This is a genomic window from Variovorax sp. GW822-FHT04A09 (assembly GCF_058801005.1).
Genome location: NZ_JBXAMV010000005.1, coordinates 283902 through 394586, shown reverse-complemented (window position 1 = coordinate 394586; position 110685 = coordinate 283902). Strand labels below are relative to the sequence as shown.

108 protein-coding genes (3 of these 108 only partly in view) are annotated in these 110685 nt (G+C 68.8%); 36 read left to right on the top strand and 72 right to left on the bottom strand.

What is annotated here, in order from left to right:
- A protein-coding gene (locus tag AC1RLW_RS25205; protein ID WP_493195542.1) for a hypothetical protein crosses the window boundary here: on the top strand, positions 1–9 show its end. The gene continues 729 nt to the left of window position 1, outside the view; only the last 9 of its 738 coding nucleotides appear in the window; the start codon falls outside the window, past its left edge; the stop codon is at positions 7–9.
- On the opposite strand, the gene AC1RLW_RS25200 is transcribed toward AC1RLW_RS25205, so the two are convergent.
- A protein-coding gene (locus AC1RLW_RS25200; RefSeq protein WP_493195592.1) for a LysR family transcriptional regulator crosses the window boundary here: on the bottom strand, positions 1–868 show its 5' portion. Its footprint begins 14 nt before the window's first position; 868 of the gene's 882 nt are visible here — the first part of the coding sequence; it begins with the start codon at positions 866–868; the stop codon falls past the left edge of the window. The two genes, AC1RLW_RS25205 and AC1RLW_RS25200, sit on opposite strands and share 23 nt — an antisense overlap.
- A 141-nt stretch (positions 869–1009) precedes the next feature.
- Between AC1RLW_RS25200 and AC1RLW_RS25195 the strand changes: the two genes are divergently transcribed.
- From AC1RLW_RS25195 to AC1RLW_RS25185, 3 genes are all read left to right on the top strand, one after another.
- Positions 1010–1966, top strand: a complete 957-nt coding sequence (locus tag AC1RLW_RS25195; protein ID WP_493195541.1) for a DMT family transporter — start codon at positions 1010–1012, stop codon at positions 1964–1966.
- Between the two features lie 96 nt (positions 1967–2062).
- Complete coding sequence (locus tag AC1RLW_RS25190) at positions 2063–2776, top strand: YebC/PmpR family DNA-binding transcriptional regulator (RefSeq protein WP_095949820.1); 714 nt, start codon at positions 2063–2065, stop codon at positions 2774–2776.
- A gap of 328 nt (positions 2777–3104) precedes the next feature.
- Positions 3105–3899: a hypothetical protein gene (locus tag AC1RLW_RS25185; protein WP_493195540.1), complete on the top strand. Its 795-nt coding sequence runs from the start codon at positions 3105–3107 to the stop codon at positions 3897–3899.
- Positions 3900–3914: 15 nt separating this feature from the next.
- Here the strand turns inward: AC1RLW_RS25185 and AC1RLW_RS25180 are convergent, their stop codons facing one another.
- Genes AC1RLW_RS25180 through hpaR form a run of 16 tightly spaced genes read right to left on the bottom strand, consistent with a single transcriptional unit; the run spans position 3915 to position 17593 of the window.
- A complete protein-coding gene (locus AC1RLW_RS25180) occupies positions 3915–4892 on the bottom strand; it encodes a 2-dehydropantoate 2-reductase (RefSeq protein ID WP_493195539.1) in 978 nt (325 codons plus the stop codon).
- Positions 4893–4905: 13 nt separating this feature from the next.
- The gene (locus AC1RLW_RS25175; RefSeq protein WP_070063516.1) at positions 4906–5694 is read right to left on the bottom strand and encodes a class II aldolase/adducin family protein; all 789 of its coding nucleotides are present in this window, start codon (positions 5692–5694) and stop codon (positions 4906–4908) included.
- A gap of 18 nt (positions 5695–5712) precedes the next feature.
- Positions 5713–6705, bottom strand: coding sequence for a Bug family tripartite tricarboxylate transporter substrate binding protein (locus tag AC1RLW_RS25170; protein ID WP_493195538.1), 993 nt, complete (start codon positions 6703–6705; stop codon positions 5713–5715).
- A gap of 37 nt (positions 6706–6742) precedes the next feature.
- Positions 6743–8476 carry a dihydroxy-acid dehydratase gene (ilvD, locus tag AC1RLW_RS25165; protein WP_493195537.1) on the bottom strand — a complete coding sequence of 578 codons (1734 nt, stop codon included), beginning with the start codon at positions 8474–8476 and terminating at the stop codon, positions 6743–6745.
- Positions 8477–8513: 37 nt separating this feature from the next.
- Entirely contained in the window at positions 8514–8981 is a 468-nt protein-coding gene (locus AC1RLW_RS25160) for a nuclear transport factor 2 family protein (RefSeq protein WP_493195536.1), read from the bottom strand.
- Positions 8982–9002: 21 nt separating this feature from the next.
- Complete coding sequence (gene hpaI / locus AC1RLW_RS25155; protein ID WP_062476863.1) at positions 9003–9824, bottom strand: 4-hydroxy-2-oxoheptanedioate aldolase; 822 nt, start codon at positions 9822–9824, stop codon at positions 9003–9005.
- Positions 9825–9835: 11 nt separating this feature from the next.
- Positions 9836–10639: a 2-oxo-hept-4-ene-1,7-dioate hydratase gene (gene hpaH / locus AC1RLW_RS25150; RefSeq protein ID WP_062476860.1), complete on the bottom strand. Its 804-nt coding sequence runs from the start codon at positions 10637–10639 to the stop codon at positions 9836–9838.
- A 17-nt stretch (positions 10640–10656) separates the two neighbouring features.
- Positions 10657–11064 carry a 5-carboxymethyl-2-hydroxymuconate Delta-isomerase gene (locus AC1RLW_RS25145; RefSeq protein ID WP_493195535.1) on the bottom strand — a complete coding sequence of 136 codons (408 nt, stop codon included), beginning with the start codon at positions 11062–11064 and terminating at the stop codon, positions 10657–10659.
- 13 nt (positions 11065–11077) lie between these two features.
- The gene (locus tag AC1RLW_RS25140) at positions 11078–11905 is read right to left on the bottom strand and encodes a DODA-type extradiol aromatic ring-opening family dioxygenase (protein ID WP_062476853.1); all 828 of its coding nucleotides are present in this window, start codon (positions 11903–11905) and stop codon (positions 11078–11080) included.
- Positions 11902–12237 carry an aromatic ring-opening dioxygenase subunit LigA gene (locus AC1RLW_RS25135; protein WP_354345262.1) on the bottom strand — a complete coding sequence of 112 codons (336 nt, stop codon included), beginning with the start codon at positions 12235–12237 and terminating at the stop codon, positions 11902–11904. The genes AC1RLW_RS25140 and AC1RLW_RS25135 overlap by 4 nt, the downstream gene beginning before the upstream one ends.
- A gap of 3 nt (positions 12238–12240) precedes the next feature.
- Positions 12241–13215, bottom strand: coding sequence for a tripartite tricarboxylate transporter substrate binding protein (locus tag AC1RLW_RS25130; protein ID WP_493195534.1), 975 nt, complete (start codon positions 13213–13215; stop codon positions 12241–12243).
- A complete protein-coding gene (gene hpaE, locus AC1RLW_RS25125) occupies positions 13212–14678 on the bottom strand; it encodes a 5-carboxymethyl-2-hydroxymuconate semialdehyde dehydrogenase (RefSeq protein ID WP_307696506.1) in 1467 nt (488 codons plus the stop codon). The genes AC1RLW_RS25130 and hpaE overlap by 4 nt, the downstream gene beginning before the upstream one ends.
- Before the next feature lie 37 nt (positions 14679–14715).
- Entirely contained in the window at positions 14716–15717 is a 1002-nt protein-coding gene (locus AC1RLW_RS25120) for a Bug family tripartite tricarboxylate transporter substrate binding protein (protein ID WP_493195533.1), read from the bottom strand.
- Between the two features lie 42 nt (positions 15718–15759).
- The gene (locus tag AC1RLW_RS25115; RefSeq protein WP_095743204.1) at positions 15760–16530 is read right to left on the bottom strand and encodes a fumarylacetoacetate hydrolase family protein; all 771 of its coding nucleotides are present in this window, start codon (positions 16528–16530) and stop codon (positions 15760–15762) included.
- The gene (locus AC1RLW_RS25110; protein ID WP_493195532.1) at positions 16527–17159 is read right to left on the bottom strand and encodes a fumarylacetoacetate hydrolase family protein; all 633 of its coding nucleotides are present in this window, start codon (positions 17157–17159) and stop codon (positions 16527–16529) included. The genes AC1RLW_RS25115 and AC1RLW_RS25110 overlap by 4 nt, the downstream gene beginning before the upstream one ends.
- Complete coding sequence (gene hpaR, locus AC1RLW_RS25105; RefSeq protein WP_056583837.1) at positions 17156–17593, bottom strand: homoprotocatechuate degradation operon regulator HpaR; 438 nt, start codon at positions 17591–17593, stop codon at positions 17156–17158. The genes AC1RLW_RS25110 and hpaR overlap by 4 nt, the downstream gene beginning before the upstream one ends.
- A gap of 270 nt (positions 17594–17863) precedes the next feature.
- On the opposite strand from hpaR, the gene AC1RLW_RS25100 reads away from it, so the two are divergent.
- From AC1RLW_RS25100 to AC1RLW_RS25085, 4 genes are read left to right on the top strand one after another with little or no spacing between them, the layout of a single operon-like run.
- Positions 17864–19213 (top strand): AAA family ATPase, encoded by a 1350-nt coding sequence (locus tag AC1RLW_RS25100; RefSeq protein WP_493195531.1) that lies wholly within the window; start codon positions 17864–17866, stop codon positions 19211–19213.
- A gap of 8 nt (positions 19214–19221) precedes the next feature.
- The gene (locus tag AC1RLW_RS25095) at positions 19222–19944 is read left to right on the top strand and encodes an HNH endonuclease family protein (protein ID WP_493195530.1); all 723 of its coding nucleotides are present in this window, start codon (positions 19222–19224) and stop codon (positions 19942–19944) included.
- Between the two features lie 5 nt (positions 19945–19949).
- A complete protein-coding gene (gene radA, locus AC1RLW_RS25090) occupies positions 19950–21341 on the top strand; it encodes a DNA repair protein RadA (RefSeq protein ID WP_070063503.1) in 1392 nt (463 codons plus the stop codon).
- Between the two features lie 40 nt (positions 21342–21381).
- Complete coding sequence (locus AC1RLW_RS25085) at positions 21382–22899, top strand: BCCT family transporter (RefSeq protein ID WP_354345277.1); 1518 nt, start codon at positions 21382–21384, stop codon at positions 22897–22899.
- A 92-nt stretch (positions 22900–22991) separates the two neighbouring features.
- Here the strand turns inward: AC1RLW_RS25085 and AC1RLW_RS25080 are convergent, their stop codons facing one another.
- The gene (locus AC1RLW_RS25080; protein ID WP_307589502.1) at positions 22992–23447 is read right to left on the bottom strand and encodes a hypothetical protein; all 456 of its coding nucleotides are present in this window, start codon (positions 23445–23447) and stop codon (positions 22992–22994) included.
- 172 nt (positions 23448–23619) lie between these two features.
- Here AC1RLW_RS25080 and AC1RLW_RS25075 point away from each other — a divergent pair, with 172 nt between their 5' ends.
- Positions 23620–24009: a VOC family protein gene (locus tag AC1RLW_RS25075; RefSeq protein WP_493195529.1), complete on the top strand. Its 390-nt coding sequence runs from the start codon at positions 23620–23622 to the stop codon at positions 24007–24009.
- On the top strand, positions 23997–24425 hold the full coding sequence (locus AC1RLW_RS25070; RefSeq protein ID WP_159278873.1) for a glycerate kinase: 429 nt from the start codon (positions 23997–23999) through the stop codon (positions 24423–24425). The genes AC1RLW_RS25075 and AC1RLW_RS25070 overlap by 13 nt, the downstream gene beginning before the upstream one ends.
- A gap of 33 nt (positions 24426–24458) precedes the next feature.
- Here AC1RLW_RS25070 and AC1RLW_RS25065 read toward each other — a convergent pair whose 3' ends face one another.
- The gene (locus tag AC1RLW_RS25065) at positions 24459–25451 is read right to left on the bottom strand and encodes a recombination-associated protein RdgC (protein WP_492686601.1); all 993 of its coding nucleotides are present in this window, start codon (positions 25449–25451) and stop codon (positions 24459–24461) included.
- A gap of 134 nt (positions 25452–25585) precedes the next feature.
- On the opposite strand from AC1RLW_RS25065, the gene AC1RLW_RS25060 reads away from it, so the two are divergent.
- Both AC1RLW_RS25060 and AC1RLW_RS25055 read left to right on the top strand, forming a co-directional pair.
- On the top strand, positions 25586–26539 hold the full coding sequence (locus AC1RLW_RS25060; RefSeq protein WP_493195528.1) for a branched-chain amino acid transaminase: 954 nt from the start codon (positions 25586–25588) through the stop codon (positions 26537–26539).
- Between the two features lie 8 nt (positions 26540–26547).
- Positions 26548–26757 carry a zinc-finger domain-containing protein gene (locus tag AC1RLW_RS25055; protein WP_007836801.1) on the top strand — a complete coding sequence of 70 codons (210 nt, stop codon included), beginning with the start codon at positions 26548–26550 and terminating at the stop codon, positions 26755–26757.
- Between the two features lie 50 nt (positions 26758–26807).
- Here the strand turns inward: AC1RLW_RS25055 and AC1RLW_RS25050 are convergent, their stop codons facing one another.
- The 6 genes from AC1RLW_RS25050 to AC1RLW_RS25025 form a co-directional block, all read right to left on the bottom strand.
- Positions 26808–28037 (bottom strand): O-antigen ligase family protein, encoded by a 1230-nt coding sequence (locus AC1RLW_RS25050; RefSeq protein ID WP_493195527.1) that lies wholly within the window; start codon positions 28035–28037, stop codon positions 26808–26810.
- A gap of 65 nt (positions 28038–28102) precedes the next feature.
- Complete coding sequence (locus tag AC1RLW_RS25045) at positions 28103–29311, bottom strand: ATP-binding protein (RefSeq protein WP_493195526.1); 1209 nt, start codon at positions 29309–29311, stop codon at positions 28103–28105.
- A 12-nt stretch (positions 29312–29323) separates the two neighbouring features.
- Positions 29324–30046: a response regulator gene (locus AC1RLW_RS25040; RefSeq protein ID WP_062476797.1), complete on the bottom strand. Its 723-nt coding sequence runs from the start codon at positions 30044–30046 to the stop codon at positions 29324–29326.
- A gap of 193 nt (positions 30047–30239) precedes the next feature.
- The gene (locus AC1RLW_RS25035) at positions 30240–31055 is read right to left on the bottom strand and encodes a beta-ketoacyl synthase chain length factor (RefSeq protein ID WP_369645055.1); all 816 of its coding nucleotides are present in this window, start codon (positions 31053–31055) and stop codon (positions 30240–30242) included.
- Positions 31052–32254 carry a beta-ketoacyl-[acyl-carrier-protein] synthase family protein gene (locus tag AC1RLW_RS25030; RefSeq protein ID WP_493195525.1) on the bottom strand — a complete coding sequence of 401 codons (1203 nt, stop codon included), beginning with the start codon at positions 32252–32254 and terminating at the stop codon, positions 31052–31054. The genes AC1RLW_RS25035 and AC1RLW_RS25030 overlap by 4 nt, the downstream gene beginning before the upstream one ends.
- Positions 32255–32409: 155 nt before the next feature.
- The gene (locus tag AC1RLW_RS25025; RefSeq protein WP_493195524.1) at positions 32410–33804 is read right to left on the bottom strand and encodes an AmpG family muropeptide MFS transporter; all 1395 of its coding nucleotides are present in this window, start codon (positions 33802–33804) and stop codon (positions 32410–32412) included.
- A 61-nt stretch (positions 33805–33865) separates the two neighbouring features.
- On the opposite strand from AC1RLW_RS25025, the gene AC1RLW_RS25020 reads away from it, so the two are divergent.
- Complete coding sequence (locus AC1RLW_RS25020; RefSeq protein WP_493195523.1) at positions 33866–34720, top strand: M48 family metallopeptidase; 855 nt, start codon at positions 33866–33868, stop codon at positions 34718–34720.
- 18 nt (positions 34721–34738) lie between these two features.
- Here the strand turns inward: AC1RLW_RS25020 and AC1RLW_RS25015 are convergent, their stop codons facing one another.
- Together AC1RLW_RS25015 and AC1RLW_RS25010 are read right to left on the bottom strand one after the other, a co-directional pair.
- Positions 34739–35701 (bottom strand): tripartite tricarboxylate transporter substrate binding protein, encoded by a 963-nt coding sequence (locus AC1RLW_RS25015; RefSeq protein ID WP_493195522.1) that lies wholly within the window; start codon positions 35699–35701, stop codon positions 34739–34741.
- 40 nt (positions 35702–35741) lie between these two features.
- Positions 35742–36992 (bottom strand): flavin-dependent oxidoreductase, encoded by a 1251-nt coding sequence (locus AC1RLW_RS25010; RefSeq protein WP_493195521.1) that lies wholly within the window; start codon positions 36990–36992, stop codon positions 35742–35744.
- A 72-nt stretch (positions 36993–37064) separates the two neighbouring features.
- On the opposite strand from AC1RLW_RS25010, the gene AC1RLW_RS25005 reads away from it, so the two are divergent.
- Positions 37065–37964, top strand: a complete 900-nt coding sequence (locus AC1RLW_RS25005) for a LysR family transcriptional regulator (protein WP_487848844.1) — start codon at positions 37065–37067, stop codon at positions 37962–37964.
- Between the two features lie 3 nt (positions 37965–37967).
- Here the strand turns inward: AC1RLW_RS25005 and AC1RLW_RS25000 are convergent, their stop codons facing one another.
- Genes AC1RLW_RS25000 through AC1RLW_RS24985 form a run of 4 tightly spaced genes read right to left on the bottom strand, consistent with a single transcriptional unit; the run spans position 37968 to position 42977 of the window.
- Positions 37968–39971, bottom strand: coding sequence for a DUF4034 domain-containing protein (locus AC1RLW_RS25000; RefSeq protein ID WP_493195520.1), 2004 nt, complete (start codon positions 39969–39971; stop codon positions 37968–37970).
- A gap of 16 nt (positions 39972–39987) precedes the next feature.
- Positions 39988–40797: a DUF1266 domain-containing protein gene (locus AC1RLW_RS24995; protein ID WP_493195519.1), complete on the bottom strand. Its 810-nt coding sequence runs from the start codon at positions 40795–40797 to the stop codon at positions 39988–39990.
- Positions 40794–42158, bottom strand: coding sequence for a hypothetical protein (locus tag AC1RLW_RS24990; RefSeq protein ID WP_493195518.1), 1365 nt, complete (start codon positions 42156–42158; stop codon positions 40794–40796). Before AC1RLW_RS24990 ends, AC1RLW_RS24995 begins: the two co-directional genes overlap by 4 nt.
- A 15-nt stretch (positions 42159–42173) precedes the next feature.
- On the bottom strand, positions 42174–42977 hold the full coding sequence (locus AC1RLW_RS24985) for an exodeoxyribonuclease III (RefSeq protein ID WP_062472711.1): 804 nt from the start codon (positions 42975–42977) through the stop codon (positions 42174–42176).
- A gap of 12 nt (positions 42978–42989) precedes the next feature.
- On the opposite strand from AC1RLW_RS24985, the gene pyrE reads away from it, so the two are divergent.
- Together pyrE and AC1RLW_RS24975 are read left to right on the top strand one after the other, a co-directional pair.
- Positions 42990–43670 (top strand): orotate phosphoribosyltransferase, encoded by a 681-nt coding sequence (gene pyrE, locus AC1RLW_RS24980; protein WP_056583914.1) that lies wholly within the window; start codon positions 42990–42992, stop codon positions 43668–43670.
- Between the two features lie 12 nt (positions 43671–43682).
- Positions 43683–44375 carry a DUF4124 domain-containing protein gene (locus AC1RLW_RS24975; protein ID WP_493195517.1) on the top strand — a complete coding sequence of 231 codons (693 nt, stop codon included), beginning with the start codon at positions 43683–43685 and terminating at the stop codon, positions 44373–44375.
- Between the two features lie 46 nt (positions 44376–44421).
- Here the strand turns inward: AC1RLW_RS24975 and gatB are convergent, their stop codons facing one another.
- Genes gatB through gatC form a run of 3 tightly spaced genes read right to left on the bottom strand, consistent with a single transcriptional unit; the run spans position 44422 to position 47703 of the window.
- Positions 44422–45912: an Asp-tRNA(Asn)/Glu-tRNA(Gln) amidotransferase subunit GatB gene (gene gatB, locus AC1RLW_RS24970; protein ID WP_493195516.1), complete on the bottom strand. Its 1491-nt coding sequence runs from the start codon at positions 45910–45912 to the stop codon at positions 44422–44424.
- Position 45913: 1 nt separating this feature from the next.
- A complete protein-coding gene (gene gatA / locus AC1RLW_RS24965) occupies positions 45914–47404 on the bottom strand; it encodes an Asp-tRNA(Asn)/Glu-tRNA(Gln) amidotransferase subunit GatA (RefSeq protein WP_493195515.1) in 1491 nt (496 codons plus the stop codon).
- Positions 47404–47703, bottom strand: a complete 300-nt coding sequence (gene gatC, locus AC1RLW_RS24960; protein WP_056583926.1) for an Asp-tRNA(Asn)/Glu-tRNA(Gln) amidotransferase subunit GatC — start codon at positions 47701–47703, stop codon at positions 47404–47406. The genes gatA and gatC overlap by 1 nt, the downstream gene beginning before the upstream one ends.
- Positions 47704–47919: 216 nt before the next feature.
- Here gatC and AC1RLW_RS24955 point away from each other — a divergent pair, with 216 nt between their 5' ends.
- From AC1RLW_RS24955 to mrdA, 4 genes are all read left to right on the top strand, one after another.
- On the top strand, positions 47920–48963 hold the full coding sequence (locus AC1RLW_RS24955) for a rod shape-determining protein (RefSeq protein ID WP_056583929.1): 1044 nt from the start codon (positions 47920–47922) through the stop codon (positions 48961–48963).
- An 86-nt stretch (positions 48964–49049) separates the two neighbouring features.
- On the top strand, positions 49050–50012 hold the full coding sequence (gene mreC / locus AC1RLW_RS24950) for a rod shape-determining protein MreC (RefSeq protein WP_095743224.1): 963 nt from the start codon (positions 49050–49052) through the stop codon (positions 50010–50012).
- A complete protein-coding gene (mreD, locus tag AC1RLW_RS24945; protein WP_062472721.1) occupies positions 50009–50530 on the top strand; it encodes a rod shape-determining protein MreD in 522 nt (173 codons plus the stop codon). Before mreC ends, mreD begins: the two co-directional genes overlap by 4 nt.
- A gap of 147 nt (positions 50531–50677) precedes the next feature.
- On the top strand, positions 50678–52675 hold the full coding sequence (gene mrdA / locus AC1RLW_RS24940) for a penicillin-binding protein 2 (RefSeq protein WP_062472723.1): 1998 nt from the start codon (positions 50678–50680) through the stop codon (positions 52673–52675).
- Positions 52676–52715: 40 nt separating this feature from the next.
- On the opposite strand, the gene fahA is transcribed toward mrdA, so the two are convergent.
- From fahA to AC1RLW_RS24910, 6 genes are all read right to left on the bottom strand, one after another.
- Complete coding sequence (gene fahA, locus AC1RLW_RS24935; protein ID WP_493195514.1) at positions 52716–53981, bottom strand: fumarylacetoacetase; 1266 nt, start codon at positions 53979–53981, stop codon at positions 52716–52718.
- 26 nt (positions 53982–54007) lie between these two features.
- Complete coding sequence (locus AC1RLW_RS24930; protein WP_493195591.1) at positions 54008–54988, bottom strand: Bug family tripartite tricarboxylate transporter substrate binding protein; 981 nt, start codon at positions 54986–54988, stop codon at positions 54008–54010.
- Positions 54989–54990: 2 nt separating this feature from the next.
- Entirely contained in the window at positions 54991–56301 is a 1311-nt protein-coding gene (gene hmgA, locus AC1RLW_RS24925) for a homogentisate 1,2-dioxygenase (protein ID WP_493195513.1), read from the bottom strand.
- A gap of 46 nt (positions 56302–56347) precedes the next feature.
- Positions 56348–56542: a DUF2783 domain-containing protein gene (locus AC1RLW_RS24920; protein WP_062472729.1), complete on the bottom strand. Its 195-nt coding sequence runs from the start codon at positions 56540–56542 to the stop codon at positions 56348–56350.
- A 5-nt stretch (positions 56543–56547) separates the two neighbouring features.
- A complete protein-coding gene (locus tag AC1RLW_RS24915) occupies positions 56548–58185 on the bottom strand; it encodes an FAD-dependent oxidoreductase (RefSeq protein WP_493195512.1) in 1638 nt (545 codons plus the stop codon).
- Positions 58186–58249: 64 nt separating this feature from the next.
- A complete protein-coding gene (locus AC1RLW_RS24910) occupies positions 58250–59209 on the bottom strand; it encodes an MBL fold metallo-hydrolase (protein ID WP_319358743.1) in 960 nt (319 codons plus the stop codon).
- 149 nt (positions 59210–59358) lie between these two features.
- Here AC1RLW_RS24910 and AC1RLW_RS24905 point away from each other — a divergent pair, with 149 nt between their 5' ends.
- The gene (locus AC1RLW_RS24905) at positions 59359–60222 is read left to right on the top strand and encodes an IclR family transcriptional regulator (RefSeq protein ID WP_062472735.1); all 864 of its coding nucleotides are present in this window, start codon (positions 59359–59361) and stop codon (positions 60220–60222) included.
- The gene (locus tag AC1RLW_RS24900) at positions 60219–60992 is read left to right on the top strand and encodes an SIR2 family NAD-dependent protein deacylase (protein WP_487848834.1); all 774 of its coding nucleotides are present in this window, start codon (positions 60219–60221) and stop codon (positions 60990–60992) included. Before AC1RLW_RS24905 ends, AC1RLW_RS24900 begins: the two co-directional genes overlap by 4 nt.
- Before the next feature lie 4 nt (positions 60993–60996).
- Here the strand turns inward: AC1RLW_RS24900 and AC1RLW_RS24895 are convergent, their stop codons facing one another.
- The 7 genes from AC1RLW_RS24895 to AC1RLW_RS24865 all read right to left on the bottom strand — a co-directional run bounded on the left by AC1RLW_RS24895 (position 60997) and on the right by AC1RLW_RS24865 (position 66516).
- A complete protein-coding gene (locus AC1RLW_RS24895) occupies positions 60997–61491 on the bottom strand; it encodes a GFA family protein (RefSeq protein WP_447740273.1) in 495 nt (164 codons plus the stop codon).
- Between the two features lie 19 nt (positions 61492–61510).
- Positions 61511–61732: a hypothetical protein gene (locus AC1RLW_RS24890; protein ID WP_070063477.1), complete on the bottom strand. Its 222-nt coding sequence runs from the start codon at positions 61730–61732 to the stop codon at positions 61511–61513.
- Positions 61733–61772: 40 nt separating this feature from the next.
- Positions 61773–62462, bottom strand: a complete 690-nt coding sequence (locus AC1RLW_RS24885; RefSeq protein WP_493195511.1) for an ABC-type transport auxiliary lipoprotein family protein — start codon at positions 62460–62462, stop codon at positions 61773–61775.
- Between the two features lie 23 nt (positions 62463–62485).
- Positions 62486–63442 (bottom strand): MlaD family protein, encoded by a 957-nt coding sequence (locus AC1RLW_RS24880; protein ID WP_139703980.1) that lies wholly within the window; start codon positions 63440–63442, stop codon positions 62486–62488.
- Positions 63443–63450: 8 nt separating this feature from the next.
- Positions 63451–64305: an ABC transporter ATP-binding protein gene (locus AC1RLW_RS24875; protein WP_492733393.1), complete on the bottom strand. Its 855-nt coding sequence runs from the start codon at positions 64303–64305 to the stop codon at positions 63451–63453.
- Entirely contained in the window at positions 64302–65474 is a 1173-nt protein-coding gene (locus AC1RLW_RS24870; protein ID WP_070063474.1) for an MlaE family ABC transporter permease, read from the bottom strand. Before AC1RLW_RS24870 ends, AC1RLW_RS24875 begins: the two co-directional genes overlap by 4 nt.
- Positions 65475–65607: 133 nt before the next feature.
- A complete protein-coding gene (locus AC1RLW_RS24865; protein ID WP_062472753.1) occupies positions 65608–66516 on the bottom strand; it encodes a LysR family transcriptional regulator in 909 nt (302 codons plus the stop codon).
- A gap of 86 nt (positions 66517–66602) precedes the next feature.
- Here AC1RLW_RS24865 and AC1RLW_RS24860 point away from each other — a divergent pair, with 86 nt between their 5' ends.
- Together AC1RLW_RS24860 and AC1RLW_RS24855 are read left to right on the top strand one after the other, a co-directional pair.
- Positions 66603–68120, top strand: coding sequence for a CoA-acylating methylmalonate-semialdehyde dehydrogenase (locus tag AC1RLW_RS24860; protein WP_493195510.1), 1518 nt, complete (start codon positions 66603–66605; stop codon positions 68118–68120).
- Between the two features lie 68 nt (positions 68121–68188).
- Complete coding sequence (locus AC1RLW_RS24855) at positions 68189–69823, top strand: GMC family oxidoreductase (RefSeq protein ID WP_493195509.1); 1635 nt, start codon at positions 68189–68191, stop codon at positions 69821–69823.
- Positions 69824–69830: 7 nt separating this feature from the next.
- Here the strand turns inward: AC1RLW_RS24855 and AC1RLW_RS24850 are convergent, their stop codons facing one another.
- Together AC1RLW_RS24850 and AC1RLW_RS24845 are read right to left on the bottom strand one after the other, a co-directional pair.
- A complete protein-coding gene (locus tag AC1RLW_RS24850; protein ID WP_493195508.1) occupies positions 69831–69965 on the bottom strand; it encodes a hypothetical protein in 135 nt (44 codons plus the stop codon).
- Between the two features lie 160 nt (positions 69966–70125).
- The gene (locus tag AC1RLW_RS24845) at positions 70126–70401 is read right to left on the bottom strand and encodes a GIY-YIG nuclease family protein (protein WP_493195507.1); all 276 of its coding nucleotides are present in this window, start codon (positions 70399–70401) and stop codon (positions 70126–70128) included.
- A 181-nt stretch (positions 70402–70582) separates the two neighbouring features.
- Between AC1RLW_RS24845 and amaB the strand changes: the two genes are divergently transcribed.
- The 4 genes from amaB (at position 70583) to AC1RLW_RS24825 (ending at position 76047) form a co-directional block, all read left to right on the top strand.
- Complete coding sequence (amaB, locus tag AC1RLW_RS24840) at positions 70583–72121, top strand: L-piperidine-6-carboxylate dehydrogenase (protein WP_492731507.1); 1539 nt, start codon at positions 70583–70585, stop codon at positions 72119–72121.
- A 100-nt stretch (positions 72122–72221) separates the two neighbouring features.
- Positions 72222–73130: an amino acid ABC transporter substrate-binding protein gene (locus AC1RLW_RS24835; RefSeq protein WP_487848828.1), complete on the top strand. Its 909-nt coding sequence runs from the start codon at positions 72222–72224 to the stop codon at positions 73128–73130.
- Positions 73127–74344: a pyridoxal phosphate-dependent aminotransferase gene (locus AC1RLW_RS24830; RefSeq protein ID WP_493195506.1), complete on the top strand. Its 1218-nt coding sequence runs from the start codon at positions 73127–73129 to the stop codon at positions 74342–74344. Before AC1RLW_RS24835 ends, AC1RLW_RS24830 begins: the two co-directional genes overlap by 4 nt.
- A 29-nt stretch (positions 74345–74373) precedes the next feature.
- A complete protein-coding gene (locus AC1RLW_RS24825) occupies positions 74374–76047 on the top strand; it encodes a thiamine pyrophosphate-binding protein (protein WP_493195505.1) in 1674 nt (557 codons plus the stop codon).
- A gap of 7 nt (positions 76048–76054) precedes the next feature.
- Here the strand turns inward: AC1RLW_RS24825 and AC1RLW_RS24820 are convergent, their stop codons facing one another.
- Positions 76055–76357, bottom strand: coding sequence for a hypothetical protein (locus AC1RLW_RS24820; RefSeq protein WP_493195504.1), 303 nt, complete (start codon positions 76355–76357; stop codon positions 76055–76057).
- A 20-nt stretch (positions 76358–76377) separates the two neighbouring features.
- Entirely contained in the window at positions 76378–77616 is a 1239-nt protein-coding gene (locus AC1RLW_RS24815) for an ammonium transporter (protein WP_493195503.1), read from the bottom strand.
- A 419-nt stretch (positions 77617–78035) separates the two neighbouring features.
- On the opposite strand from AC1RLW_RS24815, the gene AC1RLW_RS24810 reads away from it, so the two are divergent.
- Entirely contained in the window at positions 78036–78794 is a 759-nt protein-coding gene (locus AC1RLW_RS24810; RefSeq protein WP_139703963.1) for a sulfite exporter TauE/SafE family protein, read from the top strand.
- A gap of 48 nt (positions 78795–78842) precedes the next feature.
- Here AC1RLW_RS24810 and AC1RLW_RS24805 read toward each other — a convergent pair whose 3' ends face one another.
- From AC1RLW_RS24805 to AC1RLW_RS24785, 5 genes are all read right to left on the bottom strand, one after another.
- Positions 78843–80354 (bottom strand): tripartite tricarboxylate transporter permease, encoded by a 1512-nt coding sequence (locus AC1RLW_RS24805; protein WP_493195502.1) that lies wholly within the window; start codon positions 80352–80354, stop codon positions 78843–78845.
- A 13-nt stretch (positions 80355–80367) separates the two neighbouring features.
- Positions 80368–80856, bottom strand: a complete 489-nt coding sequence (locus tag AC1RLW_RS24800; RefSeq protein ID WP_095949764.1) for a tripartite tricarboxylate transporter TctB family protein — start codon at positions 80854–80856, stop codon at positions 80368–80370.
- Between the two features lie 318 nt (positions 80857–81174).
- The gene (gene rbp, locus AC1RLW_RS24795) at positions 81175–81582 is read right to left on the bottom strand and encodes an RNA-binding regulator (RefSeq protein WP_095950733.1); all 408 of its coding nucleotides are present in this window, start codon (positions 81580–81582) and stop codon (positions 81175–81177) included.
- 182 nt (positions 81583–81764) lie between these two features.
- A complete protein-coding gene (locus AC1RLW_RS24790) occupies positions 81765–82001 on the bottom strand; it encodes a DUF3820 family protein (RefSeq protein ID WP_056584018.1) in 237 nt (78 codons plus the stop codon).
- A gap of 7 nt (positions 82002–82008) precedes the next feature.
- On the bottom strand, positions 82009–82389 hold the full coding sequence (locus AC1RLW_RS24785; protein WP_062472780.1) for a translation initiation factor Sui1: 381 nt from the start codon (positions 82387–82389) through the stop codon (positions 82009–82011).
- A gap of 48 nt (positions 82390–82437) precedes the next feature.
- On the opposite strand from AC1RLW_RS24785, the gene AC1RLW_RS24780 reads away from it, so the two are divergent.
- On the top strand, positions 82438–83715 hold the full coding sequence (locus tag AC1RLW_RS24780) for a DEAD/DEAH box helicase (protein ID WP_492686627.1): 1278 nt from the start codon (positions 82438–82440) through the stop codon (positions 83713–83715).
- Positions 83716–83792: 77 nt separating this feature from the next.
- Here the strand turns inward: AC1RLW_RS24780 and AC1RLW_RS24775 are convergent, their stop codons facing one another.
- The 10 genes from AC1RLW_RS24775 to argE all read right to left on the bottom strand — a co-directional run bounded on the left by AC1RLW_RS24775 (position 83793) and on the right by argE (position 96692).
- Complete coding sequence (locus AC1RLW_RS24775) at positions 83793–84554, bottom strand: slipin family protein (RefSeq protein ID WP_493195501.1); 762 nt, start codon at positions 84552–84554, stop codon at positions 83793–83795.
- 95 nt (positions 84555–84649) lie between these two features.
- Positions 84650–85816: an acyl-CoA dehydrogenase family protein gene (locus AC1RLW_RS24770; RefSeq protein WP_493195500.1), complete on the bottom strand. Its 1167-nt coding sequence runs from the start codon at positions 85814–85816 to the stop codon at positions 84650–84652.
- 11 nt (positions 85817–85827) lie between these two features.
- Positions 85828–86988: an acyl-CoA dehydrogenase family protein gene (locus tag AC1RLW_RS24765; RefSeq protein ID WP_095747399.1), complete on the bottom strand. Its 1161-nt coding sequence runs from the start codon at positions 86986–86988 to the stop codon at positions 85828–85830.
- A 32-nt stretch (positions 86989–87020) separates the two neighbouring features.
- Positions 87021–87917: an SDR family NAD(P)-dependent oxidoreductase gene (locus AC1RLW_RS24760; protein WP_493195499.1), complete on the bottom strand. Its 897-nt coding sequence runs from the start codon at positions 87915–87917 to the stop codon at positions 87021–87023.
- Positions 87918–87948: 31 nt separating this feature from the next.
- Positions 87949–89898, bottom strand: a complete 1950-nt coding sequence (locus tag AC1RLW_RS24755; protein ID WP_493195498.1) for an acetyl/propionyl/methylcrotonyl-CoA carboxylase subunit alpha — start codon at positions 89896–89898, stop codon at positions 87949–87951.
- Positions 89895–91505, bottom strand: coding sequence for an acyl-CoA carboxylase subunit beta (locus tag AC1RLW_RS24750; protein ID WP_095743246.1), 1611 nt, complete (start codon positions 91503–91505; stop codon positions 89895–89897). The genes AC1RLW_RS24755 and AC1RLW_RS24750 overlap by 4 nt, the downstream gene beginning before the upstream one ends.
- A 73-nt stretch (positions 91506–91578) precedes the next feature.
- Positions 91579–92355, bottom strand: coding sequence for an MHYT domain-containing protein (locus AC1RLW_RS24745; protein WP_062472795.1), 777 nt, complete (start codon positions 92353–92355; stop codon positions 91579–91581).
- 118 nt (positions 92356–92473) lie between these two features.
- Positions 92474–94132 (bottom strand): Vgb family protein, encoded by a 1659-nt coding sequence (locus tag AC1RLW_RS24740; RefSeq protein ID WP_493195497.1) that lies wholly within the window; start codon positions 94130–94132, stop codon positions 92474–92476.
- A gap of 141 nt (positions 94133–94273) precedes the next feature.
- The gene (locus AC1RLW_RS24735; RefSeq protein WP_493195496.1) at positions 94274–95497 is read right to left on the bottom strand and encodes a DUF445 domain-containing protein; all 1224 of its coding nucleotides are present in this window, start codon (positions 95495–95497) and stop codon (positions 94274–94276) included.
- Positions 95498–95525: 28 nt separating this feature from the next.
- A complete protein-coding gene (gene argE / locus AC1RLW_RS24730) occupies positions 95526–96692 on the bottom strand; it encodes an acetylornithine deacetylase (protein ID WP_095950723.1) in 1167 nt (388 codons plus the stop codon).
- 110 nt (positions 96693–96802) lie between these two features.
- On the opposite strand from argE, the gene AC1RLW_RS24725 reads away from it, so the two are divergent.
- From AC1RLW_RS24725 to AC1RLW_RS24715, 3 genes are read left to right on the top strand one after another with little or no spacing between them, the layout of a single operon-like run.
- A complete protein-coding gene (locus AC1RLW_RS24725) occupies positions 96803–97996 on the top strand; it encodes a glycerophosphodiester phosphodiesterase (RefSeq protein ID WP_493195495.1) in 1194 nt (397 codons plus the stop codon).
- A 55-nt stretch (positions 97997–98051) separates the two neighbouring features.
- Complete coding sequence (locus tag AC1RLW_RS24720; protein ID WP_493195494.1) at positions 98052–99254, top strand: M20 aminoacylase family protein; 1203 nt, start codon at positions 98052–98054, stop codon at positions 99252–99254.
- Complete coding sequence (locus AC1RLW_RS24715) at positions 99251–100345, top strand: M14 family metallopeptidase (protein WP_493195493.1); 1095 nt, start codon at positions 99251–99253, stop codon at positions 100343–100345. Before AC1RLW_RS24720 ends, AC1RLW_RS24715 begins: the two co-directional genes overlap by 4 nt.
- Positions 100346–100628: 283 nt before the next feature.
- Here the strand turns inward: AC1RLW_RS24715 and AC1RLW_RS24710 are convergent, their stop codons facing one another.
- Positions 100629–101762: an ABC transporter substrate-binding protein gene (locus AC1RLW_RS24710; protein ID WP_082818036.1), complete on the bottom strand. Its 1134-nt coding sequence runs from the start codon at positions 101760–101762 to the stop codon at positions 100629–100631.
- 58 nt (positions 101763–101820) lie between these two features.
- On the opposite strand from AC1RLW_RS24710, the gene AC1RLW_RS24705 reads away from it, so the two are divergent.
- The 3 genes from AC1RLW_RS24705 to AC1RLW_RS24695 are packed head-to-tail and all read left to right on the top strand — an operon-like array spanning position 101821 to position 105327.
- Positions 101821–103881 (top strand): molybdopterin-containing oxidoreductase family protein, encoded by a 2061-nt coding sequence (locus tag AC1RLW_RS24705; RefSeq protein ID WP_493195492.1) that lies wholly within the window; start codon positions 101821–101823, stop codon positions 103879–103881.
- Entirely contained in the window at positions 103881–105020 is a 1140-nt protein-coding gene (locus AC1RLW_RS24700; protein ID WP_493195491.1) for an aminopeptidase, read from the top strand. Before AC1RLW_RS24705 ends, AC1RLW_RS24700 begins: the two co-directional genes overlap by 1 nt.
- Positions 105013–105327, top strand: coding sequence for a polyhydroxyalkanoic acid system family protein (locus AC1RLW_RS24695; RefSeq protein ID WP_095743253.1), 315 nt, complete (start codon positions 105013–105015; stop codon positions 105325–105327). Before AC1RLW_RS24700 ends, AC1RLW_RS24695 begins: the two co-directional genes overlap by 8 nt.
- 15 nt (positions 105328–105342) lie before the next feature.
- On the opposite strand, the gene AC1RLW_RS24690 is transcribed toward AC1RLW_RS24695, so the two are convergent.
- The 5 genes from AC1RLW_RS24690 to AC1RLW_RS24670 form a co-directional block, all read right to left on the bottom strand.
- Positions 105343–106080 carry an SDR family oxidoreductase gene (locus tag AC1RLW_RS24690; RefSeq protein WP_493195490.1) on the bottom strand — a complete coding sequence of 246 codons (738 nt, stop codon included), beginning with the start codon at positions 106078–106080 and terminating at the stop codon, positions 105343–105345.
- Between the two features lie 293 nt (positions 106081–106373).
- The gene (locus AC1RLW_RS24685) at positions 106374–107900 is read right to left on the bottom strand and encodes an FGGY-family carbohydrate kinase (RefSeq protein ID WP_493195489.1); all 1527 of its coding nucleotides are present in this window, start codon (positions 107898–107900) and stop codon (positions 106374–106376) included.
- The gene (locus tag AC1RLW_RS24680; RefSeq protein ID WP_493195488.1) at positions 107897–109033 is read right to left on the bottom strand and encodes an alcohol dehydrogenase catalytic domain-containing protein; all 1137 of its coding nucleotides are present in this window, start codon (positions 109031–109033) and stop codon (positions 107897–107899) included. Before AC1RLW_RS24680 ends, AC1RLW_RS24685 begins: the two co-directional genes overlap by 4 nt.
- 43 nt (positions 109034–109076) lie before the next feature.
- Positions 109077–110057 (bottom strand): ABC transporter permease, encoded by a 981-nt coding sequence (locus AC1RLW_RS24675; RefSeq protein WP_492686647.1) that lies wholly within the window; start codon positions 110055–110057, stop codon positions 109077–109079.
- Positions 110054–110685: the end of a sugar ABC transporter ATP-binding protein gene (locus AC1RLW_RS24670; protein ID WP_493195590.1), read on the bottom strand. The gene runs 886 nt beyond the window's last position; the window shows 632 of its 1518 coding nt (coding positions 887–1518); its start codon lies beyond the right edge, outside the window — the gene reads right to left on this strand; it ends in the stop codon at positions 110054–110056. Before AC1RLW_RS24670 ends, AC1RLW_RS24675 begins: the two co-directional genes overlap by 4 nt.

The window sequence follows — 110685 nt, the reverse complement described above, 5'->3', positions numbered from 1 at the left end:
CCGCGCTGAGCAGGTGCTCGACCAGCACCCGGCACTTGGGCGGCAGGTAGCGGCTGGGCGGGTACGTCAGCCACGCGTGCCCCTGGTAGGCGCCCTGCAGCGCCCAGTCGGGCAGCACGCGCACCACGCGGCCGTCGTCCAGCGCCTCGCGCGCCGTGAAGGCCGGCACGCAGGCCACGCCCAGGTCCGCGAGCGCGCCGTCGAGCCGCATCTCGCTGTGGTTGCAGACGTAGCGGCCGTCCACCACCACCTCGACCTCGTCCTCGCCGTCTTTTCGAAAGCGCCAGTGGTTGTCGCGCTCGTGCTCGCCCAGCGACAGGCAGCTGTGCGCGCGCAGGTCGTGCGGGTGCGCGATGGCGCCGTGGCGCGCCAGGTAGGTCGGTGTGGCGCACAGGATGTGCTCGACCGCCATCAGCCGCCGCGCCACCAGCCCCTCGGGCGGCGCCGTGGTCAGCCGCACCACGAGGTCGACGCCTTCGCGGATCGGGTCGATGTCGCGGTCGGCCACGATCAGCTGCACGTCCACCGCCGGATACTGGCGCAGGAAGTCGAGCAGGTGCGGGTGCAGCACGCGCCGCGCAAAGGCCTTCGGCGCGCTCAGGCGCACCCGGCCGGCCGGCGTGCGCGCGAACTGCGCGCCGATGTCCATTGCGCCCTGCGCCGCCGCCACCAGCTCGCGACAGCGCGCAAAAGCCTCGGCGCCGGGCTCCGTGAGCCGCAGCTGGCGCGTGGTGCGCTGCAGCAGCTGCACGCCGATCTCCTGTTCGAGCCGCTTCACCTGCCGGCTCGCGGCCGAGGGTGTGATGCCCAGCAGGTCGGCCGCGGCCGAGAAGCTGCCCAGTTCGGCGACCCGCACGAAGGTCACCATCTCGGGCAGCACCTTGAGAAATGAATTCGTTCCGACCACGCAAGAGTCCTGTTCCGGCCGACGGCTGTGCGGCCCTGGTGCCGCCCGGAACAATGCGCCTTCTCTTCTTCTTTCAGGCGCCCCGGGCCGCGGGCAGACAGTATGGATTCAAAGGCGTTGCAAGGTGCGGTCCCGGCGGGGCGCGGGTCGTGGACAGCCGGCTTCGGCCCGGCCGAGCTCATGCTGCTGCTCGTGGCGGCGGTCTGGGGCGGCAGCTACGCGGTGGCCAAGCAGGCGACGCAGCAGCTGCCCGTGCTCGAGTTCGTCGCGCTGCGCTTCGGCCTCACCTTTCTCGTGCTGCTGCCCGCGCTGCGGCCGCTGTGGCGTGACCCGCAGTGGCGCCAGGGGCTCGCGGTGGGCGGCCTGCTGGGCGCCAACCTGCTCGCCATCTTCCTGTGCGAGACCTTCGGTGTCTCGCTGACCCTGGCGAGCAACGCCGCTTTCCTCATCAGCCTGTGCGTGGCGATCACGCCGTTCGTCGAATGGTGGCTGCTGGGCCGGCGGCCCGCGCGGCGCGTGTTCTGGGCGGCCGGGCTCTCGGCCGTGGGCGCGGCCCTGCTGTCGGCGCCCTCGCTCGCCGACCTGTCGATGGGGTGGGGCGATGCGCTCATGTTGGTTGCCGCCTTCCTGCGCGCCGTCATGGTGTGCCTGACGCGCCGCCTGGCGGGCCGCCACACCCTGCCGGCGCTCACGCTGACGGCCGTGCAGTCCGGCGTGATGGCGCTGGGCGCGGCGGCGCTGTCGCTGCTGGCTGCGTCGGGCGGGCGCGCCTGGCACCTGCCGCCCGCCACGGCCGGCTTCTGGTGGGGCATGGCGTATCTCGTGCTGCTGTGCACCGTGTTCGCCTTTTTCGCGCAGAACCACGCGGCCTCGCGCAGCAGCCCGAGCCGGGTGTCGCTGCTCATGGGCAGCGAGCCGGTGTTCGGCGCGGCCATCGCGGCGCTCGGGCTGGGCGAGCGCATCGGCGCCTGGGGCTGGGCCGGCGGCCTGCTGATCGTGGGCGCCGCCCTGTGGGTGAGCCTGGCGCCGGAGGAGGGCGGGCAGACGAGGCGCCCCTGACGGCGGAAGGGGGCCGGCTGGGCGCGGCCCCCGGCTCGTGGCATCCTCGGGGGCTGCGGCGTTTCGCCGCCCCCCACAACACCAAGGAATGCAGACATGGGCGCGCAATGGAAAGCCAAGCACAAGGACGTGGCCGCGAATGCCAAGGGCCGGCTGTTCGGCAAGCTGGCCAAGGAAATCATGATCGCCGCGCGCAACGGCGCCGACCCGGCCTCGAACGCGCGGCTGCGGCTGGTCGTCGAGCAGGCCCGCAAGGTCTCGATGCCGAAGGACACGCTCGACCGCGCCATCAAGAAGGGCGCCGGCCTCACGGGCGAGGCGGTGCACTTCGACCACGTGATGTACGAGGGCTTCGCCCCGCACCGCGTGGCCGTGATGGTCGAGTGCCTGACCGACAACGTGAACCGCACCGCGCCTGAAATGCGCGTGCTGTTCCGCAAGGGCCAGCTCGGCACCTCCGGCTCGGTCTCGTGGGACTTCGACCACCTCGGCATGATCGAAGCCGAGCCCGCCAGCAAGGACGCCGACGCCGAAGTGGCCGCCATCGAAGCCGGTGCGCAGGACTTCGAGCCCGGCGCCGAAGACGGCACCACCCTGTTCCTGACCGAGCCCGCCGACCTCGACCTCGTGAGCCGCGCGCTGCCGGCCCAGGGCTTCACCGTGCTGTCGGCCAAGCTGGGCTACCGGCCCAAGAACCCGGTCGATCCGGCGAGCCTGAGCGCGGCGGACCTGGAAGAGGTCGAGGCGTTTCTGGCGGCCATCGATGCGAACGACGACGTGCAGAACGTGTACGTCGGGTTGGCGGGTTGAGCGCCTGATACTCAGGGCGACGCTCCCGCCGACGGGGCACCTTGCTCCGCGAATGTCCTCCGCCCTTCGGGCTCCCCCTTAATTTCGCTGCGCAAGGCACCCCATCGACGTGAGCGTTGGGCAGTGCGGCTGTTGATCGGCCGCACACCACCGCCGCGTCCCGTGCGCAGGACACTGGGTGCTTCCCGCAGCGAAATCAAGGAGGAGGCCGGAGGGCGGAGGACATTCGCGGAGGGAAGTACCCGGTGGCCTGTGCACACGCCCTGAACCTCCCCGCATGAACTGAGCACGCCGCCGGAGACAATCCGCGCCGGAGGAAAACAGTTCAATGACCCATTCGACGAAGAAACGAGCGCCGTCGCGTGCCACACGGCAGGCCCTCGGCCTGGCACTGGCCATCGCCGGCTTCTCGGCGCAGGCCCAGACCGAAGCGGCCGCACCGCCCATGGCCGCAGCCTCGGCACCCGCCGAAGCCACCCCAGCCGCAACCCCATCCCAAACCCGCGTGCGCTACCTGCGCATGCCCCAGCAGAGCGGTGCCGACCACCTGCGCGTGGTGCGCCGCGAAGACACGGTGGGCCGCGTGGCCGGCCAGGTCGCGTTGAACGTCGCGTTCGCCGTGCTCGGCACCGGCGCGGCCGTGCAGGGCTTCTCGAAGGACGGCCTCGGCGGCACCACGCTCGAAGCGTTGCGCGACGACCCGGTGAGCGTCAACCCGGCGATGAGCGACCTGCAGGAGGCCCTGAGCAAGATCGCCACCGACATCTACCGCCGCCGCACCGAGACGGCGCTCGCCACCGCGCTGACCGACGGTTCGACGCCTGAAGAGATCGAGGCCGCGCGCCAGACGCAGAAGGAGGCCGACTCGCCGCTGGTCCCGGGGTCGTGGCACCTCGTCTACGAAAACCTGATGGGCTCGGACGAACTGTTCCGGCTCAAGTACGGCGCCTCGCTGGGGCGCGCCGGTTTCATGCGCCCGCCGATCGGCTGCAGCTACGAATCGGAGCCGCTGGCCTGGACCCAGTGGCAGGCCGACGGCTGGCAGCGGCTGCGCGAGGAACGCGCGAAGATCGTGGCCCGTTGCATCGAGGCCATCGGCGCCGCGCCGGAAAACCGCTGGTAGCCAGCGGCAGGCCGCTCAGTACAACCCGAGCTGCCGCGTGCGCAGCCGCGCCAGCCCCAGCAGCGCATCGGTGAACGGCGTGGCCACGCCTGTCAGCTCGCCCAGCTCGCGCACCACGGTGACGAGCGCGTCGAGCTCGACCGAACGGCCCGCCTCCACGTCCTGCAGCATCGAGGTCTTGAACGCGCCGAGCTTCATCGTCACCGCATGCCGGTCCTCGGGGCTCTGCGTGATCTCGATGCCGATGCGCCGGCCGATCTCCTTGGCCTCGAGCATCACCGCGGAGATGAAGCCGCGCACATAGTCGTCGCCCATGATCAGGTCGGTGGTGGCACCGGTGAGCGCGCTGATCGGGTTCACCGTCATGTTGCCCCACAGCTTGAACCACACGTCCTTCTGGATCTGCGGCGACAGCGTGGTGTCGATGCCCGTGCTTTTCAGAAGCTCGACCAGCTTCTGCACGCGCGGCGTGGCCTGGCCCGAAGGCTCGCCCACGATCAGGCCGTTGCCGAAGTGGTGCCGCACCACGCCGGGCCCGTCGAGCGAGCAGCTCGCGTGCACCACGCAGCCGATCACGTTGCGCGACGGAATGGCCTTCGCAATGGCGCCGTCGGGGTCGACGGCCGCGAGGCGGTGCCCCGTGATCTCGCCGCCGAAGCCGCCTTCGAGGAACCACCACGGCACGCCGTTCATGGCCACCAGCACGATCGTGTCGGGCCCGATCAGCGGCCCGATGCGCTCGGCCACGCCGGCCAGCGCGGGCGCCTTTACGGCGATCACCACCAGGTCTTGAACACCCAGTGCCTCGGGGTCGGCCACCGCGTTCACCGGCACGCGCGTGCGCACGTCGCCGCGCATCAGCGAGAGGCCGTCTTTGTGGAGCGCGTCGAGCGTGGCGCCGCGCGCCACCACGTTCAGGCGCTGGCCTGCCTGTGCGAGGCCGACGCCGATCCATCCGCCGATCGCGCCGGCGCCGTAGATGCAAATCTTCATGGGAACAGGCGCCTCAGTTGCGGTAGCTCGGGTCGATGCGGTCCACCTGCCGCACCAATGCATTGAACACGTCCTGCCCGGCGCCGTGCGCGGGGCTGAACTGCAGCGCGTCGCGCGTGCAGCGCTGCGCGATCTCTTCGCTCACCGGAATCGCGGCACCCATCGAGAAGGTCGCCATCTGGATCTCGCAGGCGCGTTGCAGCGTCCACAGGATCGCGAAGGTCTGCGGCAGCGTCTGGCCCCAGGCCAGCAGGCCGTGGTTGCGCAGGATCACCGCGTTGCGATCGCCGATGCTCTTCAAGAGGCGCGGGCCTTCGTCGGCATGGATCGTGATGCCCTCGAAGTCGTGGTACGCCACCATGCCGTGCAGCTGGGCGGTATAGAAATTGGTCTGCTGCAGGCCGCCCTGCAGGCAGGCCACGGCCACGCCGGCCGTGGTGTGCGTGTGCATCACGCAGTGCGCGCCGGGCAGGCCGTCGTGGATGGCCGCGTGCACCACGAAGCCGGCCGGGTTCACCGGGTAGGTCGAGCCGTCGAGCACCTTGCCCTGCAGGTCGATCTTCACCAGGTTGCTGGCCGTCACCTCGCTGTAGTGCAGGCCGAAGGGGTTGATGAGGAACTGCTTCTCGCCACCCGTCACGCTGTCGGGCAGCCGCACCGTGATGTGGTTGTAGATCATCTCGGTCCAGCCCAGCATCGCGAACACGCGGTAGCAGGCCGCGAGCTCCTCGCGCGCGGCGCGCTCGTCGGGATGGATCGAGGGATGGACCAGCGCCGACGGCGCGGTGGCGAGTGTGTTCATGGCAGTTCCTTCATGTGATCAACCTTCAGCCGTGAAGCCGACCTCTTTCACGATCGGCGCCCACTTGGCGGTGTCCTTCTTCAGCAGATCGGCCAGCTCGGCCGGCGTGGAAGACATGGCTTCCAGGCCGAAGGTGCCGAGGCCGTCGATCACGTCCTTTTGCGCGAGCGCGTTCTTCATCGCCGTGTTGAGCTTCGTCACCAGATCGGGCGAGGCCTTGGCCGGCAGGAAGAAGGCGAACCATTCGCTGTGCGCCATGTTCTTGATGCCCTGCTCGCCGAAGGTCGGCACATCGGGCGCGAAGCGGCTGCGCTTGGCACCCGACACGCCCAGGATGCGCACCTTGCCCGACTGCAGGTGCTGCGTGATGTCGCCGATGGGGCCCGACACCGCCGAGATGTTGCCGCCCAAGAGGTCGAGCATGGCCGGCTGCGTGCCGCGGTAGGCCGCGTGCTTGAGCTCGACGCCGGCCTGCTTGCCCAGCAGCGCGCCGATGAAGTGCGGCGTGGAGCCCGCGGCCGGCGAGCCGTAGTTGGCGCCGGCCGGGTTGGCCTTGGCCCAGGTGAGGAACTCGGGCACCGTCTTGATGGTGGCCGGCACGGCCGGGCCGACCGCGAAGCCGAAGTCGAAGATGCAGGCCAGGCTCACGGGCGTGAGGTCGACCATCGGGTCGTAGGGCAGCTTCTTGTAGATGTGCGGGTAGATCGTGAGGATCGACGTGGGCGTCTGCAGGATGGTGGTGCCGTCGGCCGGACGGCCCTTCACGTAGCTCACGGCAATCTGGCCGCCCGCGCCGGTGCGGTTCTCGACCACGGCGGTCTTGGCGTAGTCGGGGCTCAGCTTCAGCGCCAGGCGCCGGCAGGTGGTGTCCGAGGTGCCGCCGGCCGCGAAGCCGGTGACGATGGTGGCGTTCTCGAGCGCGGCAGCCTGCGCAAAGGCCTGCTGGCCGAGGCTGGCGAGCAGCGCCGAGGCGCCGGTGGACTGCAGCATGTGGCGGCGGGTGAAGGTCATGTCTGTCTCTTTTCGGGTGGGTGAGGAGGGAACAGGATCACGACTCGTCGCGCAGCCAGGTGACCGCGCCCGAGTGGGTCACGGCGCCCTGGTGGGCAGGGCGCACGGTGAGCGCGTATTTTTCCAACAAACCACCGTGCGCCGCCCCCGCGTTTACCTCACGTCCGGCCAGCCGCGACGCGATTTCTTCGGCGCTCAGTTCCACCGAAATGCTGCGCGCCGCGGCGCGTGCATCGATGGCCACCATGTCGCCGTCGCGCAGCACCGCGATCGGCCCGCCGTCGGCCGCCTCGGGCCCCGCGTAGCCGATGCACAGGCCGCGCGTGGCGCCCGAGAAACGCCCGTCGGTGAGCAGCGCCACCTTGTCGCCCATGCCCTGGCCGTACAGCAGCGCGGTGATGCCCAGCATCTCGCGCATGCCGGGGCTGCCCTTGGGGCCTTCGTTGCGGATGACGATCACGTCGCCCGCTTCGTAGCGGCGGTTCTGCACGGCGGCCTGGGCTTCTTCTTCCGAATTGAAGACGCGCGCCGGACCGCGGTGCACCAGTGTCTTCAGGCCCGCCGTCTTGAGCAGCGCGCCGTCGGGGCAGAGGTTGCCCTTGAGCACCGCCAGCCCGCCGTCGCGCGTGATCGGGTTGCCGGCTTCGCGCACCACGCGGCCGTCGGGCGCGGCGGCGTCGGCCACTTCCTCGGCCAGCGTGCGGCCGGTGAAGGTGAGGGCGTCGCCGTGCATGAAGCCCTGCTCCAGCAGCGTGCGCAGGATCACGCCCGCGCCGCCGATGTAGTACACGTCGCGCGCCAGGTACTGGCCGCCGGGGCGCAGGTCGGCAATGAGCGGCGTGCGCGCGAAGATCTCGGCCACGTCGTCCAGGTGGAACTTGATGCCCGCCTCGTGCGCGATCGCCGGCAGGTGCAGCGCGGCGTTGGTCGAACCGCCCGTGGCCGAGACCACGGCGCAGGCGTTTTCGAGTGCCTTGCGCGTCACGATGTCGCGCGGCAGCGGGCCGTCGCCCATCACCGCCTTCATGAGCTGTTTCGCGGCGCGGCGCATCAGCGGCGCGCGTTCGCTGAACACCGCGGGCACCATGCTCGAGCCGATGGGCGCCAGGCCCAGCGCCTCCGACACCATGCCCATGGTGTTGGCCGTGAACTGCCCCGCGCAGGCGCCGGCCGTGGGCAGGCAGGCGCGGCTCATGGCGTCGAGCTCGCCGTGCGTGGCGGTGCCGGCCAGCACCTTGCCGATGGTCTCGTAGGTGTCGACCACGTTCAGGTCGCGCCCGTCGGGCCCGGGCATCTGCCCCGGCAGGGCAGAGCCGCCATGCACGAACACGCTGGGCACGTTGCAGCGGACCATGCCCATCATCAGCCCCGGCAGGTTCTTGTCGCAGGCACCGATGGCGAAGATGCCGTCCCACTGGTGGCCGCGCGTGGACGCTTCCACGCTGTCGGCAATGAGCTCGCGCGAGATCAGCGAGAAGCGCATGCCCGAATGCGCCATCGTCAGGCCGTCGCTCACCGACACCACCGGGCATTCGTGCGGCGTGCCGCCGCCCGCGTAGATGCCGGTCTTGGCGTGCTGTGCCTGCTCGCGCAGGTTGAGGTTGCACGGGCTCATCTCGCCGCCCGTGTGAAACACGCCGACGTGCGGGCGCGCGATGTCCTCGTCGTCCTGGCCCAGCGCGTGCAGGAAGCTGCGCGTGGTCGCGCGGATCGTGCCCTCGCGGATGGTCGCGGAGCGGAAGCGTTTCGTGGGGTCGGTGGGCGTGGTCATGCGGCTGGCGAAGGCTGGCTCGTGGAAGGGCGGGGCGTCAGAACATGCCGTTCGTGTTCGCGGCGGTTTCGGGCACGGGTTGCACCACGTCCCAGTGCTCGACGATCTTGCCGTTCTCGAGCTTGAAGATGTCGACGATGGCGCTGCCGCGCGTGCCGGGTTCGCGCACCGCGTTCACATGCAGGATCACGTAGTCGCCGTCGACGAAGCTGCGCTTGATCTCGCTCTTCGAGTTCGGAAACTTCTCGCGCAGGAAGGCGATGAACTTGCGAAAGCCCTCGGGCCCGTCGGCCGCCGTCGGGTTGTGCTGCACGTAGCGGTTGCCCACGTACTGCAGCGCCGCGTCGGCGTCCTTCTGGTTCAGGCCTTTCTCGTAGAAGGCGAGCACGGTCTGGCGGTTGGCTTCCTGCCGCGCCTGCGCGGTCGAGGCCGGGCCCGTCTGGGCGCAGGCGCCGAGGAACAGGGCGGCGGCAGCGGCGAAAGCCGCGAGGGTGGTGCGTTGCATCGAAATTTCCTTGACGGTGGATCAGTAGCCGTTGGGCGCGGTGGCGCCCGGCGCGGCCTTGTACTTCGCGAGCAGCTGCTTGGCGGCGGCCGCGAGCAGGATCGTGTCGACACCCACGGCCACGAACAGCGCGCCGGCAGCGAGCCACTTGCGCGCCTGCTCCTCGGTGGTCGACAGGATGCCGGCCGCCTTGCCGGCCTTGCGGATGCGCGCGATGGCGTCGGCGATCGCGGCCTGCACCTCGGGGTGGTTGGGCTGGCCCACGAAGCCCATCGAGGCCGACAGGTCGGCCGGGCCGATGAACACGCCGTCCACGCCCGGCGTGGCCGCGATGGCGTCGATGTTCTTCATCGCCTCGACCGTCTCGGCCTGCACCAGCAGGCAGGTCTGCGCGTTGGCTTCGTGCAGGTAGTTGGGGTACGCCTGCCAGCGCGAGGCGCGCGCCAGCGCACTGCCCATGCCGCGGATGCCTTCGGGCGGGTAGCGCATGCCCTGCACGAGCTGGGCGGCCTGCTCGGCGGTATCGACCATCGGCACCAGCAGCGTCTGCGCGCCGATGTCCAGGTACTGCTTGATCAGCGTGGTGTCGCCGACCGGAATGCGCACGACGGGATGCGAGCGCTGCGCGTCGGGCTGCGCCGACCATGCACTGGAGATGCCCTGCAGCTGCGCGAGCACCGAGCGCACGTCGTTGGGCGCGTGCTCGCCGTCGACCAGCAGCCAGTCGTAGCCGGTGCCGGCCAGCAGCTCGGCCACGTAGCCGTCGCCCAGGCCGACCCACAGGCCGATCTGGGGTTGGCCGGCTTGCAGGGCCTGCTTGAAGGTGTTGAGTGGGGTGTGCATGAAAAAACTCGTCAGACGAAACGGAAGGCGATGGAGCCGAGCGGCCCGTAGTCCGCGTGGAAGGTGTCGCCCGGCACGGCGTTGGTCGGGCGCGTGAACGAGCCGCCCAGCACGATCTCGCCGGCTTCGAGGCATTCGTCCCACGGCGCGAGCTTGTTCGCGAGCCAGGCCACGCCGGTGGCCGGGTGGTTGAGCACGGCCGCGGCCACGCCCGACTCCTCGATCACGCCGTTCTTGTAGAGCAGCGCGCTCACCCAGCGCAGGTCGACCGCGTCGGGCTTCACCGGCCGGCCGCCGAGCACGATGCCCGCATTGGCCGCGTTGTCGGCGATGGTGTCGAACACCTTGCGCATGGCCTTGGTGTGGCGGTCGAACTGCTCGATGCGCGCGTCGATGATCTCGATGGCGGGCACCACGTAGTCGGTGGCGGCCAGCACGTCGAAGATGGTCACGTTCGGGCCCTGCAGCTTCTTGCCGAGTACGAAGGCCAGCTCGACCTCGATGCGCGGTGCGATGAAGCGCGTGAACGGGATGTCGCCGCCCTGCTCGAAGAACATGTCGTCCAGCAGCGTGCCGTAGTCGGGCTCGGTGATCTGGCTGGCCTGCTGCATGGCGCGCGAGGTGAGGCCGATCTTGTGGCCCTTCACGATGCGGCCTTCGGCGATCTTGTGCTTCACCCATTCGCGCGAGATGGCGTAGCCGTCCTCGATGGTCATCTCGGGAAAGCGCTTGGAGAAATGCTCGACCTGCACGCGCGACTTCTCGCTCTCGTGCAGTTCGGCGGCCAGTTGGGCGATGGTGGCGGTGGAGAGCATGGGGGCTCGCTTCTTTTTTATGATTTGTTGAACAGGGGATGCAGGTTGCTGTGCTTGCCGTCGTACACCTGCCCCGGCGCTTCGTCGATCTGCAGCGTGATGCCGATGTGGCGCTGCGTGAAGACGGGTTCGAAATGCGCGCGCACGGCGGCCAGCAGGGCGTCGCCGGCTTTCTTCTTCACCGCTTCGGAGCGGCCCGAGGCCATGCGCAGGTTCAGGTACACGAAGGCGTAGTCGGCCTGGCCGTCGGCCACCGCGTAGTGCGCGGCGGGGTAGGCCAGCACGCGCGTGCCGCCGGTGGGGAACACCGGCTTGCCGGCCTCGTCGCGCTGTTCGAGCATGGTGTCGGCCAGCGTGCGGCACAGCGCCGACACGTCGGTCTCGGCCTCGATGTTGGGCGTGTACAGGATCACCAAGTGCGGCATGGTCGTGCTCCGTTCAAACCACCGACATCGTCGCGGCCGTGCAGGTCACCGCGAAGATCGGGATGGCTTTCATGTGGAAGATCTCGCCCTTGCCGCGTGCGGCCGCGGCCACGCTCAGGAAGGTGCGGATCTCGAAGCCGCCCTGGCCCGCTTCGCGGTAGGTGGCCTCGTCGCCGTAGTCGGCCTGCGACAGCAGCGCCTCGCGGTCGTTGGCGCACCAGCGGCGCATGAACTCGGCGTCCCACTCGGCATTCACCTTACCCGAGTCGGGCGTGGCGGGCCAGTGCGAGATGCCGCCCGTGCCCACCAGCGCGATGCGCTCGGGCACCTTGTCGCAGGCGCGGCGCAAGGCTTCGCCGAAGGCCCACGCGCGGTGCAGCGGCGTGAGCGGCGGGCCCTGGCAGTTGATGTTCACGGGAATGACCTTGGTGTCGAAGTTCGGCGTGAGGAAGTTCAGCGGCACCATGATGCCGTGGTCGAACTTCCATTCTTCCGCGTAGGCCACGTCCACCGTCTGCATCACCTCGCGGATCAGGCGCTGCGACAGCGCGGCGTCGCCGGGGATGGTGTGCTTCTCGATGCCCAGCCACTTCGGGTCTTCGATCGGGCCCTCGTAGCTGTCGGCCATGCCGATCGCATAGGCCGGCATGTTGTTCATGAAGAAGTTCGCGAAGTGCTCGGCCGCGATGACGATCACCGCGTCGGGCTTCGTGGCGCGCATCGCCTCGCCGAAGCGATGGAACTGCGCGTGGAACTCGTCCTTCACCGCCGGGTCGGCGAGATGCGCGCGGCCGGTGATGCCGGGGGCGTGGCTGCACACGCCTGCGAATACGAGACTCATACGCCTGCCACTTTCTCGTCGGTGCCTGTTGTCATTGCGTAGATGCCGGCGCGCACGGGCCCGTACTTGCGCACGCCCTCGCGCATGGCTTCGAGGTAGTCGGCCCATGCCACGCCGAGCAGCGGCGCGAAGTGCATCAGCAGCTGGCCGTTGCACCCGAGCACGTAGAGCTTGCCGATGTCGCCGGTGCCGATCGCTTCGCGCTCTTCGTCGTTCAGGTCGTAGCCGGCCAGCAGCGTGGCGCGCGTGTCGCCGCCTTCGCCGAAGCGGCGCTGCACCTCGGCGTCGCGGTTCAGCGCGAACAAGAATTTCTGCATCGCATAGAGGCTCATGGGTCAGCCCTCGATCTGGATGTTGGCCTTGCGGATCACGTCGCCGTACTTCGCGATCTCGCTGCGGATGAACTCGGCAAAGCGCTCGGGCGTGCCCGACAGCGATGCGATGCCGCCCTTGTGGAAGGCCTCGGTCACCGCCGGAGAGGCGAGCGCGCGGTTCACTTCGGCGTTCACGCGTTGCACGATGGCGTCGGGCGTGCCGGCCGGGGCCAGCAGGCCGTTCCACGAATTGGACTCGATGGCCACGCCCTGTTCGGCCAGTGTGGGTATCGCGGGCGCGTACTGCGAGCGCTGCGCGGTCGCCATGCCCAGCGCCACCAGCTTGCCGGCCTGCACATGGCCGCGGAACTCGGGCCAGTTGCCGAACATGACGGTCACCTGGCCGCCGAGCAGGTCGGCCAGCGCCGGGCCCTGGCCCTTGTAGGGCACGTGCACGATGTCCAGGCCCATCTGCAGCTTGAGCATCTCGCCCGACAGATGCGCCGAGGTGCCGTTGCCGAAGGAGGCGAAGCTCAGTGTGCCGGGCTTCGCCTTGGCCTGGTTGCGCAGGTCGGCCAGCGTCTTCAGGCCGCTGCCCGGGTGCGTGGCGAGTACGTGCTCCGACATGCCCATGAGCGCCACGGGGCGCAGGTCTTTGAGCGTGTCGTAGGGCAGCTTGCGCACGAGCGTCTGGTTGGCCGTGAAGCTGTTGGCCACGCACACGAAGCTGTAGCCGTCGGGCGCCGACTTGGCGACCGCGTCGACGCCGATCACCGTGCCGGCGCCGGGCTTGTTCTCGACGATCACCGGCTGGCCCAGCGCCTTGCCGAGTTCGAGGCCGACGAGGCGCGCGACGAAGTCGGTGGTGCCGCCGGGCGTGAAGGGCACGACGATGCGCACCGGCTTGGCGGGCCATGCCGTCTGCGCGCGTGCCAGTGCCGGCAGGGCCGCGAGTGCGGCCGCGCCCTGCAGCAGCAGGCGGCGTTGAACGCTCACGCCACGCCCCAGTGCGGAATGTGGTGCGAGCCCATCGACACCGCGATGTTCTTCGGCTCGCAGAACACTTCGTAGCTCCAGGTGCCGCCTTCGCGGCCCGTGCCCGAGGCCTTGGTGCCGCCGAAGGGCTGGCGCAGGTCACGCACGTTCTGGCTGTTGACGAAGCACATGCCGGCCTCGACTGCGGCGGCCACGCGGTGCGCCTTGCCGATGTTCTCGGTCCACACGTAGCTGCTCAGGCCGTAGGCGATGTCGTTGGCCAGCTCGATGGCGTGCGCCTCGTCCTTGAACGGGATCAGGCAGGCGACCGGGCCGAAGATCTCGTCCTGCGCGATCTTCATGCGGTTGTCGACGTCGGCGAACACGGTGGGCATCACGTAGTTGCCCTTCTTCACGCGGTCGGGCAGGTTGCTTGGCGCCTCGAGGCCGCCGCACAGCAGCGTCGCGCCTTCCTTCGGGCCCAGTTCGATGTAGCTGCGCACCTTGGCCAGGTGGGCCTGCGAAATCATCGGGCCGACGATGGTCTTCTCGTCGAGCGGGTCGCCCACGGTGATGCGCTTGGCGCGCTCGGCGAACTTGGCGGCGAAGTCGGCGTAGATCGACTGCTGCACCAGGATGCGCGAGCCGGCCGTGCAGCGCTCGCCGTTGTTGCTGAAGATCATGAACACGGCCGCGTCGAGCGCGCGGTCGAGGTCGGCATCTTCGAAGATCACGAAGGGGCTCTTGCCGCCCAGCTCCATGCTGAACTTCTTCAGGCCCGCGCTCTTCACGATGCGGTTGCCGGTGGCAGTGGAGCCGGTGAACGAAATCGCGCGCACGTCGGGGTGCGCCACCAGCGGCTCGCCGGCTTCCTTGCCGTAGCCGTGCACCAGGTTCAGCACGCCGGCGGGAATGCCCGCTTCGAGCGCCAGCTCGCCCAGGCGCGCGGCCGTGAGCGGCGACAGCTCGCTCATCTTCAGCACGGCCGTGTTGCCGAAGGCCAGGCAGGGCGCGACCTTCCAGGTGGCCGTCATGAAGGGCACGTTCCAAGGGCTGATGAGCGCGCACACGCCCACCGGGTGGAACAGCGTGTAGTTCAGGTGCGTGGGCGTGGGGTAGGTGTGGCCGTCGACGCGCGTGCACATCTCGGCGAAGTAGTAGAAGTTGTCGGCCGCGCGCGGAATGAGCTGCTTGCCGGTCTGCGCGATCACCTGGCCGCAGTCGTTGGTTTCGGTCTGCGCGATCTCGGGCACGTGCTTGGCGATCAGGTCGCCGAGCTTGCGGATGAGCTTGGCGCGCTCGGGCGCGGGCAGGCCGGCCCACTTGGGGAAGGCGGCCTTGGCGGCGGCCACGGCGGCGTTCACTTCGGCCTCGCCGCCCGAGGCGACTTCGGCCAGCACTTCCTGTGTGGCGGGGTTGACGGTTTCGAAGTAGTCGGCGCCTTGGACTGGCTTGCCGTCGATGAGGTGATGGATCTGTTGCATGGGCGTGAAGGTGTTGCGGCCTTGCGGCGGTGTGTCGTCAGTCGAGCTTGATGTCGCGCGCCTTGATCAGCGCGTGCCACTTCTTGCGTTCGGTGTCCACGAAGCGGGCCATCTCGGCGGCGTCCGTGGGGCGGGCTTCCCAGCCGGCGTCGTAGAGCTTCTGCTTCACGCCGGTGTCGTTCATGCTTTTCAGCAGGTCGGCGCCCAGGCGCGCCTGGATGTCCTTGGGCGTGGCGGCCGGTGCCACCAGCCCTTGCCAGGTGTAGGCCTCGACGGCGTAACCGAGCTCCTTGGCCGTCGGCAGCTGGGGCAGCTGCGGCACGCGCTCGGTCGACATGGCCAGCAGCGGGATCACCTTGCCGGCCTTCACGGCGCTGATGCCGCTGGGCAGGTCGAGCATCATCAGCGGCACCTGGTTGCCCATGAGGTCCTGCAGCGCGGGCGCGCCGCCCTTGTAGGGAATGTGCAGCAGCGACACGCCGGCCTCGCGCTGGAACAGCTCGTAGGCCAGGTGGTGCGGGCTGCCGGTGCCCGGCGTGGCGATGCTGTACTTGCCCGGCGAGGCCTTGAGCGCCGCGATGAGCGCCTTGGCGTCGCTGAAGCCCGCGCCCGGCGCGGCCGTGATGATGAGCGGCGAGCGGCCCATCATGCCGAGCAGCGCGAAGTCTTTCTCGGCGTCGTAGGGCAGCTTCTTGTAGAGCGCGGGGTTGTAGACCAGCACGCCGTTGTCGGCCGAGAACACGGTGTAGCCGTCGCCCGGCGAACGCGCCACGTTTTCCGACGCGATGATCGCGCCCGCGCCGGGACGGTTGTCCACCGTGACGGGCTGCGCGAGCTGCTGAGAGAGCTGCGCGCCGGCCGTGCGCGCGAGGTAGTCGGTGCCGCCGCCGGCCGGGTAGCCCACGACCCAGCGCACGGGCTTGGTCGGGTAGGCCGAGGCGGTCTGTGCGGTCGCGGCGGGTGCGAGCAGCAGCGTGGCGGCGCTGGCCGCCACGAAGGCGGCAGCAAGGCGGAAGGTCCGGGTTCTGGCGGTCGTCATGGCGGTGTGTCTCCGTTTTTTTGAAAGGGGGGGCGCAGTCGATCAGCGCGCGGCGATGGTGTTGACCAGCGCGCCGATGCCGTCGATCTCGGTCACGACCACGTCGCCCGGCTGGCAATCGACCACGCCGTCGGGCGTGCCGGTGAGGATCAGGTCGCCCGGCGACAGCGTCATGAAGCGGCTGAAGTACTCGATGAGGAAGGGCGCGTCGAAGATCATGTCGCGCGTGTTGCCCTGCTGCGTGACGGTGCCGTTCACCGTGGTGCGCAGCGCGAGCGCCATCGGGTCGGCCACGTCGGCCGCATCGACGAACCACGGCCCCAGCGGCGTGCAGGTGTCGCGGTTCTTCACGCGCAGGTTGGGGCGGTACCAGTTCTCGAGGTAGTCGCGGATCGCGTAGTCGTTGGCCACCGTGTAGCCGCCGATGAAGTCGTACGCGTCGTCGCGCTTCACGTGCTTCGCGGTCTTGCCGACCACGATGGCGAGCTCGCACTCGTAGTGCATGAACTTCACGTCGGCCGGGCGGTGCGTGAGCTGGCGGTGGCCGATGAGCGTGCTCTGGCCCTTGACGAACACCAGCGGTTCCTCGGGCGCCTTGAACTCCAGCTCTTTCGCGTGGTCGGCGTAGTTCAGGCCCAGCGCGAGGATGGTGCGCGGGCGCGCCGTGGGCGCGAGCGGCGGCAGCCACACGAGCTGCTCCTGCGGCACGACGCGGCCATCTTGGAGCCGCACGGCGGCGTCGGCCTGGCCGTTGAATTCGTGCGCGGTGCCGGTGTGCTCGCGGCCTTCGAAGATGACGCGTGCGTGCTTCATGCCGTTGCTTCCTTCACCAGCGTGTTGCTCAGGGTCTCGAACCCCGGCGCGGAAATATCGATGCGGTCGCCCGCGCAGGCCAGCGGACGGCCCAGGTCGCAGCCGAGCATCAGCACGTCGCCGTGCGCCAGCGTCATGAACTCGCCCACGTCGGCCAGCAGCTGCGGTGCGGGGCGCACGAGCTGCGAGAAGTCGATCGACTGCTTCAGTTCGCCGTTGATGCGCACCTCGACGCGGAACTGCGCCGGGTCGGCCACCTCCTGCGCGTCGCGCAGCGCCGGGCCGATGCCCAGGAAGCCGTCGACGCACTTGAACTTCACCGGCGGGCGGAAGAAGCTCGCATGCGGGATCGACAGGTCGTTCAGCAGCACGAAGCCTTCGACGTCGCCCTCGGCGCCGATCACCATGCCGATGCTGGCGCCGACTTCCACGTCGGACACCGCGGCGGGCACGGTGACGGTGCTGCCGTGCGGGCTCCAGGTGTTGGCCGTCTTCACGTAGAGCACGGGCGCCTTCGGCGGTGCCTTGTAGGGCGCCTCGGTCATCTGCGGCGCGAGCGCTGCGGCCTCGGCGCGGAAGTTCAGCAGCGTGCCGTACACGGTGCCGGTGGGGAGAAAGGAGGTGGTCATGGTTCGGGTTGCTCCAGCGCGATCAGTTCGTCCAGCAGGCCGTAGAGCTGCGTCAGCTTGGCCTTGCCCAGCGACTGCTCCATCCAGTCGTAGTGCGCCTCGATGCTGGTGCCCAGGCGCTTCACGAGCTTCATGCCGTGCGGCGTGGCCTCGACCACGGTGCGGCGCTGGTCGGCCGGGTCGCGGGCGCGGGTGATGAGGTTGTCGCGCTCCATGCGCGCCAGCACGCCCGTGAGGCTGGGGCCGAGGATGAAAGCCTCGCGCGCGACGCGGCCGGTGTCGACCGCGCCGTGCTCGCCCAGCACGCGCAGCACGCGCCATTGCTGGTCGGACAGCGCGTGCTCGCGCAGGCTGGGCCGCGTGTGGGCCATCACGGCTTCGCGGGCCTGCAGCAGCAGGCGCGGCAAATTGCGGTGCGTGAAGGTGGTGCTCAAAAGCTGTGCCTCTCAGAATTATTTAACATGTTAAATGAATTCGGGGAGAAATCCTAGCTCGTGCTTATGAGTGTTTGTGCTGATGCTGCCTACACTCGATACGGGTCCGTTTCAAGCGGACTTGGCGAGGAGCCTCCGGGCTCTTGTGGGACGTCAAGCATCGGATGCCCGAAGGGCGAGTCACGTTGGATATGGACGAAGGGGCTTCAGCACCAGTTGCTGAAGTCCTTATAGGTCAAAAAATCAAAGCGCTATTTAGCTAGGAGTGCCATGTACGTAAAGTCAATTCGTCTTGAAAACCTTAAAGGCTTCGAGGAGTTGGAGTTTGATTTCGAGCGCCCTGATCACACCTATGCAGGATGGACCGTATTAGTGGGTGGAAATGCCTCTGGGAAATCCACGCTCCTTAAAGCAATTGCTCTTTCATTAATTGGCCCAGAGGTGGGGCGTCAGCTGATGGGGAGCACCGCGGGCTGGGTAAGCCCAGCCAAACCCAAGGCAGAAGCAGCATTGAAGTTAAGTTGGGATAAATCGCACGATGCGTTTAAAACGGGAGGCCAGTCGCCAGGTCCTCTTTTTGATGCAGGGGTCAGATGGACCGTGACTACTGGCGATGTAAAGAAAGAAGGCTGGGAAACTTTGGTTCCAGAGTTCAGAGCAATCGACCAACGCAATGCAAAACAAACACGAATTAGAACTTCAGAGCGCGGGCCTTGGAATCCAAATGCAAGGGGGTGGTTTAGCGCCGGCTATGGCCCTATGCGCCGCTTGTCCGGGAGTTCTTCTGAATCAATTCGGTTAAGTGTTGGTAGTGGCGCCATGAGTCGTTTCGTGACTCTTTTTCGCGAAGATGCTGCATTGAGCGAAAGTGAGACATGGCTTCGACTAAATCACTCGCGACAGATTGAGTCGCGCGATCCAGACTTGATTGTGCTTTTGGATTCTGTGAAAGCCCTTCTGGGTGACGGCTTGCTTCCTCATGGAATGAAGATTTCTCGAATCACGGTTGACTATGTATATGTTACGGACGGCCGTGGAATTGAATTGCCAATGAGAGACGTTAGTGATGGATGTCGGAGCATATATGCAACTGTCTTGGATTTAATTCACGGCATGGCTGACGTCTACGGAGTTTCTGGGCTTTTTACGCAAACTCCCGACGGGCGTACCATCGTTTCAAAACCTGGCGTTGTTCTTATCGATGAAATCGATGCGCACTTGCATCCGAAATGGCAGCATGAAATTCCCGAGTGGCTAAAAACCCACTTTCCACTCGTGCAGTTCATCGTTTCGACCCATAGTGCTCTTGTTGCGCAAGCTGCAGATCCGAATGGGATATTTGTTCTTCCATCACAAGATGATGTCGGAAGGCAGCCTCGGCAATTGGATGCTCACGAATATGAAAAAATAAAACTAAGAAAGGCGGAAAAAACCCTTCTCGGTTCGGCTTTTGGATTGAAGACGACGCGATCTAAGTGGGCGAATGATCGAATTGCCGAGTGGAAAGTATTGCAGGCCAAAAGTGTAGCTGGAGTTCCTCTTTCTGGCTCTGAAGCTAGGGCCTATGAAGAGCTTAGAGGTCAAATGGAAATTGCATACGACACAGAAGACAGAAGTTGAATTGCAAAATGAGAACTTTCCCGTCGCGATCTGAAATTTCAAAAGCAATCAAAAGAAAGTTGGAGGAATTGACTGCAGGAATTGTCGCCATTCCGAACTTGGATGATAGAAAGCTGGCAGCTGCAAGAGTCTATGAAAACTCTAGGAAAGCGGTTTGGTTTCGTCCATTGTTGAATTCTCTTGCTTTGATGGCTGGCGATGGCCAGCGTTGTATGTGCTGTAGCGGAAGTGAGTCATCTCAAGTTGAGCACTACAAGGACAAGGCGAGTCACCCTGAGTTGGCGATGGTCTGGGAGAATTATCTTTGGATTTGCGGAATTTGTAATCTGGCCAAGGGGAAGAGATTCAATCCGTTGCTGCCTCCAATTAATCCTTTGGTTGATAGAGTTTGGGATTACTTTTTTTTGGATGATTACGGGAATCTTTGTTCTCGATGGGATGTGAACTCTAACTCCTTGAATGCTCGCGCGGAAGAGACAATTGCCTGTTATGACTTGGATCGGCAAGCTTTGCAGGAGACGAGACTCGCAAGACTTCAAGAGTTACGGCGCTCCATAAAAGATTCATTGCAGTTAATGGATGACGATCGATTGCAATTGGAGGACCTCGAGTTGAGGATTTTGGAGTGGCATTCAAGTCCACTGCAGCCCGATGTAGCTGACTTCTTTTTCAATGGCCCGGGTGCGGAAAAAGAGCCGTTCAAGCAGGCGCTGGAGAGGGCGGAGCTTTAATCTCAATGGCCAAGGACAAAACAACTTTCGTCTGCAGCGAATGCGGCGGCACCAGCCCCAAGTGGCTCGGCAAATGCCCGAGCTGCGGTGCATGGAACACACTCATCGAACAGGTCGCCGGCGCGGCCAACGGACCGGCCAACAACCGCTTCGGCACGCAGTTCGCGTCGCTCGCGGGCGCCTCCGAACTCGCCACGCTCTCGGAAATCGAAGCCACCGATGTCGCACGCACGCCCACTGGGCTCGACGAGCTCGACCGCGTGCTCGGCGGCGGCATCGTGTCGGGTGGCGTCACGCTGATCGGCGGCGACCCGGGCATCGGCAAGTCGACGCTGCTGCTGCAGGCGGTCGACGCACTGCAGCGCGCGGGGCAGAACGCGCTGTACGTCACCGGCGAGGAAAGCGGCTCGCAGGTGGCGCTGCGCTCTAAGCGGCTCGGGCTCGATCACTCGCAGGTGCAGGTGCTGGCCGAGATCCAGCTCGAAAAGATCATCGCCACGCTCGACGCCACGCGCCCGGCCATCGCGGTGATCGACTCCATCCAGACCGTGTACTCCGACCAGCTCACCTCCGCCCCCGGCTCGGTGGCGCAGGTGCGCGAATGCGCGGCGCACCTCACGCGCTTTGCCAAGACCAGCGGCACGGCCGTGGTGCTGGTGGGCCACGTCACGAAAGAAGGTGCGCTGGCCGGCCCGCGCGTGCTCGAGCACATGGTCGACACGGTGCTGTACTTCGAAGGCGACACGCACTCGAGCTTTCGCCTCGTGCGCGCCATCAAGAACCGCTTCGGCGCGGTGAACGAGATTGGCGTGTTCGCCATGACCGAGCGCGGCCTGAAGGGCGTGACCAACCCGAGCGCGATCTTCCTGAGCCAGCACGCCGAGCCGGTGCCCGGCAGCGTGGTGCTGGTCACGCTCGAAGGCACGCGGCCGATGCTGGTGGAAATCCAGGCGCTGGTCGACAACGGCGGGCCGAGCCCGCGCCGGCTGTCGGTGGGCCTGGACCGCGACCGCCTCGCGATGCTGCTGGCCGTGCTGCACCGCCACGCGGGCGTGGCCTGCATGGACCAGGACGTGTTCGTCAATGCGGTGGGCGGCGTGCGCATCAGCGAGCCCGCGGCCGACCTGGCCGTGATGCTGGCCATCACCTCCAGCCTGCGCGGCAAGCCGCTGCCCAAGGGCTTCATCGCCTTTGGCGAAGTGGGCCTGGCCGGCGAGGTGCGGCCCGCGCCGCGCGGCCAGGAGCGCCTGCGCGAAGCGGCCAAGCTGGGCTTCAGCGTGGCCGTGGTGCCGAAAGCCAACGCGCCGCGCAAGGGCACGAAGGAGATCGAGGGCCTGACCATCCACCCGGTCGACCGCATCGAGGAAGCGATGGACGTGGTGCGACGGCTCGACTGACGCGCACCCGCACGACAACACCCCCACCAGGAGACCCCCCATGCAACTCATCGTCTCCGCCGGGCTGATCGCCGTGGTCGTGCTGTGGGGGCTGGTGTCTCCCGCGTCGCTCGACCGCGTGTTCAGCACCGCGCTCGCCGACATCACGCGCAACTTCGGCTGGTTCTACCTGTGGGTGGTGCTCGGGCTGGTGGTGCTGGCCTTCTTCCTGGCCTTCAGCCGCTTCGGCGACCTGAAGCTGGGCGACGAGGACGACGAGCCCGAGTTCTCCATCGGCGCCTGGTTCGCGATGCTGTTCGCGGCCGGCATGGGCATCGGCCTGGTGTTCTGGGGCGTGGCCGAGCCGATCTCGCACTACGCGAACCCGCCGCCGGGCGTGATCCCCGGCACGCCCGATGCGGCCGGCGTGGCCATGCGCTACGCCTTCTTCCACTGGGGGCTGCACCCCTGGGCGATCTACGGCATCGTCGGCCTGTCGATCGCCTTCTTCAGCTTCCGCCGCAAGGCGCTGCCGCTGGTCAGCTCGGCCACCGAGGCGCTGCCGTGGCGCTTCGTGCAGCGGCTGTCGCCGGCCTTCAACGTGCTGGCCGTGGTGGCCACGGCCTTCGGCGTCGCGGCCTCGCTGGGCATGGGCGCCACGCAGATCAACAGCGGGCTGCACGCGGCCTTCGGCACGGACATCGGCCGCTGGACTCAGGCGGTGATCATCGTGGTGACGACGGTGCTGTTCATCACCTCGGCGGTCACGGGCGTCGAGCGCGGCGTGAAGTGGCTGTCGATGGGCAACCTGGTGCTGGCGGCGCTGCTGGCGCTCACGGTGCTGGTCGTGGGGCCGACCATTGCCATCGTCGAGACCTTCACCAACACGCTGGGTTCGTACCTCGCCGAGTTCGTGCGCATGAGCCTGCGCATGAACCCGTTCCGCAACAGCTCGTGGGTGGCCGACTGGACGCTCTTCTACTGGGCCTGGTGGCTGGCGTGGTCGCCGTTCGTGGGCCTGTTCATTGCGCGCGTGTCGCGCGGGCGCACGATCCGCCAGTTCATCCTGGGCACGGTGATCGCGCCCACGCTGGTGGGCTTCGCGTGGTTCTCGGTGTTCGGCGGCGCCGCGCTCAACTTCGAGATCTTCCAGGGCGTGCCGCTGGTCGAGTCGGTGAAGGCCGACGTGTCGACCACCATGTTCGTGATGTTCAAGGCGATGCCCATGGGCGGGCTGCTGTCGATCGTGGCCACGCTGCTGGTGTTCGTGTTCTTCGTGACCTCGGGCGATTCCGCGACGTTGGTGCTTGGCATCATGAGCACGAAGGGCAATCCGAACCCGCCTGCCCGCGTCAAGATCACCTGGGGCGTGCTGGTGGCGGCCATTGCGCTGAGCCTGCTGTTCGCGGGCGGCATCAAGGCGATCCAGACGGCGACCATCGTGTTCGCGCTGCCCTTTGCGTTCGTGATCCTGCTGATGGCGCTGTCGGTCACGCTGGCCATCCGCGACGACTGGAACGCCGAGCAGAAACGCGAACGCGAGCTGCGACGCAAGATGCGGCAGCTCGTGAACTGGTAGGACGGACAAAAAAACGCCCGGCGCGCGGTGGACACGCGCCGGGCCTACCCTCCCTACCTTCCCTGGCCTCCCTGGCCTTCTGTGTTCTTTGCTTAGCTTCCGATGTGCATCGTGAACGCCGGCCCGTTGTTGAGCACGCACTGGCCGCTGCCCAAGGTGGCGGAGTTCATCGTGTACTGGCAACTCAGGTTGCCGCCGCGACTGCCGGTGGCGTTTGCCACCCCGGCGGTGCGCGAGCCGGCCACACGGGTCGCCTCTCCCTGAAACTGTTCGGCGCCGATCTGTGCATTGAAGTGGCCGCGGCCGTTCATGTCGTTGGTCACCGTGCCCCCGACGGCGCCGTAGCGCGCGGCTTCGGCGTTCGACGGATACAGCCGCGCGCTGAAGGTCTGCGACACCGGCCCCGGTGCCACGGCGTAGCTTTGCTGCGACGGCGCGACGGGAGCGGGTTGACCGAGCGGCACCACGTAGCAACCGCTGAGGACGGTGCCCGCGAGTGCGGCGGCAAGGGTGAGTCGAACGAAGGTGACGGAACGCGGGATGTTCATGCGTTTCTCGGTGGCCCGGGCAGATGCCCGTGCGGCGAAATGTGCCCGCACCCGCCTCGGTACCCTGCGCATTTCGCCGCGAGTACCGCTTTCTGCGCCCGGCGGTAGCCACGGCGGCTACTGCGACGGGGTCGCGGCCGCACAATCGCGGGCCGTTTCTCGCAGGCACCGAATGAAATCCACCGCACCGCCCATTGCCGCCGTCATGGTCCACGTCACCGATGTGAACGCCGCACTGCGCTGGTACGCCGACGCCTTCCCCGATGCGGTGCCGATGTCGATCGGCTCGCCGGCCTTCGAGTGCCTGTCGGTCCACGGCGTGCTGCTGGAGCTCGTGCCGGCCGATGCGAAGGTCGGCGCCGGTGCCTGCGGCTCGGTCGTGTACTGGAACGTTGCCGACTTCGATGCGGCGCTGGCTCACCTTCAATCGTGCGGCGCGCCGCTGTACCGCGGCCCCTTGCGGCTGGAGGGCGACGAACACATGGCGCAGGTGCGCGACCCCTGGGGCAACTGCATCGGCCTGCGGGGGCCTTCCAGCGGGCGGCGACAATGCGCCCCATGAATTTCCAGAAATTGCTGGTGCCCGTGGGGGCCGTCGTTCTCCTCGGCCTGTCCTGGCACCAATACGGCTGGGCCGGCGTGGCGTTCGCCGGCGGTGCGATCGTGATGTTCCTGCTGATGCACTTCAACCGCACGATGCAGGTGCTCAAGCGGGCCGCCGACCGGCCCATCGGCACGGTGGCGAGTTCGGTGATGCTGAATGCCAAGCTCAAGCCCGGCGTGACGCTGATGCACGTCATCGCGATGACGCGCGCGCTCGGCGAGCAGCGCTCGCCCGAGAACGAGCAGCCCGAGCTGTACCGCTGGACCGATGCCGGCGGTTCCTACGTCGATGCCGTGTTCAACGGCGGCAAGCTGCAGAGCTGGACGCTCACGCGGCCCGAGACGCCGGCCGACGAAGAAACGCCCGCGGCCTGAAGGCGGCGCGGGCGCTTCGCCTGACTCAGAACGTCAGAACGGCGCGTCTTCTTCTTCGGGCGTGTCGGCCTGCGCTGCGGGTGCCGTAGCCGCAGCCTTCGGTGCCTCGTCCGGCGGTGCCGCCGAGAACGCCGCCTCGCCGCCCAGCGCGTCGAGCAGCGCCGGCACCAGCTGGCCGAGTTCGCCGGTGGCAATGGCCACGTCGGCGTCGAAGTTGTCTTCCTTCTTGCCACCCGCCGCACCGTCGCCCGTGCCTTCGAGGAAGGTGATCTTGCGGATCAGCAGGCCGTGCGTCAGCTCGAAGGACACGCGGTCGTCCCAGGTGAGCGCCAGGCGCGTCGGGCGCTTGCCGTCGGTGATGTGCTGCTTGACCTCGTCGATGTCCAGCGCGTGCTTGGCGTAGCGCACCACGGCCTTGGAGTCGTCCGAGGCCTTGAGCTCGCACTCGCGGTCGATGCTGAAGCCGGCCGGCGGCTCCTGCGTCAGCAGCCAGTTGGCCATGGCGGCGGCCGGCTCGATCTGCGTGTTGATCAGCGCCACGGCAAAACCGTCGAGCGACTTCACGAGGCTGGTGACCACTTCGTCGGCGCGCGCCGCGTTGCCGCAGTTGATCACGAGGCGGTTCTCGGCCTTGTCGATCCACACCGTCACGCGCGCGCTGCGCGTGAAGGCCATGGGCAGCAGCTCGAGGGTGATGTCTTCCTTGAGCTCCTTCTTTTCCTTCTTGCCGGGCTTGCGGCCGGTGGTGGTCTCGATCTGGGCGCAGCGCTCGTCGAGCTTGCGGCGCACCACGGAGCCGGGGACCTGCTTGCTTTCGATCATGTACTCGACCAGCCACTGGCCGTCGATGGACTCCACCAGCGGGCCGTTGGCCTCGCCGCGCGGCTCGACCCAGCCGGCGGACTTTTCCTGCGAGGGGCCGCAAGGCACGAAGCGTTGCTTGCCGAGCCCTTCTTCTGCCTCGGTCAGTGATTGGGACCAGGCAGGTTCGATGCGATAGACGATGACGTTCTTGAATACGGACACGGGAACCCTTTTTCCACTGGTTGGCACAACCGGCCATTGTCGGGCACCCGGTTCCGGGCTCGGCCGTAAAATCGAAAGCTTTTGCGACTTCCCAGTGGGTCGCACCCCCACACCGCTCCCAAAGGAATCAGGAAATGAGCTCGATCCCCCCCTCGCTGGACGACCGTGACGGCAAGATCTGGATGGACGGCGAACTCGTGGACTGGCGCGACGCCAAGATCCACGTGCTGAGCCACACGCTGCACTACGGCTGCGGCGCCTTCGAGGGCGTGCGCGCCTACAAGACGGCCGACGGCGCCACCGCCATCTTCCGCCTGGCCGAGCACACCGAGCGCCTGTTCAACAGCGCCAAGATCCTGCGCATGAAGATTCCCTTCACGCAGGAGCAGCTGAACGAAGCCCAGAAACAGGTCGTGCGCGAGAACAAGCTCGAAAGCTGCTACCTGCGCCCCCTCATCTGGATCGGCTCCGAAAAGCTGGGCGTGAGCCCCAAGGGCAACAAGATCCACGCCATGGTCGCGGCCTGGTCGTGGGGCGCCTACCTCGGCGAAGAAGGCATGCGCCGCGGCATCCGCGTGAAGACCTCCAGCTACACCCGCCACCACGTCAACATCACGATGACGCAGGCCAAGACGGTGAGCAACTACACCAACTCGATCCTCGCCAACATGGAAGCGCTGGACGACGGCTACGACGAAGCGCTGCTGCTCGACGCGAGCGGCTTCGTGTCCGAAGGCGCGGGCGAGAACGTGTTCGTGGTCAAGGGCGGCGTGGTCTACACGCCCGACCTGTCGGCCGGCGCCCTGAACGGCATCACGCGCAACACCATCCTGCACATCTGCAAGGACCTGGGGATCGAGCTCGTGCAAAAGCGCATCACGCGCGACGAGGTGTACGTGGCCGACGAAGCCTTCTTCACCGGCACCGCTGCTGAAGTGACGCCCATCCGCGAACTCGACCGCATCGAGATCGGCAACCGTGGCGACGGCGGCGCGCGCGGCCCGGTCACCGAGAAGATCCAGTCGGCCTTCTTCGACATCGTGAACGGCAAGAACCCCAAGTACGCCCACTGGCTCACGAAGGTCTGAGGAACAACATGTCCACCAATGCAGTCGTCGAACTCCTCGCGAAGGAGCTCAACCACCAGGGCGGCGTGTTCTGCCCCAGCCCCAAGGCCGACATGAAGCTCTGGAACAGCCACCCGAAGGTCTACCTCGACGTGGCGCGCACCGGCGAAGCCAAGTGCCCGTACTGCGGCACGGTGTACCGCCTGAAGGCGGGCGAGACCGTGTCCAGCCGCCACTGAGCGGCCAGGCGGAAAAAAAGAAACCGGCCCTCGCGGCCGGTTTTTTCGTTTCAGCTTGGCCGGGCCCGGGGCCACAGGCCGCGCCACGGATCGGGGTCCTGCGATTCCTGCGCCAGCCGCAGGTAGACCATCGCGATCCACAGCACGGCCAGCCCGATCTGCGCGTCGCGCATCGCCGAATTCACGCTCGACGCGATGAGCGCGATGAGCGTGGCGGCCAGCGCGTAGCGGCCGGCGATGTCGGGCCGGCGCCAGGCCTGCCAGACGGCGACGAGCATGATCGCCAGCAGGCTCAGGATGCCGGGGATGCCGCTTTGCGCGCCCACCCAGAGGAAGTCGTTGTGCGGCATGTTGGAGTCGGCGAACAGCGCCGGGCCGCGCTTGTGCCACTGGTCGGTCCAGCCGCCGATGCCCCAGCCCGCGACGGGCTGGTCGGCGATCATGGCGCCGGTGTCGCGGTACATGTAGTAGCGGATGATCCAGCTGCCGTGGAACACGGCGCCGGTCTGCGCCTTCTCGAGTTCCTCGATGCCGGTCTCGACCTTCTGCTGCAGCTGCGGCAGCTGGTACAGGCCCGCGCCGATCACCACCGCGCCCAGGATCAGCGCCGCCGACAGCGCCTTCAGGTGGTTCTTCCACTGGTGCAGGCAGACCACCGGAATCACCAGCAGCAGCGCGAGCACCGAGGTGCGCGACGTGAGCGGCAGCGCGACGACGGCGCCCAGCCCGAGCACGAGCGCGAAGGCTGCCAGTGCGCGCAGGGGCCGGTGCCCCGTGATCTGCGACAGCCCGTAGACCGCGGCGCTGGCCGCGACGATGCTGAACAGCAGCGCGTTGCTGATCGACTTGTTGCCCACTTCCATCACCACGCCGCGCAGCGCGCCCGGCACCGGAAAGCCCAGCGTGTAGTGCAGCACGATGAGCGCGATGTTGAGCGCCGCGATCAGGAGGAAGCCGCGCAGCGCCCACAGCGCCTCTTCGCGCGTGAGCGCCATCGCCATCAGGAAGGTGAAGGCGATGCGCAGCCCGTGGAACAGGTTGGAGGGGGTCTCGGGGTAGTGCGGCCGCACGGCCAGCACGATGAAGGTCCACGCCACGTAGGCGACCACCGGCCACCACAGCGGGTTGGCGCGCAGCCGCGCATAGCGTTCGCGCAAGCCGCCGCCCACCAGCAGGGCAAGCAGCAGCACGATGGCCGACAGGTAGGTGACGCCGACCGGCATGAACACCACCAGCCCCCAGAACATGGCCGCGGGCCGAACGATGTGCGATCTCTGCATAGGGCCGGGATTTTAGGTGCGGCCCCTCGGCCGAACCTGACTTGCCCCTGCGCACCCGAAGGCGCTCAGTGCGCTGCGGCGGCAGGGCCCTTGGCCGGCAGGCGGATCACGAAGCTGGCGCCCCCGCCCGGCCGGTCTTCGCACTGCACCGAGCCGCCGTGGCGCTCGGCGATCGACTTCACCAGCGCCAGCCCCAGGCCGACGCCGCCGTTGCGCTCGCTGGCGCCCGGCAGGCGGTAGAAGGGTTCGAAGATGCGTTCGCGCAAGGCCGCCGGCACGCCCGGCCCGCGGTCGTTGACGCGCACCGTGGCGTAGCCGCCGGCGCTGCCGAGTTCGACGCTGATCTCGCCCGCGCCGTAGCGGCGGGCGTTCTCGAGCAGGTTGCGGATCGCGCGGCGCAGCAGGCGCGACACGCCCGGCACGGTGAGCGTGGCGTTGTCGGTGCCTTCGGCCAGGTCGAGCTCGGCGTTGACCTGCGCGCACTCTTCGGCGGCCAGGCCCGTCAGGTCGACGGCTTCGATGGTGCCCATGTCGGCCTCGCTGGCGTCGAGCCGGCTGGCCAGCAGGATCTCGTCGATGAGCTGGTCGAGCTCACCGATGTTGCGCGAAATCTCTTCACGCGCCGTCGGGCTCGGCCGGTCGCCCATGAGCTCCAGGCCCATGCGGATGCGGGTGAGCGGCGAGCGCAGTTCGTGCGAGGCGTTCGCCAGCAGCGACTTGTGCGAACGCACCAGCTGTTCGATGCGTTCGGCGGAGGCGTTGAAAAGTTTGGAGAGATCGGCCACTTCGTCTTGTCCTTCCTCGGGCACACGCGCCGACAGGTCGCCCTCGCCCCAGCGCTGCACGCCGCGCTGCAGGGTCTCGAGCCGCTGGGTGATGCGCCGCACGATCGGGTAGACGCCCAGCGCCACCGCCACGCCCACCAGCGCGATCATCCAGCCCAGCCCGAACGGGGTGCGCCAGGGCGCGAAGCCGCCGGTGCCGGTGGGGCGCTCGCGCGGCGCCACGCGCAGCGTCATGTCGCGGCCGTCGCTCAGCTGCACATCGAACTCCAGGCCCTGGCCGGGCACGCGCATGGCCTTGCCGGTGCCGATGGTGCGGTCCTGGCTGTCGAGCACGACCACCTCGCGCGGCACCGGCGCCAGGCGTTCGCGCTCGGCTTCGGCGGCCACGCGCACGATCCAGTTGGCCATCAGCGTGAGGATGACCACGCCGCCGACCACCGCGAGCCAGATGCGGACGTAGAGGTGGCGGCGGTAGAGGCTGCGCAGCATCGCGGGGCGGTCCTAATCCTGTTGCTTGGCGAAGACGTAGCCCACGCCGCGCACGGTGAGGATGCGCTTCGGGTTCTTCGCGTCGACCTCGATGGCCGCGCGGATGCGGCCCATGTGCACGTCGATCGAGCGGTCGAAGGCTTCGAGCTCGCGGCCGCGCACGGCTTCCATGATCTGGTCGCGCGTGAGCACGCGGCCCGCGCGCTCGGCCATCGCCACCAGCAGGTCGAACTGGTAGGAGGTGAGGTCGGCCAGCGCGCCGGCCACCGACACGGTGCGCGCGTTGCGGTCGATCTCCAGCGTGCCGAAGCGCATCACCGTGGAGGCTTCGGCCTCGGTGGCGTTCTCGCTGCGCCGGCGCAGCACGGCGCGGATGCGCGCCAGCAGCTCGCGCGGCTCGAAGGGCTTGGGCAGGTAGTCGTCGGCGCCGATCTCCAGGCCGATGATGCGGTCCATCGGGTCGCCCTTGGCCGTGAGCATCAGCACCGACACCTTGGCCAGCGGGCCGGGCAGGGCGCGGATGCGGCGGCAGACCTCGAGCCCGTCGGTGTCGGGCAGCATCAGGTCGAGGATCACCAGGTCGGGCGCGTGCTGCTGCAGCTGCTCCAGGCCGGTGGCGCCGTCGCCGGCGTGGTTGAAGGCGAAACCCGACTGCGTCAGGTACTCGCCCACCATCTGCGCCAGGCGGGCGTCGTCTTCGATCATCAGGAGTTGGGGGGTGCTCATGCGCTTCATGGTCGTTCACCGGGAGCAAGCGGGCTTGAACGCTCCGTAAAGTTGGGTAAACGCAGCATCGCCCTGTCAACCTGGATCGCTGCGAAAAACATAGCGCCTCGCCCAGGTTGCGTGGGCGCCATGCGGCAATGATGACGTACCGGGGCGCGGTTGCGTGTGTCAACACGCACCGCCGCCCCCCGGCGCAGGCCGGTCAGCCCGCGGCCTGCAGGCGCAGCCGCAGGGCCAGCGCGGCCGACAGCGGCAGGTCGATGGGCGCGTCGGCGCTGCCCGGGGCCTGGGCCAGCGCCTCGAACAGGGGCAGGGCGTCGGCCATCGGGTTGATGTCCTTCAGCGTGGCGGCGGCGGCCGAGCGCGGCGCGGTCGCCGCACCGTCGCCGACCAGCGACCAGTCGAGGCTGGCCACCGTGCGGGCCGTGCGTTCGGGCGCGATCACCAGCGCCACGGCCAGCAGGCCGCGGCTGTCGGTCACCGAGGCCAGCGCGCCGACCGTGGGGGCGTCGTAGCCCACCAGCAGCACCGGCGTCTGGTCGGCCGCGCACTGCACGGCTGCTTCGAGCAGGCCGGCGGCAAAGCTGTGGCCGTAGGCCGAGACGGCGTTGCTGGCCGCCATGCAGCCGGTGCCGATGGTCCAGTAGCCCACGGCCGCGTTGTGCACCGAGTTGTGGAACTTGGTGGGCGACAGCATCTTCGGGTCGCCCGCGAGCGTGCTGCACATGTAGTCGTTGATCGACAGGTCGCCGTGCGCCGACGTGAACACGCAGGGCACGTCGGCCGCGGGCCGGTCGGCGCCCGCGATGGCTGCGGCGGCCACTTCGAGCGCCAGCGCCACGGTGTCGGGCGCGCGGCGGCGCTCGGCCGGGGCCAGCACCTGCGGCGAGGGCCGCTTGGCGGGCGGATCGGCCAGCGCGCCTTCGCCGCGGAAGGCCGCGCGCGCGGCCTCCCAGCCGGGCAGCGTGGGGGTCCAGAAGGCGGGGCCTTCGATGTAGAGCGTCGGAGGCGTGTTCATGCGTTCACCGCCTTGCCGAAGACCAGCGCGCAATTGTTGCCGCCGAAACCGAAGGAATTGGACAGCGCGTAGCGCACCTCGCCCTTTGCGGGTTCGAGCTTGATCTGCGGGCCGAAGCCCTCGTCCAGCGTGCGCGTGTTGACCGTGCCCGGCATCAGGCCGCGCTCGATCGCCAGCAGGCAGACGACGGCCTCGACGATGCCCGCGGCGCCCAGCGTGTGGCCCATGAAGCCCTTGGTCGAGCTGGCGTGCGTGCGCGCCGGGAAGCGGCGCGCCACCAGCGCGCCCTCGACCTCGTCGTTCTTCTGGCTCGCCGTGCCGTGCATGTTGATGTAGTCGATGGCGTCGGCGGCCAGGCCGGCGCGCGCCAGCGCGTCGTCGAGCGCGCGCTCGGCGCCCAGGCCCTCGGGGTGCGGCGTCGACATGTGGTGTGCGTCGCTGGCTTCGCCGTAGCCCAGCAGCTGCGTGGCGCTCTCGCCCGCCTGCACGCGCTCGACCAGCGCGAAGCCGGCTGCCTCACCGAGGCTGATGCCCTTGCGGTCGGCGTCGAAGGGGCGGCAGGGCTCGGTGGAGACCAGCTCCAGCGAGTTGAAACCGAACAGCACGCTGCCGCACAGCGTGTCGGCGCCGCCGACCACGGCCGCGTCGGCCAGGCCCAGGCGGATCAGGCGCTCGGCCGAGGCGAACACCTTGGCGCTGGACGAGCAGGCGGTCGAAATCGTCTCGCTCGGGCCGTCGATGCCCAGCACCTGCTGCACGAACATGGCCAGCGAATGCGGCGTGTGGACGGCCGCGCGGCGCTGGTCCGGCGGAAAGTTGCCGTCGGCGTCGAGCTGCGTGTAGGCCAGCTCGGTCTCGCCGATGCTGGCCGTGGAGGTGCCGAGCACCAGCGCGATGCGCGTGGCACCGTACTTCTGGCGCGCGGCGGCTACGGCCTCAAGGAAGCCGTCGGCCTGCAGGCCCAGCCAGGCCAGCCGGTTGTTGCGGCAGTCCCAGAACGCGGCCGATTCGGGCAGGCGCACGTCTTCCAGGCCGTCGACGCGGCCGATCCAGGTCGGCAGCGGCGCCTCGCCGAAGTCGTTGGCGCGCAGGCCGCTGCGGGAGTGCGCGAGTGCGTCGGCGTGCGCTTCCTTGCCGACGCCGACGGCCGAGGTGGCCGTGTAGGCACTGATTTGAAGGGGAGAAATTCGGGACGGCACGATGGATGTGGGGGCAGGCGACAGGCGAAAGGGCGTCGGCGACAGAAGAAAAAGCGGGAAAGCGCAATTTTCACGCAATGAATGTCGCAGCCTACCAGCGTTGCGTATCAGGTTGCGTCGGCTGTTTCCTATAGATGACAGCTCCGGCGCAGGCCCTATTGACGCTCGCCGTCGCCTGTGCGGGCCGCCATGCGCGAGGCCAGCGCCACCAGCAGCAGCACCGGCACGCCCAGCAGCGCGGTGGCGGTGAAGAAGGTGCTGTAGCCGTAGGCGTCGACAAACGCGCCCGAATAGCCGGCGATGAACTTCGGCAGCAGCAGCATCAGCGAGCTGAACAGCGCGTACTGCGTGGCCGAGTAGCTGATGTTGGTCAGGCTCGACAGGTAGGCGATGAAGGCCGCCGAGGCGATGCCGCCGGCCAGGTTGTCGGCCGAGACCACCGCGATCAGCGCCGTCAGGTCGTGCCCGCGCGTGGCCAGCCAGGCGAACAGCAGGTTGCTCGCGGCGCTCAGCACGGCGCCCAGCATCAGCACCCGCATCACGCCCAGGCGCATCGACAGCACGCCGCCCACGAAGGCGCCCACCAGCGTCATGATCACGCCGTAGATCTTGCTGACCGTGGCCACCTGGTCCTTGGTGAAGCCCATGTCCACGTAGAAGGGGTTGGCCATGATGCCCATCACCACGTCGCTGATGCGGTAGATGGCGATCAGCGCCAGGATCAGCGCCGCCTGCCACTTGTAGCGGCGGATGAAGTCGGCAAAAGGCTCGATCAGCACGCTTCGCAGCCATTCGCCCGCGTTCTTCGCCTTCGGCAGCACGCGCCGCACCGGTTCGGGCGACAGCAGCACCGTGAGCACGCCCACCGCCATCGAGGCCGCCATGACGAGGTAGGCCGTCTTCCAGGCGCCGTTCTGGTAGGCCGCCGCGCCGGTGACCGCCACGGCGGGCGCCACCTCGGCCCAGGCCGCGACCCACAGCACGCCGGCGCCGGCCCAGATCATCGCGAGCCGGTAGCCCGTCTGGTAGGCGGCGGCCAGCGCGGCCTGCTTGCGCGTCTCGGCCGATTCGATGCGGAAGGCGTCCAGCGCGATGTCCTGCGTGGCCGAACCGAAAGCCACCAGCAGCGCGCACCAGATCAGCGGCTGCAGCCCCAGGCGCGGGTCGTTCATCGCCATGCCGACCAGCCCGACGATCACCATGCCCTGCGCCAGCAGCAGCCAGCCGCGCCGGCGCCCGAGCAGCGTGGTCAGCGGCGGCAGCGGCAGCCGGTCGACCAGCGGCGCCCAGACCCACTTGAAGCCATAGGCCAGCCCGACCCAGCTCAAGTAGCCGATGGTGGTGCGGTCGATGCCCGCCTCGCGCAGCCGGAAACTCAGCGTGCCCAGCACCAGCAGCAGCGGCAGGCCGGCCGAGAAGCCCAGCGCGAGCATGCGCAGGGTGGCGGGTTCGAGGTAGACCTTGAGCGCGTCGCGCCAGGGCAGCGCGGTGCTCGCGGGGGCTTGGGTGGTTTCGGCGGGCGGTGCGGACATGAGTGGGGGATTGTCCATGAGCTATGGAGGACATCGGTGCGCCCGCTCGTCTCCATTTGTTCCTATCATCCGGGCACCTATGTGCACACGATGCGAACGCCCCCTTTCCGCCCTCTCCGAAGCCTCGGCCTGGAACCCGCGCCGGGCCTTCCTGCTGGCCGCCGCCGGTGCGGCGCTGAGCGCACCGGCGCTGGCGCAGGTCAATGTCGGCAACGCCTCGGTGGCGCGCAACCTCGTGCCCGCCGACCAGATCGAAGCGGCTGGCGTGCAGCAGTACGGCCAACTGCTCGAACAGGCGCGCGCCAAGGGCGCGCTGGCCGGCGATGGCAACGCGCAACTGCAACGCCTGCGCACCATCGCGCAGCGGCTCATTCCCTTCGCCCTGCCGTGGAACACCCGCGCCCGCGAATGGAGGTGGGAGGTGAACCTGATCGGCAGCAAGCAGATCAACGCCTTCTGCATGCCCGGCGGCAAGATCGCCTTCTTCACCGGCATCCTCGAGCAGCTCAAGCTGAGCGACGACGAGGTCGCGATGGTCATGGGCCATGAAATGGCGCACGCGCTGCGCGAACACGCCCGCGCCCGCATGGCCAAGAGCGTCGGCACCGGCGCGGCGCTGTCCATCGGCGCGCAGCTGCTGGGGCTCGGCCAGGTCGGCGACCTCGCGGCGCGCGCCGGCACGCAGCTCATCACCTTGAAGTTCAGCCGCAGCGACGAGACCGACGCCGACCTCGTGGGCCTGGAGCTCGCCGCGCGCGCGGGCTACGACCCGCAGGCCTCGGTGTCGTTGTGGAAGAAGATGGCCGCGGCCTCCAAGAACCAGGGCGGCCTGAGCTTCCTGTCGACCCACCCGAGCGGGCCGGACCGCATCGCCAAGCTCGAGGCGAACGTGCCGAAGGTCGAGAACCTGTACCGGGCGGCTGCGCGCAAGTAGCTGCGCTTCCCGCCGCGTTCAGTCGGCGGTGATGTTCCCCTTCTTCACCACCGTCGCCCAGCGCTGCGCATCCTTCTGGATCAGCGCGCCGAACGCCGCCGGCGTCGAGCTGGCGGGCACCATGCCCTGCGACTCGAAGGACTTCGCCACCTCGGGCGACTTCAGCACCGCGGCGATCTCCGTGTTCAGCCGCGTCACCACGTGGGCCGGCGTGCCCCTGGGTGCGAGCACGCCGTACCACATGTCGACGTTGTCGGCGGTCACGCCGGCCTCGGCCAGGGTGGGCACGTCGGGCAACTGCGGCAGGCGATGGCTGCTGCCGGTGGCGAGCGCCTTGAGCTTGCCGGCCTGGATGTGCTGCAGCGCCACGTGCACCGGCAGGAACATCGCGTCGATGCGCCCGCCGAGCAGGTCGGTGACGGCGCCGGCCGTGCCCTTGTAGGGCACGTGCAGCAGGTCGGTGCCGGTGCCCTGCATCAGGAGCGCCATCGACAGGTGGTGCGGCGTGCCGACGCCGGGCGTGGCGTAGGTCAGCTTGCCGGGGTTGGCCTTGGCGGTGGCCACCAGCTGCGCGAGCGAGCCGGCCTTCTGGGTGGACGGGTTGGTCACCAGCAGCAGCGTGCCCCACGAGGTCTGCGACACCGGCGTGAAGTCGGCCACCGGGTCGTAGGCGAGCGACTTGTACAGGCCCTTGTTCATCACCAGCGTGTTGACCTGCACCAGCAGCGTGTAGCCGTCGGGCTTGGCGCGCGCCACCTTCTCGCTGCCGATGTTGCCGCTGGCGCCGGCCAGGTTCTCCACGATCACCGGCTGGCCGAGCACGGCAGGCAGGCGGGCCGAGAGCTGGCGCGCGATCAGGTCGATGCCCGTGCCGGGCGTGTAGGGCACCACCAGCGTCACCGGCTGGTCGGGCCAGGCATGGGCCGCGGCGGCGCTGGCCGCAACCAGCAGGGTGGCGAAGGTCCGGGTCAGAAATCTCATGGGGTCTTGTCTCCGTCTTGTTCGGTGAATGTGCCGGCGCTCAGAGGTACGACGCGCGCGCCTTCAGCGCCGCCGGGTCGTAGCCGGCCACGCGCTTGTAGTGGTCGGAGATCGCCTGCAGTTCCTGCTGCGTGACGATCGCGTCGAGGTTCTCGACGCGCTGGCCGCCCGAGCGCTCGAACACCTCGCGCAGGATGGTGTCGGGCGGGTTGCTGCGGTTGGTCAGCACCACGTCGGTGGTGGCCTTCACGCGCACGCGGTCGTAGGTCTCGAGCGCCGCGATGCCCACGCCTTCGCGCTTCATCGCGCCGGCGAGAAAGCGCGCATCGATGATCGCCTGGCCCGCGCCGTTGGAGCCGCGCGGCACCATCGGGTGCGCGGCGTCGCCCAGCAGCGTGAGGCGGCCATGGCTCCAGCGCGGCAGCGGGTCCTGGTCGACCATCGGGTACTCCAGGATGGTGTCCGAGGCCAGGATCAGCGCGGGCACGTCGAGCCAGTCGAAGTGCCAGTCGGCGAAGGCGGGCAGGAAGTCCTCGAGGCGGCCGGCGCGGCTCCAGTCGCGCATCGCGGGCTGGGGCGCGTGGATCTCGGCCACCCAGTTCACGAGCTGGCGGCCCTGGTCGTCGATGTCGTTGCGGATCGGGTAGATCACCATCTTGCCGACGGTGAGCCAGCCCGCGCGCACCATGCTGCCGCCCGAGAGAAAGGGCTTCCACGCCGCAGTGCCTCGCCACATGTTGATGCCCGAATAGCGCGGCGCACCTTCGTTCGGATACAGCTGCTTGCGCAGCGCCGAGTGGATGCCGTCGCAGCCCACCGCGACCGCGCCGCGCACCGGCGCGCGGCCGTCGGCAAAGTGCACCGTCACGCCGTCGGCGTCCTGTTCGACGCCGGTGCAGCGGTGGCCGCACTGCACGCTGTCGGGGCCCAGGCGCTTCAAGGTTTCGTTCAGCAGCACGGTCTGCAGGTCGCCGCGATGGATCGAGTACTGCGGCCAGTCGTAGCCCGCGTGCTGCCCGGCGGGCTCGCGGAACACCAGCTGGCCGTGCTCGGTGAAGAAGACCGCCTCCTGCGTGCGCACGCCCACGGCGTCGAGCGCGTCGAGCAGGCCCAGCTCGGACAGCTCGCGCACCGCATGCGGCAGCAGGTTGATGCCCACGCCGAGCGGGCGCAGCTCGGGCACGGCCTCGTACACGCGGCAGGCGATGCCGGCCTGGTGCAGGCTCAGGGCGAGGGTCAGGCCGCCGATGCCGGCGCCGAGGATGATGACTTCGTTAGGTGCGGTGCTCATGGGGTCCGTATTGGGACCGCAAACGAGACATATGGGAAATTTAGATGTGATATGGATTTATCATGGATCCTTATGAACCTGACCACGCGCCAGATGCGCGCCTTCCTGCAGGTGGCGCGCATCGGCAATTTCACCCGCGCGGCGGAGCAGGCGCACATCACCCAGGCCGGCCTGAGCATCCTGATCCGCGAGATGGAGAAGCAGCTCGGTTGCCGCCTGTTCGACCGCACCACGCGCATGGTGAGCCTCACGCCGGCCGGCCGGCGCCTGTTGCCGGTGGTGGAACGGCTCGTCACCGACCTCGATGACGTGGCCGCCGAACTCGGCGCCGAGGGCGATGCGGCGCGCCAGACGCTGCGCATCGCGGCCACGCCGCTGGTGTCCTCGCACCTGCTGCCCTGGGTGTTCGCGAGTTTTCGCCAGGCGCATCCGCAGGTCGTGCTGCGCCTTTTCGACGCCGACCTGCGCGACGTGGAAGCGATGGTGGCCGCGGGCGAGGCCGACCTCGGCCTGGGCTTTTTCTTCAAGGCCGCGGCGGGGCTCGACCGCACGCCCGTGGGGCGCTTCGAGCTGATGCGCGTCACGCAGGCCGTGGCCGACGGCGAACCGGTGGGCACCGCGCCCTGGTCCGCGCTGCGCGGCGCCACGCTGATCGGCCTGCCGCCCGGCAACCCGATCCAGAAGGTGATCGAACGCCAGCTCGGCGAGATCGGGCTGGCCGACGCGCAGCGGCCCGCCTTCAACTTCTTCGGCACGCTGATCTCGATGGTCGAGGCCGGCTTCGGCACCGCCGTGATGCCCACCTTCGCGCTGGCGGCCTGCCGCCGTCACCGCGTGAAGACCGACGTGCTGCTGAAGCCGCGCGTGGGCATGGACTTCTTTCGCCTGACCAAGCGCGGCACGCACGAGACCGAGGCGATGCGCGCCTTCAGCGAGACGCTGGCGAAGGCGCTGCCTGCGCTGTCCCGCTAGCGGTCACACCATCGCGTTGTCGCCGCCGGGGATCTCGTGCGCCTTGATCTGCCGGCGCGTGAGCTTGTAGAGCGTGGACGACAGGAAGCCGTCCTGGTGGGTGTTCTTGGTCACGTTCACCACGAACTCGTCCTCGGGCGCCACGGCCTGCGCGCCCATGATCCAGCGCACGCTCTCGCGGTAGTTGTAGAGCACCTTGTCGTTGGCGTCGGCCAGCAGCGTCGACAGCGTGGCCATGGCGATGGCGTCGCCGTTGGTGGCGTGCTCGCGCACGAAGTCCAGGTGGCGGTGGCGCACGGGGATCTCGGACAGGTCGCTGATGAACATCAACGCGCCCTCGGTAGCGTCGTCGTGGCCCAGCTCGCGGGCCTTCAGCATGGCCTCGACCGCCTGCGCCTGCAGCGCGGGGCGTTGCGCCGCGGGCGTGGCGTCTTCCCAGGCCATGTCGTGGCACAGGTAGCCCAGCTTGTAGGCCGCGACGCTGTTGCCGGCTTGTGCCGCCTGGCCGTAGCAGTGCATCGCCTGTTGCCGGTCCTTGGTGCCGTGCTCGCCGCCCGCATGGAAGATGCCGAGCGTGAGCAGGCATGAGGTGTCGCCGGCGGCCAGCCCCATCTCCAGGATCTCGAAGGCTTCCTGGTTGCGCGGCACGCGCCACAGTGCGCGCGCCAGGTCGTCCCAGTTCTCGGTGCCGGCGTTGCGTTCGCGCGCGGCCGCCAGCCAGGCGTTGCCGGTCGCTGCGTTGGGCACGAAGCCGAAGGCGCCCTTCAGGCTGCAGTAGCCGTGCAGGATCAGCGCGGTGTTGCATTCGTAGGCGTTGGCGCTGTTGCAGATGGCCTGGCCCAGCCACTGGCCGTCGGGGTCCTGCTCCAGGGCGACGTGCACCGCCATGTTCATCGCGTAGTCGTCGTCGATGGGATGGTGGCTCTCGGCCTCGCGCAGACAGGCCAGCGCTTCGGCGTGCTCGTCGAGCATGTAGTGGCTCACGGCCAGCCAGCGCAGGGTTTCCCAGCGGTGGTAGGGGTAGAGCGCCTCCTGGGCACGCTGGCGCGTGGCAGCCATGCGCTGCTGGGCTTCGGCCGGGTCTTCGTCCTTGTCGACGCTGTTGCCCTGGTAGTCGTCGCGCCAGATCTCGTGGCGCAGCCGGTCTTTCTCGACCTCGTTCAGGTGGGCGCAGGCGGGCGAGGCGATGAAGGCGCGCACGCGCTCGTGGCTGCCGCCCCAGCGCGGCTGCTGGAACCAGACGCACTGGCGCATGAAGAAGAACAGCCGCGGGTGCACGTGCAGCGTGGCGTGGATCCAGTAGGACGTGCCGCTGATCACCTTGCGGCCCTGCACGGGCGAGGGCAGGGCGGTGGGCGCGGCCTCGGGGCAGGCGACGCGCTCGTCGTGCGCCAGGCCGGAGCGCGCGAGCTGCGCCAGCAGCTCTTCGCGGGTGGCCTCGTCGTCGTCCAGGGAGAAGTCGTGCTGCAGCGGCTTGTCGGGCCAGCGGCCGCTGCGCACCAGCTCGGTCAGCCAGTCGGGCTCGTTGAAGGCCGAGGTGCTCTGCAGCAGCAGGGCGCAGGCGGTCCACATCGTGGGCGCGAGCGTGAGGGCGCGCAGCGCGGCCACGGCGCAGCGCGTGGCGCAGGCATGGGCGCATTCCCAGCCCAGCGCGGTGACCGTGCTGGCCCAGCCCGAACCGCGGTACTCGTAGGCCCAGTGGTACCAGTAGTGCGCTTCGCACAGCCAGGCGTGGGCCGATTGAGGGCGGGCGGCCTGCCACGCGGCCAGGCGGGCCAGGCCTTCGGCGCCGGCGGCGGTGCAGCCGGCCAGGTCGTCGGGCAAGGCGCCGTAGTAGCGCTCTTCCTCGTCGCGGTCTTGAAAGCTGGCGGCCAGCGCGTCGTCGAGCCGCTGGTCGAGTGCGGCGTAGTCGCCGGCGCGCAGCAGGGCGTCGATGTCGCAGAGCTTCCAGCGCGCGGGCGCGGGGGGAATCACGGTCGCTGCGGCGGGGGGCGTGTGGGTGGTCATGGGCGGGGCTCGCGCGTCAGGCCGACGCGGCGGGGGCGAGAGTGACGGGTTGGGGATCGAAGATGCGGTAGCGCTTCCAGGGCAGCGTGAGCCAGTTGCCCTGGGTGTTCTGCAGGTGCTCCTGCACCTCCAGCGTGGCGCGCGACGAGGCGGGGCCGTCCTGGCTGCTGATGCGCAGCCAGTGCAGCCGCGCCCGCGCATAGGCGTGGCCGAAGTCTTCCCAGCTCTCGAAGCTGTCCTGCGCGCGCTGTGCGTTGAGGAACAGCACCAGCCAGGCCTGCGACTCGGGCACCCAGCCCAGCAGCGCGATGCAGCGCACCAGGAAGGCGGTGCGCGCGCAGTCGAAGGCCAGCGCGTCGCGCACCTGGCCTTCGGCCGCGAGCTGTTCGTAGAAGTTGGCGTGGGTGCGGCCGAGCCCGCCGACCCAGCCGACCAGCGCGGCCTGCATCTGCGTGGCGATGTCGCGTTCGGGCAGGTCGGCGGCCATGTTCATTTCGCGCAGCACCTGCTTGGCCAGCCGCTGGCGCAGCTCGGCGGGCACGTCGAGCGCCAGCGTGTCGCTGTCGCAGCGCAGGCCGTTGCGCAGCAGCAGGATGTCGCCGAGCGCCAGCGCCCAGCGGCGGCGGTTGGGCACCACCTTGCCGGCGTCGGCCCGGGCCTGCGCGGCGCGCACCGCGAGGTCGGCGTTGGCCTTTTCCATGTGGCCGATCGCCGTGCCCGAGCCGCGCACGACGATACGGAACGCGGTGCGCACGACGAACCACGCGATGCGCACCCCGAGGTACAGCAGGCCCAGGAACACAACGATGACGATGGCCTGCGTCATGGCAATGCCGCTCCCAGCGGCGGCGCGCACACGGCGGCGCTCAGCGAGATGCCTTCGATCTCCAGCATCGTGGCGGGCGCCGGCGTGGGGGCCGCTTGCAGCGACGGCGGCAACCGGTTCGGGGGCAGCGTCAGCCGGGCGGCGGCGGCCACTGCCACGTCCATCTGCCGCAGCCGCGCCAGCTCGTGCGGCGCGATGCGCAGCAGCAGCCATTGCAGCGCCGGCGGCGGCTGCTCGAAGTGCTCGATCAGGTGGAAGTTGCCGCTCATCACGCTGAGCAGGAAATCGGGGCTCTGTACGTCGGTGACGAACTTCCATTCGCCCCGGGCGGCATCCGAAGCCTCGGGCTCGAACACCAGGCCCATGCCCTCGCAGTCGCTGTGGCGCTCGCCGCGCGGCGGCAGCGTGCGCAGGAACTGCAGCACGTCGTCCGCGTACTTGCGGATCGGGTGGCGGTTCTGCTTGCCCTTGATCTGGTCGACGCGCAGCCCGTCGGGATGCACTTCGAGGCTGATGGTCACGTGCGGCAGGTTGCCCGCGCTGCGCAGCGTGAACAGGCGCAGCCGGCCGCTCTGCGCGGCGCTCGCGTACTGCTCGCCGTAGCCGCCGTTCAGCTTCTTGATGTTGGCGAACTGGCCCAGGCAATGCTGCATGTGGAACGACTCGTAGGCCATTTCCTCGCGCAAGGCCGCATGGCTGCCGATGAACTCGAAGATCACGCCGTTGGGCGTGCGCAGCACTTCCTTCAGCGCCAGGCCGCTGCTGGGCACCCAGCCCTTGTTGCGCTTGGCCTGCATGCGCTGGTGCTCCTGCTCCCACAGGGCCATGGCCATGAAGCAGGTGATGCGCTGCAGCTTCTGTTCGAGCCGCGTGCCGCGCCGCGAGCGCAAAAACTCGACCAGCATGCGTTCGCGGTCGACCAGCAGCAGGTGCTCGGGGTCGAGGTAGTAGAAAGTTTTCGGGGCGGCTTCGGCGGCGGGCGATTCGGCCTTGTTGCCCGTGTTGCCCTTGGACTTTTCCTTGTCCTGCACGGACGCCGCGTTCGCCGCGGCAGGAGCGCGCGGCTGCAGCTGCTTCGCCAGCCACTCGGGCAGCGGCTTGTCGGGCCCGGCCGCGGCCAGGTAGTCGGCGGGCGACTGCACCGGCAGCACGTTGCCGAAGCTGCCGATGGCCCAGCGGAAGAAGTGGTTCAGCAGCCAGGCCGCCATGTCGGCGTCGTCGCCGCGCTCGGCGCTGCGCCGCGCGATCGCGGCCTTCACCTCGGGCGCGTTCACCACGTCGCGCGGCAGGTACACCGCCGTCGCCGCGGCCGTGGGCGGCGAGGACGGGTTCGTGGACGGAGACGGAGTCGGGATCGGCATCGACGGGCGGGCGACTTACAGCGTGAAGTCGTACTCCACCGTGATCGGCGCGTGGTCGCTGAACTTGACCGTCTTGTAGATCGCCTCGGTGCGCGCCAGCGCGCCCATCGCCGGCGTGGCCAGGTGGTAGTCCAGCCGCCACCCCACGTTGTTCGCGTAGGCCTGGCCGCGGTTGCTCCACCAGGTGTAGGCGTCGCCCGTGGTGTCGGGCTTGAGGCGGCGGTACACGTCCACCAGGCCCGCGCCTTCGGTGCCGGCGTCGAGCAGGCGCGTCATCCAGGCGCGTTCTTCGGGCAGGAAGCCGCTGTTCTTCTGGTTGCCGCGCCAGTTCTTCAGGTCGATTTCCTGGTGCGCGATGTTGATGTCGCCGCACAGGATGAACTCGCGCTCCTTCTTCAGCGCCAAGAGGTGCGGGAAGAAGCCCTTCAGGAAGCGGAACTTGGCGGCCTGGCGCTCCTCGCCCGAGCTGCCGCTCGGGAAGTAGCAGCTGATCACCGAGAACTTGCGCTTGGGCGTGTCGAAGCGCAGCTCGAGGTAGCGGCCTTCGGCGTCGAATTCGGGATCACCCCAGCCCACCACCACGGCGCTGGGCGCATGCTTCGTGTAGATGGCGGTGCCCGCGTAGCCTTTTTTCTCGGCAAAGTGGAAGTGGCCCTGCAGGCCCGCCATCTGCTCGAAGCGGCCTTCGACATCGCTGGCCTGGACGCGGATCTCCTGCATGCAAATACAATCCGGCGCGAGTTCGGCCACCCAGTCGGCGACGCCCTTGGTGGCCGCCGAGCGCAGGCCATTGAGATTGAGACTGGTCAGTTTGAACACAAGGAATTTCCAATGGCTGTAGACGGTCAGACAAGCAGCGCGGTGGCACAGGACTTCGTCCAGTTCGCGCTCGACGCCGGCGTGCTTCGCTTCGGCGAATTCAAGACCAAGGCCGGTCGCATGAGCCCGTATTTCTTCAATTCGGGCCTCTTCGACGACGGCGCCAAGATCGCGCGGCTCGCCGGATTCTATGCAGACCGCCTGGTCGAAAGCGGCCTCGAGTTCGACATGATCTTCGGCCCCGCCTACAAGGGCATTCCGCTGGGCGCCACCGTGGCCGCCGAGCTGGCCCGGCGCGGGCGCAACTACCCCTTTGCCTACAACCGCAAGGAAGCCAAGGCGCACGGCGAAGGCGGCAATCTGGTGGGCGCGCCGCTGAAGGGCCGCGTGCTGATCGTCGACGACGTGATGTCGGCCGGCACCGCGGTGCGCGAATCGATCGCCGCGATCCAGGCCGCGGGCGCCACGCCGCATGCCGTGGCCATCGCCCTGGACCGGCAGGAAAAAGCCACCGAGAACGGCGTCGACGTGGACCACAGCGCCGTGCAGTACGTGCGCAACCAGCTCGGCCTCGCGGTGGTGCCCATCGCCACGCTGGACGACTTGCTGAGCTACCTCTCGGGCAACGCCGCCGCCGACCTCGGCGCGCACCGCGAGCGCGTGCTGGCCTACCGCACGCGCTACGGCGCCTGAGACGCAGCGCCGATGCGACGCCCCGCGCGCGATCCCTCTTCTGCTGCCGCCGTGGCGTCGCTGTGGCTGGGCCTGGCGGCCCTGTCGTCATGCGCAACGGCGCTGGCCCAGCCCGCCAGGACGGACGGGCCCGGCGTCGGCATCTACACCTGCGTCGACGCGCGCGGGCGCACGCTCACGGCCGACCGGCCGATCGCCGAGTGCAGCGACCGCGAGCAGCGCGAACTGGGCCCCAGCGGCACGGTGCGCCGCAAGCTGGAGCCGACCTACACGGCGCGCGAGCAGCAGGAGCGCGAGGACCGCGCGCGCGAAGCCGCCATCCAGGCCGCACGGCTCATCGACGAGCGCCGCCGCGAGCGCGCGCTGCTGGTGCGCTACCCCAATGCCACCACGCACGACCGCGAGCGCGTCGAGGCGCTGTCGCAGATCGATGCGGTGATCCAGGCCGCGAAGAAGCGCCTCGTCGAGCTCGCTGACGACCGCAAGAAGATCGACGAAGAGCTCGAGTTCTACAAGCAGGACACGAGCAAGGCGCCCGGCGCCGTGCGCCGCCGCATCGAGGACAACACGCAGAGCGTGGCCGTGCAGAACCGCTTCATCGCGGAGCAGGAAGAAGAGAAGAAGCGCGTGAATGCGCGCTTCGATGAAGAGCGCGGGCGCCTGAAGACGCTCTGGTCGCCGCAGAACGGCGGTAACCCGCGCTGAACGAATCCGCCGGGGCCTGGCGCAAGGCCCCGGGGCTCGTTCGTGATCAGCCCAGCTTGGCTTTCAGCAGCTCGGTGACCTGCGCAGGGTTGGCCTTGCCGCCGCTGGCCTTCATGACCTGGCCCACGAGGCCGTTGAGCGCCTTTTCCTTGCCGCCGCGGTATTCCTCGACGTTCTTCGCGTTCTTGGCAATCACCTCGTCGAGGATCTTGTCGAGCGCGCCGGCGTCGTTCATCGGCTTCAGGTCCTTGGCTTCGATGATCGCGTCGACATCGCTGCCTTCGCCGCTCCACAGCGCTTCGAACACCTGGCGCGCCGCGTTGTTGGGCAGCGTGCCGTCGGCGATGCGCGTCACCAGCTGCGCAAGCTGCGCGGCCTTCACAGGCGCGGCCTCGATGCCGATCTCGGCGGCGTTCAGGCGGCGTGCCATCTCGCCGGTGATCCAGTTGCTGGCCAGCTTGGGCGCCGCGCCGGCGTTCACCGCGTCGTCGAAGTACTGCGCCAGCGCCACGCCCTGCGTAAGCTGCGCGGCGTCGTATTCCGACAGGCCGTGGTCGCGCACATAGCGCTCGGCCGTGGCACGCGGCAGCTCGGGCATGGTGGCGCGCACGCGCTCGATCCACTCGGCGGCCACCACCAGGGGCGGCAGGTCCGGATCGGGGAAGTAGCGGTAGTCGGCCGCGTCTTCCTTGGTGCGCATGGTGCGCGTCTCGCCGGTGGCGGGATCGAACAGCACGGTGGCCTGTTCGATGGCGCGGCCTTCTTCGAGCTCGTCGATCTGCGAGTTGATCTCGTAGTCGATCGCCTGCTGCATGAACTTGAAGCTGTTCAGGTTCTTGATCTCGCGGCGCGTGCCGAGCTTCTCGCCGGGCTTGCGCACCGACACGTTGGCGTCGCAGCGAAAGCTCCCTTCCTGCATGTTGCCGTCGCAGATGCCGATCCACGTGACGATCTTGTGCAGTTCCTTCGCATAGGCCACGGCCTCGGCGGTGGAGCGCATGTCGGGCTCGGTCACGATCTCCAGCAGCGGCGTGCCGGCGCGGTTCAGGTCGATGCCGCTCTGGCCGATGAAGTCTTCGTGCAGCGACTTGCCCGCGTCTTCCTCGAGGTGGGCGCGCACCAGGCGCACGGTCTTCTTTTCTTCGCCGAGGAAGAACGACACCGCACCGCCTTGCACCACCGGGATCTCGAACTGGCTGATCTGGTAGCCCTTGGGCAGGTCGGGGTAGAAGTAGTTCTTGCGTGCGAACACGCTGCGCGGTGCGATGTGCGAGCCCAGCGCCAGGCCCAGCTTGATGGCGCGTTCGACCGCGCCCTTGTTCATCACGGGCAGCGTGCCGGGCAGTGCCAGGTCGACCGCGCAGGCCTGCGTGTTGGGCTCGGCGCCGAAGGCGGTGGAGGCGCGGCTGAAGATCTTGCTCGCGGTCGACAGTTGCGCATGCGTCTCGAAGCCGATGATGACTTCATAGCCGCGCACCAGCGGGCCGGTCGGGCGGCCTTGTTGTTGTGCTTCGAATGTGTTCACGGTCTCGCTCATGTCAGAAGCCCTCCGGCGTGCGCGTGTGCCAGTCGGTGGCTTGCTGGAAGCGGTGCGCTGCATTGAGCAGCTTCGCTTCGCCGAAGTAGTTGCCGATCAGTTGCAGGCCCACGGGCATGCCCGCATCGAAGCCTGCGGGCACGCTCATGCCGGGCAGGCCGGCCAGCGACGCGGGCAGCGTGAAGATGTCGGCGAGGTAGTCGGCCACGGGGTCGTCGCCGTGTTCGCCGATCTTCCAGGCGGTGGTCGGTGCGGCGGGGCCGGCGATCACGTCGCACTGCGTCAGCGCCTGCTGGAAGTCGTCCGCGATCATGCGGCGCACCTTCTGCGCCTGCAGGTAGTAGGCGTCGTAGTAGCCGTGCGAGAGCACGTAGGTGCCGATCATGATGCGGCGCTTCACTTCGTCGCCAAAGCCTTCGGCGCGCGTGCGTTCGTACATCTCGGCCAGGTCCTTGTACTGCCTGGCGCGGTGGCCGAACTTGACGCCGTCGAAGCGGCTCAGGTTGCTCGAGGCTTCGGCCGCGGCCAGGATGTAGTACACGGGAATCGACAGCTCGGTGCGCGGCAGCGAGACCTCGACACGCTTCGCGCCGAGCTTCTCGTACTGCGCGAGCGCCGCGTCGATGGCGGCGCGCACGCCGGGTGCCACGCCGTCGCCGAAGAACTCCTTGGGCACGCCGATGCGCAGGCCTTCGAGCGAGTCGTTCAGCGAGCGGCCGAAGTCTTCGGCAGGCTTGTCGAGCGAGGTCGAGTCGCGGTCGAGATCAGGGCCGCAGAAGGCCGACAGCAGCAGCGCGCAGTCTTCGGCCGAGCGGGCCATCGGGCCGGCCTGGTCGAGGCTCGATGCGAAGGCCACCATGCCGTAGCGCGAGGCGCGGCCGTAGGTCGGCTTGATGCCGGTGATGCCGCAGAACGACGCGGGCTGGCGGATCGAGCCGCCGGTGTCGGTGCCGGTGGCGGCAGGCGCGAGGCGTGCCGCGACAGCCGCCGCGCTGGCGCCCGACGAGCCGCCCGGAATGCGTTCGAGGTTCCAGGGGTTGCGCACCGGCACGGCTTGGTCGTGGCCCACGGCGGGCACGGCGACGTTCTCGTTGGCCGAGCCCATCGCGAACTCGTCGCAGCTGAGCTTGCCGAGCGTGACCGCGCCGGCTTCGGCCAGGCGGCGCACCACGGTCGCGTCGAAGGGCGAGCGGTAGCCCGCGAGCATCTTCGAGCCGGCGGTGGTGGCGAAATCGGTGGTGACGAAGATGTCCTTGTGCGCAATGGGCACGCCGGCCAGCGCGGGCGCGTTGCCGGTGGCGAGGAGCGCGTCGGCCGCGCGGGCCTGGGCCAGCGTGACTTCTTCGTTGACGTCGACGAAGGTGCCGAGCGACTCGTGGGCCTTCATGCGGCCGAGAAACGCCTGCGAGGCCTCGACGGCCGAAACCTTGCGCTCGGCCAGGGCCTTGGCCAGGGCGACCACGCCCATCTGGTGCAGTTGCTCGCCGCTCATTATTCGATCACCTTGGGCACGAGGAACAGGCCGGCTTCGACGGCCGGGGCGCTCTTCTGGTTGGCTTCGCGGTTGTTCGGCTCGCTCACGACGTCGTCGCGCAGGCGCAGCGTCACGTCTTCGAGCGCGGCCACGGGGTGCGCCAGCGGCTCGACGCCGGTGGTGTCGACCGCGCGCATGCGTTCGACCAGATCGAAGAAGCCGTTGATTTGAGTGAGCATGCGCTCGCTTTCATCTGGGGCAAGCTGCAGCCGCGCCAGGGAGGCGATGCGTGCAATATCGGAAGCGGAAAGAGACATAGATGGCTGACGGGTCGAAAAAACCGGAGGCAATCGCACGCCGAAGAGGGTGCCGACACGGGATTCAGAGGGGATTCGGTTATTATCCCGCCTTTGCCGCAACCCCCGCGAACGCGCCGGCTTTTGCGCCAAAAACGATCAATTCACCCCGTCAAACGACCCAAAAATAGAGCGACGACCTGCCGATGCGCAGGCCGTGCTCAGAGGATTCCGCACATGTTTGGAGCTTTCCGTCGGTACTTCTCCACCGACCTGGCGATCGACCTCGGCACCGCCAACACCCTGATCTTCGCCCGCAACAAGGGCATCGTGCTGGACGAGCCCTCCGTGGTCGCGATCCGCCACGAAGGCGGCCCCCATGGCAAGAAGGTGATCCAGGCCGTCGGCCGCGAAGCCAAGGCCATGCTGGGCAAGGTGCCCGGCAACATCGAGGCGATCCGCCCGATGAAGGACGGCGTCATTGCCGACTTCGTGATCACCGAGCAGATGATCAAGCAGTTCATCAAGATGGTGCACCCGCGCACGCTGCTCACGCCGAGCCCGCGCATCATCATCTGCGTGCCCTGCGGCTCGACCCAGGTCGAGCGCCGCGCCATCAAGGACGCGGCCGAAGCCGCCGGCGCCACCGCCGTCTACCTCATCGAAGAACCCATGGCCGCGGCCATCGGCGCCGGCCTGCCCGTCAGCGAAGCCTCGGGCTCGATGGTGGTGGACATCGGCGGCGGCACCACCGAAGTGGGCGTGATCTCGCTGGGCGGCATGGTCTACAAGGGCTCGGTCCGCGTGGGCGGCGACCGCTTCGACGAAGCCATCATCAACTACATCCGCCGCAACTACGGCATGCTGATCGGCGAGCCGACGGCCGAAGTCATCAAGAAGAACATCGGTTCGGCCTTCCCGGGCTCCGAAGTCAAGGAAATGGAAGTCAAGGGCCGCAACCTGTCCGAAGGCGTGCCGCGCAGCTTCACCATCAGCAGCAACGAAGTGCTGGAAGCCCTGACCGACCCCCTGAACAACATCGTCTCGGCCGTGAAGAACGCGCTGGAACAGACGCCTCCCGAACTGGGCGCCGACATCGCCGAGCGCGGCATGATGCTCACCGGCGGCGGCGCGCTGCTGCGCGACCTCGACCGCCTGCTCGCCGAGGAAACCGGCCTGCCGGTGCTCGTGGCCGAAGACCCGCTGACCTGCGTGGTGCGCGGCTGCGGCATCGCCCTGGAGCGCATGGACCGTCTGGGCAGCATCTTCACGAGCGAGTAAAAGGCGAAAGCCATCATCGGCCGGCCTCTGCTTGCGCAGGCCGGCTTTTTGTTATTTGATGCCGCACCACCGCCGGGTCTGACTACATGCCTCTGGGCACGCTCGATCGCACAGCGCCACCCCTGTTCAACCAGGGGCAATCGGCACTCAGCAAGCTGATCTTCTTCGGCGCGCTCTCGCTCTTCCTCATGGTCGCCGACGCCCGCTTTCACCTCGTGAAGCCGATCCGCTCGGCCATCGGCGCGGTGCTCTACCCGGTGCAGATGGCGGCGCTCAAGCCGGTCATGCTGGTGATGGGCGGCAGCCGCTACTTCGAAGAGCTGCAGACCGCGCAGCGCAACGAAGACGAGGCCCGCAAGGCCCTGATGCTGCAGGCCGAGACCGCCAGCCGCGCCGACACGCTCGCGCAAGACAACGCCCGCCTGCGCGAGCTGCTCGAGCTGCGCCAGACCACCACCACGCCGGGCCGTCCGGCCGAGGTGCTGTACGACGCGGCCGACCCCTACACGCGCAAGATCGTCATCGACCAGGGCCTCGCGCAGGGCGTGGCCGCCGGCTCGCCGGTGATCGACGCGCGCGGCGTGCTGGGCCAGGTGACGCAGGTGCTGCCCTTCACGAGCGAGGTCACGCTGGTGATCGACCGCGACCTGGCCATTCCCGTGCAGAACACCCGCACCGGCGTGCGCAGCGTGGCCTTCGGCGATGCGTCGGCGCACGGCGGCGGCATGGAGCTGCGCTTCATGGCGGCCAATGCCGACCTGCAGGAGGGCGACCTGCTGTCCACCAGCGGCGTCGACGGCATCTACCCGGCCGGCCTGCCGGTGGCGAAGATCGAGCGCATCGAGCGCCGCGCCGACTCGGCCTTTGCGCGCATCTACTGCGTGCCGCTGGCCCGCGTGACCGCGGCGCGCTACGTGCTGGTGCTCGAGCCCTCGGGCGCCCCGGTGGCGCCGCCGCACGTCGAGGCCGCGTCCACCCAGCGCAAGCGCCCCGAAGGCAAGCCGGGCGCCGGCAAGAACGAGAAGAAACCGGCGGGAGCCACGCGATGATCAAGCGCCCCGGCCAGCAGCAGCTCTTGCTGCCCGTCAGCCCCGTCTTCATGTGGACCAGCCTGCTCGTGGCACTGCTGGTCAACATGATCCCCATCGGCCGCGCCGCCTGGATGCCCGACCTGCTGGCGCTGGTGATCGTGTTCTGGGGCGTGCACCAGCCCGCGCGCGTGGGCATCGGCGCGGCCTTCATGTTCGGCCTGCTCATGGACGTGCACCAGTCGTCGATGCTGGGCCAGCATGCGCTGTCCTACACCACGCTGGGCTTCTTCGCGATCATGATCCACCGGCGCCTGCTGTGGTACCCGGTGCTCTCGCAGGCGCTGCAGGTGCTGCCACTGTTTGCGCTGTCGCAGTTCATCGAGGTGATCACGCGCATGATCGGCGGCGGCGTGTTCCCGGGCTGGGGCGTGCTGGTCTCGCCGGCGCTCGAGGCGGCGCTGTGGCCGCTGGCCACCGCGCTGCTGCTGGCGCCCCAGCGCCGCACGCCCGAACCCGACGAGAACCGCCCCCTCTAGTCATGGTGCCCCCCGGCTTTTCACTTCGCTTCGCTGCGTGTAACTCCACCCCCCGAGGGGGAGGCGCGGCCCGCCTTGGGGCGGCCCGGCGGCGGCCGCCCGTCGCATTTGCCATCGCACCTGCGCACGCCTAAGCTTCCTGACGCCATGACCGAAATCCGCAACGTTGCCGCCGACCTGGCGCGCTTCAAGCGCCGCGTGATCGTCATCGGCCTGGCGGTGCTGTTCGCCTTCAGCCTGCTGGGCTCGCGGCTGGTCTACCTGCAGGTGGTGCGCCATGCCGACCTGGCCGAGCAGGCCGAGAGCAACCGCACGGCCGTGGTGCCGGTGGTGCCGAACCGGGGGCTCATCCTCGATCGCAACGGCATCGTGCTGGCCTCCAACTACTCGGCCTACACGCTGGAGATCACGCCCTCCAAGGTCGGTGATGTCGAGGAGACCATCAACAGCCTGACCAGCGTGCTCGAGGTGTCGCCGCGCGACCGCCGCCGCTTCAAGCGCCTGCGTGAAGACTCGCGCAGCTTCGACTCCATTCCGATCCGCACCCGCCTGAGCGACGAAGAGGTGGCGCGCTTCGCGGCGCAGCGCTACCGCTTCCCGGGCGTGGAGATCAAGGCGCGCCTGTTCCGCAACTACCCGCAGGGCGAGCTGGCCTCTCACGTGCTGGGCTACATCGGTCGCATCAACCAGCGCGAAAAAACCGCGATGGAAGACTGGGACGAGGAAGACCAGGCCAATTACAAGGGCACCGACTACATCGGCAAGCTGGGCATCGAGCAGAGCTACGAGAAGATGCTGCACGGCCAGACCGGCGTCGAGCAGATGGAAACCTCGGCCGGCGGGCGCGCCGTGCGCCGGCTCGCGAGCCACCCGGCCACGCCGGGCAACACCGTCATGCTGTCGCTGGACATCAAGCTGCAGAAGCTGGTGGAAGACATGTACGGCGACCGGCGCGGCGCGCTCGTGGCCATCGACCCCAAGACCGGCGAAGTGCTGGCCTTCGTGAGCAAGCCCACCTTCGACCCCAACCTGTTCGTCGAGGGCATCGACACCGAGAGCTGGCAGGCGCTCACCGAATCGATCGACAAGCCGCTGCTCAACCGCGCGCTGCGCGGCACCTACCCGCCGGGCTCCACCTACAAGCCCTTCATGGCGCTGGCGGCGCTGCAGACCGGCAAGCGCGCCGCGAGCGTGGTGGTGAACGACCCCGGCTACTTCAACTTCGGCGGCCACCGCTTCGGCAGCCCCGAGGGCTACCTGGGCGGCGTCGACATGCGCCGCTCGATCCAGGTGTCGAGCAACATCTACTACTACTCGCTGGCCAACGAGATGGGCGTGGACCTGATCCACGACTTCATGAAGCCGATGGGCTTCGGCCAGATCACCGGCATCGACCTGGGCGGCGAGGTGCGCGGCGTGCTGCCCAGCACCGAATGGAAGCGCAACGCCTACAAGCGGCCCGAGCAGAAGAAGTGGTACGCGGGCGAGACCATCTCGCTGGGCATCGGCCAGGGCTACAACGCCTTCACCATGCTGCAGCTGGCGCAGGCCACGGCCATCGTGGCCGACGGCGGCATGAAGCACCGGCCGCACCTGGCGCTGGCGATGCGCAACACGGTCAGCGGGCAGGTCGTGCCGCTGCCGCAACCGCCGGCCGAGAACCTGGGCTACACGGCGGCCAACGTGGCGGTGATCCGCGAGGGCCTGACCAGCGTGGTCACCAGTGGCACGGCGCGCGGCGTGTTCGCGGGCGCGGGCTACCAGGCGGCCGGCAAGACCGGCACGGCGCAGGCCGTGACGCAGGCCAAGAACACCAAGTACAACGCACGCGCGCTCGAAGAACACCAGCGCGACCATGCCCTGTTCATGGCCTACGCGCCGGCCAACAACCCGAAGATCGCGCTCGCCGTCATCGTCGAGAACGCCGGCTGGGGCGCGGGCGCCGCGGCGCCGCTGGCGCGCCGCGTGTTCGACTACTGGCTCATGGACCAGTATCCGAGCGAGGCCGACATGGCCGCCGTGCGCATCGGCCGCGCGGGCGCGCCGATGGGCAAGCCGCGCGTGGCCAGCGAGGTGGCCTGGCCCGCGGCGGCCGCGGTGCCGGCACCGGCGGGCGCGGCATCGTCGGCGGCGCCGACGCCCTGACAGGTGCGCCCCGCGGGGCGCACCGTCGCTCAGGCCAGGGTCAGACCACCGTCCCGGCGACTTCACCCAGGCCGATGCGCACCGCGCCTTCGCGCTCGCACCAGCCGCGCATCACCAGCGTGTCGCCGTCTTCCAGGAAGGTGCGCTTCTCGCCGTTCGGCAGCGTGACCGGCTGCTTGCCGCCCAGCGTGAGTTCCATCAGCGAGCCGGCCTGGTCGGGCTGCGGGCCCGACAGCGTGCCCGAGCCCAGCAGGTCGCCGGGCTGCAGGTTGCAGCCGTTCACCGTGTGGTGCGTGATGAGCTGCGCGGCGGTCCAGTAGGCGGCTTCGGTGGTGTTGCCGAGCGTGAGGCGCACGGGCGCCACGCCGTCGGCGCGCATCTTCGCGGTCTGCAGCAGCACTTCGAGCGTGATGTCGAGCGCGCCGCTGTCGCGGTTCGAGGGCGCATCGAGGTAGGGCAGCGGTTGCGGGTCTTCGGCGGGGCGCTCGAACTTCGCGCGGAACGGCGCCAGCGCTTCGGTCGTCACGATCCAGGGCGACAGCGTGCTGGCGAAGTTCTTCGCCAGGAACGGGCCCAGCGGCTGGTATTCCCAGGCCTGCAGGTCGCGCGCCGACCAGTCGTTGAGCAGGGTCACGCCGAACAGGTGGTCTTCGGCGTCGCCGATGGCGATGGGTTCGCCCAGTGCATTGCCGCGGCCCACGAGGAAGCCCAGCTCCAGTTCGTAGTCGAGGCGCTTCGAGGGGCCGAAGCTCGGCGCCACCGCATCGGGTGCCTTGGTCTGGCCCTGCGGGCGCTTGAAGACCTGGCCGCTCACGCCGATCGACGAGGCGCGGCCGTGGTAGCCGATGGGCACCCACTTGTAGTTGGGCATCAGCGGCTGGTCGGGACGGAACAGCTTGCCGATGGTGGTGGCGTGGTGGATGCCCGTGTAGAAGTCGGTGTAGTCGCCGATGCGGCAGGGCACGGTCATCTCGGCCTGGGCTTGCGCGAGCAGCGCCTTCGACCATGCGGCTTGCTGGCCGCTGCCTTCGGCCAGTCCGGCGGAGATCGCGGCGCGTAGCGCCTGGCGGTCTTTCACGCTGGCGTTCATCAGCACGTTCATGTCGTCGGTGTCGATGAGGCCGGAGGCGCGCAGGTCGAGGATCTGGTCACCGATGGCCACGCCGATGCGGAAGGCCTCGCTGCTGCCGGCGGCGCGGAAGCGGCCGAAGGGCAGGTTCTGGATCGGGAAGTCGGTGCCGGCCACGTTGGCGGCGGCGACCCAGCTGCGCAGCTTCGGGTCGTGGGTGGCGTTGAGTGCGGTCATGGAGGTCTTTCGGTTCTTGAATCGGATCAGTCTGCGGTCATGCCCGCTTTTTTGGCGACGTCGCCCAGGCGCTTGTATTCGGTGTCGGTGAGCGTGGTGAGCTCCTGCGCGCTCGAGCCGCGCGGCGAGAAACCGGCCTGCTGCAGCTTGGCTTTCACGTCAGGCATCGCGAGCGCTTCGACGAAGGCTTCGTTCAGCGCCTTCACGATCGGCGCCGGCAGCTTCGCCGGCCCGTACACGCCGAACCACGGCTCCAGCGCATAGCCCTTGAGGCCCGCCTCGGCCATCGTCGGCACGTCGGGCAGCGAGGGCGAGCGCGTGGAGCCCGCCACCGCCAGCGCGCGCAGCTTGCCGGCCTGGATGTGCGGCAGCGACGCCGGCAGGTTGTCGAACATCACGCCGATGGTGTTGCCCAGCATGTCGGTGATGGCCGGGCCGCTGCCCTTGTAGGCCACGTGCGTGAGCTCGGTGCCGGTCATCTGCGCGAACATCACGCCGGCCAGGTTCATCGAGGTGCCGGCGCCCGCGGTGGCGTAGGGCAGGCCGGGGTTCTTCTTCGCGGCGGCGATGAGCTCGGGCACGGTCTTGATGGCCGAACTTGCGGGCACTTCGAGCACGATGGTCGACATGCCCAGCAGGCTGATGGCCGTGAAGTCCTTGCGCGGGTCGAAGGCCATCGACTTGTAGATGTGCGGGTTTAGCGCGTTGGTCGAGATGGCGCCGAAGCCGATTGTGTAGCCGTCGGGCGCGGCCTTGGCCACGGTGTCCATGCCGATGTTGCCGCCCGCGCCGCTGCGGTTGTCGATGAGCACCGGCTGGCCCAGTTTCTCCGACACCTTCTGGCCCACGGTGCGCGCCACCAGGTCGGTGGTGCCGCCGGCCGTGTAGGGCACGATGAATTTGATGGGCTTGGACGGAAAGTCGGCCGCGTGCGCCAGCAGGAACGGCGCCGCGAGCAGTGCGACGGCCGCCGCGCGGCGGGTGAGGGCGAAAGCGCTCTTCTTCATCTTCATGGCTTGAATTGGTCCTTGAGGCCGGCCCAGCAGTCGGTGTAGTCGGTGTCGAGCGCCGGGCTTTGCAGCGCGAAGTTCGTCGGGATGAAACGGTAGCGGCTCTCGAACATGAAGGCCAGCGTGTTGTCCAGCTTGTGCGGCTTGAGGTCGGCGTGCGTGGCCTTGTCGAAGGCTTCCTCGTCCGGCCCGTGCGGCACCATGCAGTTGTGCAGGCTCGCGCCGCCGGGCTTGAAGCCGCCCGGCTTGGCGTCGTACTCGCCCAGCACCAGGCCCATGAACTCGCTCATGAGGTTGCGGTGGAACCACGGCGGACGGAAGGTGTTTTCCATCACCATCCAGCGCGGCGGGAAGATCACGAAGTCGCAGTTGGCCGTGCCGGGCGTGTCGCTGGGCGAGGTCAGTACGGTAAAGATCGACGGATCGGGATGGTCGAAGCTGATCGAGCCGATCACCATGAAGTTCGCCGTGTCGTACTTCACCGGTGCGAGGTTGCCGTGCCAGGCGACCACGTTGAAGGGCGACTGTTTCGTCGGCGCGGTCCAGAAGCGGCCACCGAATTTCTTCACCAGCTCGTAGGCGCCGCCGTCTGCCTCGAAAGCCGCCACGGGCGCCTGGAAGTCGCGTGCGTTGGCCAGACCGTTCGAGCCGATGGGGCCGAGTTCGGGCAGGCGGAAGTGCGCGCCGTAGTTCTCGCACACGTAGCCGCGCGAGAGCCCGTCGGGCAGCGCGACCTTGAAGGCCATGCCGCGCGGCAGCACCACGATTTCGCCGGGCTTCACGTCGAGCACGCCGAGTTCGGTCGTGACGACGAGGCGGCCTTGTTGGGGCATCACCAGCATCTCGCCGTCGGCGTTGACGAAGGCGCGTTGGTCCATCGAACGGCCCGCCATGTACATCAGCGAGCCGATGCCGACCTGCGATTCGGCGTCGCCGTTGGCGGCCAGCGTGTGCATGCCGTCGATGAAGTCGACGTCGGCCGCGCCGTCCAGCGGCAGCGGGCCCCAGCGCATCGGCTCGGGCGGCAGCGCGATCTCGCGGTCGGCGCCGGTGGTCCAGTGCGCCTGCGCGTACGGCTGGTAGCGGCCCGACACCACCGAGGGCTGGCGGCGGTACAGCCAGGTGCGGCGGTTCTCATGGCGCGGCGCCGTGAAGGCGGTGCCCGAGAGCAGCTCGGTGTACAGGTCGAAGGGGCCGCGCTGCGGGTTGTTGCGGCCTTGGGGCAGCGCACCGGGCACGGCCTCGGAGGCGTACTCGTTGCCGAAGCCGCTCTGGTAGCGCCGTTCGGCGGCGGGTGTTGCTTGGGTCATGGGCTTGTCTTTCGAAAGTCGCGATGAGGTGGGAACGTGCGGCCGTTCAGCCGGCGCGCGCCGCGTCGAAGGCTTCGCGCAGCACGGCCAGCGAGCCGACGTGGTTGGCCAGCACGAGCACGAGCCGTGCGTTGAAGGCGTGGCTTTCCTCGGTGGAAAGCCCTTGGTGGGCCTCGATGAGCGCCTCGTAGAAATCGTCGGGCGCTTCGAGGTTCGGCGTGGTGATCAGTTGCGGTTGCATCGGGGTCATGCCTTTGCCAGTGCGTGGTCGAGGGCCGCGCGCAGGTTCGCCGCCGTGGGCTGCCGCCAGCGCGCGCACACGTGCTGGTCGGGCCGCAGCAGGTAGACGGTGCCGGGCTGCGCGTCGTAGCGCTGCGTGGCGAGTTCGGCGTCGGCGCCGGTGCCTTCCACGCGCACGACGTGCAGCGCGAGGTCGCTGCTCTTCAGCGCCTGCAGGCTGCGCTCGGCGGCGTCGCCGGTGCCGAACACCAGCGCGGTGAAGCGCGCCACATGGCATTCGCGCAGCAGCCAGCCGGTGCTGCCGTCGGCGCGCCGCACGGGCGCATCGGCCGCGGCGGCGCCGGGCACCATCGCGCCGGCGAAGGTGTCGGCGTCGGGCGTGTTGAGCGGCGAGTCGCGCAGCACCGTGGCCACCGACAGCCGCCCGCTGTTGACCAGCGAGCGCGCGAAGGCGTGGCGCTTGGTCAGCTCGAGCACCGCGTCGCGGAAGAGGCGGCTCACCTCGCTCTTGGGAGTGATGAAGTCGGTGGCGCGCGTGGAGTTGCGGATGTTCTCGTCGGCCGCGAACTCGCGCTCGCTGGCGTAGCTGTCGAGCAGCGCGTCGGGCGCGTCGCCGGCCAGCACGGCCGCGAGCTTCCAGGCGAGGTTGTCGGCGTCCTGCACGCCCGAGTTGGCGCCGCGCGCGCCGAAGGGCGACACGCCGTGCGCCGAGTCGCCCGCGAACAGCACGCGGCCGTGGCGGAAGCGCTCCATGCGCTGGCAGGCGAAGGTGTAGACGCTGGCCCAGCCGATCTGGAACTGCACGCCTTCGAAGCCGATGCTGTCCAGCAGCGCGCGCACGCGCGGCGTGATGCGCTCGGGCTTGCGCTCTTCCACCGGGTCGGCGTCCCAGCCGAGCTGGAAGTCGACGCGCCACATGCCGTCGGCCTGCTTGTGCAGCAGCACGCTCTGGCCGGGGTGGAACGACGGGTCGAACCAGAAGCGGCGCTCGGTGGGCAGCTGCGCGTCCATCGTGATGTCGGCGATCAGGAAGCGGTCGCGGAACACGCGGCCCTTGGCTTCCTGCCCCAGCATCTGGCGCAGGTTGGAGCGCGAGCCGTCGCAGGCGGCGACGTAGCCGGCCTGCAGGCGGTACTCGCCCTCGGGCGTTTCCACGGTCAGCACCGCGCCGTCGTCGCCTTGCTCGATGCCGGTGACCTTGTTGTTCCAGCGCAGGTCGATCAGCGGCAGCGCCGCGGCGCGTTCGACGAGGTAGCCCTCGACGTAGTACTGCTGCAGGTTGATGAAGGCCGGGCGCTCGTGGCCGGGCTCGGGCAGCAGGTCGAAGCGGTAGACCTGCTCGTCATGGAAGAACACCTTGCCGACGTTCCACGACACGCCCTTGTCGACCATGCGGTCGCCGCAGCCGAGGCGGTCGAACACCTCGAGCGTGCGCTTGGCGAAGCAGATCGCGCGCGATCCGCTGGACAGGCTGTTGTCGTTGTCGAGCAGCACCACGGGAACCTGCCGCAGGGCGAGGTCGATGGCGAGCGTGAGGCCCACCGGGCCGGCGCCCACGACCACCACGGGGTGGCGGGCGGGCGCGGCGGCGTCCTGGTCGGCGTGGCGGGTGTAGTCGAAGCGCAGGCTTTGATAGTCGATCACGTGGTGTCTCCGTGTTCTTGTCGTTTCCGTCGCCTTCCCCGCGCGGGGGAAGGTCGCGGCGCGATCAGCCTTCCAGGGCCTTCCACATGTCGATGTCGCGCTGTGCCGTCCACACGCGCGGGTCGGCGTGGCCCGAGGCCTCGTCGTAGGCGCGGCTCACGTCGAAGGGCATGCAGTGGTCGAAGATCACCCACTGGCTGTACTTGGGCTTGAGCTTCTCGTAGGTCTCCTTGTAGACCGCGTTCAGGTCGCGGCCGGCCTTCACGCCGTCCTGCACGCTGGCGTACACGTCGGCGATGAAGGCGCGCGTTTCCTGCAGGCCCTTGGCCACGTCTTCGGGCGTGGTCAGCGCGGCGCCGCGGCCCGGCACCAGGGCCAGGGGCTTCAGGGCGGCGAGGTTGTCCAGCGTCTGCGGCCAGTCCTGGAAGTAGGCGTCGCCGGCGTACGGCGTGGCGCCGAACTCGACCAGGTCGCCCGACAGCAGCGCGCGCTCCTGCGGCAGCCAGACGACCGTGTCGCCCTTGGTGTGGCCGCGGCCCAACTGCAGCAGCTGCACTTCGAGCTTGCCCAGCCACAGCGTCATCTTGCCGGTGAAGGTCATGGTGGGCCAGGTCAGGCCCGGGGGCACGGTCTCGACGTTCTGGAACAGGCGCGGGAAGCGGCCGATTTCGCTGGCCTTGTCTTCCTCGCCGCGCTCCACGATCAGGTCGCGCGTGTCCTGGCTGGCCAGGATGTGTTCGGCGCCGTAGCCCGCCGCGCCCAGCACGCGCACCGCGTGGTAGTGGGTGAGCACCACGTACTTGATGGGCTTGTCGGTCACTTCGCGGATGCGGCGCACCACGTCGGCGGCCATGGCGGGCGTGGCCTGGGTGTCGGCCACCAGCACGCAGTCGTCGCCGATGATGATCCCGGTGTTGGGGTCGCCCTCGGCCGTGTAGGCCCAGGCGTGCTCCGAGATCTGGCTGAAGGTGATCTTCTTTTCTTCCAGGTCGGCCTGGCTGGCGAATTTCTTGGCTTGGCTCATCGTGTGTCTCCGGTGGGGTGGTTTTGGGATTCGTCTGATTCGTTTAAGGCGAACGAGTTTGCAGATAACGAATGCGCGGAGTGTAAGCCCGAGATCAGTTCATGTCTAATGCCTTCTTCATGAACGAACAACCAGACGGCAAGGCGGCCATGGCAGCGACTGACACCGACCGCGCCCAGCGCGGCATCCAGAGCATCGAAGTCGGCGGGCAGCTGCTGCGCGCGCTGGTGCACCACGGCCGCCCGATGGCGCTCAAAGACCTTGCCCGCGAAGCGGACATGACGGCCGCCAAGGCCCACCCGTACATGGTGAGCTTCGGCCGGCTGGGCCTCATCGAGCAGGACCGCGCCAGCGGCCACTATCTGCTCGGCCCGCTGGCCTTGCAACTGGGGCTGATCAGCCTGCAGCAGGCCGACCCGGTGCACATCGCCACGCCGCTGATCGGCCAGCTCGCGCAGCAGATCGGCCACACCGTGGCGCTGGCCGTGTGGGGCGCGCGCGGCGCGACCATCGTGCGCACGGCCGAGTCGCCCTCGCCGGTGCACGTGAACATGCGCCACGGCACGGTGTTCTCGCTCACCAACACGGCCTCGGGCCGCGTCTTTGCCGCCTACCTCGACCCGGCGGTGGTGCGTGCGCAGCTCGAGGACGAGCGCCAGCGCCAGAAGCAGCGCAAGGGCGCCGCCGAACCCGCGCCGCCGGCCGGCATGCCGCCGGTGCAACCGCTGCCCTCGTGGAGCGACTTCGAGCGCCAGTGCCAGGAAGTGCGCGACCACGGCATCAGCCGCTCCGACGGCGAGGTGATCGAGGGCGTGAGCGCCATGGCCGCGCCGGTGTTCGACCACACGGGCGCCATCGTGCTGGCCGTGACCGCCATCGGCCCGGCCGGCATCTTCCACACCGCCTGGGACGGCGAGATCGCGCGCGCGCTCAAGGCCTGCGCGGGCACGGTGTCGCAACGCCTGGGGGCGAGCGCCACCGGCGCCGTGGTTCCCTCCGTCTCCGATCGATGACCCTGTTTTCTTCCGCCTTGTCTTCTTTCTCTTCTTCCGACGACCTCGCGCTGCGCATCGACCGCACCGTGGCGCTGCTGCGCGGTGCGCGGCGCATCGTGGTCTTCTCGGGCGCGGGCTTGTCCAAGGCCTCGGGCATCCCGACCTACCGCGACGCCGACGGCCTGTGGATGAGCCAGAACGCGCTCAAGTTCTCGCATGCCGACGACCTCGCGCGCGACCCGGGCGGCTTCACGAAGTTCTGGGCCCAGCGCCTGGCGCTGATCGAGACCGCGTCGCCCAACCCCGGACATCTCGCGCTCGCGCAACTGCAGCGGCTGCGCCCTGCGACCCGGCTCATCACGCAGAACGTCGACGGCCTGCTCGGCAAGGCCGGCGGGCAGGACGTGCTGGAGTTGCACGGCTCGCTGCGCCGCTGGCGCTGCGACCACTGCGGCAACCGCAGCGGCCCGTGGCCCTTTCACCGCTGCCTGCGCTGCGGCTCGCACGCGCGGCCCGACGTGGTCATGTTCGGCGAGATGCTGAACGCCGGCGTGCTGCTCGACGCGCAGGTGGCGGCGCAGGAGTCCGACCTGTTCCTGGTGGTCGGCAGCACCACCATCGTCTACCCGGCGGCCGAGCTGCCCAAGCTGGCGATGGCGCGCGGTGCGCGGCTGGTCACGCTGAACATCGAGCCATTGCCGCATCTGGACGATGCGGCGGCGGTGGTGTTGCGGGGGGCGTCGGAAGACCTGCTGCCGAAGTTGGTTGCCGGGATGGCCGGCGACTGAAGCGCTAGCCGGCCCGCATCTTCTCGCGCAGCACGCGCCAGCGCGCGAGGCTCTCGGCGGGCCAGTAGTCCTTGCGGTCGTAATACTCGTGCACCGCCGGCGCGCCAGGCGGCAGCACCACCCACGGCTGCTTGGACATCGTGAAGATGTGCAGGTCCGGCGGCAACCGGTCGGGCGTGTCGAGCGTGCCCACGCGGATGAAGCTCACGGCGTCGCCGGCGCCTGCGTAGTGGCTCCACAGCGCGACGTGGCAGGCGGGGCAGCGCGCGTATTTCTGGCCGCGCCCGCTGGCCGAGGGCGTGAGCACCAGATCGACCGCGCCCTGCAGCACCTGCACGTGTTCCGGTTCGATTAGCGCATTGAGCGCGAAGGACGAGCCCGTCTCGCGCTGGCACCAGCGGCAGTGGCAGCAGTGCACGAAGAGCGGCGGGGCGTTCAGGCGGTAGCGCACCTGCCGGCAGGTGCAGCCGCCTTCGAGCGGCACGAAGGCGTCGGCCATGGCGGTGGTCGACGGGCGCTCAGCCCTTCTTGCCACCCAGCAGCACCAGCGCGCCGCCCACCACGATCGCCGCCACGCCGGCCCAGGCCGGGATGTTGATGGTCTGCTTTTCCTTCACCGAGAACTCCAGCGGGCCCAGCTTGGCCTGATGGGTTTCCTTGGTGAAGCTGAAGCCGCCCAGGCCGAGCCCGGCGATGCCGGCCACGACCAGCAGGATGCCGACGATGCGCGTTGCGTTCATGGGACGGGTCTCCTCAGGGTTGGTTGGAATGAAAAGCCGTTCAGCGCCGCGGTGCCGCCGTGCGCGGCTGCGGCGGCTCCTGCTGCTGCAGCTGGTCGACCCATTGCACGACCTCGGCCATGGCCGCGTCGCTCGCCGCGATGAGCGCCTTCACGCCGCCGGGCGCGTCGGCGCTGGCGGCGGGGCGGCGCACGGTGAAGGTGCGCTGGCCCATCACGCGGTCGCCGCCGGTGGCGGTGCGGACCAGCGTGGCGCGCAGGCGCACCAGGCCCGTGCTGCTGGCCGGCGCGTCGAAGTAGTGGCTGAACTCGTCGAGCGAGATGCGCAGCGTGTCGGGCACGATGCCCTCGGTGCGCGCGAGCGTTGCGCTTTCTTCGGGGCCGAGCACGGTGCGGCGCTCGGCCAGCGTGTCGCGCAGCCGCTGGCGCAGCAGCTGCGCGGGCGGCAGGCTCCAGCGAGACTGGCCGTAGGGGCGCAGCTCGTTGGCGTCGGCATAGCCCAGGCGGTACAGGATCTGCGTGCCGTCCAGTCGCGTGTTGCTGTCGAACTCCGCGAGGGACAGCGCCGGCAGCGCGGTGGCCGGCGCGGCAGCGGCGGCAGGTGCGGCGGCGGAGAGGCCGGGCCCGAAGTCGTACAGCGTGGCGCGCGCCGGCTTGTCGGGCAGCATGCCGCAGCCGGCGACCAGCAGCACACAGCCGAGGCTGGCGAGGGCGTGGAGGGTGTTCTTCATGCGCATGGTTGGTCTGCTCCCGGTCAGTGGCGTGCGGCGGGTGCAACGAAGCCGGGCTCGCCCGGGCCCGCGGCGGCGCCGCCGTTGCCGAACAGCAGCGATTGCGGGTTGTCGTTGATGCTGTCGGCCGCGCGGCCCAGGCGGCGCACCGCGTGGGCGGTGTCGTCGGCCACGCGGTTCACGCGCGGCAGGGTGGCGGCGTTGAACGAGTCGACCGCCTGCGCCAGCGCCTTGGTGCCCTCGCTCAGGCGCTCGACCGGACCGTCGGGTGCGTTGAGCCGGCCCACGGTGGAGTTGAAGTTGTTGGCCACGCGCGAGACGTCGCCGGCGGCTTTCTTCACCGTCGACAGCGTCTCGGGCATGGCGGCCAGCGTCGGGTTCAGGCCGGTCTTGACGGTGTTGTCGAGCTGCTTGAGCAGCGTGTTGGCACTGGCCGAGGCGGCCGCGATGTTCTCCAGCGCGTCGGCCACGCGCTTCTGGTTGGCGTCGGCCAAGAGCGCGTTGGCGCGCTTGGTCACTTCTTCCACCTGGTCGATGATTTCCTCGCCGCGGTCCTGCAGCTTCGCGAGCATCGAGGGCTTGAGCGGAATGCGCGGCGGGTTGTTGTTGTCGGGCTTGAGCGCGACGGTCGATTCGCCCTCGTCGTCCAGCGCGATGAAGGCCAGGCCGGTCACGCCCTGGTAGCTCAGCGTGGCAAAGCTGGAGGTGGTGAGCGGCACGCGCTCGTCGACCGTGATGCGCACGCGCACGTTGCCTTTGGTCTTGGGGTCGAAGTCGATCGAGGTCACCTTGCCGACCGAGATGCCGCGGTAGCGCACCTGGGCCTGCGGCTGCAGGCCGCTCACGGCGTCGCGGGTGGAGAGTTCGTACACGTTGCGCACGGTGTTGTCGCGCGTGAACCAGACCACCAGCGCGACGAGCGCGGCGATCAGGCCGAGCACGAAGGCGCCGGCGGCGAGGGCATGGGCCTTGTTTTCCATGAGGGGACCTACCTTTCGTCAGCGCGCGCGGCCTCGGGCTGCGGCGCGGGGGGTGCTTTGCCGGCGGCGGGCTTGTCGTGCAGCGCCTCCAGGGCGCGCTGGCCGCGCCCGCCGAGAAAGTATTCGTGGATGAAGGGATGCGGGTAGGCGATGACTTCGCGCGCCGTGCCGCTCACGATCACCTTCTGGTCGGCCAGCACCGCGATGCGGGTGCTCAGGTCGAACAGGGTGTCCAGGTCGTGCGTGACCATCACGACCGTCAGGCCCAGCTCGCGGTGCAGGCCGCGCAGCAGGTCGCAGAAACTGTCCGACGCTTCGGGGTCGAGGCCGGCCGTGGGCTCATCGAGCAGCAGCAGCGGCGGGTCCATGATGAGCGCGCGCGCCAGCGCCACGCGCTTGATCATGCCGCCCGACAGGTCCGACGGGCTCTTGTTCGCATGCTGCGGCTCCAGCCCCACCATCTGCAGCTTCACGAGCGCGGCGTTGCGGATCAGCTCGTCGGGCAGCAGCTTGAGTTCGCGCAGCGGAAAGGCGATGTTCTCCAGCACGCTGAAGGCCGAGAACAGCGCACCGTGCTGGAACAGCATGCCCACGTTGGCCGCGCCGGCCGCGCTGAGTTCGCCCGGCGCCCGACCCAGCACCTCGACTGCGCCCTTCGTGGGTTTCTGCAGCCCGAGGATCTGCCGCAGCAGCACCGTCTTGCCGGTGCCCGAGCCGCCGACCAGCGACAGCACCTCGCCGCGGTCGAGGTGCAGGTCGAGGTCGCGGTGCACCACCTGTTCGCCATCGGGGCTCTTGAACACGGTCCAGAGCTTGCGGATGTCGACCACGGTGCTCGAGGGGGACGTCACGGCGGCGTTCATCCGCGGAATCCTATGCCCTTGAAGAGCACTGCGAAGAGCGCATCGACCAGGATCACCGCGGTGATCGAGGTCACGACCGACGACGTGGTGCCGCGCCCCAGGCTCTCGGTGTTGGGCTTGACCTTCATGCCGAAGTAGCAGCCGATCAGCGCGATCAGCACGCCGAACACCGCCGACTTGGCCAGGGCCAGCCAGAGGTTGGAGATGGGCACCGCGCGCGGCAATGCCGACAGGAAATACGACGGCGAGATGCCCAGCGCCGCATCGGCCGCGAGCATGCCGCCGGCCAGTGCCGCCATCGAGGTCCACAGGCTGATCAGCGGCATCGCGATGGCCAGCGCCAGCACGCGCGGCATCACGAGACGGAAGCCGTGCGGGATGCCCATCACGCGCATCGCGTCGAGCTCCTCGGTGACGCGCATCACGCCGATCTGCGCCGTGATCGCCGAGCCCGAGCGGCCCGCGATCAGCACGGCGGCCAGCACCGGCCCGAGCTCGCGGATCAGCGACAGCCCGAGGATGTTCACCACGAAGGCCTCGGCACCGTAGTTGCGCAGCTGCTGCGAGATCAGGTACGCCAGCACCACGCCGATCAAGAGGCCGACCAGCGCCGTGATGTGCAGCGCCGTGGCGCCGAACTGATAGAGGTGGCCCGAGAAGTCGCGCCACGGCGCGCGGTGCGGCGCGCGCGCCAGCGTGCACAGGTCGAGCGCGAGCTGGCCGATCAGGCCCACGAAGTCGCGCAGCACGACCATCGCGCGCGGGCCGTGGTGGGCCAGTGCGTGCAGCCGGTCGCTCAGCGACTTGGGCGGCTCGTCGGGCGTGGCCACCGTGAACTTCGCCACCTGGTCGAGCACCGCCTGGTGCTGCGGCGACAGCTCGATCGTGGCCGGCCAGGCCTGGCGCCAGTGCTCCCACAGCAGCTGGGCGCCGATGTGGTCGAGCTGGCCGATGGGGCGCAGGTCCCAGGCCCGGTCGTCCGCGGGCGGCAGCGCCGCGAGGTCCTTGGCCAGCGCTTCCCAGGCCGGGCGCGTCGACATCGCCAGCGTGGTCCAGCAACCGCTGGCCACGGCCCAGGTGCGGCCGTCCACGTCCTGCGTCTGCGCGCGCGGCGGCGCGAAGGCGTCGTCGGTGGCGGGGGCGTCAGCGGGCGACGGGGTGGGCGACATGGGCAAAGGTGCGGGACAAAACGTAAACAAAGGTCCAAGCGAGAGCGCGCATCGTAACCGCGTGCATCCGGGGCTTGTGTGCGTCTGGCCCTTCGTTTGCGTAGGGCCAGACGCCGTTTTTTTCAGCCAATCTTCAGCTCCAGGCCCGGGCCAGCGCATCCCAGGCGCTGGCGATCACGGGCTCGTCGCGCCGCGCGGCCAGCGAGACGAAACGCAGCGCGCAATCCAGCCGCACGCGGTCGGCCAGCACGAGGCCGTGGGCCTGGCTTTCGCGGATGGCGATCGAGTCGCGCACCAGGCTCAGGCCCACGCCCGACTTCAGCAGGTCGAGCATCGAGGCCTCCTGGTCGACCAGCGCCACGCGCCGGGGCGCCAGGCCGAGCGGGCCGAACACGCGTTCCAGCAAACGGTGGTGCGCCGACTCGGGCGGCGTCGCGAGCCAGGGCAGGGCGGCCAGCGCCTTCCAGTCGCGCCCCAGCACCTGCGGGCCCCAGCCGGCCGGCGCGACCACGCGGTAGCTGAAGCGGGTGAGGGTGCGCACCGCCAGCGGCGCCGGCGCGGCGTCGTCGGGTTCATCGCCCGGGTCGAGGTGAAAGCCCACGTCGAGCTCGCCGCGCAGCACCTGCGCCAGCACGCTGCCGCTCATGCCGTGGCGCAACTCGGTCTCGATCTGCGGCGCGGCCTCGACCAGCTCGCGCAGGAACACGCCCAGCCGCGTGAACTCCGGGTCGAGGATGGTGCCGATGCGCAGCGCCCCGCGCACCGTGACCTGCAGGTTGCGCGCGGCCTGCTGCAGGTCGCCCACGGCCGCCAGCACGCGCTCGGCCTGCGGCAGCATGGCCGCGCCGTCGGCCGTGAGCGCCAGCCCGTGAGGCGTGCGGGTGAACAGCACCAGCCCGGTTTCTTCCGCGAAACGCTTGAGCTGCAGGCTCACCGCGGGCTGCGTCAGGTGCAGCTTTTCGGCGGCGCGCGAGACGTTGCCCTCGCGCGCCGCCAGGATGAAGGCGCGCAGAATCTGGAGGTCCATCGATGACGTAGTCATATAAGACTGATTTATAGCGCCATCGACGCGAATTCATTGGCTTTCTCTTCGTGGATTGGGCCAAATTGCCTTCAGGAGACCCGCACATGTCCATCAGCACCCGAAATATCGATCACCACATCGCCGGCGCCCCCGCCGCCAACACCTCCGGCCGCACGCAGGACGTGACCAACCCCGCCACCGGTGCCGTCACCGGCAAGGTCGGCCTGGCCGACGCCGCCCAGGTGGGGGCCGCCGTGGCCGCCGCGCAGGCCGCGTTCCCGGCCTGGGCCGACACACCGCCGATCCGCCGGGCGCGCGTGATGTTCAAGTTCCTCGAGCTGCTCAACCAGCACAAGGACGAGCTCGCCCACCTCATCACCGCCGAGCACGGCAAGGTCTTCACCGACGCGCAGGGCGAGGTCAGCCGCGGCATCGACATCGTCGAGTTCGCCTGCGGCATTCCGCAGCTGCTCAAGGGCGACTTCACCGACCAGGTGAGCACCGGCATCGACAACTGGACGCTGCGCCAGCCGCTGGGCGTTGTGGCCGGCATCACGCCCTTCAACTTCCCGGTGATGGTGCCGATGTGGATGTTCCCGGTGGCCATTGCCGCGGGCAACACCTTTGTGCTCAAGCCCAGCCCGACCGACCCGAGCCCGTCGCTGCTGATGGCCGAGCTGCTCAAGAAGGCCGGTCTGCCCGACGGCGTGTTCAACGTGGTGCAGGGCGACAAGGCCGCGGTCGACGCGCTGCTGGAGCACCCCGACGTCAAGGCGATCAGCTTCGTGGGCTCCACGCCCATCGCCAACTACATCTACGAAACCGGCGCACGCCACGGCAAGCGCGTGCAGGCGCTGGGCGGTGCGAAGAACCACATGGTCGTCATGCCCGACGCCGACATCGACCAGGCCGTCGACGCCCTCATCGGCGCCGGCTACGGCTCGGCCGGCGAGCGCTGCATGGCGATCAGCGTCGCGGTGCTGGTGGGCGACGTGGCCGACCGGCTGCTGCCCAAGCTCATCGAGCGCACGAAGACGCTGAAGGTGCTCAATGGCGAGAACCTCGCGGCCGAGATGGGCCCGATCGTCACGCGCGCCGCGCACGAGCGCATCACCGGCTACATCGCGCAGGGCGAGAAGGAAGGCGCGAAGCTGCTGGTCGACGGCCGCCAGTTCGACGGCAACGCCGCGGGCGAAGGCTGCGGCGACGGCTTCTGGATGGGCGGCACGCTGTTCGACCACGTCACGCCCGAGATGCGCATCTACAAGGAAGAGATCTTCGGCCCCGTGCTGGGCTGCCTGCGCGTCGCGACCTTCAAGGAAGCGGTGGACCTCATCAACGCGCACGAGTTCGGCAACGGCGTGAGCTGCTTCACCCGCGACGGCAACGTGGCGCGCGAGTTCGGCCGCCGCATCCAGGTCGGCATGGTCGGCATCAACGTGCCGATCCCGGTGCCGATGGCCTGGCACGGCTTCGGCGGCTGGAAGAAGAGCCTGTTCGGCGACATGCACGCGTATGGCGAAGAGGGCGTGCGCTTCTACACGAAGCAGAAGTCGATCATGCAGCGCTGGCCCGAAAGCATCGGCAAGGGCGCAGAGTTCGTGATGCCGACAGCGAAGTAAAAAGGGGGCGCCGCACGCGCGGCGCTGCTTCCATCCGAAGAACAACGAGAGACAAAAAGCCAGCCGCCATGAGCGACACCACCTTCGACTACATCATCATCGGCGCCGGCACCGCCGGCTCGCTCATCGCCAACCGCCTGAGCGCCGACAAGACCAAACGTGTGCTGCTCATCGAGGCCGGCCGCAAGGACGATTACCACTGGATCCACATTCCGGTGGGCTACCTGTATTGCATCGGCAACCCGCGCACCGACTGGCTCTACAACACCGAGCCCGACGCGGGCCTCAACGGCCGCACGCTGCGCTATCCGCGCGGCAAGACGCTGGGCGGCTGCTCCAGCATCAACGGCATGATCTACATGCGCGGCCAGTCGCGCGACTACGAGCACTGGGCTGAGCTCACGGGCGACGAAGGCTGGCGCTGGGAGAACGTGCTGCCGGCCTTTCGCAAGCACGAAGACTTCTACCTCGGCGCCGACGAGATGCACGGCGCGGGCGGCGAATGGCGCGTCGAGAAGCAGCGGCTGCGCTGGGACATCCTCGATGCGTTTGCCGACGCGGCCGTGCAGGCCGGCGTGCCGCACACCGCCGACTTCAACCGCGGCAGCAACGAAGGCGTGGGCTACTTCCAGGTCAACCAGAAGAACGGCTGGCGCTGGAACACCGCCAAGGCCTTCCTGCGGCCCACGTGCTACGGCCGCCCCAACTTCGAGCTGTGGACCGGCGCGCAGGTGTCGCGCCTGCTGTTCGAGACGCTGCCCGACGGCACGAAGCGCTGCACCGGCGCGCAGGTGTGGGACGGCACCGAGATGACCACCGCGCACGCCGAGTGCGAAGTGATCCTGAGCGCGGGCGCCATCGGCTCGCCGCAGATCCTGCAGCTGTCGGGCGTCGGCCCGGCCGAGCTGCTGCGCCAGCACGGCATCGAGGTGGCGCTGGACGCACCCGGCGTCGGCGCCAACCTGCAGGACCACCTGCAGATCCGCGCGGTCTACAAGATCGAGGGCGCGCCCACGCTCAACGTGCTGGCCTCGTCGCTGGTCGGCAAGGCGAAGATCGGCCTCGAATACCTGTTGAAACGCAGCGGCCCGATGAGCATGGCGCCGTCGCAGCTCGGCGCCTTCACGCGCAGCTCGCCCGACCGCGCGTGGCCCAACATCCAGTACCACGTGCAGCCGCTGTCGCTCGATGCCTTCGGCGAGCCGCTGCACAGCTTCCCGGCCTTCACCGCGAGCGTGTGCAACCTGAACCCGACGAGCCGGGGCTCGGTGCGCATCAAGAGCGCGCGTTTCGAAGACGCGCCCGCCATCGCGCCGAACTACCTGAGCACCGAGGAAGACCGCAAGGTCGCCGCCGATTCGCTGCGCGTGACGCGCCGCATCGCGCAGCAGCCCGCGCTCGCGAAGTACAAGCCGCAGGAGTGGAAGCCCGGCGTGCAGTACCAGACCGACGAAGACCTCGCGCGGCTGGCCGGCGACATCGCCACCACCATCTTCCACCCGGTCGGCACCACCAAGATGGGCGCCGACGGCGACCCGATGGCGGTGCTCGATGCGCGCCTGCGCGTGCGCGGCGTGCACGGCCTGCGCGTGGTCGATGCGGGCGCGATGCCCACCATCACGAGTGGCAACACCAACAGCCCGACGCTGATGATGGCGGAGAAGGCGGCGGGCTGGATTCTGGAAGACAACCGCAACCGCTGAGCCGGCCTCAGCGGCGCGGCTTGGCGCGGCTCTTGGTGTCAGCCGCCAGGCGCGCCTTCGCGCCTTCGAGCATGAGGTCCACGCCGACCTCGAACATCGCATCGGGGCCGGCCTTGCGGTAGCTGGCGAAGGCCTCGGCCAAGAGCGGGCGCGAGGCCGCAGCGGCATCGAGTGCCTGCTGCCGGATTTCCGCATCGGGCGGTGCCGCCTGCTCCTCCAGCCCACGGCGCAGGGCTGGCCGGCGCCGTGCGCTATCTGCTGTGCCTGCCGGTGATGCTGCGCAGGTCGCCTGCGGCGGGTGGCTAACTGTCGAAGAACGCCAGCTTGCGTGCGCGAGGCAGCGCCTTGAGCGCGATCTCCGCCCGCAACGCGGCGCCCTTGTTGGGATACTGGCGTGCCGCCAGCACGCGCTGCGGCGGACGCGCGCGCGTGAACTTGGCGCCCAGCCCGAAGACATGCTGGAAGAAGCGCTGCTCCACGTCGAGCGCGATGCCCGCGTAGTACACGCCGCCTTCGCATTCCAGCAGGTAGAGCCAATAGGGTGGGGGCGGCGAGGGATCGGGCGGTTTTCGGGGCACGCGCGCATTGTGCGGGCAGGCGCTTATCGTGCGTCGAACGAAGGTGTCACCACGAAGTTCATTCGCAAAACGCACCAAGTCCTTCCAATTTTTCGCTAGGCAAGGGCGCGGGTTTCGCACATATTGGCCCGTTCCTGCTGTCGCATTTCTTCTTCTGTCCTTCCTTCTCCCTGGAGCGTCCATGCCAGAAGCCCAGACCCCCGTGTCCCTTCCCGCCGAGGTCGAACAACTGTTGCATCGCCTGGGCGTGCCCCGCACCGCCCACACCCGCGGCGAGCTCACGGTGCGCTCGCCGGTCAGCGGCGAGGTGATCGCGCAGGTGCCGCAGACCACGGCCGTGGAAGCCACCGGCGCCATCGGCCGTGCGCACGAGGCCTTCAAGGCCTGGCGCCTGGTGCCGGCACCGCGCCGCGGCGAGCTGGTGCGCCTGCTGGGCGAAGAGCTGCGTGCCGCCAAGCGCGACCTGGGCCGCCTCGTCACGCTGGAGGCCGGCAAGATCCCGTCCGAGGGCGCGGGCGAGGTGCAGGAAATGATCGACATCTGCGACTTCGCCGTCGGCCTCTCGCGCCAGCTCTACGGCCTCACGCTGGCCACCGAGCGCGCCGAGCACCGGATGATGGAAACTTGGCATCCGCTGGGCGTGTGCGGCGTGATCTCGGCCTTCAACTTTCCCGTGGCCGTGTGGTCGTGGAACGCGGCGCTCGCGCTGGTGTGCGGCGACCCGGTGGTGTGGAAGCCTTCGGAAAAAACACCGCTCACCGCGCTGGCCGTGCACGCCATCGCGCAGCGCGCCATCGAACGCTTCGGCGACGCGCCCGAAGGCCTGCTCGGCCTGCTGCTGGGCCGGCGCGACATCGGCGAGGTGCTGGTCGACGACCCCCGCGTACCCATCCTCTCGGCCACCGGCTCCACGGCCATGGGCCGGCAGGTCGGGCCGAAACTGGCGGCGCGCTTCGCCCGCGCCATCCTCGAACTGGGCGGCAACAACGCCGCCATCGTCACGCCCTCGGCCGACCTGGACCTCACGCTGCGCGGCATCGCCTTCGCGGCCATGGGCACGGCGGGCCAGCGCTGCACCACGCTGCGGCGCCTGTTCGTGCACGAGAGCGTGTACGACCAGCTGGTGCCCAAGCTCGTGAAGGTCTACGGCAACGTGCAGGTGGGCGACCCGCGCGAGGCCGGCACGCTGGTCGGTCCGCTGATCGACCGCGCGGCCTTCGACGGCATGCAGAAGGCCCTGAACGAAAGCCGCGAGACCGGCGCCACGGTGCACGGCGGCCAGCGCGTCGAGGGCATCGGCACGCAGGACGCGTTCTATGTGCGCCCCGCGCTGGTGGAGCTGAAGTCGCACGCCGGCCCCGTGCTGCGCGAGACCTTCGCGCCCATCCTCTATGTGGTGCGCTACAGCTCGCTCGACGAAGCCATCGAATGGCACAACGCGGTGGGCGCGGGCCTGTCGTCGTCGATCTTCACGCTCAACGTGCGCGAGGCCGAGCGCTTCATGTCCAGCGCGGGTTCGGACTGCGGCATCGCCAACGTCAACATCGGACCGAGCGGTGCCGAGATCGGCGGCGCCTTCGGTGGCGAGAAGGAAACCGGCGGCGGACGCGAAGCGGGCTCGGACAGCTGGAAGGCCTACATGCGCCGCGCGACCAACACCATCAACTACTCGACGGCACTTCCCCTTGCGCAGGGCGTGACCTTCGATATCGGCGACTGAACAACCCCGGCCCGTGGTGCCTGCTGCGCGGCATTTCGCCGCAGCGGCCAGGCAGCGGCCGCACCTATCCCCCCAGAAAAACCACCAGGAGACAACGAAGATGAAGATGCAACTGAAGACCCTCGCCACCGCCGCGCTGCTCGCGCTGGCCTTCGGCACCACCGCCACCGCGCAGCAGGCACCCACCGGCGGCACGCTCGACAAGATCAAGACCAGCGGCAAGGTCGTGCTCGGCGTGCGCGAAGCCTCGCCGCCCATGGCCTACATGCTGGGCGCGGGCGAGAAGTACGTGGGCTACCACGTCGAGCTCTGCGAGCGCGTGCTGAAGGACATCACGCCCAACGCCAAGCTCGAGTACATGGCCGTGACCGCGCAGAACACCATCCCGCTGGTGCAGAACGGCACGCTGGACATCGGCTGCGGCCCCACCACCAACAACACCGCGCGCCAGCAGCAGGTGGCCTTCGCGCTCACCACGTACGTGAGCGAAGTGCGCATGGCCACCAAGGTCGACTCGGGCATCACCACGCTCGACCAGCTCGCGGGCCGCAACGTGTCGGCGTCGACCGGCACCACCGCCGTGCAGCTGCTGCGCAAGCGCGAGCGCGCGCAGAACGTCTCGTACAACACGATGCTCGGCAAGGACCACCTGGAGAGCTTCCTGCTCATGGAGTCGGGCCGCGCCGATGCCTTCGTGCTCGACGACAACCTGCTCGCCGGCATCATCGCGAACTCGAAGAACCCGACGGCCTACCGCATCACCGGCGAGGCGCTGGGCTCCGAGCCGATCGCGCTGCTGTTCCGCAAGGACGACCCGGCCTTCAAGGCCGCGGTGGACGACTCGCTGCGCAAGCTCATGAAGAGCGGCGAGCTCGAGAAGATCTACACCAAGTGGTTCGTGGCCGCGATCCCGCCGAAGAACACCAGCCTCAACCTGCCGATGAGCCCCGCGCTCAAGCAGCTCGTGCTCGAGCCCAACGACAAGCCGCTGGAGGCCTACGCCAAGTGACAGACGCCGCCGTGTTCTCGCCGGCGCAACGCGTGCGCGCCATCCAGGTCTCGGAGATCCTGCGCATCACCGACCACGCGCAGGCGCTCAAACGCGCCGGCCGCCCGGTGATCGTGCTGGGCGCGGGCGAGCCCGACTTCGACACGCCCGAGAACATCCGGCATGCAGCCTCGCAGGCCATTGCGCGTGGCGACACGCGCTACACGGTGCTCGACGGCAGCCCGGCGATGAAGGCGGCGGTGCAGCTGAAGTTCAAGCGCGACAACGCGCTGGACTTCGCGCTCGACGAGATCAGCGTGAGCGCGGGCGCCAAGCAGGTGATCTTCAACGCGCTGATGGCGAGCCTGAACCCGGGCGACGAAGTGATCCTGCCCGCGCCGTACTGGACGTCTTACGCGGACATCGTGCAGATCTGCGGCGGCGTGCCGGTGTCGGTGGCGTGCGGCGAGGAGAACGGCTTTCGGCTGACCGCGGCACAACTGCAGGCGGCCATCACGCCGCGCACGCGCTGGCTGTTTCTCAACTCGCCGTCGAACCCGAGCGGCGCGGCCTACAGCGCGGCGCAACTGAAGCCGATCACCGACCTGCTGCTCGACCACCCCCACGTCTGGGTGCTGGCGGACGACATCTACGAGCACATCCTCTACGACGGCCTCGCGTTCGCAACGCCGGTGGCGGTGGAGCCGCGCTTGCGCGAACGCACGCTCACGGTGAACGGCGTGTCGAAGGCCTATGCGATGACCGGCTGGCGCGTCGGCTACGGCGCGGGACCGCGCCCGCTGATCGCCGCAATGGCCGTGGTGCAGAGCCAGTCGACCTCGTGCCCCTCATCGGTGAGCCAGGCCGCCGCGATCGAGGCGCTCACCGGCCCGCAGGGCATCGTGGCCGAGCGCTGCGCATCCTTTCAACAGCGCCGCGACTTTGTCGTGGCCGCGCTCAACCGCACGCCAGGCCTGCATTGCCGCGTGCCCGAGGGCGCCTTCTACACCTTCGCAAGCTGCGCCGGCGTGCTCGGCAAGCGCACCCGCAGCGGCGCGCTGCTGCAGACCGACAGCGACTTCTGCCGCTACCTGCTGCAGGATTTCGAGGTGGCGGTGGTGCCGGGCAGCGTCTTCGGGCTCGCACCGTATTTCCGCATCTCGTATGCGACGTCGATGGCGCAACTCGAAGAGGCGTGCGCGCGCATCGCCGCCGCCTGCGCCGCGCTCTCCTGATCTCTCCTCTTCATTCCACTGGAACCCTCATGACTTCCTCCCGCACCGGCGGCCAGATCCTGGTCGACCAGCTCATCACCCACGGCGTCCGGCAGCTTTTCTGCGTGCCCGGCGAAAGCTTCCTGGCCGTGCTCGACGCGCTGCACGACGCATCGATCGACGTGACGGTGTGCCGGCAGGAAGGCGGCGCGACGATGATGGCCGAGGCGCAGGGCAAGCTCACGGGACAGCCCGGCATCTGCTTCGTCACGCGCGGCCCTGGCGCCACCAACGCGGCGGCGGGCGTGCACATCGCGCACCAGGACTCGACGCCGCTGCTGCTGTTCGTCGGCCAGGTCGCGCGCGACGCGATGGGCCGCGAGGCCTTCCAGGAGCTGGACTACGGCGCGGTCTTCGGCACGATGGCCAAGTGGGTCGTGCAGATCGACGACCCGGCGCGCGTGCCCGAGCTGGTGTCGCGCGCTTTCCATGTCGCGACCTCGGGCCGGCCCGGTCCGGTGGTGATCGCACTGCCCGAAGACATGCTGACCGAAGCCGCCGTGGTGGCCGATGCGCTGCCGTATGCCGTCACCGAAACGCATCCGGGCGCGGCGCAGATCGCCGAGCTGCAGCAGCGCCTGTCGCAGGCGCAGCGGCCGGTCGTCATCCTGGGTGGCAGCCGCTGGTCGGAAGCCGCGACGCAGCAGTTCGCGCAGTTCGCCGAGGCGTATTCGCTGCCCGTGTACTGCTCGTTCCGCCGCCAGATGCTGATGTCCGCCGAGCACCCCTGCTATGCGGGCGACCTGGGGCTCGGCGCCAACCCGCGCATGCTGGCGCGCATCCGCGATGCGGACCTCGTGCTGCTGGTGGGCGGGCGTCTGTCGGAAGTGCCGTCGCAGGGCTATGAGCTGTTCGCGATCCCGCAGCCGAAGCAGGCGCTGGTGCACGTGCACGCCGATGCCGACGAGCTCGGCAAGCTCTATCGCCCGACACAGGGCATTCACGCCACGCCGCAGGCGTTCGCCGAAGCGGTGTCCGCGTTGCGTCCGGCGTCACAGCCCGTGTGGCAGGCCGAGACGAAGACCGCGCGCGAAGACTTTCTGCGCTGGAGCGACCCGGCCGCAGTCCGCATTCCCGGCCCGCTGCAGATGGGCGAGGTCATGCAGCACCTGCGCGAGGTGCTGCCGGCCGACACCATCTTCTGCAACGGCGCGGGCAACTTCGCGACCTGGGTGCATCGCTTCTGGCCGTTCCGCGCGTTCGCGAGCCAGCTTGCGCCGACCAGCGGCTCGATGGGCTACGGCCTGCCCGCCGGCGTCGGTGCCAAGCGGCTGTGGCCCGAACGCGAGGTGGTCGTGTTCGCGGGCGACGGCGATTTCATGATGCACGGCCAGGAGTTCGCCACTGCCGTGCAGTACGGTCTGCCGATCCTCGTGGTGCTGCTGGACAACGGCATGTACGGCACGATCCGCATGCACCAGGAAAAGCACTACCCCGGCCGCATCAGCGCCACGCAGCTGAAGAACCCCGACTTCCGCGGCTACGCCGAGGTGTTCGGCGGCCACGGCGAACGCGTGACCACGACGGAAGAGTTCGGCCCCGCACTCGCGCGTGCGCGTGCCAGCGGCAAGCCGGCGATCCTGCATTGCCTGCTGGACCCGGAGGCGATCACGCCCGCGAGCACGCTGGCGTCGATCCGCAAGGCGGCACTGGCCGCGAACTGAGGCGCCGTCAGCGCAGGCCGCCGACGTAGCGCGGCGACGGTGTGGGCGGCAGGCCGTCGGGCTGGCGCGCCGCCAAGCGCGCGGCGCGGGCCAGCGGCTCCATGGCCTGCTCCAGCCGCGTGGCGAGCTGGTCGAGTTCGTCGTCCTTCGTTTCGGCGGCGTGCTGGCGCGTCATGCGCACGATCTCGGCGGCGTACTCGGCATTGGTGGCCATCCATTCGGTGTCGGTCACGCGTCCGTGCTTTCGCCGCAGTGCCACGTGAAGGCGTGCTGCAAGCGCGATGCGTTCGCTTTCGGACATGGATGGCATGGCGGGTCTCCGTCTTTTAATCAGGCTCCCAGGTGTTCCTTGTGTTGAGCAAGATCGAGGCCCACGAGTTCGCTCTCGGGGTCGACGCGCAATCCGACCAGCACATGCACGAGGAACAAGACGATCGCCGTGCCCGCCGCGCTGTAAATCGCCACACTGCCGACCGCGATCGCCTGTGTCAGCACATTGCCCGTCGCGCCCGAGATGCGCGGGTCGGCGAACACGCCCGTGAGCAGCGCGCCCACGATGCCGCCGATGCCGTGCACGCCGAACACGTCGAGCGAGTCGTCCGCACCGAGCAGGTGCTTCAGGCCCGTGGCGCCCCAGTAGCAGGCCAGCCCGGCGATGGCGCCGATGGCCAGCGCCGACAGCGGCGTGACGAAGCCGGCCGCCGGCGTGATCGCCACCAGCCCGGCCACGAGGCCGGAGCACAGGCCCAGCAGCGAGGGGCTGCGGCGCACGATCCATTCGCCGACCATCCAGCTCATGGCGCCGGCCGCCGCCGCGATGTGCGTCACCAGCATCGCCAGGCCCGCGCGCCCGTCGGCCGCCACCGCCGAGCCGGCATTGAAGCCGAACCAGCCCACCCACAGCAGGCCCGCGCCGGTCATGGTGAGCGCCAGGCTGTAGGGCTCGAAGGCCTCGCGCCCGTAGCCCCGGCGCGGCCCGAGCGCATAGGCGCACACCAGCCCCGCGATGCCCGCGTTGACGTGCACCACCGAGCCGCCCGCGAAGTCGAGCGCGCCCATCTGCGCGAGCCAGCCGCCCGGCTCCCACACCCAGTGCGCGACCGGTGCGTACACGAGCAGGCTCCACAGCAGCGCGAACCACAGCAGCGCCGAGAAGCGCATGCGCTCGACAAAGGCGCCGAGCACCAGCGCGGTGGTGATGATCGCGAAGCTCAGCTGGAACATGGCGTAGACCGACTCCGGCACGTTCGGCGCCACGTGGCTCACGGCCACCTGGCCGGCCTCCTTCAGGTACTCGAAGCCCGAGAAGCCGATGCGCGAGAGCTTGCCCAGCCAGGGCCAGCCGGGCGTGAAGGCCAGCGAGTAGCCGAGCGCGAACCAGGTCAGCGAGACCACCGCGGCGATCGCCACCACCCCGGCCATGGTGGCCAGCACGTTCTTGCGCCGCACCATGCCGGCATAGAAGAGCGCGATGCCGGGCAGCGTCATCAGCAGCACCAGCGCGGTCGAGGTCATCATCCAGGCGGTGTCGGCCGCGTTCAGGGAGGCTTGGGGTGCCAGCAGGGCCATGACCGTTTCTTCTTGGAGTGGTGGACAAGAGGCCTGTGTGCACGAGTCATGCCATCTTGTTAACTGACTGAAACACTTTGGTTTCCCAACCGGAGGGTCGAAGTAACACGAAGCGGGTAATTCCTAATGCACCGGGCGGGTGCGCGCTTGCACAATCTGCGCACTCGCGACGGGCCCTGCTCGTACTGCCGAGGGTCCGAGGAGACAAGCTTCCGATCGATCAACAAGAACATTCTTCAAAGGCTCCGTACGAGATGCCTGTCTGATATTTGAAAAGCGCCGCTGGTCGGCGCTTTTTTTTGCCTGTTCGCAGCGCGAATGCAGGCCCTTTCCTCCAAGCCAAACAGGCCTCTTGGCCAGCCGGTACCGGCCACCACAGCTATCGTTTCGATAGCGATTCCGGTGAGACAATCGCCCGCATGGAAATGCTGGTGGTCACGGGCGCCTCACTGCTCGCGGGTTTTATCGATGCGATCGTGGGCGGCGGCGGGTTGATTCTGGTGCCGGCCCTTTTTGCGGTGTTTCCGGGCGCGCCGCCGGCCACGCTGCTGGGCACCAACAAGAGCGCGTCCATCTGGGGCACGGCGGCCTCGGCGGCCCAGTTCAGCCAGCGGGTGCAGATGCGCTGGAGCGCGATGTGGCCGGCCGCGCTGCTGGGTTTCGGCGGCTCGATGCTCGGCGCCTGGACCGTCACGGTCTTCCCGGGCGACTTCCTGCGCCGGGCGCTGCCGGTCATCCTGCTGGGCGTGCTGGTCTACACGCTGGCACGCAAGGACATGGGCCGGCTGCACGCACCGCGCTTCAGCGGCCGCGCCGAGACGCTGGCGGCCAGCACCATCGGCCTGACCATCGGTTTCTACGACGGCTTCTTCGGGCCGGGCACGGGCAGCTTCCTGGTGTTCCTGTTCGTGCGCTGGATGGGCTACGACTTCCTCAACGCCTCGGCCTCGGCCAAGGTCATCAACACGCTGACCAACGCCGCCGCGCTGATCCTGCTGGCCGCCAAGGGGCACGTCTGGTGGCACTACGGGCTGGTGATGGCCGTGGCCAACGTGGCCGGCAGCCTGGTCGGTACGCGCGTGGCGCTGAAGCATGGGGCGGGCTTCGTGCGGATCGTGTTCATCGTGGTGGTGAGTGCGCTGATCCTGAAGACGGCTTACGACGCGTTCCTGAAATAAAAAAGCCCCTGGCGTCCGGCCAGGGGCTTTTCTTTGAGGGCACCGAGGTCAGTCCTCGACAAACGCCTCTTCGCGTTTCGCCTTGATCGCCGGCAGCAGCACGATGGCCAGCAGCAGCGCCGCGGCGATCAGCAGGCCCGCCGACAGCGGCCGCGTGACGAACACGCTCCACGCACCGCGCGACAGGAGCAGCGCGCGCCGCAGGTTCTCTTCCATCATCGGCCCGAGGATGAAGCCCAGCAACAGCGGGGCCGGCTCGGTGCGCAGCTTCAGGAACAGGTAGCCGATGAAGCCGAAGATCGCCACCATCCACACGTCGAAGGTGTTGTTGTTGGTCGAGTACACGCCGATCGCGCAGAACAGCACGATGGCGGGGAACAGGAACTTGTAGGGCACCGTCAGCAGCTTGATCCACATGCCGATCAGCGGCAGGTTCAGGATGATCAGCATCGCGTTGCCGATCCACATCGAGGCGATCAGGCCCCAGAAGAGTTCCGGGTTGCTGGTCATGACCTGCGGGCCCGGCTGGATGTTGTGGATCGTCATCGCGCCCACCATCAGCGCCATCACCGCGTTGGGCGGAATGCCCAGCGTCAAGAGCGGAATGAAGGAGGTCTGCGCGCCGGCGTTGTTGGCCGACTCGGGAGCCGCCACGCCGCGGATGTTGCCCTTGCCGAAGGGCACTTCGCCCGGGCGCATCTTGATCTTCTTCTCCAGCGCGTAGGCCGCAAAGGCCGCCAGCAGCGCGCCGCCGCCGGGCAGGATGCCCAGGGCCGAGCCCAGCGCCGTGCCGCGCAGCACGGCGGGTGTCATGCGCTTGAAGTCGTCCTTGGTGGGCCACAGGCCCTTGACCTTGTGCGTGAACACCTCGCGCTCGTCGTCGGGCTGCGAGAGGTTGCCGATGATTTCGCCGTAGCCGAACACGCCCATGGCGATCACCACGAAGCCGATGCCGTCGGTGAGCTCGGGAATGTCGAAGCTGAAGCGCGCGACGCCCGAATTCACGTCGGTGCCCACGATGCCCAGCAGCAGGCCCAGCACGATCATCGCCACCGCCTTGAGCAGCGAACCCGAGGCCAGCACCACCGCGCCAATCAGGCCCAGCACCATCAGCGAGAAGTACTCGGCCGGGCCGAACTTGAAGGCCAGCTCGGTCAGCGGCGGCGCGAAGGCCGCAAGAATCAACGTGCCGACGCAGCCCGCGAAGAACGAGCCCAGGCCGGCCGCGGCCAGCGCAGGGCCTGCGCGGCCCTGCCTTGCCATCTGGTAGCCGTCGATGCAGGTGACCACCGAGGACGACTCCCCGGGCAGGTTCACCAGGATGGCGGTGGTCGAGCCGCCGTACTGGGCGCCGTAGTAGATGCCGGCCAGCATGATCAGCGCCGACACGGGCGGCAGCGCGTAGGTGGCGGGCAGCAGCATCGCGATGGTCGCGACCGGGCCGATGCCTGGCAGCACGCCGATCAGCGTGCCCAGGATGCAGCCGACCAGGCAGTACAGCAGGTTGGTGAAAGTGAAGGCGACGCCGAAGCCGGTCGCCAGGTTGTGGAACAGTTCCATGGCGGTGTGCTCCTCAACCCGAAATGAACGTGGGCCAGACCTGGATCTGCAGCTTGAGCGCCCAGATGAAGGCCACATAGCTGCCGGCTGCCAGGATGGTCGCCAGCACCAGCACGTCGCGCAGCTTGAAGTGCTCGCCCGCCATGCTCGAAATGATGGTCAGCGCGTAGATCGCGATGATCATGCCCATCGCCGGCAGCCCGACGCTGGGCAGGCCGCCCAGCAGCACGCCGAAGGCCAGGTTGGCGCCGAGCACGAAGGCCAGCGGCTTCCAGGCCCATTTGCCGATCTTGTCGCCGTCGGCGCTCTCGACCACCATGGCCTGGAACATGATCAGCGCGCCCAGCAGCGCCAGCAGGATGCCCAGCATCAGCGGGAAGTACCCCGGCCCCATGCGGGCGCCGTCGCCGATGGTGTAGGTGGTGGCGCCGATGGCGAACGCGCCACCGACGGCGGCGAACATGACTCCTGAGAAGAAGTCCGCCTGTCTCTTGATTTGCATTGTCTCGACCCTCTGTTTTCGAAGGGACGAGGGTCGTCGCCAGCGGCTGACCGTCGGCTGACCAGCGCGGTACGGACAAATGCTTACAGGGAAAGTACGGGCTCTCCCCCAGGCTTCGCGCACTTCGTGTCGCTGCGCCAACCCCCTTCCGGGGGCAACACCAACGGCCCGGCGAAGCCGGTTCCGCGGTGTTCCACGAAGGGGCGGGGAGTGAGGGCGGGTTGTGTGGGGGATTGGGGCCGGAAACGAAAAAAGCTCCCGAAGGAGCTTTTCATTCATTCAGAGCGCCGAGGCGCTCATGAGTGTGTGGGGGAGGGCTTAGTAGCCGCCGCGGCCACCGCCGCCGCCGCCGTAACCACCGCCGCCACCGCTACGGCCGCCACCGCCGCCGCCGTAACCGCCGCCGCCACCACCACCGTAGCCGCCGCCGCCACCACCGCCGTAGCCGCCACCACCGCCGGTGCGGGGGGGACGTGCTTCCATCGGACGGGCTTCGTTCACCGTCAGGGCGCGGCCCTGCAGCGATGCGCCGTTCATGCCTTCGACAGCTGCGAGTGCTTCAGCGTCCGTGCCCATTTCGACGAAGCCGAAGCCCTTCGAACGGCCGGTGTCACGTTCCATCATGACCTTGGCGCTGACGATCGAGCCGAACTCGCCGAAAGCCTGTTCCAGGTCGTTGTCACGCACGGAGTAGGCGAGGTTGCCCACGTAAAGTTTCTTGCCCATGGAGGGACTCCTAATTCAAACCAAAAAAACACAAAGCGATGGAGTCCCAGAATCACAACAAACTAATGCGCTGTGGCGCGAAACTGACCGATCACCAAATTACGTGCACGGGAGCCGAAGCTCGCAGACACGTGAGCCGGATTATCCGGCCCGATTTCCGAAAAAAGGGGGGAAATCTTGTGTTATCGAGAAACATTCCGACCCGACGGGCGGTTTCGCAACGGTTTCAGGAGGTCGGACAGGCCGTTGTGGTCTATTTCATGCATCAAAGCGAGCAGCCGGCCAATTTCTCCCGCGGGAAAACCCTCGCGCGCAAACCAGGTCAGGTAATTTCCGGGCAAATCGGCAATCAGCGTGCCCTTGTGCTTGCCAAAAGGCATTTCGAGCGTCACCAGGCGCTGCAGGTCTTCGGGGTTCATGCGTGCTTCAGCCGCCTGCGCGCTTGACCGTGTGGCCCTGCTTCACGAGGGCGGCGATGACCACCTCGCGGTGATCGCCCTGGATCTCCACGGTGCCGTCCTTCACCGTGCCGCCCGTGCCGCAGGCCGCTTTCAGCTGCTTGCCCACGGCCGCCAGCGCCGCCGCGTCGAGCGGCAGGCCCTTGACCACGGTCACGCCCTTGCCCTTTCGGCCCTTGGTCTCGTGCGATACGCGGACAATGCCGTCCGTGGCCGCCGTGCGGGCCTTCGCGAGTTCCTTGCAGCGGCATTGCGCCATCGGGGCGCCGCAGTCGGGGCACATGCGCCCGCCCGCCTCGGTGGAGTACACCAGCGTGCTGCCGGTGCGGCTGTTCTTCATCGTTCCCATTCGATCCGTCTTTCTTTCGATCTCTCTTTTTTTCCCGGTGCCCGTTCCATGCCATTCGATACCCTGGGCCTGACCCCCGCGCTCGCGCAAGCGGCCGCCGCGAGCGGCTTTGCCGCGCCGACCGCCATCCAGGCGGCGGCCATCCCTGCCATTTTGCAGGGCCGCGACCTGCGGGGCTCGGCACAGACCGGCTCCGGCAAGACGGCCGCATTTTCCCTGCCGCTGCTGCAGCGCCTGGCCGCCGAGCCCGCCTCGTCAGCGTCGCGCCGGCTGCGCGCGCTGGTGCTCGTGCCCACGCGCGAACTCGCGGCCCAAGTGGGCGAGACGCTGGAAGACTTCGCACGGCACCTGCCCGAGCGCCTGAAGATCGTCGTCGCGGTCGGCGGCGTCTCGATCAACCCGCAGATGATGCGGCTGCGCGGCGGCGCCGACATCGTGGTCGCCACGCCCGGCCGGCTGCTCGACCTGGTCGAACACAACGCGCTCGCGCTCGACGCCGTGTCGACGCTCGTGCTCGACGAGGCCGACCGCCTGTTCGACCTGGGCTTTGCCGAGGAGCTGCAGCGCATCCTGGCGTTGCTGCCGGCACGGCGCCAGAACCTGCTCTTCTCGGCCACCTTCCCGATCGCCATCCAGGCGCTGGCCGACGACATGCTGCACGACCCGGCCCTGGTCGACGTGCAGGGCGAGCCCGGCACCCGCCCCGACATCGTGCAGCGCGCCATCGAGGTCGACGCTGCCCGCCGCACCCAGCTGCTGCGCCAGCTGCTGAAGGACAACGAAGGCACCTGGGACCGCGTGCTGGTGTTCGTCGCCACGCAACACGCCGCGCAGACCGTGGCCGAGAAGCTGTACCGCAACGGCATCTACGCCGTGCCCTTCCACGGCGACATCGCGCAGGGCACGCGCCGCGACATCCTGGCGCAGTTCAAGCAGAGCCGGTGGGACGTGGTGATCGCGACCGACCTGGCGGCGCGCGGCCTGGACATCGCGCAGCTGCCCGTGGTCATCAACTACGACCTGCCGCGTTCGCCCACCGACTACATCCACCGCATCGGCCGCACCGGCCGCGCGGGCGCGAGCGGGCTGGCGATCAGCTTCGTGAGCCCGGCCACCGAGGCGCACTTCCGCCTCATCGAGAAGCGCCAGGGCCAGCGCGTGCCGCGCGAGCGCATCGCGGGCTTCGAGCCGACCGAGGCGGCGCCGGTGGTGGTCGACACCTCGGGCAACGGCGGGATCAAGGGCGCGCGGCCGAGCAAGAAGGACAAGCTGCGCGCGGCGGCGGCGCTGGCCGCACAGGCGGGCGGTGGGGAAGACGCGGACTGACGCGCGTCAGGCGTCAGTCGGCATGCAAGGAGGCCGGCGGGTGCTTCGAACGGTTTCCCGCTTTCGTGCGTTGCGCGTTACGTGTGCTGCTTGCCGAGAAAGCTCGCCATCAGGTCCACCGGCAGCGGAAACACGATGGTCGTGTTCTTGTCCGAGCCGATCACCGTGAGCGTCTCCAGGTAGCGCAGCTGGATGGCCTGCGGCTCCTGCGCCAGCACGCGCGCGGCCTGGAACAGCTTCTCGGACGCCTGCAGCTCGCCTTCGGCATGAATCACCTTGGCGCGCCGTTCGCGTTCCGCCTCGGCCTGCCGTGCGATGGCGCGGATCATGGATTCGGTGAGGTCGATCTGCTTGATCTCGACGTTCGACACCTTGATGCCCCATGACGCCGTCTGCACGTCCAGCGATTCGCGTACATCCAGGTTGAGCTTCTCGCGCTCGGCCAGCATGTCGTCCAGCTGGTGCTTGCCGAGCACCGAGCGCAGCGTGGTCTGGGCCAGCTGGCTGGTCGCGTTGAAGAAGTCCTTGACCTCGATGATGGCCTTGGCCGCATCGACGATGCGGAAGTAGACGACCGCGCTGACCTTCACCGACACGTTGTCGCGCGAGATCACATCCTGCGTCGGCACTTCGAGCACCACGGTGCGCAGGTCGACGCGCACCACCTGCTGGATGGCCGGGATCACGAACACCAGCCCCGGCCCTGCCACCTTCGAGAAGCGCCCCAGGGTGAACACGATGCCGCGCTCGTACTCCCGGAAGATCCATATCGCCGAAAAGAGCAACGCCGCCAGCAGGACCAGAACGACGGCGCCGATGCCATAAGTGAAAGAGAGCATGGTGATCTCCCGCGACTCAGCAAAGGTGCTGAACGGTTGGACACCCGCTGCGCAGCGGCGTTCCGGCCGGGCCGGAAGAAAGGTCGGCGCCGCCGCTACACCCACCCGAGCTGGCGCGCCGCCAGCTCCTTCATGAGCTCCTCGGCCCCGCCGCCGATCATCATCACCTTGACCTCGCGGTAGACGCGCTCGCTCACGGTGCCGCGCATGAAGCCCATGCCGCCGAGGATCTGCACCGCCTGGTCGGCGCAGAACTGCATGGTCTGCGTGGCGTGGTTCTTGAGCAGGCAGACCTGCGCCACCCACTCGGGCGCATTGACGCGGCCCGCCGCCTCGTGCGCGTCACCCTCGGCGGACACGGCCTCGAGCCAGGCCTCGGTCGAGGCGATGCGCATCTGCATGTCGACCAGCTTGTGGCGCACGGCCTGGTGCTCGATGAGCGCGGCGCCGAAGGTCTTGCGCTCGCGCGACCAGGCCAGCGCCTCGTCCAGGCAGGCCTGCGCGAAGCCCAGCGCGCCGGCCGCGAGCCCGACGCGCTCGCCGTTGAAGTTGCCCATGACCATGCGGAACCCGCCACCTTCTTCGCCGAGCAGGTAGCGCGCGGGCACGCGCACGTTGTCGAAGTGCAGCGTCGCGGTGTCGGAGCACAACCAGCCCATCTTCGCGAGCCGCATGCGCGAAAGGCCGGGCGCGTCGCCCGGCACGAGCAGCATCGAGAGCCCGCCCGTGCTGCGGCCTTCGCCGGTGCGCACGGCCACGGTGATCCAGTCGGCGCGCATGCCCGAGGTGATGAAGGTCTTCTCTCCGTTCAGCACGTAGTGGTCGCCGTCGCGCTTGGCTGTCGTGCGCACCGCGGCCACGTCGGAGCCGCCGCCGGGTTCGGTGATCGCAAGCGCGGCGATCTTTTCACCGCGCAGCACCGCGGGCACGACCTCGCGGCGCACATCGTCGCTCGCATGCAGCACCACGGGCGGCAGGCCGATGTTGTGCGAGAACAGACTCGCGAGCACGCCGCCGCTCTGGCCGTGGCGCGCGAGCGCGACCCAGGCCGGCAGCTTGAGCGCATACGAGGCGGGCGTGCCGCCGAGTGCTTCCGGGTAGCCCAGGCCCAGCAGGCCCAGCTCGGCCGCGCGGGCGTACAGCGCGCGCGGGAATTCGCCGGCCTCGTCCCAGGCCTGCACGTTCGGTGCGATCTCGGCCTGGGCGAAGCGGCGCACCGTGTCGGCGAGCGCCGCACGGTCGGCCTCCAGTTCCGCGTCCATGGCGTGCCCGATCAGCCGCGCGGCGGGCGCTTGGCGATGCCCATGGTCTTGGCGAGGATGCCGAGCATCACCTCGTCGGCGCCGCCGCCGATGGAGCCCAGGCGGCCGTCGCGGTACAGGCGCGAGACGCGGTTCTCCAGCGTGAAGCCCATGCCGCCCCAGAACTGCAGGCAGGTGTCGGCCACCTGGCGCGTGAGGCGGCCGGTCTTGAGCTTGGCCATCGACGCGAGTTCGAGCACGTCCTCACCCTTCACGTGCAGGTCGCAGGCGCGGTAGGTGAGGGCGCGCAGCGCCTCCACCTCGGTCTTCAGTTCGGCCAGCTTGAACTGCACCCACTGCTGGTCGGCCAGCGTGGCGCCGAACATCTGGCGCTGCTGCGCCCACTCGATGGTCTGCGTGATGCAGTCGTCCATCGGTGCGAGCGAACTGGCCGCGCACCACAGGCGCTCCTCCTGGAACTGCTGCATCTGGTAGACGAAGCCCTGGCCCTCTTCGCCGATGCGGTAGCGCTGCGGCACGCGCACGTTGTCGAAGTAGATGAGGCCGGTGTCGCTCGAGTCCATGCCGATCTTGCGGATCTTCTTGGCCTTCTCGATGCCGGGCAGGTTCATCGGCACCATCACGAGCGACTTGTTGCGGTGCACCGGGCCCTCGCTGGTGTTGACCAGCATGCACATCCAGTCGGCCTGCAGGCTGTTGGTGATCCACATCTTCTGGCCGGTGATGAGGTAGTCGTCGCCGTCCTTCTTCGCATAGGTCTTCAGGCCCGCCACGTCGCTGCCCGCGCCGGGCTCGCTCACGCCGATGCAGCCGACCGTGTCACCGGCGATGGCGGGCACCAGGAACTCGCGGCGCAACTCGTCGCTGCCGAAGCGCGCGAGCGCGGGCGTGCACATGTCGGTCTGCACGCCGATGGCCATCGGCACGCCGCCGCAGCTGATGTGGCCCAGCCCTTCGGCGAAAGCCATCGCGAACGAGTAGTCGAGCCCGGCGCCGCCGAAGGCCTCGGGCTTGTTCAGGCCCAGCAGGCCGAGGTTGCCGAGCTTCTTGAAGACCTCGTGCGCGGGGAAGATCTCGGCCTCTTCCCATTCGTCGACGTGGGGGTTGATCTCCTCGTCGATGAACCGGCGCAGGGTGTTCTGCATCTCGAGGTGTTCATGGGTGTACTGCATCACTGGTCTCCGTTCGTTCGTTCGTTCGCTCGTTACTTGTCCTGGAACACGCGCGGTGTCTGCGCGAGGTGAAAGCCGTCGTAGGGCCGCACCGCGGGGCGCTGCTGCGCCTGCGCGTCGGGCAGTTCCATCGGCCAGCCCATGCGCGCCTGCGGGCGCGCGCCGTCCACGCGCAGCACGGTGCCGCTGATGAAGGCGGCGGCCGGGCCCAGCAGGAAGGCGATGGCGGCGGAGGTCTCGGCCTCGTTGCCGAAGCGGCCGGCCGGCACGGTGCGGCGCATGGCGCGCAGCATGTCGCCGGCCTCGGGCGGGTAATGGTCCATGCCGCTGGAGGCGATGTAGCCCGGCGCCACGGCGTTCACGCGCACGCCGCTCACGGCCCATTCGGCGGCGGCGGTCTCGGTGAAGCTCACCATGCCGGCGCGCGCGGCGCCGCTGTGGCCCATGTTGGGCATCGACCCCCAGATGTCGGCCACGATGTTGACGATGGCGCCGCCGTGCGCCTGCATGCTCTGCAGGTAGCACTCGCGCGCCACCAGGAAGCCGCCCGTGAGGTTGGTGTGGATCACCGCCTCCCAGCCCTTGGCCGAGATGGCGGCCAGCGGCGTGATGTACTGGCCGCCTGCGTTGTTGACCAACCCATCGATGCGCCCGTGTGCCGCGACGATGGCCTTCACGGCCTCGCGCACGGCGTCTTCCTGGCGGATGTCGAAGGCCTGCGTGCTGGCCTGGCCGCCGGCGGCTTCGATCTCGGCGCGCACCGCGTCGAGCTTCTCGGGCTTGCGGCCCACCAGCACCACGTGGGCGCCGAGCGAGGCCAGTTCGTGCGCGGTGCAGCGGCCGATGCCCGAGCCGCCGCCGGTGACGACGATGCATTGCCCGGCGAACAGGCCGGGCGCGAAGACGGAGCGGTAGTGGGATGCGTTCATTCGACAGGTTCTCGAAAAAGGGGAGGGGCCTTCAGGCCTCGGCGATCTCGGCCACGATGTGGCGCGCGGCCACCTGCGTGCCTACGGCCACATGCAGCGCCGCGACGCGGCCCGCGCGCGGTGCGCAATGCACGTGTTCCATCTTCATGGCCTCGAGCGTGACCAGTGGCTGGCCTGCCGAGACGGTGTCGCCTTCGGCGGCGAGCAGCGCGACCACGCGGCCGTTCATCGACGCGCGCAGCAGGCCGTCGCCGCCGCCCGCGTCGGCGCGCGGAACGGCCACGTGCGTGAGGTCGTCGAGGCGGTGGGCGCGGCCGTCGAAGTGGAGGTCCGTGCGTTCGCCGCGCCGCACGACCCATGCCTGCGCGGCGACGCCGTTGCAGGCGAAGCGCACCGGGCCGTCGTCCGGCAGTGCCAGCAGCGCGAGCGTGGCCGGCGCGGCGTCGTCCAGCACGACCTCGAAATGCGCCGCGCCGCGTGGTGTCACGCGCGCCGTGTGCACCGCCCCGTCGAGCGCAAAGCGCAAGGCGTTGGGCAGCGTGTGCGCCAGCGGCGAGGGCCAGCCGCGCGCGCCGGTCTGCAGCAGCAGGGCCGCGAGCAGGGCGGCGCGTGTGTCGGCCGCCGCGTCGGCGGCGAGCAGCGCGTCGAGGTGGTCGCCGATGAAGGCGGTGGTCGCACCGCCGCCTGCGAACACGGGGTGCGCGAGCGCGCGCTGCAGCAATGCCTGGTTGGTCGGCAGGCCGAGCGCCACCGTGTCGCGCAGGCCCGCGAGAAGCCGCTGCCGCGCTTCGTCGCGCGTGCGGCCCGACGCGATGAGCTTGGCGATCATCGAGTCGTAGAAGGGCGGCACCTCGGCGCCGTCGCGCAGCGCGTGTTCGGTGCGCAGAGCCGGTGACGTGCGCCATGCGCTCAGCGTGCCGCTTTGCGGCAGGAAGCCCTGCTGCGGGTCTTCGGCACACAGGCGCACTTCGATCGCATGGCCCGTGATGCGCACGTCCTCCTGCGTGAGCGGCAGCGGCTCGCCGGCGGCCACGCGCAGCTGCAGCTCGACGAGGTCCAGCCCCGTCACCGCTTCGGTCACCGGATGCTCCACCTGCAGCCGCGTGTTCATTTCCATGAACCAGTACTGGCCCTGCGCGTCGAGCAAAAACTCGAGCGTGCCCGCGCCTTCGTAGGCGATGGCCTTCGCGGCGGCCACGGCGGTGGCGCCCATGCGTGCGCGCAGCGCGGCATCGACGGCCGGCGAGGGTGCTTCCTCGATCACCTTCTGGTGACGCCGCTGCACCGAGCAGTCGCGCTCGCCGAGGTGAATCGCGTGACCGTGGCGGTCGGCAAACACCTGGATCTCGATGTGGCGCGGCGCGACGATGGCGCGCTCCAGGATCACGGTGGCGTCGCCGAAGGCATGCAGCGCCTCGGACTGCGCGCTCTGCAATTGCTCGGCAAAGACGCCGGCCGAGGCCACGAGCCGCATGCCGCGCCCGCCGCCGCCGGCCGTGGCCTTGATCATCACGGGCCAGCCGATGCGCTCGGCCTCGGCGGCCAGCGTGGCGGTGCTTTGATCGTCGCCCTGGTAGCCGGGAATGCATGGCACGCCGGCCGCCTGCATGAGCCGCTTGGCGCCGGCCTTGTCGCCCATCGCGACGATGGCCTCGGGCGATGGCCCGATGAAGACCAGCCCCGCGTCGCGGCAGGCCTGCGCGAACGCGGCGTTCTCGGCGAGGAAGCCGTAGCCCGGGTGCACCGCGTCGGCGCCGCTGGCGCGGGCCGCGGCAACGATCGCGTCGATGTTCAGGTAGCTCTGCGCGGGCAGCGGCTCGCCGATGCACACGGCCTCGTCGGCCTGGCGCACGTGCTCGGCGTCTGCATCGGCGCGCGAGTACACCGCGACCGTGCGGTAGCCCATGGCGCGCGCGGTGCGCATCACGCGCACGGCAATTTCGCCGCGGTTGGCGATCAGGATCTTGTGAAAGGTGCTCATGGCCGTGCCACCGAAAACTGCATGGGTTGCGGCGCACGCGCCTCGGCGTCGCGGCAGATCGACAGCGCCTCGGCCAGCACGGCGCGCGTGTCGCGCGGGTCGATCACGCCGTCGTCGAGCAGCAGCGCGCTGGTGGTGAAGACGCTCATCTGGCGCTCGAAGCGCTCGACGATCTGGCGTTGCATCGCGTCGATCTTCTCGCGGTCGACGGCACCCTTGCGCGCCATGCCGGCCTCCATGACGATGGCCATGGTCTGCGCGGCCTGCTCGCCGCCCATCACGGCGGTGCGTGCGTTGGGCCAGCTGAAGCAGAAGCGCGGCGCAAAGCCGCGCCCGCACATGCCGTAGTTGCCCGCGCCGTACGAGGCGCCGCAGTGCAGCGTGATCTGCGGCACGTTGGCGCTGGTCACGGCCTGGATCATCTTGGCGCCGTGCTTGATGATGCCGGCCTCCTCGTGCGCGCGGCCCACCATGTAGCCCGTGATGTTCTGCAGGTAGACGATGGGCGTGCGCGACTGGCAGCAGGCCTGGATGAAGTGCGTGGCCTTGGTGGCGCCGTCGGAATCGATGGGGCCGTTGTTGGTGATGATGCCCACCGCATGGCCTTCGAGGCGGATGTGGCCGCAGACCGTGGCGCTGCCGTAGTGCTCGCTGAAGGCCAGGAACTCCGAGCCGTCGGCGATGCGCGCGATGACCTCGCGCATGTCCACCGGCCGGCGGCCGTCGGCGGGCATCAGGCCCATCAGCTCCTCGGCGTCGTGGCGCGGCGGTGCGAAGGTGCGCGGCGCCTCGTCGCGCGCCCAGTCGATGCCGCCGAGGATGGCGCGCGCGATGCGCAGCGCGTCGCGGTCGTCCTCGGCCAGGTAGTCGCCCAGGCCCGAGATGTGGGTGTGCATGACGGCGCCGCCCAGTTCTTCCTCGGTGGCGATCTCGCCGGTGGCGGCCTTCAGCAGCGGCGGCCCGGCCAGGAAGGCCCGCGTGCGGTCGCGCACCATCACGATGTAGTCCGACAGGCCCGTCTGGTAGGCGCCGCCCGCGGTCGACGAGCCGTGCGTCACGGTCACCACCGGCAGCCCCGCGGCCGAGAGCCGCGCGAGGTTGCGGAAGATGTTGCCGCCGCGCACGAAGTCCTGCACGCGGTACTGCATGAGGTTGGCGCCCGCGCTTTCCACCAGCTGGATGAAGGGCAGCTTGTTCTCCAGCGCGATCTCGTGCAGGCGCAGCTGCTTGTCCAGCCCCATGGGCTGCAGCGCGCCGGCGTCGATGCCGGAGTCGGAGGCGCTGATCATGCAGCGCACCCCCGCCACGCGCCCGATGCCGGCAATGAGGCCGCCGCCGGGCACGCTTTTCGAAAGGTCGGGGTTGTCCTGGCCCAGGCCCGCCAGCGTGGCCAGCGGCAGGAAAGGCGCGCCGGTGTCCAGCAGCAGCGCGAGGCGCTCGCGCGGCAGCAGCTGGCCGCGCTTGGCGAAGCGCTCGGCCGAGGCGCTGGAGGCGGCCACGGCGCGGGCTTCGTGGGACCGGACCTGGTCCAGCAGCGAGAGCATGCTGGCGCGGTTGGCCTGGTAGCTGTCTCCGGCGGTGTGCAGCCGGGATTCGAGGAAGGGCATGGGGGTCTGTGCGGTGCGCGCGTGTCGTTTCGCACAGACTTTAGGAGGCGGGCCCCCGGCCCGCTTGCGCCAACTAGCTGGGGCGCACGCGCCGTTGTGCGGCGGGGGCGGCGTCGAGGCTGCTGCCCGTGACCACCCAGTAGATGAAGATCAGCACCGCGCCGGCCGTGCCGAACACCGTGAGGCCCATGTAGCTGCCGCCCAGCGAGAGCGCGTCGACCGGGGCGGCCGCCGTGCAGATCATGCTGGCCGCGCTCATGCCCACGTAGTGCATGGTGCACACCGCCACGCCCATCACGGCGGCGGCGGCCACCTGGTGGCTCAGCTTGCGCAGGTTGAAGGCCAGCCACAGCGCCGCGGCGGCGGCCGTGATGGCGATGACCACCGACAGCGCGACCATGCTGAAGTCGAAGCTCATCGTGGCCCGCATGTTCATCGCGAACATGCCCATGTAGTGCATCACGCACACGCCCAGGCCCGCCAGCAGGCTGCCCGCCAGCCAGCCCGAGCGGCTGAACTTGGCGCGCCCGCCCGCCAGGTACAGCGCAATGCCCGAGATCAGGATGGCCGCCACCAGCGACACGATGGTCAGCGGCATGTTGTACGCGATGCCGAAGGGCAGCCGGTAGGCCAGCATGCCGATGAAGTGCATCGACCAGATGCCGATGCCCCCCAGCGCCACCGCGGCGCAGGCCACGATGGCCAGGTTGGGTTTGCCGTCGGCACCGACCATGCGCCCGGCACAGATCAGGGCCACCAGCGAGCCGAAGAAGGAAATGACGAACGAAAGCGCGACCAGCCCCAGGGAGTATTCGGGCGATAGCACTTGGCCTACGACGAGTGGAGTCATGCGATGTCCCTTCGGAAAGAGCGCTTCGCAGACCCCGACTGCCCTATGCGATCGGAACGCTGCGACGCGTCCCGACCAGTTTGTAATATGTGTTTATAAAAGTAAACAGAAACTTGTACTAATTGTTACCCTGAATGACAGGCCGAATTCGATAGATCGAATTGTTCCTGTCGGCCGCCACGTAGACCGTGCCGTCGCGGCCCACGGCCACGCCCGTCACCACATACGGCGGGGGCAGGCCGGGCCCGGCCGCCAGCCCGATGGGCAGGTTCTCGGCGACGGTGCGGCGGGTGCCGGTGGCCGGGTCGATCTCGACCAGCCGGCGCGCCGCGCTCTCGGCCACGATGAAGCTGCCCCACGGCGTCTGGGCCAGGCCCTCGGGCAGCGCCAGCCCGTCGGCCACGGTGCGCAGTGGCGCGCTGGCGTCCAGCGGAATGCGCAGCAGCTTGCCGGCCGCCTCGGTCACGTAGAGCGCGCCGTCCTGGCCGACCACCAGTTGCACCGGGCCGTTCAGCCCGCTAGCCAGCACTGACTTCTCTGCAAACTTCGGCCCGCTGGCGCGCGTGATGCTGCCGGTGGCGAGTTCGGCGTAGATCACGCTGCCGTCGGGCATGGGCAGCGCGTCGAACGGCGCCTTCAGGCCGTGGATCGTCTCGACCGTCTTCAGCGTCTGGCGGTCGACCAGCTGCACCGAGCCCGTGAACCACGAGGTGAGCGCGAACAGCCTGGGCGACAGCCCGACCGCGAAGGGGTAGTCGAGCTCGGGGTCGCGCTGCATGCGGAACACGTCGCGCACCTCGCCGGTGCGCACGTCGACCTGCCGGAAGCCGAAGACGTCGGCCACCCACAGGTCGTTGCCGTCGATCTTCAGGCCCGCCGGCACCGCCACCTTGCCGCTGGTGAGCGTGCGCAGCTCGCCGGTGGCGGGGTTGAAGGCCTGCACCTCGTTGTTGGCCATGTTCGAGACGTAGATCGTCCCGTCCGGCGCGATGGCCAGGTTGTCGAGCGACGGGCGCAGCTGCTTGGCGACGGTCTTCTTGCCGCTCGCAAGATCGACCTTCACCAGCTCGCCGCTGCGCGCATCGACGACCCACAGGTTGCCCTTGCCGTCGAGGTTGGCGGCAGCCGGGATCTTGAAGCCGTCGGCGATCACGGTCAGGTTTCCGTTCGCCGGGTCGATCTTCACGACCTGGCCCTTGAACCACAGCGGGCCGTAGAGCAGGCCGTCGGGTCCGACCTCGAAGCCGTTGAAGCCGCCCATGTCCTTCTTGATGAGCCGGGGGGGCTGCTTGCCTTCGCGGTCGATCTCCCACAGCGCATCGCCCAGGAACACCTGCGAGGCGTAGAGCTTGCCGTTTCGGCGATCGAAGTCGAGCGAGTTCAGGCCGGGCAGGTCCTTGGCGAGCACGCGCAGCGGCGCGCTGTCGTTCTCGCGGTAGCGCAGCATGCCCATGAGGTAGTTGGTCCATGCCAGCTCGCCCTTCGGCCCGACCGCGATGTCGTCGGCTTGGCCTTCGGGCGCGTCGACCAGCACCTTGGCGGCGCCGGTCTGGCGGTCGACCTCCCACAGCGTGTTGCCGAGCACGGAGCCCGCCAGCAGCCGGCCCTTCGCATCGATGGCCAGGCCGTGCACGCCCGCGAAGGACGACGGGGCCACGAGCACTTCGGGCGCGGCCCAGGCGGCGGGGCGCTTGGGCGGTGGCGACAGCGTGCTGCAGGCGGCGAGCAGGGCGAGGGCGGCGGTCAGCGCGGCAGCGCGGATCGAGCGACGGGGCATGGCGATCTCCTCTGGGTTGGCTTTGTGACGGATGCGGCAGTGCGCCCGCAGTCTAGGAGCCGGAAGAGGCCGCGCAGTCGCTCGCGGGACAAGACGCGGACTTTCGTCCGCTGCGGATAACCCGCAGCACCCGGTGATTTTTCAGCCGCGCAGCAGCTGCGTCGCCGTGTGGATCAGCAGCCCCACCAGCCCGCCCACCAGCGTGCCGTTGATGCGGATGAACTGCAGGTCGCGCCCGATGTGGCGCTCGAGCTCATCGGTCATCTCGTGCGCGTTCCACTCGCCCACGCGCTCCTCGATGTAGCGGCGGATGTCCTCGCGGTAGCGCTCGATGGCCGCCGGCGCGGCGGCTTCGAGCTGCTCGTTGATCCAGGCGCGGATCGCCGCGTCGTTCTGCAGCCGCTGGCCCAGCGCGCCGGCCATGGTGGCGATGCGCTGGCGGATGGTCGAGTCGGGGCGCCCGAGGTCGTCGTGCAGCCAGCCCAGCAGCTCGCCCCACAGGCCGTGCAGGTAGTCGCCCAGCGCGGGGTGCGCGATGAGCTCGGCGCGGATCTGCTCGCCGCGCTGCTGGAACTCGGGGTCGAGCTTCAGGCGCACCACGAAGTCGTCCACGAAATGGTCGAAGCGCTTGCGCATCGGGTGGTCGGACTCGGCCGCCAGCTCGGCCAGCGTGCGCGCGATGGCGGCCACGATCTTGCGCGTGGCGAGCTTGGCCGCCACCTGGTCCAGGCCCACGTAGCGCAGCGTCTTGATCTCGCGCGCGATGGCCTCGGTGATGTGCGCCTGCACCTCCTCGCCGTCGAGCAGCTCGGCCACCTGCTGCAGCACGTCGTCGAGCAGCGCCTGGTGGCGCCCGCCGGCCGTGAGCGCATCGAGCGCCTGTCCGGTGAGGCGCGAGAGGTCGATCTTGGCCAGGCCGGCCGCCGCGGCGCGGCCCATGAAGTCGCGCACCCGTTCGTCGTCGAAGGCGGCCAGGCCGTAGCGCGTGGCGGCCACGCCCCATTCGCCGAGCCGCTCGCCGCTGACAGGCCGGGCCAGCCACTCGGCGATGCGCCCCGCCGCATCGAACTGGCGCAGCTTGGCCAGCACCTGGGCGGTGCTCAGGAAGTTGTCGCAGATGAAGCCCGCGAGCTTGGCGCCGATGCGGTCCTTGTTGCTCGGGATGATCGCCGTGTGCGGGATCGGCAGGCCCAGCGGGTGGCGAAACAGCGCCACCACCGCGAACCAGTCGGCAATGGCGCCGACCATCGCGGCCTCGGCAAAGGCCGCCACGTAGCCCCAGGCCGGGTGCTGGCCGTGCAGCGCGCTGGCCAGCGCATACAGTGCCGCCGCCGCGCACAGCAGGCCGAGCGCGACGCGTTTCATGCGTTGCAGTGCGCCGCTGCCGTGGTCTTCAGCCAATGGTGTGCGAGGTCGCGAGGCGCTCCATGAACAGCTCGCAGCGCGCGAGCTGCTCAAGACTCACGAACTCGTCGGGCTGGTGCGCCTGCTCGATGCTGCCGGGGCCGCACACCACGGTGGGGATGCCGGCGTTCTTGAACAGGCCCGCTTCGGTGCCGAAGGCCACCAGCGTGGTGCGGTCTTCGCTGGCCAGGCGCTGCGCAAGCAGCGTGACCGGATCGCCGGCCGCGCCCAGGAAGCTCGGGATCTCGCAGATCGTTTCAAACTTGAAGCCCGCGTCGGGCGCCACCTTCTTCATGGCCGGCTCGATGCTCGCGGCGTACGCCAGCACGTCGGACTGCATGCGCTTGGCGTCGGCCGTGGGCAGGTCGCGGAATTCGTAGCGGAACTCGGCGTCGCGCGGCACCACGTTGTCAGCGATGCCGCCGTGGAACTGGCCCACGCTGGCGGTGCTGAAGGGCACGTCGAAGCCGTCGTAGCGCGGCTCGCTGCGCTCGAAGTCTTCGGCCATGTCACGCACCTTGCCGATCACGCGCGCGGCCATCTCGATGGCGTTGACCGACTTCGGCGTGAGCGACGAATGCGCCTCCTTGCCGCGCACGCAGCACTTGTAGCGGTACACGCCCTTGTGCGCGATGGCCGGCACCATGCTGGTGGGCTCGCCCACGATGCAGGCCAGCGGCTTGATGCCGGCGTCGCGCATGTCGGCGATGAGTTCGCGCACGCCGAAGCAGCCGATTTCTTCTTCATACGTGAAGGCGAAGTGCACGGCGAAGGGCGCGTCGCCCTCGAGGAAGCGCTGGGCATTGGCCAGCGCGATCGCGATGTAGCTCTTCATGTCGGCCGAGCCACGGCCGTACAGGCGCTCGTTCTGCACCACGGCCGACAGCGGGTCGACGCTCCAGGCCTGGCCGTCCCAGGGCACCGTGTCGGTGTGGCCCGAGAGGATCACGCCGGCCGGCTTGCCCTCGCCCAGCGTGGCGAACAGGTTCGCCTTGGTGCGCTCGGCGTTGTAGGTGATGCGGCTCTTCACGCCGAGGGCGGCGAGATGCGCCTGGGCGAAGTCGATCAGCTCGAGGTTGCTGTTTGCGCTCACCGTGTTCATGCGAACCAAGGTTTGCGCCATCAAGAGGCTCTGGGGAGAAAGCGTGTGCTGCATGCAACAGATTGTCCGGGAAGTTGAACGCCCGCGCAGATGGGTATCGGCGTTGTCACGCGCAGCGGGTAGCCTGCCTCCTCTTTTTTCTTTGTTTGGATGGAGAAGACAACATGCGCATGTCCCTGCAGATCACCCTGACCGCCGCGGCCGCCCTGAGCCTGGCCGCCTGTGGCACCACCGGCCCGGCGGCGAACAAGCTGCTCACGCTGGACGGCAACCCGCCGCTGGTCATCGCCCACCGCGGCGCCTCGGGCTACCTGCCGGAACAGACGCTGGAGTCGTACGCCCGCGCCATCGAGCTGGGCGCCGACGTCATCGAGATGGACCTGGTCTCCACCAAGGACGGCGTGCTCATCGCCCGCCACGACCCCAACCTGGCGATCAGCACCGACGTGGCCAAGCACGCGCGCTTCGCCTCGCGCAAGAAGACCATCCAGGTCGACGGCGAGACCCAGACCGGCTGGTTCAGCAACGACTTCACGCTGGCCGAGATCAAGACCCTGGGCGGCATCTCGACCGACGCCGAGCGCCCGCAGGAATTCAACGGCAAGTTCAAGATCGTGACCTTCCAGGAGATCATCGATTTCGCCAAGGCCAAGTCGAAGGAAACCGGCCGCACCATCGCGATCTACCCCGAGACCAAGAACCCCACCTACTTCCGCGACCTGGGCATGCCGATGGAAGACAAGGTCATCGCCGCCATCAACGCCGCCGGCTGGAACAGCAAGACCGCGCCCATCTACGTGCAGTCGTTCGAGCCCGGCAGCCTCAAGTACATGAAGAGCAAGGGCCTGAACACCCGGCTCATCCAGCTGATCGACGGCGACGGCATCGACATGAAGACCGGCGCCATGACCTACGCCGTGCCGGTCGACCGCCCCTACGAGTGGACCAAGGCCGGCGACAAGCGCAACTTCGACGTCATGGTCACGCCCGCCGGGCTGGCCGAGATCAAGACCTACGCCGACGGCATCGGCCCCTGGAAGCGCTACATCGTGAGCGTCAAGGGCACCGTGGGCGCCGACGGCAAGGTGGTGGACGCCAACAAGGACGGCAAGATCAACGACGCCGACGCCACCTCGACGGCCCCCACCACGCTGATCGCCGACGCCCACAAGGCGGGCCTGTTCGTGCACCCCTTCACGTTCCGCAACGAGTCGCGCCGGCTCGCGTCCGACTACAACAAGGACGGCAAGAACGAATACGCGGTCTATTACAAGCTCGGCGTCGATGGGGTGTTCACCGACTTCACCGACACCGCGCTGGCCGCGCGCACCGAGTACCTCAAGAGCATCGGCCGCTGAGGGTTTGCCCGGCACGGTCTTTGCGGCGCATTCCGCAAAGCCTAGACTGTGTCTTATGAAACTCATCGACTCGCTCGTCACGCAGGCGGCCGGCATCGCGGCCGTCCGGCGTGACCTTCATGCCCACCCTGAACTCTGTTTCGAAGAAGTCCGCACCGCCGACGTGGTGGCAGGCAAGCTCACCGAATGGGGCATTCCCATTCACCGTGGCCTGGGCACCACCGGCGTGGTCGGCATCGTCAAGAACGGCACCAGCTCCCGCGCCGTCGGCCTGCGCGCCGACATGGACGCGCTGCCCGTCACCGAGCTCAACACCTTCGCCCACGCCAGCCAGCACCACGGCAAGATGCACGCCTGCGGCCACGACGGCCACACGGCGATGCTGCTCGCGGCGGCCCAGCACCTGGCCAAGCACCGCAATTTCGACGGCACCGTCTACCTGATCTTCCAGCCGGCCGAAGAAGGCGGCGGTGGCGCGCGCGAGATGATCAAGGAAGGCCTGTTCGAGCAGTTCCCCATGGACGCCGTCTTCGGCATGCACAACTGGCCCGGCATGAAGGCCGGCCAGTTCGCCGTGAGCCCCGGCCCGGTGATGGCCTCGGGCAACAAGTTTCATGTGAACGTGGTCGGCAAGGGCGGCCACGCCGCGCTGCCGCAGACCGGCATCGACCCGGTGCCGATCGCCTGCGAGATCGTGCAGGCCTTCCAGACCATCCTCACGCGCAAGATGAAGCCGACCGATTCGGCGGTGATCTCGGTCACCACCATCCACGCCGGCGAGACCAACAACGTGATCCCCGACAACTGCGAGCTGTCGGGCACCGTGCGCACCTTCTCGCTCGAGGTGCTCGACATGATCGAGGCCAAGATGAAGCAGATCAGCGAGCACATCTGCGCCGCGCACGACGCCACCTGCGAGTTCCGCTTCGAGCGTTACTACCCGCCGACCATCAACACCGAGGCCGAGGCCGACTTCGCGCGCCGCGTGATGGGCGGGATCGTCGGCCCCGAGAACGTGCTCAAGCAGGAGGCCGCCATGACCTCGGAAGACTTCGCCTTCATGCTGCAGGCCAAGCCCGGCGCCTACGCCTTCATCGGCAACGGCGACGGCTCGCACCGCGACGTGCACCACGGCGAAGGCCCGTGCACGCTGCACAACGCCAGCTACGACTTCAACGACGACCTCATTCCGCTGGGCGCCACCTGCTGGGTGCAGATCGCCGAGCAGTTCCTCCAGCCCGGCGGCACCGCAGCATGATCGGCATCGGCGAGGCCTTTTCGCCGCGCTACGCCCAGGCGCGCCAGAAGTTCCTGCAGGGCTGCGTCAGCGCCGGCCTCACGGTCGAGCCGCACGCGCACCCGCTCAAGGGCCGCGACGGCGAAGAGCTGTCGATGGACGTGGCGCTCGACGGCGATGCCAACGCCGAGCGGCTGCTGGTCGTCACCAGCGCCTGCCACGGCGTCGAGGGCCACTGCGGCAGCGGCGTGCAGGTGTTCGCGCTGCACGACGCCGAATGGCGCGAGAAGGCCAAGGCACAGGGCGTGGCGGTGCTGTACGTGCATGCGCTGAACCCGCACGGCTTTTCGTACGGCCGCCGCGTGACGCACGAGAACGTCGACCTGAACCGCAACTTCCTCGACTTCTCGAAGCCCGTGCCGGTGAACGAGCCCTACGCGAAGCTGCATCCGCTGCTGCTGCCCGACACCTGGCCGCCGGCGCCGGACAACCAGGCCGCGATCGAGAAGTGGATCGACAAGCACGGCGCCACGGCCTACCAGGCGGCTGTCACCAGCGGCCAGTACCAGTTCGACGATGGCCTGTTCTTCGGCGGCAAGGCGCCCACCTGGAGCAACAAGACCATCCGCAGCGTGCTGCGTCGCCATGCAGGCCACGCGAAGCGCTTGGCCTGGATCGACCTGCACACGGGGCTCGGCCCCAACGGCCTGGGCGAGCGCATCTTTGCCTGCCGCGACGACAAGGTCGCCTATGCCCGCGCCAACGCGTGGTGGGGCACGCCGGCGGCGCCCGTCACCTCGATCTACGACGGCTCCTCGACCTCGGCGCTGCTGCGCGGCCTGATGTGGGACGCCGTGTACGAAGAGTGCCCGCAGGCCGAGTACACCGGCATCGCGCTCGAATACGGCACGCTGCCGATGCTCGAGGTGACCGGCGCCCTGCGCGCCGACCACTGGCTGCACAAGCACCCGGATGCGCCCGCCGACCTGGCCGATGGCATCCGCGCGCGCATGGTGGAGGCGTTCTACACGGACTCCGACGCCTGGCGCGGCCAGATCGTGAGCCAGGCGCGGCAGGCGATGTTCCAGGCGGTGGACGGGCTGAGCAGCTGAACTTGAACGGCCAGGGCGTGCGCTCTGGCGTGCTCCCGCCGACGCGGTACCTTGCTCCGCGAATGTCCCCCGGCCTGCGGCCTCCTCCTTGATTTCGCTGCGCAAGGCACCGCATCGACGTGAGCGTTGGGCAGTGCGGTCGTTGATCGGCGAGCACCAGCAGCGCGTCCAGTGCGCAGGACACCGGGTGCTTCCCGCAGCGAAATCAAGGAGGAGGGCGAAGCCCGGGGGACATTCGCGGAGGGAAGTACCCGGTGGCCTGTGCACGCCCCCCGGACAAGAACTACGTCCGCACCCGCCCGTCAGCAGTCAGCATCGACAGCTCGACAAACTTCGAAGCCACATGGCTCTTCGAAGAGAACGACACCTCGAAGCCACCGAACTGCTGCCGCTCGATGCTTTCCAGCCCCGCGATCAGCCCGTCGCGCGTGCCCTTGCCGCCCGGTGCGCGGCGCAGCCCCTCGGTCAGCACCTTGGCGGCCAGGTAGCCTTCCATGCTCGAGAAATTGGCGCTCGCGCCGCCGCCCGCCTTGCGCACCGCTTCGGTGAACTCGCGGGCCAGTGCATTCGCCTGGTTGTAGGGCGAGGGCACCACCTGCGTGACCATCACGCCCGCGGCTTCCTTGCCCAGCTCGTCCGCCAGCGCCTGCGTGCCCACGAACGAGAGGTTGAAGAACACGCCGCCGTAGCCCGCCTTGCGCATCTCGCGGATGAACGCCGCGCAGGCCTTGTAAGCACCGACCTGCACCACCGCCGCCGGCTGGCTCGCCATGATCGTCTTCACCGCGGCGGCCACGTCGGCCGAGTTGCGCTCCACCGTGGCCAGCGCCACGGGCTTGAGTTCCTGCTGGGCCAGCGCCAGCGTCACGCCGTCGAGGCCGGCCTTGCCGTAGGCGTCGTTCTGGTAGAAGACCGCGATCTTCTTCATGCCCAGGTGGGTGAGCTGTTTCACCATCAATGCCGTCTCGTCGTTGTACGAAGCGCGCAGATGGAACACGTTGCGGTGAAAAGGCTCGCGCAGCGACATCGCGCCCGTGAACGGCGCGATGAACGGCACCTTGTCCTTCACCGCCAGCGGCAGCGCGGCCAGGCTGGTCGGCGTGCCGATGTAGCCGAACAGCGCGAACACGTCCTCGCCGATCAGCTTCTGCGTGTTGGCCGCGCAGCGGTCGGGCTCGTAGCCGTCGTCCAGGTTCTTGATGACCACGTCGCGCTGGCCCGGCTGGGCGTTGTACTGATCCAGGAACAGCTTGGCGCCCTGGTGGAACTGGATGCCCAGCTGCGCGGCCGGCCCGGTGAACGGCGCCGACTGGCCCAGCACCAGCGGTGTGTCGCCCTGCGCCCGGGCGATGCCGAAGCCGCCCAGCGTGGCGGCGGCCGCCGTGGCGATCGAAAAATGCCTGCGATTCAATTGCATCGTCATGGTGAAATCCTCCCTCTGCCCTGTGTGTTGATACTCAAATTAGACTTGTCCGATGGCCCACGCAACGGATTCCCTCCTCGACACGCCCGACGCCACCGCACCCTCCACGGTGCTGGGCGCCTGCCCGCACGATTGCCCCGACACCTGTGCGCTCGTCACCACCGTCAAGGACGGCGTGGCGGTGAAGCTGCAAGGCAACCCCGCCCACTCGCACACCGGCGGCGTGCTGTGCACCAAGGTGTCGCGGTACATCGAACGCAATGACCATGCCGAGCGGCTCGTGCAGCCCCTGAAACGCGTCGGTCCCAAGGGCAGCGGCCGCTTCGAGCCCGTCTCGTGGGAGGCTGCATTGGACGATATCGCCGCGCATCTTCGGGGATTGCAGACTGAACCGGAAGCAATTCTCCCCTACAGCTATGCGGGCACCATGGGCCTGGTGCAGGGCGAATCGATGGACCGGCGCTTTTTCCACAAGCTGGGTGCCTCGCTGCTGGACCGCACCATCTGCTCGATGGCGGGCGGCGAAGCCATGGTCTACACGCTGGGCGCCAAGGTCGGCATGCGCATCGAGTTCTTCGCCGAGGCCAAGCTCATCCTGATCTGGGGCAGCAACTCCATCGCCAGCAACCTGCATTTCTGGCGCCACGCCCAGGCCGCCAAGCGCGCCGGCGCGCGGCTGGTGTGCATCGACCCGCGCAAGACCGAAACCGCCGACAAGTGCGACGAGCACATCGCGCTGCTGCCCGGCACCGACGCCGCGCTGGCGCTGGCGCTCATGCACGAACTCATCGTGCACGACTGGCTCGACCACGACTACATCGCCAACCACACGCTGGGCTGGGAGCAGTTGCGCGAGCGCGCGCTGCAGTGGCCGCCGTCGCGCGCGGCCGAGGTCTGCGGCATTCCCGAGGCGCAGATCGTGGCGCTGGCCCAGGCCTACGGCACGACCAAGCCGGCCGCGATCCGCTTGAACTACGGCATGCAGCGCGTGCGCGGCGGCGGCAACGCGGCGCGCGCCATCGCCTGCCTGCCGGCGCTGGTCGGCGCCTGGCGCGACCGCGCGGGCGGCCTGCTGCTCAGCAGCTCGGGCCACTACCCGGTCGACCGCGCCGCGCTGCAGCGCCCCGACCTGCTGGCCGGGCGCAAGCCGCGCACCATCAACATGAGCACCATCGGCGATGCGCTGCTCGACACCGCGAAGCCCGTGAAGGCCGTCGTGGTCTACAACAGCAACCCGGTGGCGGTGGCGCCCGAGTCGGCCAAGGTGGTGGCGGGCTTCGCGCGCGAAGACCTCTTCACCGTGGTGCTCGAGCAGTTCCGCACCGACACCGCCGACTACGCCGACTACCTGCTGCCCGCCACCACGCAGCTGGAGCACTGGGACATCCACTGCAGCTACGGCCACACCGACGTGCTGCTGAACCGCCCGGCCGTGGCACCGCGCGGCGAGGCCCGCAGCAATGCCTGGGTGTTCCGCGAACTGGCGCGCCGCCTGGGTTTCGACGAGCCCTGCTTCTCGGAGAGCGACGAGTCGCTGTGCCGCACCGCCTTCGCCGAGAAGGCGATCGATTTCGAGCAGCTGCGCGCGCAAGGCTTCACCAGCCTGAAGCTGGCCGAGGCGCCGTTCGCCGAAGGCAGGTTCCCCACGCCCTCGGGCCGCTGCGAGTTCTTCAGCGAGCGCCTGCAGGCCATGGGCATGGACGGCCTGCCCGACCACGTGCCCAACTGGGAGCCCGCCGGCAGCTCGACCGAGTTCCCGCTGGCCATGATCTCGCCGCCGGCGCGCAACTTCCTCAATTCGACCTTCGTCAACGTGACCAGCCTGCGCGCCATCGAAGTCGAGCCGCTGCTCGAGATCCACGCCGACGATGCCGCCGCGCGCGGCATCGAGGACGGCGCCACGGTGCGCGTGTTCAACCAGCGCGGCGAGCACCGCTGCCGCGCCGAGGTGTCGCGCCGCGCGCGCCAGGGCGTGGTGCACGGCATGGGCATCTGGTGGCGCAAGCTCGGCATGGACGGCACCAACGTCAACGAGCTGACCAGCCAGCGCCTGACCGACATCGGCCGCGGCCCGACCTTCTACGACTGCCTGGTGCAGGTCGAAAAGGCGTGATGCGACGGCTGCGCGCGCCCGCGCTGGCATTGGCCGGCGCGCTTTTCCTAAGTGGCTGCGCCGACCTCGGCTACTACTGGCAATCGGCCAACGGCCACCTCGACATCCTGCGCGCGGCCAAGCCCGTGCCCGAATGGCTGGCCGACCCGGCCGTGGGGGCGCCGCTCAAAGCCAAGCTCGAACTCGCGCAGCGCATCCGCCGTTTCGCATCGAGCGAACTCGGCCTGCCCGACAACGCGAGCTACACCTCGTATGCCGACCTGCATCGCCCCGCCGCCGTGTGGAACGTGGTGGCCGCGCCGCCGTATTCGCTCACGCTCAAGAGCTGGTGCTTCCCGGTCGCGGGCTGCGTGGGCTACCGCGGCTACTACGACGAAGCCGCCGCGAAAACCGAGGCCGAGGCGCAAAAGACGAATGGCCTCGAAGTGGCCGTGTACCCCGTGCCGGCCTACTCCACGCTGGGCTGGATGAACTGGGCCGGCGGCGATCCGCTGCTGTCCACCTTCATCGGCTACCCCGAGGGCGAGCTGGCGCGCATCGTGTTCCACGAGCTGGCGCACCAGGTGCTCTATGTGCCGGGCGACACCGTGTTCAACGAGTCGTACGCCACGGCTGTCGAGCGCATCGGCGGCGCGATGTGGCTGCAGCGCGAAGCCGGTGAGGCGGCGCGCGCCGAGTACGCGCAGTTCAATGCACAGCGGCAGGACTTTCGCGCGCTGGCGCTCAACACGCGCCGCGCGCTCACGCAGGTGTACGAATCGCCCGAAGCCAAGGCGAAGGACTGGACCAAGGTCGAGGCGCAGAAGCAGGCCGCCATGGCCGACTTTCGCGAGCGCTACACCGCGCTGAAGGCGGCGTGGACCGGTCCGCGCCAGAACGCGTATGACGGCTGGGTGGCGCGCGCCAACAATGCGGCCTTCGGTGCGCAGGGCGCCTACGACGACTTGGTGCCGGGCTTCGAAGCCCTGTTCGAACGCGAGGGCCGCGACTGGCCGCGCTTTTACACTGCGGTGCGGCGCATTGCCGCACTGGCCACGACGGAGGAGCGCCGCAGCGCCCTGCAGGCCGCCACGGGTATCCTGCACACCCATGCGCGCCACGGCCGCACACACGACAACAACGGAGACGACGGTGCCTGACATCCAAATCGAACGCAACCACACGCTGGGCATTGCCGGCGCCCGCGAAGTCGCGCGCCAATGGGTGCATCAGGTCGAGCAGGACTACGGTCTGGAATGCACCTACACCGAGGGCACCGACTGCGACCGGGCCCAGTTCAGCCGTGCGGGCATCGACGGCACGGTGGAGGTCACGGCCGACACCTTCCGGCTCGAGGCGACACTGGGTTTCCTGTTCAGCAGCTTCAGCGACCAGATCGAGCAGAAGATCTCGCGGAACCTCGACGCGCTGCTCGCCGAACCGCAGGGCGGCACCCGCTTCGCCTGAGGCGGAGGTTTTTCTTCAGGCGATGGTGTAGCCGCCATCGACCGGCAGCGCCACGCCGCTGACCATCGCCGCGCCGTCGGACAGCAGGAACAGGATCGGCACGACCACTTCCTCGACCTGCGCGAAACGTCCCAACGGAATGTTCTTGAGCGCCGCCGCGCTCTTGGCCGGATCGGACCACGCCTGCTCGGCCATCGGCGTGAGCGTGACGGTCGGGTTCACGCTGTTCACGCGGATGCCGTGCGGCCCGAACTCGAGGCACAGCGCGCGCGTGACGGCGTCCATGGCCGCCTTCGAGGCGCTGTAGCAAAGGTGGGCATCGAGCGCGACCAGCGAGGCCTGGCTCGACACGTTGACGATGCTGCCGCGCATGCCGGCCGCGATCATGGCCCGGCCGCAGCGCGCGGCTACGAGCGCCGAGGCGCGCGCGTTGACGGCCATCACGGCATCGAAGCTCCCGGCCTGCAGGTCGATGGCGCGCTCGATGCGTGTGGTGCCGGCGCAGTTCACTACGAGGTCGAACGCGGGCAGCGGGGCGAGCGCCTTTTCCAGTGCGGCGACGTCGGCCACGTCGAGTGCCAAGGGCGAGCAGCCGGACTCGGCCTGTAATGCTTCCAGCGCGTCGGCGTTGCGACCTACGGCTGTTACTTGTGCGCCTGAGTGGGCGAGCTGCGCTGCGACTGCGCGGCCGATGCCGCTGCTGGCGCCGGTCACGAGGGCGCGCTTGCCTGAAAAGTCGAAGGTAGGTGTCATGGTGTTCTGCTCATCAAAGGTTGTGGTTCAGGGCGTGTGCACAGGCCCCCGGGTACTTCCCTCCGCGAATGTCCCCCGGCCTGCGGCCTCCTCCTTGATTTCGCTGCGGGAAGCACCCAGTGTCCTGTGCACACTGAGCGCGGTCGTTGTGCAGTCGATCAACAACCGCACTGCCCAACGATCACGTCGATGGGGTGCCTTGCGCAGCGAAATCAAGGAGGAGGGGCGAAGCCCCGGGGGACATTCGCGGAGCAAGGTGCCCCGTCGGCGGGATCGTGCCCCGGACAGGTGCGTCATCCCAACCGATGCATCGCATCACGCAACGCCGGGTACAGCGAGGTGTAGATCTCGAAGCGCTCCCGGTAGACCGCCTGCGCCGCAGGCTCGGGCCGCGCGCGTTCCACCAGCGTGACCCAGCCGCGCTCCGCGGTGGCCGCATCGACGAGCCCGGCACCGAGCGCCGCGAGCATCGCCGCGCCGAGGGCGGCTTCGACCTCTTCCTCGATCGTGAACACGCGGTAGCCCGTGACGTCCGCCACGATCTGCATCCACAGGTCGGAATGCGCGGCGCCGCCGACCACGATCAAGCGGTCGTCCAGCGGCTGGCCGCTGCGCCGGCCGGCCTCGATGTTGTGCTGCAGCGCGAAGCTCACGCCTTCGAGCACGGCGCGGTACAGGTGGGCGCGGCTGTGGGCGAGCGAGAGGCCGATGAAGGCGCCCTTGGCCTGCGCGTCCCAGATCGGGCTGCGCTCGCCCATCAGGTAGGGCAGGAAGACCAGGCCGTCGGCGCCGGGCGGCACGTCGACCGCGCGGCGTTCGATGAGGGCGTGCGCGTCTTCGCCGGTGCGCGCGGCCTCGGCCACTTCGGCCTGGCAGAAGGCTTCGCGGAACCAGGTGACGGCCGCGCCGGCCGTGATCGCGCCGCCGAACACGTAGCTGCGGTCCGCGCCGCGGTAGACGTGCGGCATCGTGATGAGCTGGTGGCGCGCGTCCACCGTCGGGCTCACGAAGCCCCAGCACATGCTGGTGCCGATCATCGCGACATGGTCGCCGCTGCCGGTGACGCCCGCACAGAAGGTGGCCACCGCCGCATCGACGCCGCCGGCCATCAGCGGCATGCCTTCGCGCAGGCCCAGCTGCGTGGCCCACTCGGCGCTCAGGTGGCCCACCACCTCGCTCGATTCGACGAGCCGCGGCGGCATCATGCGCGCCGGAATGCCGAGCATGTCGAGCGCCTGCGCCGACCAGCGCCTCCGCGCCGCGTCGTACACGCCGCCGATGTTCCCCGCCGAGCTGTGGTCGACCGCGAGCTGGCCCGTCAGCCGCCAGTTGATGTAGCTGTTGGGCGGCAGGAAGTGGTGCGTCTTCGCCCACACCTCGGGCCGGTGCTCGCGCAGCCACAGCATCTTGGTGAAGCCGTAGTAACTGTCGACGCCGTTGCCGGTGATGGCCTGCAGCCGCGCCACGTCGACCGTGGCGTTCACCGCATCGACCTCGGCGGTGGCGCGGCGGTCCATCCAGATGAGGCAGGGGTGCAGCGGGCGCATGGCCTCGTCGACCGGGATGCCCGCGCCGCCGTAGAGGCTGCTCACGCACAGCGCGGCGATGTCGGTGGCCGCGATGCCGCCTTGCGCCACGCAGGCGCGCACGCTCTCGCACACGGCATCGAACCAGACCTCGCAGTCCTGCTGCGCCCACAGCGGCTTTGGCGTCTCGGGCTGGTAGGCCACGCTGGCCTGCGCGTGCACCTTGCCGTCGATGCCGACCAGCAGGCACTTGGTGCTCTGCGTGCCGATGTCGACGCCGACGACGTACTTCATGACACTGCGCGGGGCTGCGGCTTGAGCAGCACCTTGATCGAATCGAGCGAGTTGGCCAGCGCGAAGGCGCGCTCCCATTCGGTCAGCGGAAAGTCGTGCGTCACGATGCCATTCGACGTGACGAGCCCGCGTGCCAGCAGGTCGATGGCGACCGGGTAGCAGTACGGGCCCAGGTGCGCGCCGCGCACGTCGAGTTCCTTGCGGTCGCCGATGATCGACCAGTCGGCGCTCGTCTCCGAACCGAACACGCTGAACTCGACGAAGCGGCCGAGCTTGCGGATCATGTCCAGGCCCTGCGTCACGCCGATGGGCGCGCCGGTGGTCTCGATGTACACGTCGCAGCCGTAGCCTTCGGTGAGGCCCTTGACGATGGTATCGGCGTTCTCGGTCTTCGGGTTGATGACCACGTCGGCGCCGTACTGCTTCGCGAGTGCCAGGCGCTCGGGCACGAGGTCGATCACGATCAGCTTCTTGGGCGTCTTGAGTGCCGCCACCTGCGTCATCATCAGTCCCAGTGGGCCGGCGCCGGCGATCACCACCACGTCGTCGAGCTGGAGCTCGCCGCGGTTCACCGTGTGGATCGCACAGGCCAGCGGCTCGATGATGGCCGCGTCTTCCAGCGAGATGCCGTCGGGGATCTTGTGCACGCGCGAGGTCGGCGGCAGGCGCATGTAGTCGGCCATGCCGCCATCGGCCACGACGCGCTGGAAGCCGAAGATGTGGTGCACCTCGCACATCCAGTATTTGCCCGAGGTGCAGAAACGGCACTTGCCGCAGGGCACGATCTGCTCGGCGATCACGCGGTCGCCTTTCTCCACGCCGAAGTGCTCCGCCGCGCCCTCGCCCAGCGCCTCGACATAGCCGAAGAACTCGTGGCCGGGAATGACCGGCGCTTTGACCCACGAGGGCTGGCCGTCGCCGCCCCAGAACATCTTCGCGCCCGAGTGGCACTTGCAGTCGGAGGCGCAGATGCCGCAGGCCGCGATGGAGATGAGCAGTTCGTTCGGGCCGATGGTCGGCATCGCGACGGTCTCGAGCCGGTAGTCCTTGGGGCCGTGGCACACGACGGCCTGCATGGCGGCGAGTTCGCCGATGGCGCCCGTGGCGCCGGGTTGGAGCTTTTGATACGACATGGATTCCTTGAGTCGAGGGAGGTACGAAGAAGCGGGGAAGAGATCAGCGGCGGGCCTCGCGGCTGATGAAGATGGCGAGCAAGACGATGCCGCCCTTGATGATCAGTTGCAGGTACGGCGACACGCCGATCATGTTGAGACCGTTGTTGAGCACGGCCAGCAGCAGCGCGCCGACCAGCGTGCCCACGATGGCGCCGCGGCCGCCCGCGATGGACGTGCCGCCCATCACCACCGCCGCGATGGCGTCGAGCTCGAAGCCCACGCCCACGCCGGGCTGGCCGCTGGTGACGCGCGCGGCCTGCACGATGCCCGCGATGGCGGCGGTGAGGCCGCTCAGCACATACACCAGCAGCTTGTAGCGCGACACGCGCACGCCCGACAGCCGCGTGGCTTCCTCGTTGCCGCCGATGGCGTACACGTAGCGGCCGAAGGGCGCCATGTTGAGCAGCACGTAGGCCACGAGGTAGGTGGCCAGCATGATGAGGATCGGCACCTTCAGGCCCGCGAGCGTGCCGCTGCCCAGGAAGGCGAACGATTCGGGCAGGCCGTCGATCGGGTAGCCGCCGGTGTAGATCAGGGCGATGCCGCGCGCGATGCCCATGGTGGCCAGCGTCACGATGATCGGCGGCATGCGCAGGTAGGCCACGCAGTAGCCGTTGAACAGGCCGATCACCGCACCCACGCCCAGCCCGAGCGGCACGGCGAGCACGGGCGGCAGGCCGAAGTGCACCATCAGCCCCGAGGCCAGCGTGCCCGACAGCGCCACCACCGCGCCCACCGAGAGGTCGATGCCGCCCGTGAGGATCGCGGCCGTCATGCCCACCGCGATGATCGCGTTGATGGACGACTGCAGCGCGATGTTCTGCAGGTTGCTCACCGAGAGAAAGTTGTCGGTCGCCACGATCATGAAGACCGAGATGGCAATAAGGCCGACCAGCGGCAGGAAGGCCGTCGAGCGGCGCAGCTGCGTGAAGAACCCGCCCGCGGGCACGGGCGGCGTGGGATGGGTGGCGGTGGCAGTCATGAGGGGCTCCCGGAGGAAGAGGGAAGGGAGGGAGAGGACGAGGTCGCGTGGCGCATGATTTCGCCCGCGTTGATCGCGTCGCCCGTGAGCGTGGCCACGATGGCGCCGCCCGAGAACACCGCGATGCGGTCGCACAGGCCGACGATCTCGGGCAGCTCGCTGGAGATCATCAGGATCGACTTGCCCTGGCGCGTGAGTTCGCGCATCAGCTGGTAGATCTCGGCCTTGGCGCCCACGTCGATGCCGCGCGTGGGCTCGTCGAAGATCAGCACGTCGCAGTCGTGGCCGAGCCAGCGCGCGATCACCACCTTCTGCTGGTTGCCGCCCGACAGCGTGGCCACGCGGGTGTCGATGCCCGGCGCCTTCACGCCCACGCGGCGCGAGAGTTCATCGGCAGAGCGTTTCTCCGATGCCGTGTCGACCACGCCCGCGCGGCGGTGCCGACCGAGGTTGTTCAGCGAGATGTTGAAGCGGATCGTGAAGTCGGTGATCAGCCCTTCGACCTTGCGGCTTTCGGGCAGCAGGCCGATGCCGTGCGCGAGCGCCTGCGTCGGGTCGTCCAGGCGCACGCGTTGGCCGTTGCGCAGCACCGTCTTGCGGTGCGCGCGGTCGGCGCCCATCATGCCCA

Coding starts and splice junctions, on each gene's coding strand:
- AC1RLW_RS25195 (WP_493195541.1), top strand. CDS start 1,010: ATGGATTCAAAGGCGTTGCAAGGTGCGGTCCCGGCGGGGCGCGGGTCG.
- AC1RLW_RS25190 (WP_095949820.1), top strand. CDS start 2,063: ATGGGCGCGCAATGGAAAGCCAAGCACAAGGACGTGGCCGCGAATGCC.
- AC1RLW_RS25185 (WP_493195540.1), top strand. CDS start 3,105: ATGACCCATTCGACGAAGAAACGAGCGCCGTCGCGTGCCACACGGCAG.
- AC1RLW_RS25180 (WP_493195539.1), bottom strand. CDS start 4,892: ATGAAGATTTGCATCTACGGCGCCGGCGCGATCGGCGGATGGATCGGC.
- AC1RLW_RS25175 (WP_070063516.1), bottom strand. CDS start 5,694: ATGAACACACTCGCCACCGCGCCGTCGGCGCTGGTCCATCCCTCGATC.
- AC1RLW_RS25170 (WP_493195538.1), bottom strand. CDS start 6,705: ATGACCTTCACCCGCCGCCACATGCTGCAGTCCACCGGCGCCTCGGCG.
- ilvD (WP_493195537.1), bottom strand. CDS start 8,476: ATGACCACGCCCACCGACCCCACGAAACGCTTCCGCTCCGCGACCATC.
- AC1RLW_RS25160 (WP_493195536.1), bottom strand. CDS start 8,981: ATGCAACGCACCACCCTCGCGGCTTTCGCCGCTGCCGCCGCCCTGTTC.
- hpaI (WP_062476863.1), bottom strand. CDS start 9,824: ATGCACACCCCACTCAACACCTTCAAGCAGGCCCTGCAAGCCGGCCAA.
- hpaH (WP_062476860.1), bottom strand. CDS start 10,639: ATGCTCTCCACCGCCACCATCGCCCAACTGGCCGCCGAACTGCACGAG.
- AC1RLW_RS25145 (WP_493195535.1), bottom strand. CDS start 11,064: ATGCCGCACTTGGTGATCCTGTACACGCCCAACATCGAGGCCGAGACC.
- AC1RLW_RS25140 (WP_062476853.1), bottom strand. CDS start 11,905: ATGAGTCTCGTATTCGCAGGCGTGTGCAGCCACGCCCCCGGCATCACC.
- AC1RLW_RS25135 (WP_354345262.1), bottom strand. CDS start 12,237: ATGAGCCTCTATGCGATGCAGAAATTCTTGTTCGCGCTGAACCGCGAC.
- hpaE (WP_307696506.1), bottom strand. CDS start 14,678: ATGCAACAGATCCATCACCTCATCGACGGCAAGCCAGTCCAAGGCGCC.
- AC1RLW_RS25120 (WP_493195533.1), bottom strand. CDS start 15,717: ATGACGACCGCCAGAACCCGGACCTTCCGCCTTGCTGCCGCCTTCGTG.
- AC1RLW_RS25115 (WP_095743204.1), bottom strand. CDS start 16,530: ATGAAGCACGCACGCGTCATCTTCGAAGGCCGCGAGCACACCGGCACC.
- AC1RLW_RS25110 (WP_493195532.1), bottom strand. CDS start 17,159: ATGACCACCTCCTTTCTCCCCACCGGCACCGTGTACGGCACGCTGCTG.
- AC1RLW_RS25100 (WP_493195531.1), top strand. CDS start 17,864: ATGTACGTAAAGTCAATTCGTCTTGAAAACCTTAAAGGCTTCGAGGAG.
- AC1RLW_RS25095 (WP_493195530.1), top strand. CDS start 19,222: ATGAGAACTTTCCCGTCGCGATCTGAAATTTCAAAAGCAATCAAAAGA.
- radA (WP_070063503.1), top strand. CDS start 19,950: ATGGCCAAGGACAAAACAACTTTCGTCTGCAGCGAATGCGGCGGCACC.
- AC1RLW_RS25085 (WP_354345277.1), top strand. CDS start 21,382: ATGCAACTCATCGTCTCCGCCGGGCTGATCGCCGTGGTCGTGCTGTGG.
- AC1RLW_RS25080 (WP_307589502.1), bottom strand. CDS start 23,447: ATGAACATCCCGCGTTCCGTCACCTTCGTTCGACTCACCCTTGCCGCC.
- AC1RLW_RS25075 (WP_493195529.1), top strand. CDS start 23,620: ATGAAATCCACCGCACCGCCCATTGCCGCCGTCATGGTCCACGTCACC.
- AC1RLW_RS25070 (WP_159278873.1), top strand. CDS start 23,997: ATGCGCCCCATGAATTTCCAGAAATTGCTGGTGCCCGTGGGGGCCGTC.
- AC1RLW_RS25060 (WP_493195528.1), top strand. CDS start 25,586: ATGAGCTCGATCCCCCCCTCGCTGGACGACCGTGACGGCAAGATCTGG.
- AC1RLW_RS25055 (WP_007836801.1), top strand. CDS start 26,548: ATGTCCACCAATGCAGTCGTCGAACTCCTCGCGAAGGAGCTCAACCAC.
- AC1RLW_RS25050 (WP_493195527.1), bottom strand. CDS start 28,037: ATGCAGAGATCGCACATCGTTCGGCCCGCGGCCATGTTCTGGGGGCTG.
- AC1RLW_RS25045 (WP_493195526.1), bottom strand. CDS start 29,311: ATGCTGCGCAGCCTCTACCGCCGCCACCTCTACGTCCGCATCTGGCTC.
- AC1RLW_RS25040 (WP_062476797.1), bottom strand. CDS start 30,046: ATGAAGCGCATGAGCACCCCCCAACTCCTGATGATCGAAGACGACGCC.
- AC1RLW_RS25035 (WP_369645055.1), bottom strand. CDS start 31,055: ATGAACACGCCTCCGACGCTCTACATCGAAGGCCCCGCCTTCTGGACC.
- AC1RLW_RS25025 (WP_493195524.1), bottom strand. CDS start 33,804: ATGGACAATCCCCCACTCATGTCCGCACCGCCCGCCGAAACCACCCAA.
- AC1RLW_RS25020 (WP_493195523.1), top strand. CDS start 33,866: ATGTGCACACGATGCGAACGCCCCCTTTCCGCCCTCTCCGAAGCCTCG.
- AC1RLW_RS25015 (WP_493195522.1), bottom strand. CDS start 35,701: ATGAGATTTCTGACCCGGACCTTCGCCACCCTGCTGGTTGCGGCCAGC.
- AC1RLW_RS25010 (WP_493195521.1), bottom strand. CDS start 36,992: ATGAGCACCGCACCTAACGAAGTCATCATCCTCGGCGCCGGCATCGGC.
- AC1RLW_RS25005 (WP_487848844.1), top strand. CDS start 37,065: ATGAACCTGACCACGCGCCAGATGCGCGCCTTCCTGCAGGTGGCGCGC.
- AC1RLW_RS25000 (WP_493195520.1), bottom strand. CDS start 39,971: ATGACCACCCACACGCCCCCCGCCGCAGCGACCGTGATTCCCCCCGCG.
- AC1RLW_RS24995 (WP_493195519.1), bottom strand. CDS start 40,797: ATGACGCAGGCCATCGTCATCGTTGTGTTCCTGGGCCTGCTGTACCTC.
- AC1RLW_RS24990 (WP_493195518.1), bottom strand. CDS start 42,158: ATGCCGATCCCGACTCCGTCTCCGTCCACGAACCCGTCCTCGCCGCCC.
- pyrE (WP_056583914.1), top strand. CDS start 42,990: ATGGCTGTAGACGGTCAGACAAGCAGCGCGGTGGCACAGGACTTCGTC.
- AC1RLW_RS24975 (WP_493195517.1), top strand. CDS start 43,683: ATGCGACGCCCCGCGCGCGATCCCTCTTCTGCTGCCGCCGTGGCGTCG.
- gatB (WP_493195516.1), bottom strand. CDS start 45,912: ATGAGCGAGACCGTGAACACATTCGAAGCACAACAACAAGGCCGCCCG.
- gatA (WP_493195515.1), bottom strand. CDS start 47,404: ATGAGCGGCGAGCAACTGCACCAGATGGGCGTGGTCGCCCTGGCCAAG.
- gatC (WP_056583926.1), bottom strand. CDS start 47,703: ATGTCTCTTTCCGCTTCCGATATTGCACGCATCGCCTCCCTGGCGCGG.
- AC1RLW_RS24955 (WP_056583929.1), top strand. CDS start 47,920: ATGTTTGGAGCTTTCCGTCGGTACTTCTCCACCGACCTGGCGATCGAC.
- mreC (WP_095743224.1), top strand. CDS start 49,050: ATGCCTCTGGGCACGCTCGATCGCACAGCGCCACCCCTGTTCAACCAG.
- mreD (WP_062472721.1), top strand. CDS start 50,009: ATGATCAAGCGCCCCGGCCAGCAGCAGCTCTTGCTGCCCGTCAGCCCC.
- mrdA (WP_062472723.1), top strand. CDS start 50,678: ATGACCGAAATCCGCAACGTTGCCGCCGACCTGGCGCGCTTCAAGCGC.
- fahA (WP_493195514.1), bottom strand. CDS start 53,981: ATGACCGCACTCAACGCCACCCACGACCCGAAGCTGCGCAGCTGGGTC.
- AC1RLW_RS24930 (WP_493195591.1), bottom strand. CDS start 54,988: ATGAAGAAGAGCGCTTTCGCCCTCACCCGCCGCGCGGCGGCCGTCGCA.
- hmgA (WP_493195513.1), bottom strand. CDS start 56,301: ATGACCCAAGCAACACCCGCCGCCGAACGGCGCTACCAGAGCGGCTTC.
- AC1RLW_RS24920 (WP_062472729.1), bottom strand. CDS start 56,542: ATGCAACCGCAACTGATCACCACGCCGAACCTCGAAGCGCCCGACGAT.
- AC1RLW_RS24910 (WP_319358743.1), bottom strand. CDS start 59,209: ATGAGCCAAGCCAAGAAATTCGCCAGCCAGGCCGACCTGGAAGAAAAG.
- AC1RLW_RS24905 (WP_062472735.1), top strand. CDS start 59,359: ATGGCAGCGACTGACACCGACCGCGCCCAGCGCGGCATCCAGAGCATC.
- AC1RLW_RS24900 (WP_487848834.1), top strand. CDS start 60,219: ATGACCCTGTTTTCTTCCGCCTTGTCTTCTTTCTCTTCTTCCGACGAC.
- AC1RLW_RS24895 (WP_447740273.1), bottom strand. CDS start 61,491: ATGGCCGACGCCTTCGTGCCGCTCGAAGGCGGCTGCACCTGCCGGCAG.
- AC1RLW_RS24890 (WP_070063477.1), bottom strand. CDS start 61,732: ATGAACGCAACGCGCATCGTCGGCATCCTGCTGGTCGTGGCCGGCATC.
- AC1RLW_RS24885 (WP_493195511.1), bottom strand. CDS start 62,462: ATGAAGAACACCCTCCACGCCCTCGCCAGCCTCGGCTGTGTGCTGCTG.
- AC1RLW_RS24880 (WP_139703980.1), bottom strand. CDS start 63,442: ATGGAAAACAAGGCCCATGCCCTCGCCGCCGGCGCCTTCGTGCTCGGC.
- AC1RLW_RS24875 (WP_492733393.1), bottom strand. CDS start 64,305: ATGAACGCCGCCGTGACGTCCCCCTCGAGCACCGTGGTCGACATCCGC.
- AC1RLW_RS24870 (WP_070063474.1), bottom strand. CDS start 65,474: ATGTCGCCCACCCCGTCGCCCGCTGACGCCCCCGCCACCGACGACGCC.
- AC1RLW_RS24865 (WP_062472753.1), bottom strand. CDS start 66,516: ATGACTACGTCATCGATGGACCTCCAGATTCTGCGCGCCTTCATCCTG.
- AC1RLW_RS24860 (WP_493195510.1), top strand. CDS start 66,603: ATGTCCATCAGCACCCGAAATATCGATCACCACATCGCCGGCGCCCCC.
- AC1RLW_RS24855 (WP_493195509.1), top strand. CDS start 68,189: ATGAGCGACACCACCTTCGACTACATCATCATCGGCGCCGGCACCGCC.
- amaB (WP_492731507.1), top strand. CDS start 70,583: ATGCCAGAAGCCCAGACCCCCGTGTCCCTTCCCGCCGAGGTCGAACAA.
- AC1RLW_RS24835 (WP_487848828.1), top strand. CDS start 72,222: ATGAAGATGCAACTGAAGACCCTCGCCACCGCCGCGCTGCTCGCGCTG.
- AC1RLW_RS24825 (WP_493195505.1), top strand. CDS start 74,374: ATGACTTCCTCCCGCACCGGCGGCCAGATCCTGGTCGACCAGCTCATC.
- AC1RLW_RS24820 (WP_493195504.1), bottom strand. CDS start 76,357: ATGCCATCCATGTCCGAAAGCGAACGCATCGCGCTTGCAGCACGCCTT.
- AC1RLW_RS24815 (WP_493195503.1), bottom strand. CDS start 77,616: ATGGCCCTGCTGGCACCCCAAGCCTCCCTGAACGCGGCCGACACCGCC.
- AC1RLW_RS24810 (WP_139703963.1), top strand. CDS start 78,036: ATGGAAATGCTGGTGGTCACGGGCGCCTCACTGCTCGCGGGTTTTATC.
- AC1RLW_RS24805 (WP_493195502.1), bottom strand. CDS start 80,354: ATGGAACTGTTCCACAACCTGGCGACCGGCTTCGGCGTCGCCTTCACT.
- AC1RLW_RS24800 (WP_095949764.1), bottom strand. CDS start 80,856: ATGCAAATCAAGAGACAGGCGGACTTCTTCTCAGGAGTCATGTTCGCC.
- rbp (WP_095950733.1), bottom strand. CDS start 81,582: ATGGGCAAGAAACTTTACGTGGGCAACCTCGCCTACTCCGTGCGTGAC.
- AC1RLW_RS24790 (WP_056584018.1), bottom strand. CDS start 82,001: ATGAACCCCGAAGACCTGCAGCGCCTGGTGACGCTCGAAATGCCTTTT.
- AC1RLW_RS24785 (WP_062472780.1), bottom strand. CDS start 82,389: ATGGGAACGATGAAGAACAGCCGCACCGGCAGCACGCTGGTGTACTCC.
- AC1RLW_RS24780 (WP_492686627.1), top strand. CDS start 82,438: ATGCCATTCGATACCCTGGGCCTGACCCCCGCGCTCGCGCAAGCGGCC.
- AC1RLW_RS24775 (WP_493195501.1), bottom strand. CDS start 84,554: ATGCTCTCTTTCACTTATGGCATCGGCGCCGTCGTTCTGGTCCTGCTG.
- AC1RLW_RS24770 (WP_493195500.1), bottom strand. CDS start 85,816: ATGGACGCGGAACTGGAGGCCGACCGTGCGGCGCTCGCCGACACGGTG.
- AC1RLW_RS24765 (WP_095747399.1), bottom strand. CDS start 86,988: ATGCAGTACACCCATGAACACCTCGAGATGCAGAACACCCTGCGCCGG.
- AC1RLW_RS24760 (WP_493195499.1), bottom strand. CDS start 87,917: ATGAACGCATCCCACTACCGCTCCGTCTTCGCGCCCGGCCTGTTCGCC.
- AC1RLW_RS24755 (WP_493195498.1), bottom strand. CDS start 89,898: ATGAGCACCTTTCACAAGATCCTGATCGCCAACCGCGGCGAAATTGCC.
- AC1RLW_RS24750 (WP_095743246.1), bottom strand. CDS start 91,505: ATGCCCTTCCTCGAATCCCGGCTGCACACCGCCGGAGACAGCTACCAG.
- AC1RLW_RS24745 (WP_062472795.1), bottom strand. CDS start 92,355: ATGACTCCACTCGTCGTAGGCCAAGTGCTATCGCCCGAATACTCCCTG.
- AC1RLW_RS24740 (WP_493195497.1), bottom strand. CDS start 94,132: ATGCCCCGTCGCTCGATCCGCGCTGCCGCGCTGACCGCCGCCCTCGCC.
- AC1RLW_RS24735 (WP_493195496.1), bottom strand. CDS start 95,497: ATGAAACGCGTCGCGCTCGGCCTGCTGTGCGCGGCGGCGGCACTGTAT.
- argE (WP_095950723.1), bottom strand. CDS start 96,692: ATGCAGCACACGCTTTCTCCCCAGAGCCTCTTGATGGCGCAAACCTTG.
- AC1RLW_RS24725 (WP_493195495.1), top strand. CDS start 96,803: ATGCGCATGTCCCTGCAGATCACCCTGACCGCCGCGGCCGCCCTGAGC.
- AC1RLW_RS24720 (WP_493195494.1), top strand. CDS start 98,052: ATGAAACTCATCGACTCGCTCGTCACGCAGGCGGCCGGCATCGCGGCC.
- AC1RLW_RS24715 (WP_493195493.1), top strand. CDS start 99,251: ATGATCGGCATCGGCGAGGCCTTTTCGCCGCGCTACGCCCAGGCGCGC.
- AC1RLW_RS24710 (WP_082818036.1), bottom strand. CDS start 101,762: ATGCAATTGAATCGCAGGCATTTTTCGATCGCCACGGCGGCCGCCGCC.
- AC1RLW_RS24705 (WP_493195492.1), top strand. CDS start 101,821: ATGGCCCACGCAACGGATTCCCTCCTCGACACGCCCGACGCCACCGCA.
- AC1RLW_RS24700 (WP_493195491.1), top strand. CDS start 103,881: ATGCGACGGCTGCGCGCGCCCGCGCTGGCATTGGCCGGCGCGCTTTTC.
- AC1RLW_RS24690 (WP_493195490.1), bottom strand. CDS start 106,080: ATGACACCTACCTTCGACTTTTCAGGCAAGCGCGCCCTCGTGACCGGC.
- AC1RLW_RS24685 (WP_493195489.1), bottom strand. CDS start 107,900: ATGAAGTACGTCGTCGGCGTCGACATCGGCACGCAGAGCACCAAGTGC.
- AC1RLW_RS24680 (WP_493195488.1), bottom strand. CDS start 109,033: ATGTCGTATCAAAAGCTCCAACCCGGCGCCACGGGCGCCATCGGCGAA.
- AC1RLW_RS24675 (WP_492686647.1), bottom strand. CDS start 110,057: ATGACTGCCACCGCCACCCATCCCACGCCGCCCGTGCCCGCGGGCGGG.